Source organism: Streptomyces sp. NPDC029296, assembly GCF_055569255.1.
The window spans coordinates 1-113550 of the sequence record NZ_JBVHXT010000007.1; the positions used below are offsets into that span (position 1 = coordinate 1).

Consider the following 113550-nt stretch of genomic DNA (forward strand, 5'->3'; position numbering starts at 1 on the left):
ACAGCAGCTGGGTGGAGGCCGCGCCCGCGACGCCGTTCCAGGCGACGGTGTCCCGGTCGATCCAGACCGCCTTGGAGGTGGTGAGGTCGAGGGCGCTGGAGGCTGTCCCGACGGAAGCGTGGGCGACGGCCCGGGGGAGTGCGGCGAGCGGCTGGAGGAGGGCGGCGACGAGCAGGGCGCCCGTGACCGCCGCCACGCGCTCCCTCCGCTTGCCTCGTCTTCCCCGTACGACCTGGTGGGGCGGGCGCTTCGCGGGCGCCGGCCGGTTGTGTGTCACGAGCGCGGACTCCTTGTGTGCCGAGGGACAGGGTGGGCGCGACCGTAACCACGAGCGGCCTGTTACAGCAAGAGACTTGAAACAATCAGCAAAATTCTTCACGACTGCTGTCGATGGTTCATCAGATGTGGTCGAGCCGCCCCGTCGTGCCCAGGGGCGCGTTGCCGACGGGGCTCTTCCGGCCGGGTGGCGTGCCGCCGGTCACCCGGGTGGCGCAGGGGGTGTCCGGAAGGCGTCGCCATACCAACTGAGCTGCACGAACGTGCCCGTTGTGCGGAAGGTTCGCGCAACTGTGGCCGCGTGTAACAAAGTTGTCACGCCCCGGGAACCGTGAAGGAATCTGCCTGCAACGTCTTTCGCAAGAGATTGCAACCTTGTATGTTCAACTCGCGCCCGGCGGCCGTCGGTTGAGACACACGGCACCCCGGCCCTGCTCCAGGGATGTTCCGGGCACCCAGATCAAGGAGTTGCTATGCGACGTGGCATATCGATCGCCGCCGCGGTCACCGTGGTCGCCCTCACCGCTTCCGCCTGCGGTGGCTCGGGTGGCGACTCATCCGGCAAGCCGAAGAACCCCGAGGACATCTCCGGGACGATCACGTACTGGGACACCTCGGACGCCGCGACCGAGGCCCCGACGTACAAGGCTCTCATCAAGCAGTTCGAGAACAAGTACCCGAAGATCAAGGTGGACTACCAGAACGTCCCCTTCACCGACATCGAGCAGAAGTTCAAGTCGGCTGCCAAGAGCGGCAAGGGCGCCCCCGACGTCGTCCGCACCGACGTCGGGCTGATGGCCGAGTACGCCGAGCTGGGCTACATCGCCCCCCTCGACGGCACCCCGGCGCTGAAGGACACCGACGACTTCAGCTCGGTCCCGCTGAACACGGCCAAGTACAAGGGCAAGACCTACGGCGTCCCGTCGGTCACCGACACCCTGGGCCTGCTGTACAACAAGAAGCTCCTGAAGCAGGCCGGCATCGCCGAACCCCCGGGCACCTGGGACGAGTTCATCGCCGACGCCAAGACCATCAAGGAGAAGACGGGGGCCTACGGCACCTACCTGAACCCCGACTCCTACTTCCTGCTCCCGCTGCTCTACAGCAACGGCGCGGACCTGGCCGACCCCGCGGCGAAGAAGATCACCATCAACGACGGAGCCGCCGTCAAGGCCCTGACCACCGCGAAGAGGATCAACGACGAGGCGTCGATGAAGGTCGACTTCGCGAACGCCTATCAGAACATGCAGGCCGCCTTCAAGAACGGCAAGGTCGCCATGCTGATCCAGGGGCCCTGGTCGGTCGGCGACGACCTGAGCGGCACGGCGTTCAAGGACGACGAGAAGAACCTCGGCTTCGCGCCCGTCCCGGCAGGCGCCGGCGGCAAGGCCCAGGCCCCGACAGGCGGTCACAACCTCACCGTGTACCAGGGGTCGGGCAATCTGGACGCAAGCTACCTGTTCACGCAGTTCATGACGTCGACACCGAGTCAGATCGAGATCGCCAAGGGAACCGGCACCCTGCCGACCCGCAAGTCGGCCTACACCGGTGAGGTCACCGGGGACGCCAAGATCGCCGGCTTCCAGCCGCTCCTGGAGAAGACGGCGCGTGCCCGCGTGGCCCTGCCGCAGGCCGGTTCGCTCTTCACGCCCCTGGCCCAGAACTACGTGAAGATCCTCCAGGGCGACGAGTCGGTCCAGGGCGGCCTCGACACCACCGCCAAGGAGTTCCAGAAGCTCCTGAAGGGCTTCTCCGTCGGCTGAACCGCGGCGCACACCGCCCGACGGTAACCGAAGGACACGCAGCCCCGGGGGAATCCACTTCCCCGCTGCCGCCCCGACCGGGGCTCCCCCGGGGCTGCGGTACCACCCGACTTCGCCCGCGAAAGAGCCGATGAGTATGACGACCGCACCGAGCACCGGAACGACCGACGAGACAGCCCGCGACCACCGGAAACCACACCGCGCACGGAGTACGGCACTCAGACGCGCATGGGAGAGGTACTGGTACGCCTGGGCCATGGTGGCCCCGGTGGCCATCGTCATCGCCCTGCTGGTGCTGTATCCGCTCGGATACGGCTTCTACCAGTCGCTGACCGACGCGAACGAGTCCAACGTCGCCACCACCATCGGCGCCTTCCACCGCCCCGCCACGTACGACTTCGTGGGCCTCGACAACTACTGGCACGTGCTGTCGGGCGCGGACGGCGACTTCTACCCGCGGCTGGCGTGGACGGTCGTGTGGACGGTGTCCTGCGTCGTCCTGCAAGTCGGTCTCGGCATGGGACTCGCGGTGCTGCTCAACCGCAAGATGCGCCTGCGGGGTTTCTACCGCGCGATGCTGATCCTGCCGTGGGCCGTCCCGTCGTTCATCGGCGTCTTCGCCTGGCGGCTGATGCTCAACTCCCAGTACGGGGTGTTCAACGAGATCATCCAGGCTTTCGGCCTGCCCGCGCAGAACTGGCTCGGCTCCCCGCTGTCCCAGAAGATCGCCGTCATCATGGTCAACGTCTGGATCGGCATCCCCTTCAACATGGTCGCCGTGCTGGGCGGGCTCCAGTCGATCCCCAAGGAGCTGTACGAGGCGGCCGAGATGGACGGCGCCTCGCCCTGGCAGCGCTTCGTCAACGTCACCCTGCCAGGACTGCGCCCGGTGTCGAACACCGTGATCCTGCTGGGCTGCATCTGGACGTTCAACATGTTCAACGTCATCTATCTGCTGCTGGGCAACAACACCACCGGTGACACGGACATCCTCGTCACCTTCGCCTTTCACAAGGCGTTCAACGGGGTCTCGGACTACGCGGGAGCGGCGACCTACGGGATCATCATCCTCGCCCTCCTGCTCGCCTTCTCGACCTTCTACCGCCGCAGCACCCTGAAGTCCGAGCAGGCGTGAAGGAGCCATCGTCATGACCGCAGCAACGCACGAGACCGCCACCGCGCCCGAGGACACCGTCCCGCCCCCCGCCGCCGTCCGCCGGACCCGCAGGGTGCGCGGCCGGGAGGAGCGGGGGCTCGGCGCCTCCGTGGCCCTGCACGGCACGCTGATCCTCGCCACCGTGATCGCGGCCTTCCCCGTGGTGTGGGTGTTCTTCATCTCCCTGGGCCCGAAGAACGCCTGGCAGCAGCCGGGCGAGGTGCTGTCCCACCTCGGCTTCCACAACTACAGCGACGTACTGGCCCATTCGGACCTGCTGCAGTGGTTCCTGAACACCGTCATCGTGGCGGCCGGCACCACGGCGCTGGGCGTCTTCCTCGCCGCGACCGCCGGCTACGCCGTGTCCCGGATGCGGTTCCCGGGCAGCCGGCAGCTGATGTGGGTCTTCCTGGTCACCCAGATGTTCCCCAGCATCGTCCTCATCGTGCCGCTGTACCTGCTCATGGCCGAACTGCGCCTGCTCGACAACTACCTCGGACTGATCCTGGCCTACGCGACCACGGCGGTGCCGTTCTGCGCCTGGATGATGAAGGGCTACTTCGACACCATCCCGAAGGAGATCGACGAGGCCGGACGAGTGGACGGACTGACTCCCATCGGCACCTTCTGGCGGCTGATCGTGCCACTGGCCCGCCCCGGTCTCGCGGTGACGGCCTTCTACAGCTTCCTCACCGCCTGGGGCGAGGTCGCCTACGCCACGCAGTTCATGCAGTCCGACCACTACACGCTCGCCGTCGGCATCCGCACCTTCGCCCAGGACCAGCGGCCCGACTGGGCGTGGACGTCGGCCACCGCGATCATCATCACCATCCCGGCCGCCCTCGTGTTCATGCTCGTGCAGCGCAGCCTCGTCTCCGGACTGACGGCCGGCGGCACCAAGTCATGACCGGCACCACCCCGGCCGGATCCCGGCGCCCGCCCATCGAGGACGCGCCTTCGCCGTTACTCTTCCACTCCCTGAGGGAATCCATGACCCAGCACGCCACCGACACCGTCGCCCACGAAGCCCCCGCCTTCGCCTCCCCGGACCGGGAGTGGTGGCGCGACGCGGTCATCTACCAGGTGTACCCGCGCAGTTTCGCCGACAGCGACGGCGACGGGATCGGCGACCTGCCCGGCATCCGCGCACGCCTGCCCTACCTGAAGAAGCTCGGTGTCGACGCCGTCTGGCTCTCCCCGTTCTACGCCTCCCCGCAGGCCGACGGAGGGTACGACGTCGCGGACTACCGGGCCGTGGACCCCATGTTCGGCACCCTCACCGACGCCTACGACCTGGTGGGCGACGCCCACGCGCTGGGGCTGCGGATCATCGTCGACTTGGTGCCCAACCACTGCTCCGACCAGCACGAGTGGTTCAAGCAGGCCCTGCGCGAGGGCCCCGGGTCGCCCCTGCGGGACCGCTTCCACTTCCGGCCGGGCAAGGGCGCCGAGGGCGAACTGCCGCCCAACGACTGGGAGTCCGTCTTCGGCGGCCCCGCCTGGACCCGGGTCGCCGAACCCGACGGCACCCCCGGCGAGTGGTACCTGCACCTCTTCGCACCCGAACAGCCCGACTTCAACTGGGACCACCCCGCCGTCCACGACGAGTTCCGCTCCATCCTGCGGTTCTGGCTCGACCTGGGCGTCGACGGTTTCCGTGTCGACGTGGCACACGGCCTGGTCAAGGCGGCCGGCCTGCCGGACGTCGGCCATGCCGAGCAGGTCAAGCTGCTCGGCACGCGGCCGGTGCCGTACTTCGACCAGGACGGCGTGCACGACATCTACCGCGGCTGGCGGCGCATCCTCGACGAGTACCACGGCGAACGCGTCGCCGTCGCCGAGGCATGGACCCCGACCGTGGAACGCAGCGCCCTGTACCTGCGCCCGGACGAGCTCCACCAGGCCTTCAACTTCGACTACCTGGGCGCCGGCTGGGACCCGGCCGGACTGCGCGAGGTCATCGACCGCTCGCTGCGCGCCATGAACGCCGTACACGCGCCGGCGACCTGGGTGCTGTCCAACCACGACGTGGTACGGCACGCCACCCGACTCGCGGAGGGAGACCCGGCGCGCGGCCTGCGCCGGGCCCGTGCGGCGACCCTGCTGATGCTGGGGCTGCCCGGCTCGGCCTACATCTACCAGGGCGAGGAACTCGGCCTGCCCGAGGTCGTCGACCTGCCCGACGAGGTGCGACAGGACCCCGCCTTCTTCCGCACCACGGGCCAGGACGGCACCCGCGACGGCTGCAGGGTGCCGATCCCGTGGTCCGGCCAGGTGCCGCCGTTCGGCTTCGGCCCCGTCGAGGGCGGGCCGGCCTGGCTGCCGCAGCCGGCGGACTGGACCCACCTGACCGTCGAGGCGCAGGAGGGTGACCCGGCCTCCACGCTGGAGTTCTACCGCCGGGCACTCGCCGTCCGCCGCGAGCACCCGGCGCTGGGCGCGGGCCGCCAGATCACCTGGCTGGACGCCCCGGAGGGGGTACTGGCGTTCCGCCGCGACAGCGAGCACGGCTCCTTCGTCTGCACGGTCAACTTCACCGACGCTCCCGTCACGCTGCCCACGCCCGGCACGCTGCTGCTGGCCGGCGCCGACGTGGAGCCGGGCGCCGGCACGACGGCACTGCCCGGGGAGTGCGCCGTCTGGTGGGCGGCCTGACATGCGCCCGGTACAGACCGTCCCCGTGACGATCCGGCTCGCCGACATCGCCGCACAGGCCGGGGTGAGCGAGGCGACCGTCAGCCGGGTCCTCAACGGCAAGCCGAGCGTCGCCTCCGGCACCCGCCAGGCCGTTCTCGCCGCGCTCGACGTGCTGGGCTACGAACGCCCGGTACGGCTGCGGCAGCGCAGCGAGGGCCTGGTCGGCCTCATCACCCCCGAGCTGGACAACCCCATCTTCCCGGCGCTCGCGCAGGTCATCGGGCAGGCCCTCACACGGCAGGGTTACACCCCGGTGCTCGCCACCCAGACGCCCGGCGGGTCCACGGAGGACGAACTCACCGAGATGCTCGTGGACCGCGCGGTGGCCGGCATCATCTACGTCTCCGGGCTGCACGCGGACACCACCGCCGACACCGGGCGCTACGCCGAACTACGCGCCCAGGGCGTGCCGTTCGTGCTCGTGGACGGCTTCTCGGCAAAGGTACAGGCCCCGTTCATCTCGCCCGACGACCGCGCGGCGATGTCCCTGGCGGTGGCCCACCTGGCGTCCCTGGGCCACACCCGGATCGGCCTGGCCGTCGGCCCCCGGCGCTTCGTGCCCGTGCAGCGCAAGATCGAGGGCTTCGTCCGCGCGGTACAGGACCAGCTGGGCCTGCCGCCGGACGTGACCGAGTCGACGCTGATCCAGCACTCCCTCTACAGCCTCGAGGGCGGCCAGGCCGCCGCCGCGGCCCTCATCGACCGGGACTGCACGGCGGTGGTCTGCGCCAGCGACATGATGGCCCTCGGGGCGATCCGGGCGGCCCGGCAGCGCGGCATGGAGGTCCCGCGCGACTTCTCCGTCGTCGGCTTCGACGACTCGCCCCTGATCGCCTTCACCGACCCGCCCCTGACCACGATCCGCAAACCCGTGCCCGCGATGGGCCAGGCCGCGGTGCGCACACTGCTGGAAGAAGTCGGCGGCACCCCCGCACCGCACAGCGAGTTCGTGTTCATGCCGGAACTGGTGGTACGCGGCTCGACAGCGTCGAAACCGAAGCTCCGCCACCACGCCGCCTGACCCGACGGCAGGGGGCTGCTCCCCGTGCGGGGCGGCCCCGATCCGCTGTGTCGGCCGGCCGGGTGCGTCAGGAGAACGGCAGCGGGCCGGACAGCAGCCAGGTGGCCGCCGCCGCTCCGCTCACCCAGGCCGTCGTCCAGCCCGCCCAGGCCCGGCCGGAGAGACTCCGGGCCGCCTGCGCGGCCTCGGAGGCGAGGACCACTCCGCAGACGAGTGTGAGGAACAGGTCGTCCCAGACGAGTTCCGGCCGGCCGATGACCAGCCATCCCGCCGCGCACCCCGCCAGCCCGGCGGCCATGTGGCGCCACGGTGTGGACTCGGCGGGTGCCCGTGACGTACGTCCGCGGTGCACAAGGATCAGCGCGATGTCCGCGAGGACTGCCGCTATCGCGATCAACCAGCACTCCATGGTCGGAAGGTGCGGACCCTGTTCCGGTGCCGGGCCCCCGGCACTGCCGCGACAAGATCATCAGTCGGGCTATGGAAGCATACATTGCATGATTTCGACCATTTCATGGGTTTGGGGAGCGAGGTGGTCGAAGGCCCGCCGACGGCTTCGGCCGTGTATTCGGGAGAGGCCCGCGGGGAAGTCGGGGTGGGGGGAACCGGGAGGTGTCCGCGGTGCGCGACGAGGGCGTGGTTCTGGACGAGGTGCTGCGGGCGGCGGAGGACGCCGCGCCGGTGGAGTCGGTCGACGTGATCGCCCGGAAGCTGGAGGAGCGGTTCTCGGCGAGCGAGGTCTCGTTCTGGCTCGTGGACATGCTCGGCCAGGAAGCCGTACGGCTGCCCAGGGATCTGGTCATCACGGTGAACATGCCCTTCGGGGTGCCCGCCCCGGTCACCTACGAGGTACAGCGGCTTCGTCTGGAGCCCGGCGACCGTCTCGTTCTGATCACCGATGGCATGCACGAACGCGCGGCCGCCGCAGTCGACCTCCCCTCCCTCCTGTACACCACTCGCGACGAGCACCCCCGCGAAGTGGTCCGGGCCCTGACCTCGGCGGTGCACGAGGCGTGCGGAGGGGCTCTGCCCGACGATGCCACCCTCCTGGTGCTCGACTGGCACGGCGGCCGTTCGCCCCAGCGCCGCACGAGCGGCGGCTCCGACACCTGACCCGGCAGACCCACTCCGACGGCCGATGAGGGAGTCCGGCGGCCGGGACCCGGCGGCGCGCCGCTACGGCCGGCCCGGGCCGCTCAGCCCGGAAAGCGGCCCGTGGACCGCAGGTGCCAGCGCCGCTCCGCGTAGGCCAGGTCGTCCCGCCACAGCCGGCCGGCCGTGGCGCGTACCAGAGGGCGCAGCAGCGGTGCGGCCCGGCGGGCGGCGGCGAAGCCCGGGCGGGGGGAGACGGCGACCACCGCCTCGATGACGGCGGTGCGGGGCCGGCCGGCCTCGTCCGGGCCGAGCGGGGTGGCGTGGGTCTCCACGACGGAGCCCGCGCCCTCGCCCTCGGCGACGCGCATGACGACCGTGCGGGGTTCGGGCGCGGTGAAGACGGCGCGGACCGGCACGACCAGCCGGCCCGCCACCTTGAAGGACACGTCGACGGTCAGGGCGTCCGGGCCGTCCTCCACCGCGTCGGCCGGGTCGCCGGGGGTGTCCACCACGGTCAGGTCGACGAACGAGTAGGGGTGCAACCACGCGCCGTGCCACGGGTCGAGCCGGTTGGCGACCACGTCCTCGGGCTCACAGACACCCACGCCGGTGTAGACGGCCGTCAGGGCGCACGCGAGGTCGGGCCGGGACGGTACGACCGGCGCGTCCGAGGGCTCCTCGCCGCCCACCGCGTCCAGCCGCACCCACACCAGCACCCCGTCGTCGTGCACCGGCAGCGGCGACCAGCCCGCGTACGGCCCGCCGTCCAGCGCCAGTCCGTGCCAGTGACACACCAGCGTGCCGCAGCGCACCGGGCTGTCCCGCAGCGGTGCCCCCAGGTGCGGGCAGATCCCCGGCCCGCCGACGAGGCGGCCGTCGCGTCCCCGCCACACCACGATCTCCTGCCCCGCCACCGTCCGCGCCAGTTTGCCGTTCCCCCGCAGGGCGCGGGAGGCGCCGACGGCGTACCAGTTCCCGGACGGGCGGGCCTGTGCCCGCTTCAGCGCCCCGGCGATCAGCCCGGGCCGGGCCTCGCGCCAGGTGGGCCGCCGGCCTTCCCGGGGCACGGCGTGGCGGCGCAGCGACAGCGGCAGCCGACGGCGGCTCACGCGATTCCCCCGGCGGAACGGAGGGCCGTCGTCGGCGGGCGGGAGGCGGCGGGCAGGGCGCGGGCGCGGGCGGGCGGCCGGTGTGAGGGAAAGGCCCGCGCACGCAACCGGGCCGCCGCCACCCGCGCCAGCCCGTCGGCTGCGACCACCGCCCTGCGTCGCCGCGGCACCACCGACCGCCGGTGCAGCACGGTGTAGCCGTCGCGGGCGACGGCGTCCAGGATGCCGCCGTACAGGACGGCCGCGGTGCGGATGCAGGGCCGGGCCACGGGTTCGAGCAGCTCGATGCCGGGCACCGCCTCCCGGTACACACCGCGGGTCAGCGCCTCGAACTCCCTGAGCGCGGCGGTGACCCGCGGGTCTTGGCGGCCCGTGGCGCGGCTCCAGACCAGCAGGTCCCGGTCCACGCCGTGACCGGCGAGCAGGTCGGCGGGCAGGTAGACGCGCCCGCGGTCCAGGTCCTCGCCGACGTCCCGCAGGAAGTTGCTCAGCTGGAACGCGACGCCGAGCGCCGCGGCGTACGGCGCGGCCTCCTCGCGCGGCACCACCGTGCCCAGTACGGGCAGCATCTGGAGCCCGATCACCGCGGCCGAACCGTGCATGTACGCGCGCAGGTCGGCGTAGGTGGGATAGGCCGTCACCACCAGGTCGGAGCGCATGGCGGTCATGAAGTCACGGAAGTGGGCGTGGTCGATGGCGTAGCGGCGGGCGGTGTCGGCGAGAGCGCGCACCACCGGCTCACCGCTGCCGCCCCGCCACAGCCCCTCCGCCAGCTCCTCCCGGAGCCGGGCCAGCGCCCGCACCCGTGCGTCCGTACCGGCGCCGGGATCGAGGGAGTCGACGATGTCGTCGGCCCAGCGGGCGAAGCCGTACAGGGCGTGCACGGCGGGCCGGCGTGCGGCGGGCAGCAGCCGGGTGGCGAGGAAGTAGGTCCTGCCGTGCCGGGCGTTGAGGGCGCGGCAGTGGTGGTAGGCCGCGCGCAGTGCCGGCTCGTGGATCCCCGCCGCGTCCAGCTCTCGATCGGTCATCCTGTCCTGCCTTCGGTCGCGGGGGCCGTGGGGTCGGCCGGGGGGCTGCCCGGCGGCGGGGACCGCCGTACGGCAGCCGGGGAGTCCGGCGGTACCTGGGCGGTGGTGAGGGGGTGGGGAGGTTTCTCATGCGCTCGTGGGGCGGCGGCCGGGGAGGAGCGCGGGCGGCCGCCGCCGCGCCCGGGCACGCCCGTGACACGGGCCGCCGCCAGCTTCCCCGACAGCAGCACGGTCGGCACCCCGACGCCGGGCGTGGTGCCGCAGCCGGCCAGGACCGCGTTCTCCGTGCCGCGTACCAGGTTGCGCGGCCGGAACGGCCCGGTCTGCGCGAAGGTGTGGGCGGCCGAGAAGGGGGTCCCGGCGGCGTGCCCCCGCGCGTGCCAGTCGGCCGGGGTGACCAGGCACTCCTCCTCGATGGCGGCCCCGATGCCGTCCAGCCCGCGCCGTTCCAGCTCCCGCAGCAGCGTGTCCCGGTAGCGCGGCCCGAGGTCGGACCAGGCCGCCGCGCCCGGGCCGGTGTCGGTGTTGGGGCAGGGGGCGAGGATGTAGTGCAGGTGGCGGCCGGGCGGGGCGAGAGAGGGGTCGGTGGCGGTGGGGCGGGTGACCAGGAGCGACGGGTCGCTCATCAGGTTTCCGGCGCGGGTGAGTTCGTCGAAGGTGCTGTGCCACGCCGCGCCGAACGAGATCGTGTGGTGGGCGAGGTGGGACCAGGTGCGGTCCGTGCCGGCGTGCAGCACGACCGCGGAGGGGGAGTGGCGCAGTCCGAGCGGCCGGCGCGGCCGGCGGCCGAGCAGCCGGTAGGCGACGGGCAGGTCCGGGGTGAGGACGACCGCGTCGCACGGGATGCGGCCGGCGTCGGTGACGACGGCCGTGACGCGGTCGCCCGACCGCTCCAGACGGGTCACCGGCTGCCCGAACCGCAGCTCGGCACCGGCCGCGGCCGCCGCCTGCGCCATCGCCCGGGGCAGGGCGTGCATGCCGCCCCGGGGGAAGTACACGCCGGCGACGGTGTCCATGTAGGCGATGACCGCGTACGCGGCCAGCGCCCGCGCCGGGGGCACACCCGCGTACAGGGCCTGGAAGGAGAACACCCGGCGCAGCCGCTCGTCGGTCAGGAAGCGGCCGATCCGGGCGTCCAGGCGGCCGAAGCCGCCGAGGGCGGCCAGCCGGGCGAGATCGGTGTGGAGCAGACCGAGCGGCGAGTCGAAGTTGGCGTCGATGAACCGGCGCCGCTGCGCCCGGTACAGCCGCTGCAGCCAGTCGCGCAGCCGCCGGTAGCCCGCCGCCTCGGCCGCCCCGGCGAACCGCTCCACCTCCGCGGCCATCGCGTCCGCGCCGCTGTGCACGTCGAGGCTGCTGCCGTCCGCGAAGCAGGCCCGGTAGGCCGGGTGCAGGGGGATCAGCTCCACCCGCTCGTACAGGCTCTCGCCGACGGCGGCGAACGCCTCGTCGGCCAGGTCGGGCATGGTCAGCACGGTCGGCCCGGTGTCGATCCGGTAACCCGCCAGGTCCAGGCGCCCGGCCCGGCCGCCGGGCAGCTCCTCGCGCTCGACGACCGTGACCCGGCGTCCGGCGCCCAGCAGGTGCAGCGCCGCCGACAGCCCGGCGAGTCCGGCGCCGACGACCACCACGTGGTCCGTGCGGCCGGACACGGTGCGTGTCACCGTTCACCCCTCGCGCCACCGCGGGCACCGGCAGCGTGCGGGCCGCGCGCCGGCCGCGGACGTACGCCGCCCGCTTCCGGCCGTGCCCCCGCCGTGGCGAGCAGGAGAGCGCGCAGCGGCCCGGCGCCCTCCGCGTCGAGGACGGCGCAGTCGAAGTGCCGCAGCCCCTGCGCGGCCAGCCGGTCCACCTCGGCCTCCACGGTGGCCCGCGCGCCCGTCGCGACCAGCACCTCCCGCACCTCGTCCAGGCCGCGTTCGGTGAGGGCCGGGTCCCCGAGCCACCGGTCCAGGACGGCCGGTGCGGCACCGTCACCGGCGGCCTGCGCCCGCGCGCGGGCGACCGCGACCAGATAGGTGGGTTTGCCCTCCCGGATGTCGCCGCCGCACGCCTTGCCGGTCTCCCGCGGGTCGCCGAAGACGTCGTCCAGGTCGTCGCGCAGCTGGAACGCCATGCCGACACAGCGTCCGGCATCTCCCAGCCGGCGCAGCGTCACCTCGTCCGCGCCCGCCACGGCGGCCCCCAGGGCGAGGGGCCGCTCGACCGAGTACAGGGCGCTCTTCAGGCAGGCGGCGCGCAGCACGCGGGGCAGGGACGGGGCCGCGGTGATCTGGCCCTGTACGTCCAGGTACTGGCCCGCCACCATCTCCGTGCGCATGTCGCTCCACAGCCGTCGCACCAGCTCCCCCGTCCCGGGCGCCAGCGGTGTCTCCGCCACCAGATCGTCGGCCCAGGCCAGCGCCAGGTCCCCGGCGAGGACCGCCGCCGACTGCCCGAACCGCGCGGCCCGCCCGGGCCCGACCCGGTCGGCGTACCGGTCGGTCAGGTCCGTGTGCAGCGTGGGCCGGCCACGCCGCAGTACCGCCCGGTCCATCACGTCGTCGTGGACGAGCGCGCACGTCTGGAGCAGTTCCAGGGCGCCCCCGATCCGCAGCGCCACCGCCGCGGACGCCGGGTCCCGGCCGGCACAGGCCCGCGAGGCCCACCACACCAGCCGCGCGCGTGTGCGCTTGCCACCCTGGAGAGTGAAGCGTGCCACCCGTTCGGCCAGTTCCTCGGCGAACAGCGGATCCGTCAGCCGTGCGCGGCGCAGGCGCCGCGCCAGCACATGGCCGAGCACCCGGCCGACCGCGCCGGGTACGTCGGCGTCCGTCCGGCGCACCTCGGCGGGCCCGGCCGGCAGCGGAGCGCTCTCGCAGTCGCGGTGTCCTTCCTCGTCGTCGGCCACCGTCCCGTGCGGAAGCGACGCCACCGGCCCCGCCGCGCCCGGCGGCGCGGTCGCGGGGTGGTCCTTCGCGTGGGCAGGCCGCATCCCGGTTCCCTCCGTCGTGTCCGTATCCGTAGTGCCGTCACCCGTCCGCCTCTGCGCGGACGGACACGTGAACGCCCCGCGCGATCGCGGAGACCACCGGGGATCCGCCCCCTCCACCGTGCCGTGTCCGGCGCCCGACCGCGCGCCACCAGGGGGTGCCCTGCATCCGCCGGGGTACACAATCCGCGATACCGGGCCGGGGCGGCGTGTCCCCCGGCGGCCGGCCCGGAATCCGTCACGGCCGCGACGACCCGCGTCCGGACCGGAAGTACACCGGGGGACCGAGGAGAGGAGACGCCGTGCCGGACGCGGACGTGGCCGTCGTGGGCGCGGGCGCCGCCGGGCTGTCGCTGGCCCACCGGCTGGCGGGACACGTTCCCGGCCTGCGGACACCCTCCGTGGTGCTGGTGGACGCGCCGCCCGGCCCGCTGCGTCCACCCCCGCGGACCTGGTGCTACTGGGCGGCGGGAACGGGACGGTTCGACGCTGCGGTGCGGGCCGAGTGGCGGCGGCTCAGGGTGCGCCCGCGCACCGGCGCCCCGGTCGAGGGCGACATCGACCCGCTGCGGTACCGCATGATCCGCTCCGACGACTTCGAGCGCCTCGTCTGGCGGGACCTGGCCCGCAGCCCCAACGTGCGACGCCTCGAAGCGACCGTCGAAGCGGTGGAGGACGTGCCCGGTGGCGCCCACGTCCACCTGAGGGGCGCCGACGGCCGGACGCGGGTGCTCAGCGCCCGCTGGGTGCTCGACTCCCGCCCCCCGGGCAGCCTCCCGGCCGCCCGCACCACCCTGCTCCAGCACTTCCACGGCTGGTTCGTACGCACCGCCCGGCCCGCCTTCGACCCGGCCGCGGTGGAGCTGATGGACTTCCGTACCCCGCAGCCCGCCCACGGCCTGTCCTTCGGCTACGTCCTGCCGACCGGGCCGTGCGAGGCGCTCGTGGAGTACACCGAGTTCTCCCGGCGCACCCTCGCACCGGACCGCTACGAGGCCGCCGTGCGGCACTACGCCGACGAGGTGCTGCACCTCGGCGAACGGCGGGTCCTGGCCACCGAGACCGGCGTCATCCCGATGACCGACGCGCCGATCGCCCGGCAGACCGGGGCCTCGGTCTTCCGCGTCGGCGCCGCCGGCGGGGCGACCCGCCCCGCCACCGGTTACACCTTCGCCGGACTGCAACGGCAGACCAGGGCCGTCGCCGACGCCCTGCGCCGCGGCCGCCGCCCCGTGCCACCCGCCGCCCACCCGGCGCGCTCCCGCGCCATGGACGCCGTCCTGCTGCGCGCCCTGGACAGCGGCCGGGCCGACGGCCCGGACCTCTTCGGCCGCCTCTTCACCCGCGTGCCCATGGCACGGCTGCTGCGCTTCCTCGACGGGGACACCCGCCCGCACGAGGACCTGTCCATCGGCCTGCGTACGCCCGTCAAGCCGATGCTGCGCTCCGCGCTGGACCTGCCGCGCCTGCCCCGCCGCCCCTTCGACCTGCCCCCGCCGCCGCGTCCGCCGACGCCTTCCGCCGCCCCGCACCCGCCCCCGACGGAGACCGCATGACCCTCTTGCGCGACGAGCGCCTCGCCGCCGCCTTCGACCACGCCGCCCGCGGCTACGACACGCTCGTGGCCGCCAACCCCGGCTACCACGCCCACCTGCGCCGCTCGGTGCGCCGCCTCCGCCTGCCCGGGGACGGTGCGGGGCTGCGCCTGCTCGACCTCGGCTGCGGGACGGGCGCCTCCACGGCCGCGCTGCGGTCCGTCCTGCCCGCCGCCCGCATCACGGCCGTGGACGCCTCGGCAGGCATGCTCCGGCGGGCCGCGGCCAAGCCGTGGGCGGAGGGGGTGACCTTCGTGCACGCCCCCGCCGAGCGGCTGTCCGAGGCCGGGGTGTCCGGCCCGTTCGACGCGGTCTTCGCGGCCTATCTCCTCCGCAACGTCACCGACCCCGACGCCGTCCTCGCCGCCGTGCGCGGGCTGCTGCGGCCGGGCGGCCGGCTCGGCGTGCACGAGTACACCCTCCGCGGCCGGCGCGCGGACCGCGCGGTGTGGACGCTGGTGTGCCGGGGCGTCGTACAGCCCGTCGCGACCCTGCTGGGGGACGGGCCGCTGTACCGGCACCTGTGGCGCAGCGTGGTGGACTTCGACACCGCCGGGCGGTTCGCGCGGCGGCTCGACGCGGCCGGCTTCGACCGGGTCCGCGCCCTGCCGCTGCCGGGCTGGCAGACGGGCATCACCCACACCTTCGTCGCCCGCCGGGCGCACGCCCCCGGGCAGGACGCATGAGGACCCCGGGCCGGGGCGCCGCGCGCCGGGGCCGCGACCGGCGGGCCCGGGTCCTGCCCGCCCGGCCCGGCACCGCCCGCGTGCAGGGGGCCCCGCCGTCGGTGGCGGTGGTCGGCGCCGGCATCGCGGGCCTGGCCGCCGCCACCGCCCTCGCCGAGCGCGGGGTGGCCGTCACCCTGTACGAGAAGCGGCCCTATCTCGGCGGGCGGGTCGGCGGATGGCCGGCCGAACTGCGCGACGGCACCGCGGTGACCATGAGCCGCGGCTTCCACGCGTTCTTCCGCCAGTACTACAACCTGCGCGGACTGTTGCGCCGGACCGACCCCGGCCTCGAACGGCTCACCGCCCTGCCGGACTACCCGCTGCGCCACGCCGCCGGCCTGCGCGACAGCTTCCGGCACGTCCCGCGCACCCCGCCGCTCAGCGCGCTCGGTTTCGCGGCGCTCAGCCCCTCCTTCCGGCTCGCGGACCTGCGCGCCATGGACCCGCGGGCGGCCCTGCCCCTGTTCGATGTGCGCGTGCCGGAGGTCTACGACCTCCTGGACGGCACCAGCGGCCACGCCTTCCTGGACGCCGTGGGCTTCCCCGAAAGCGCCCGCCACCTGGCCTTCGAGGTGTTCTCCCGGAGCTTCTTCGCCGATCCGCGGGAGCTGTCGGCGGCCGAGATGGCGCTGATGTTCCACATCTACTTCCTGGGCTCCGCCGAGGGCCTGCTGTTCGACGTGCCCCGAGCCCCCTTCCCGGCCGCCCTGTGGGATCCGCTCGCCCGATACCTGGCCCGGCACCACGCCGAGGTGCGCACCGAAACGGCCGTCGAGCACATCGCGCCCACCCGGGACGGCGGATTCGTGGCCGCCACCGGCAGGGACGAGCGCCGCCACGACGGGGTCGTCCTCGCCCTCGACACCACCGGGCTGCGCTCGCTGGTCGGCCGCTGCGGACGGCTGGGCGACGCGCCCTGGCGGGAACGGATCGGGCGGCTGCGCACCGCCCCGCCCTTCCTGGTCAGCCGGCTGTGGCTGGACCGGCCCGTCGCCCCCGACCGCCCCGGCTTCCTCGGCACCAGCGGCTTCGGCACCCTCGACAACATCAGTGTGCTGGAACGCTACGAGGACGAGGCGGCCCGCTGGAGCGCGCGCACCGAGGGCTCCGTCGTCGAACTGCACGCCTATGCCGTACGGCCCGAAGCCGCCCGGGACGTCGAGGAGAAGCGCCTGCTCGATCAATTGCGCCGCGTCTACCCGGAGACCGGCCCGGCCACGGTCCTCGACGCCCGTCACGAGTGGCACGAGGACTGCCCCCTGTTCCCGGTGGGCGGCTACGGCGACCGACCCGCCGTCCGCACCCCGCACCCCCGGCTGGTCGTGGCCGGTGACCTGGTCCGCACCGGCCTGCCCGTCGCCCTCATGGAACGGGCCGCCACGAGCGGCTTCCTCGCGGCCAACGTCCTGCTGGAGGGGTGGGGCGTGCGGGGCCAGACGCTGTGGACGGTGCCGGACCGCGGGCGCAGTGCGCTCCTCAGGGCCCTGGCCACGTGGGGGCGGGCGCCCGCCGCTCGCGAACGAGCCGACTGACCGGGGGCGCCCCGTGCGGGCCCGGCCCGGGCACCGTGACGGCCGGCGGCGCCGCGTGCGTCAGGGGGGCGGGAGAACGTCGGGAGGTCGGCAAGCCGTTCCGGCGGTGAGGCGGGACCGCCACCGGGCGTCCCGGGCCGCCGTCGACGTCGTACGCGCTACCGCGGCGGGGTGGGCCGGTCCCGCGCCGAGGACGTGTACGCCTCCCAGTCGGCGCGTCCGCCCGCGCCCATGACCCCCGTGCCGGCCGCGAAGCCGGCGGCGGGCAGGCGGCGGGTCTCGCGGCGGGCCACGTGGGTGACGAGCGCGGGGAACAGCGGCCGCAGGGGCTGGCACCAGCGCAGCCAGGGCGGGGCGTAGATGTGGGCGGCGCGGCGTTCCACACCGGCCGCGAGCCAGTCGGCCACCTGCGCGGCCGTGTGCACCCGGCGGGCGAACCGCGGCTGGTGGGCGCGCAGGGCGCGCAGCACGGGGTGCTCGTCGAGGTCGGTGAGCATGTCGGTCGCGGTCCAGTGCAGGTAGGCGATGCCGACGGCGATCCCGTCGGGTTCGACCTCGCCGCGCAGGGCCTGGGCGAAGGACTCCGCGCCCGCCTTGGACGCGCAGTAGGCGCTCATCATGGGTGCCGAGCCGAACGCGGCGGTGGAGTCGATCTGGAGGAAGTAGCCGCGCGTGCGGGCGAGCTGCGGCAGGAAGGCGCGGGCGGTGTTGGCGGAGCCGACCAGGTTGACGTCGATGACACGCCGCCACAGGCCGGCGTCGGTCAGCCGGAAGGGGCCGCCGGCCGCGACGCCCGCGTTGGCGACGACCACGGACGCGTCCCCGAGCCGGTCCGCCACCTGCCGCGCGGCCTCGTCGAGTGCTTCGGGTTCGGTGACGTCGCACTCGACGCACAGGCTCGGGGTGCGGAGCGAGGCCGCGGCGGCGCGCAGGGTCTGTGCCTCGCGGCCGAGCAGGGCGACGCGCACGCCGGCGGCGGACAGGCGCCGCGTCAGGGCCTCGCCGACCCCGCGGGCCGCTCCGGTGACGACGGCGACGCGGCCTCGCAGGACCGAGCCGTGGGAGACCGCGACGCCGGGCCGCGGCCCTGGGGTGGGGGACATGGGCGTTCCTCGCTCCGGGCGGTGCGCGGGTGGCGCACGGAGCGTCGGCGGACGCCCGGCGCCGCCTCACGCACGGGTGACCACGAGTACCCGGGGCACGTCGTCGTACGCGCACGTCGGATCTCTAAGCCACGGCACCGCCTTACGGGCGGCGTGGGCGGCACGCACGGTGGACCGGACCGGACGCGTGGCAGCGATCAGCAGCGCCTCCCCCCTCCGGCAGGGACTCCAGCCGTGCCGGGGCCGCGTCGTCGTCGGTCCGAACGGCCGACGGCACTCGGCGCGCGGCCCGCTGGCCAGGCGGCGATCCGCCGCGGCGGCCGGTATACCTTCCGTTCGCGCTCCTCGGCACCCCTCGGCCACTGTTCCAGCAGGGCCGCCCCCCGGGCCGGTCACCGGACCCGGTCGGGGAGGCGGCGTCGCGGGGCGGGGTCAGCCGGGCAGGCTCACCGTCGCGCCGACCTTCTGCAGAATCGATTCACCGGCGATGACGGGGGACAGGCCCGCGCCCGCGCCCACAGGGACGGGCAACGGGACGATCTCGGCGTCGGGGTCGGTCTCGAAGAAGTAGACCAGGGACACCAGTTCCTCGTCCGGCGCGATGCTGCTGGGCGCGAGGACGCGGTGGCGCAGGGCCCGCCAGCGGCCGTCCGTCCACAACGACATGAGGTCGCCGAGGTTGACGACCAGTGTCCCCGGCTCGAAGGGCGGCTCGAACCAGCCGTCCTCTTCGTTCCACACCTCGAGGCCGCCGACGCCGGGCTGCCGGTCGAGCAGGGACAGCGTGCCGAAGTCCGTGTGCGGCCCGACCCGCATCTGACCCGGCTGCACCTCGCCCAGGCTGGTCAGGGAGGGGTACCAGTTGACGTTCTGCGTCCACGTGGCCCGCGCGCAGCGCGAGGTGAAGAAGTCCGCCGGCAGGCCGAGGACGTCGGCCAGCACTTCCATCACCTCGTGGGCGACGCGGGTCATGTGCCCGGTGTACGCCAGCACGGTCTCCCGCAGCGCGGGCCGCTCGTCCGGCCACTTGTTGTCGGGGTAGTACAGCGCGTCGAACGCCGCGTCACCGGTGCGGTGGCTCGGGCCGACGTGGAACGCCTCGTGCAGGTCGGACGTGTCGGGCTTGCCGTCCAGGGCGCCGACCTGGAGCGCGCCCAGTCCGCGCCAGCCGTTGTCGTAGGGGCGGCTGACCCGGTACCGCTCCTTGTCCGCACGCGGCAGGCCGAAGAAGGCGCGTCCCTCGGTGCGCATCCGGTCCGTCAGTTCCTCCGGCACCCCGTGACCGGCCAGCAGGAACAGGCCGGTCTGCCGCAGGACCGCGTCCAGGCGCGCGGCGATGGCGGCGCGCTGCGCGGAGTCCGCCTCCTTCCACTCGGTCAGGTCCAGTACGGGGATGTCCTGCGCCATGTCGGGCTGCCTTTCGTCGGGGTGGAGACCTGCTGCCATGCCGTCACCGCCGCCGTGCCGGCGCTGCCGGCCCGCGGGCGGTGTCGTGTCCGTCACCGCTCCGGACCCGCCGCGGCGTGCGTCCTCGCGAACCGCTCGATGTCGCCCAGGCCTTCCCCGGGCCCCCAGGTGAGTGCGGGGATGTGCGCGTTGATGAGTTCCCCGTCCTCGCGCAGCACGGCGGAGGAGGGGTGGTACATGTGCAGCAGGGGATCGCGGTACTGGTCGAATGCGGAATGCGTGTCCATGCGGTAGGCGAAGTCGTTGTCCTCGCCGCCCCAGCCCTCGAACCGTTCGTCCATGCCGCCGATGCGGTGGAAGGCGCTGGTGCGGACCCAGACACAGCAGCCGGGCGGCCGGCGCAGCACGAAGGCCCGCAGGCGGTCGGTGTCGACCTGGGGGGCGCCGCGCCCGAGGCGTTCCTCGATCGCCCAGGACGTCGCGGACTCGTCGAGGCACCACATGTCGCGGTAGCTGAGGTGCCCCATGGTGCCGCGCTCGCGGAAGCGTGCGGTGTTGCGGGCGATGAAGTCGCGGTCGACCAGCACGTCGGCGTCCAGGATGCACACGGCCTCCGGCCGGCCGGGCGCGTTGACCACGCCGACGTTCACCGCCCAGGACTTGTTGAAGAGCCCGTCCTTGCGGGCGAAGAGGTAGTGATCGGTGTACGGCGCGACGACGTCCCGCCAGCGCGGGGTGTCGTCGCTCTCCACGACCACGACCCGGTACGACGAGGCCGGCACCGACTGGTCGCGCAGCGACAGCAGGCAGGCCAGCAGGTTGCGCAGCCGGTGTCCGGGGCCGCGGTCGCGGAACGGTACGACGACGAGCGTCTCGGCGTCCCCGCCGGGCGCGGCGGGCGGCCGGCCGGCCGGGGCGCTGGCGGCGCCCAGGGAGCGCAGCCGTTCGGGCGTCACGCTCCCGTCCGCGCGGGGGCGGTAGTGGCGTCCCAGGTGGTAGCCGAGGCGGGAGTTGGTCTCCGCCTGCCACGCCTCGGCGAACAGCTTGCCGAGCGCCGGGACGGCGCGGTCGCGGGCCAGGTCGGTCAGCCGCCGGTGCAGGGTCGCGTGGGTGGCCGGGTCGGCCGGGTCGGCGCGCAGCGCCTCGGCCGCCGCGAGCAGTTCACCGTCCGGGACCCGGGCGACGGCTTCCGCCACCGCCTGGCGGTACGGCTGTCCGCGTTCCCAGTAGAAGATGCTGGCCTCACGTGCCTGGGGGTCGGCGTCGACCGCGAGGGTGGTGACGACGGCGTCGGCGAGCTGGTCCGGGTCGTCGGGCATCAGTGCGGGCACGGGTGTCCCTCCTCTTGGCATGGGTCGGTGGCAAGGGCCGGTGGTGAGCGCGCCGGCGGCGCGCCTCGCTTCCGGGCCGCACGAGGTCGTACGGAGCCGTGCGGGCGGCTCGGCGGCGAGCGGCCGGGGTCAGAGCGCGGCGGCGCGTTCCGCGCGGGCCAGCAGGAGGCGGGTGCCGTCGTGCACTCCGCGCACCCGGACGCCCGCCGTGGCCGGATGGACGGTGAGCAGGGTGCTGGCCAGGCAGGTGTTCTTGGGCCGGGACGCGTACCGGCCGAGGGCGCGCGGCTGCCCCGTCACCCGGTCCTCGGGCAGGCCGAGTCGGCGCGCGATGAGCCGGGCCCAGTCGGCACGGGAGATCCGCTCGGGCCCGCCCAGGTGCAGCAGTCCGGGCGCCGGTGCCGGGAGCACGGCGGCGGTGACGGCCGCCACGTCCTCGACGAGCACCGGGGTGGTCCACTGGTCGGTCGGGGCCGTGATGTGCTCTTCCGCGCGCAGCCGGTGCACGCAGGACGAGAAGTAGTTGAGCCACTTCGGGCTGGCGGCGGGCTCCCAGCCGTAGATCAGGCTCACCCGCAGCACCGTTGTCGCGCCCCGTTCGGCGAGGACCTGTTCGGCGGCGAGCTTGGCCCTGCCGTAGGCGTTGGCGGGGCGCGTCGGGGTGGTCTCGTCGGGGGCCTCGGCGGTGCCGTCGAAGACGTTGTCGGTGGAGATCAGCACGATCCGCCTGTCACCGGCCGCCTCCGCCACGACGCGTGCCGCCCCGGCGTGCCCGCGCAGGGCCTCTTCGGGGTGCTCCTCGCACCAGGTGACGTCCGACGGTCCGTGGACGAGGACGATCCGCTCGGCGTTCGTCGCGTCCAGGACCCGCCGGACCGCCGTCGGGTCGGTGACGTCGAGGGCCGACCACGGCGCCGGGTGCCCGGCATCCCCGGGCGGCGGTGTCCGCGACGCGATCACGGCCTTCTCACCGGAGCGCAGCAGGTGCGCGGCGACGGCCCGTCCGACGAATCCGCTGCCTATGACCAGGGTGCTCATACGCTGTCCTCCAGGACGGGGGTGGGGTGCGGGGACCGCCGGAGCATGCGGCCCATGCCGATCAGGCAGTGGTCGTCGTCGGCGGCGCCGAGCGCGAGCATGGCCCGGGTCTCGGCGCTGTCCAGGCCGAAGCAGCCCTGGCGGACCAGTTCGTCGCCCAGCAGGGAGACGAACCGCTCTCCCACGGCGACGGCGAAACCGCCGATGAACAGGTACCGCCGGATGCCGATGGCCGTGAACAGGCAGGTGACGGCCGAGGCGAGCGGGCGCAGCGCACCGCGCAGCGTCCGGGTCGCGAAGGGGTCGCCGGCGCGGACGGCCCGGGCCAGCGCCTCGTTGGTGATGCCCTCCGGACGGTGTCCGGCGGGAGCGGCGAGCACCGAGCGGGCGAAGGCCGGCGGGTCGGCCGCGGCGGCGCGGCGGGCCGCCCGCAGGATGCCGCGGCCGGAGGCGACGGCGCCGAGGTGGCCCCGGCCGCCGCAGTCGCAGGGCGCCGCGTCCTCGCTCAGGTCGACCGGCCAGTGCCCCAGTTCACCGCCGTGCCCCTGGTCGTCGACGAGGACCTCGCCGTGCCGGAAGACCTTGCTGCCGATGCCGGAACTGATGGTGATGAGGCAGAAGGGATCCGGTTCCGTCTCGGCGTAGCGCCAGGCCGCGGCGGTGATGTCGTTGGCGACCAGCACCGGCAGGCCGAGCCGCGCCGAGAGCAGGTCGCCGACGTGCACGGGGTCGGCCTCGCCGCCCCACAGGGTGGGGGCCGCGCGGACGACGCCGTCCCCGGCCATCGGTCCGGCGAAGGAGAGGCCCACCGCGCTCGCGCCCCGGCCGTCGGGCGAGTCGAGGTACTCCTCCAGCTCCCGGCCGAGCTGGTCCAGCACCCGGCGCTGCAGGGCACGGGCGGGCTGCGGGCCGTGCCGGCCGATGCCGTCGGTGGTGACCCGGCGCACCGCCTCGATGCCGTCGTCGGCCGCGATCCGGCCGATGCGCAGGGTGGTGCCGCCCAGATCGGCCACGACGTGACGGCGCGGGCCGGACGCGGCCCCGGGTGCGGCGCTCACGACGCCGTCCTGGCGGGGGCGGGCTCCGGGTCGCAGTGCTGCACGGTGCCGTCCTCCAGCACGATGACCGACTCCAGCCGCGCCCCGTCGGGTATGCGGGCCCCCGGCAGCAGCACGGAGTCCCGTACGGTCGCGCCCGTGCCGACGCGCACGCCGGGGTAGGCCACGCAGTGGTCCAGGAGACCGTGGTTGACGAGGTCGTCCCGGACGATGCTGGACCGGATGCCCGCGCCGTCCTCGACGAACCGGGGGAGGAGGTCCGGGCGCACGGTGAGCGGCAGGTCGGTCAGGGGCAGGGCGGGGGGCCGGCGCAGCAGTCCCCGGTGGGACCGGTGGTAGCGGTCGACGGTGCCGATGTCCTCCCAGTGGCTCTCGACGGCGTAGCCCCTCACGCGCTCACCGGCGGCCAGCATCGCCGGGATGACGTCCCGGCTGATGTCGTGCTGCCAGTCGGTGCGTCCCAGCCGGATCAGGTACCGGCGCAGGATCGCGGCGTCGAAGACGCAGAACGCGGCGAACACCAGGTCGCTGGTGGGGTCGGCGGGTTTCTCCACGAACCGGGTCAGGTCTCCGCCGGCGTCGAACTCGACCATGCCGAAGAGGTGGACGTAGCGCCGTTCGACGCGCTGGTACGACACGGTGAGCGCGGCCCCGGAGGCACGGTGCCGGCGGATCATGCCGCCGTAGTCGAACCGGTAGACGTGGTCGGCGTGCAGCACCAGGATCTCGGACGGGTCGCCCTCGAAGACGTGCTCCGCCTTGCTGATCAGGGCGTCGGCCGTGCCCCGTTCCCGCGGCCAGGTGCGCCGCGGCAGCACGGGGGGCGGCGCCCCGGGGGAGCGGCGGTACGCCTGGTCGTAGGGCCCGAAGTGCACGCGGAAGCCGGGCTCGCGGTTCCAGCCGGTGTGCAGGTGGTCCATGAGCCGGCGCTCCTCGTACTGGGAGAGCAGCAGCACGTCCCGGAAGCCGGAGCGGCGGGCGTTGGCGAGGCTGAAGTCGATCAGCCGGGCGGTGCCGCCGTACGGCACCAGGGGTTTGAGCCGGCCCCGCCCCAGGGGACCGAGGCGCCGTCCCTCGCCACCGGCCAGCAGGACCGCGCGGACCCCTTCCGTGTCCCGAGAGGCGTGCGGCGTCGGCGCGGTCATCGGTTCCGGCCGTACGTTCATGGTGACGGGGCCTTCCTGTGGGACGACGTCGGGAGGGGTGCCGTGCCCGTGCGGCCGGGACCGGCGGGGGAGGGGACCGTGGTGCGCCCGCCCAGGGAACGCCACCAACTCACGGTCACGCTGTCCGGGTCGAGGCAGGCGGGGATCCGCATCGATGTCCGCGCCCGCTCGAACGCGGCGATGGTGGCGTCGACGTCGTCGGTCTCCACCGTGAACAGGGCGAGGTGGCTGCCGGGCCCGGCCGGGGAACCCAGCGGGAAGTCGCCGCCCGCCTCGCCCGGGAGCAACTGGAGCCGCCGGGCGGAGACGAAGCCCGGGACCCGGAGCACCTCGTCGAGATGGAAGTCGTCGTACCAGCGGTGGTACTCGGCCTCCGCGCCGGGTCTCGGCCGGGTGTGCACCACCAGGACATGGGTTTCCATGCGTGCCCTTTCGGAGTGTCAACTGCCGTCGTGCGCGGCCGGGACGTCCGTCCGTCCGGCCGCCGGGTGCCGCTGGAGGAGGGCGAGGGCCGCCAGGGACGGGGCGTCCTTGAGCCGGCCCTCGGCCACCAGCCGCCACACCTCCTCCTCGGGGAACCAGCGGCTGATCAGACCGGCCTCCTCCGGTTCGAGCCGGGGCTCGCCCTGGGTGAGCCCGGTGGCGAGGATCACGTGGAAGCCCTGGTCGCTGTAGCCGTAGGCGGCGTACAGGTGCCCGATCCGGGTCATCTCGGCGGCGGTCAGCCCCGTCTCCTCGGCGAGTTCGCCCCGGGCGAGGTCGAGGGGGTCGGCATCCGGCCGGTCCTCCCAGGAGCCCTGCGGGAACTCCCAGTACCGGCCCGCGACCGGATACCGGTACTGCTCGACCAGGTGGAACCCGCCGTCGGCGTAGGGGAGGACGATCGCGTAGTCGGGCTTGTGGACCACGCCGTACAGACCCGGCGTGCCGTCCTCGCGCACGGTGGTGTCCTCGCGCACGCTCATCCAGCGGTTCCGGTAGACCACCTTCGAGCCGGTGGCCGTCACCTCGGGGGCGTGCCGCACCGGCAGCGCGTGCCACGCCGACCTGCCGTCGCGGCCGGTGACGAGCAGCGCCAGCTCCGGTGCCGGGCCGGGGACCTCGCCGGTGAACAGGCCTTCGGCTCCTCGCGCGGTGAGTTCCACCACGGGGGCACCGGGCGTGACCGGCACGGCCTCGACCCGGCCGAGGCCGGTGCCCTGCCACCGCACCCGCACCGTGTCCCCGGCGCGGTGGGCGCTTCCGTGCCCGGCCGGGAGCGGTGCGCGGTCGCCGCCGGCGAGGACCGAGCGGACCACCGGGGTGGCGTCCGCCGGGCGGCGCCCCTCGGCACAGGCCTCGAACACGGCGAGGAAGCGGTCGGCGGCCGCCTTCCAGGTGAAACCGCGGGCCGTGGCCACGGCGTTGGCACGCAGGGTCTCGATCCGCCCCGGGTCCTCGCGCCACAGGGTCAGCATGCGCAGCAGGCCGGACCGCACCGCCTCCGTGAGCGCTTCGTCGTCCACCCGGAACGAGCGGGGCAGCGCCAGCCCGGTGGCCCCGGGCGCGTCCAGGTCGTCGGTGTGCCCGAAGTGCCGCATCCCCTGCTGGGCGGTCGCGACGGGCACGCAGCCCGCGGCCATCGCCTCGCCCATCGCCATCAGGAAGGTGTCCATCTCGAACTTGGACGGGAAGACGCAGAAGTCGCCGGCGGCGGCCCAGTCCATCAGTTCCGGCGTGCTCATCGGACCGGTCCGGACGCGCACGAGTCCGGCGTGGTCGCGTTCCAGCGCGGCCAGGTCCTCGTCCCGCGGGGGCCGCGGCGCCAGGCAGTGCAGCAGCACGTTGACCCGGTGCCCCTCCGCCAGCAGGCGCCGCACCCCCCGGAACAGCTCCTTCTGGCCCTTGTGCTGCACCGAGTAGCGTGCGTTGTGGTAGATCGTGGGCAGCGCGGGGTCCAGCCCGAGGGCGTCCAGGGTGCGCCGGCGGCGCTCCTCGGACCGCTGTACGTCGAGCCACTCGTCGCCGATGGCGCAGCCGCCGACGGTCATCAGGTGGGTGCGCTCCCGCAGTTCCCGGCGCACGGCCAACCGCTGGAACAACTGCTCGAACGGGGTCCCCGCCTGGGTGAGCGCGTGCGCCAGCTGCCCGTCGGACAGGAAGTCCAGCGCGGCGACGGAACGCGACACCAGGCCCAGCACCGGCAGGTACTCGTGGCCGGGACGCTCCGGGGAGTCCGTGTAGAGCAGGGTGCGCGGCAGGTAGGCGCGCATCGCCCGCTCCAGCCCGCCGTCGAGCGGCGGGTCCGCCAGACCGTCGGCGACCGAGGCGTCCGCCCCCTCGTGGCGCAGGACCGTGCGCACCTCGGGGCCGTACACCTTGGTGTTCACCGGCAGGTTCGTCTGCACCGTGGACACCACGTGGTGGCCGTGCCCGGCGAGCAGCGCGGGCAGGAGGTAGTGGTGGACGGGCTCGTGCAGGTGCACGACCGCGCCGGCCGGGATCCGCTCCCTGACGTACCGCGCGGCGGCGACCTGGAAGACCAGGGTCTTCAGATAGGTCAGGTCGTGGCCCTTGAGGTCGGCGGGCGGGTAGAAGGTGTCCGGGTGGGTGTCCAGCACTCCGCCGCTCAGCAGCACGATGTCGATGCCGTCGACGGTCATCCGGTGGGCGCGCACGGACACCGGCAGGCGCACCGTCTCCGGCCGGCCCGGCCACTCGGCCGGGTCCAGCCGTACCGGGATGGCGTCGTCCGTCCGCCAGTCCAGGTCGACGACCTCGTACCGCTCGCGCAGCAGCGGCAGGAGGCCGTGCGCGGGGGTGACCGCGCCGACCCGGTGCCCCTGGTCCCGGAACTGCCGGGCCAGGTTCCACAGGTAGACGGAGGTGCCCGCCTTGACGAGGTGGTCGTCGAATCCGCTGAACTCGAAATGACACTCGATGATCTGCACCGGTCCCTCTGTTCGCTAGGCGGTACGGCAAGTCGGTGGGGGAGCTGTCCGGGTCAGCCGCGTCCGGAGCCGGGCACCAGCCCGGGATCCTGGGTGCGGCCGGGGGCCCCGGTCGTCCGGGCGGCCGGGCGCAGGGCCGGTGCGCCGAGCGCGACCAGGAAGACGAGGAGCGCCGGCAGGCCGAGGGCGAGGGGCAGCCCGACGAACGTGCTGACGCCGCCGATGACGATGGGGCCGATGAGGAAGCCCACGTAGCCGAGACTGACGACCAGGGACAGCGCGGCACCCGCGCGGGCCGGGTCGCGCTGGCCGGCCGCGGAGTAGACCTGGGGGGCGATGCAGGACATCCCCGCTCCCAGGCAGGCGAATCCGGCGACCCCCGCCCACGGTCGGCCGACGATCAGGGCCGCCGTCATGCCGACGGAGGCGAGCACACCGCAGGCCCGTACGAGCGCCACCGGCCCGAACCGCGCCGTGAGCCGGTCGCCGAGGAGCCGCCCGGCGGTCATCGCCGCCGAGAACGCGGCGAACGCCGCCGCCGCGAAGCCGGGCGAGCCGCCGAGGTCCTCGTGCAGGTAGACGGCGCTCCAGTCGGCCGCCGTGCCCTCCCCGACCAGGGCGCACATCGCCAGCGTACCGAGGAACCACAGCTGCGGCGAGCGGATGACGCCGCGCCCCGCGGACCCGGCGGGAGCGTCCTGCGGTGCGGTGGCGCCCGTACCGGCCGGCAGCGCCCAGACGGCCGCCCAGAGCGCCAGGAGGACGACACAGCCGCCCACCGAGAGGAAGGTCGCCCGTGCGCTCAGCTCCTGCCGGGCGAACAGGCCGCCGGCCGCCGAGCCCAGGAAGCCGCCGATGCTGTAGACCGCGTGGAACGACGACATGATCGGCCGTCCCCAGGCCCGCTGGACCTCGATCGCGTTGGCGTTCATGGCGATGTTCAGGGTCCCGTGCACCAGCCCGAACAGGAACAGGGCCAGCATCAGTGCGGCGAGGTCCGGCATATAGGCCGGCGGGACGAGGAGAAGCCCCTCCAGCAGTGCCGTCGGCACCATGACCCGGGTGCTGCCGTAGCGGTCGGTGAGCCGGCCGAGGACCATCATGCCGACGATCGCCCCGAGGGCGAAGGACAGCAGCGCGAGGCTCAGCAGGCCGTCGCCGAGGCCGAGATGGCTCTTCACACTGGGGATCCGGCTCGTCCAGGCACCCAGGGCGGCGCCGAACAGCAGGAAGAGGAGGGAGGTGGCGGTGCGTCCGCGCCGGAGCGTGGCGCGGTCGGTGCTGAGGTCCATGCGGGCGGTCTCTCCGATCGGTGCCCTCGGTGGGTCGCCGGGGGCGGCGGCTGGGGGTGCTGTCTCGTCGGTGCCGTCGGCGTCAGGCGGCGGGGGCCGCCTTCTCGGGGGTGCCGGACGGACGCAGCACGGAGGCCGTGAAGACGAGCGACAAGGTCAGCAGGGCGACCAGCGCGAAGGAGACGGGCAGGGAGGTCGCGTCGGAGACGAAGCCCATGACGGCCGGTGCGAGCAGGTTGGAGGTGTAGGTGAGGGTCGCGATGCCGGCGATGGTGCGGCTGGTGTCCGTGGCCGCCGCCCCCGCGGCCGCGAAGGACAGCGGCAGGACGACCGCCACCCCGATGCCCACCAGGGCGAAGCCGCAGACGGCGGGTGCCGGTGTGCGCGCCACCACGACGAGGAGCAGGCCGGCGGTGGCGACCGCTCCGCTGAGCCGGACCGCGTTCACCACGCCGATCCGCCGGACCACATGGTCGCCGAGCAGCCTGCTGACCGCCAGGGCGCAGGCGAACCCGGTGTAACTGCCCGCGGCGACGCCGTCGTCGGCATGGGCCACGGAACTCAGGTACAGGGCGCTCCAGTTGCCGCTGGCGCCCTCGGCGAAGACGGCGCAGAAACCGACCGCGCCGATGGCCAGCGCCGACCGCGGCGGCAGCGCGAAGCGCGGCGGTTCCTGCTGGCCCGGCCGCGGCCTGATGTCGAGCACCCCCTGGACGGCGTACAGCCCGGCGCAGGCGAGGACGGCGGCCGCGACGGCGAAGTGGACGCGGGCGTCCACCCGCGCCGCCGCGGCGAGCGACCCGGCGCCCGAGGCCACCAGCCCGCCGACGCCCCACATGCCGTGCATGCTCGCCATGACGGAGCGGCCCAGTTCCTTCTCCAGTTCGACCCCGGCCGCGTTCATGACGACGTCCGCCATGCCCGCCGCCGCCCCGAACACCAGCAGTCCGGCGAACAGCAGGACCACGTCGGGCGCCAGCGCCGGCAGCAGCAGCGCGACGCACCAGGCGGTGAGCAGCGTACGCAGGGCCGCGCGCCCCCCGAACCGGTGCACCAGCCTGCTGGCCAGGGGCATGGCCACCAGGGAGCCGAGGGCCGGAGCGAGCAGGGCCACGCCGAGCGAACCGTCGCTGATGCGCAGATGGTCGACGATCCAGGGGATACGGGTGGCGAAGCTGCCGGCGACGGCACCGTGCACGGCGAAGACGGCCGCGGTGCGCACGCGCGCCCCGCGTGCTCCGGGGCGTTGCTGCGCGGGCCGGTCGGTCGACGCTTTCATGGCGGGTTCTCCTCGGGGGTGCGATGACGACAAGCGCTTGCGGTGATCCGGGGGCGCTTATTTTTCAGGCAGGGTTCCTGAAAATAAAGAGCCGTCGGCGTTTTCCGGCCTCGGCCACCGGCTCACACGAGGTCGGGCCCGGGCGTGCGCACCTCGCCGCCGAGCCGCTTGGCCTCGGCCGTGATCTGAGCGCCCCAGCGGTCCCACAGGCCGCCCGCGAGCCGCGAGGTGACCACCACGAGGTCGAACCGCCGGTCCGGCCAGGGGGTGCGCATCCCGCACAGGTGCAGGGACGCCACGACCGTGGCGGGGGCGCCGTCCACGGCCTGCTTGAGGGCCCGCTCGTCGAAGTCGCAGAGGGAGAACCGCGCGTTGGCCAAGGCCCACTCGGCCGGCAGCCGCGCGCCGCAGCCGAACACCGCCACGCGCGCCGGATCACCGGCTCGCTCCGTCAAGTGCCGCGTCGCCTCGGCGAGTTCATCGGACGCGTCCCGGCTGCCGGCCGCCGAGGTCCAGCCCAGCAGGTCCTCCCACTCGACCTCCAGGGGGTCGATGAGACCGCGCGAGGACACCGCCCAGTACAGCTCGGTCTGCACCCCGGGGTGCTTGTCGAGGAAGCGCTGGCAGTTGCGCATGATGCTGACCGCGGCCTCGTCGTGCGCCCGCTCGTGCGGCAGCTCGATCCCCCACGCCGTACGGGAGACCACCATGGCGGTGCCGTTGCGGTGCAGCCGGTACCCCAGCTCGATGTCCTCCACCCCCCAGCCCGTGAAGTCCTCGTCGAAGCCGCCCACCGCCCAGAACTCGGCCGCGGGCAGCGAGAAGTTCAGCGTCCACAGGAACACCCAGGGCATGGCCATGCGGCCCGGATCGAATCCGACGCGTTCGTAGTCGGGCAGCCGCATGTCCTGGAAGGACGGCACGTCGATCAGCCGCCGCACCACCTCCTCGGGCGGGAGGGTGTCGACGATGCCCTCCATCTCCCGGCTCGGATTCGCGGGGTTGTAGCCGTAGGAGTAGCCGAGCACCGCCTGCCGGCGGCCGGACGCGTGGGCCTCGAGATGGGCGCGCACCCAGTCCGGGCCCACGATCATGCCGGTGTCGAGGAACGCCAGCACCGGGGCGGTGGCCAGCCTGGCCCCGCCGTTGCGGGCCGCCGCCACCCGGAACCCCAGATCCTCCTGGAAGTGGTAGCGCACCCGCAGCCGGTCCGCGTAGGAGCGGACCAGCTCGGCGGTGCCGTCCGAGGAACCGTCGTCGGCGACGACCACCTCGAAGTCCGACACCGGGACGCTCTGCCGGACCAGGGAGGCGAGCGTACGGTCCAGCAGACTCTCGCGGTTGTACGTGGGGATGACCACGGACAGCCGGGGGACGGTCTCTTCGTGCATGGGGATGTGTGCCCTTCTCTTGGCTGAAAACCGCTGCGGGGACGGGAACGGGCCGGCGGCACCCGTCATCGGGCGGCCCTGACGAGCGTCGCCCCGCCGTCGACGTTGATGGCCTGCCCCGTGACATGCCGGGCGTCGGGGGAGCACAGGAACGCCACCGCGGCGGCGACGTCCGCGGCCGTCTGCTCCCGGCTGGTGTACGGCGGTGCCTCGCGCAGGACGACCCGGTCGGCGACCACGCGCTCGAACTCCGCCCGGTCCACCGCCGCCCACTGACGGCTCCAGACGAACCCGGGCCGGACCAGGTTGACCCGGACCGCGCGCGGTGCGAGGAGGACGGCCAGGGAGGAACTCCAGTGCTCCAGCGCGGCCTTGGCGGCGCCGTAGGCGGGAGAGACCGCCCACGGCATCGCCGCGGCGATGGAGCTGACGTTGCACACCGCCGCGCCCGGGACGAGCCGGTCGGCCAGGGCGCGCGTGAGCCGGTAGGCGGCCGAGACGTTGAGGTCGATGATGTCGTCCCAGACCTCCGGCGGCGGCCAGGCCACGTCGGCCACCGGTACGACGGACGGCCGTCGCTCGCCGCCGAGCACGTTCACCAGCACCGACAGCTCGGCGGGCAGTTCGCCGGCCAGTTCGGCGAGCCGGCCCGCGTCCCGCAGATCGCACTGCCGGAAGTCGGCCCCCTCGGGCAGCGGCGCCGTGGGCTCGTTCACGTCGACGACGACGAGCCGGTCGACGACGCCCCGGGCGAGCAGTTCCTCGGCCACGGCGCGGCCGATGCCGCCGGACCCCGCGGTCACCAGACCGACGGCGGGCGAATCTCCGCTCATGACGCCTCCTTCGCACGTGTGGGTGAGGGGTGGGCCGGGTCGCCGGGAAGAAAGCCGGGGCGGGGCGCCCGTCGGGCGCCGCCCAGCAGGACGATGTGCCCCGCGCGCAGCCGGGGAGCGAGGTCGCCCACGGCGCCGACGACCCTCGCCGCCGACGCCTCGGGACCGAGGGCCGGACCCCGCACCCCGACGACGGTCATGCCGGCGGCGCGCGCGGCGGTGACCCCGGGGAGCGCGTCCTCCACGACGACGCAGTCCGCGGGCGCGATGCCGAGCGCCCGGGACGCGGCCAGATAGCCGTCCGGCGCGGGTTTGCCGCTCACGACGTCGTCGGCGGTGACCAGGACGTCCGGCACGGGGAGCCCGGTGGCGCGCAGCCGGGAGCGGGCCAGGGCCCGGGTCCCCGAGGTCACCACGGCCCAGGCCGCGCCGGACAGCGCGCCGAGCACGGCGTCCGCGCCCGGGCAGCGCGTGAGGCCGTCGGTGTCGGCGACCTGCCGGGCCTCCACGCGTGCCGCCTCCGCCGCCGCGTCCAGGTGCGGGGCGACCGCGCCGACCACCTCGACGGACCGCCGGCCGTGGCAGGCGGCGAGCACCCGGGCCGGCTCCAGGCCCCGGTCGAGCGCCCACGCCGTCCAGGACCGTTCCACCGCGGCTTCCGACCGCACGAGGACGCCGTCCAGATCGAACAGCACGGCGCGGCACACCAGTTCCTCGTTGTCCTTCACGGCGCCGAACCTCCTTCGGGGACCCGGGACGGTGCGCCGGTCACGGTGCGACCGACCAGGCGGCGCAGGGCCCGAAACGGCGGTGCGGGGTCGCGTCCTCGTAGGGCAGCTTCTCCGGGAGGCTGATCAGCTCCATCTGCATCCCCCACGGGCTGAGGAAGTAGATCCAGCGGTCCCCCGCGATGGGCCCGCTCGTCACGGTCCGGGGCGCGTCACCGAGGACGCGTACGCCGGGCTGCCGGCGCAGGTACGCGGTCGCCGCGTCGATGTCGCGTACGTAGAAGGCGAGATGGTGCCCGCCCACGTCGCTGTTCCTGGGCAGGTCCCGGTTCTGGTCCGGTGCCGTGTACTGGAACAGCTCGATGTTGGTGACCGGGCCGAGGCGGAGCATGGCGATGTCCGCGGTGGCCCGTGGGTGCACGTCGAGCGCCTCGCGCATCCAGTCGTCGCCGTCGGAGCGGATGGTGTCCTCGCGGTAGAGCAGGTCGGCGCCGAGGACGTCCACGAAGAACCGCACGGCCTCGTCGAGGTCGGGCACGGTGTAGGCGATGTGGTCGACGTTGGTCGCGGTGGGGATGCCCCGGGCCGGCTCCGCGAGCGACGGCGCCCGGGCCGGAAGGCGACGCGCCACCGCGTCCGGTACGCAGGTCACCACGACGACCTCCGTGGCGGAACCGGCCACCAGGCGCCCGGCGGCACCGGCCGGGAGGAGAACGGCGTGCCCTTCCCGGACGGGACGGCCCGGGCCGTGCCCGGCGCCGTGGAAGGAGGCGTCGCCCCGCAGCACGTACCAGAGGCACTCGGTGCCGGCCTCGGGGTCCGCGTGGAGCACCGAGTCCTTCTCCAGGGTCACGTGGTCGACGGACTCGCACTCGCTGAACAGCATGCCGCGCCGCGCGAGGCACCGCCAGCGCCGGCTGCGGCCGTCACCGTCCACCACGGTCGAGGCGGCGCCGCTGTCGGTGACGATCACAGCCCCGCGCCCCTCTCGTGCGGCGAGGGGACGACGAAGCTGGCGCACACGGCCCGAAGCCCCGCGGCGGACGCGGTGATCCGGAGGTCCTCGCCGCCCGACGTGGTCACGGACATGCCCTCCCGCACGGTGACGTCACCGGACCCACCGGTCGCCGTGGCGGCGCCCGACAGCACGAACACCGTGTGCTCGGCCCCCTGCCCGGGCAGGCGTTCCGAGGCGCCGGGGGCCAGTTCCAGCAGCCGGATCCGGCGCAGCGGCCCCTGGAGGGTGGGGCGGGGATCCACGTCCCGCACCTCTTCCAGGTCGACGATCACCGCTTCACCGGTCTGCGGGTCCGTCATGGGCGCGTCCTTCCAGGGCGTGTGGCTGAGGGCCAGCGTGGGCGGGGCGGGGACTTCGAGCGTCAGCCAGCTCAGTGGCCCGGCGCCCGTGTTGCGCAGACCGTGCGTCGCGCCGAGACCGGTGAGGATCACCTCTCCGGCCCGCACCGGGTGCGGCTCGCCGTTGAGCAGTGCCTCACCCCGGCCGGACAGCAGGACGTACGCCTCCTCGGTACGGCTGTGCAGGTGCTCGCCGCTGAGCCCGCCGGGCGGGACGCACGCCCACTCGACGGCCTCGTAGGGGCCGCGCAGCCCCCGCCCGGCCGCGAGCGACCGCCACTGGGTCACTCCGTCCGCGCCGTGCACCCCGTGGACCTGAGACGGGGAGCCGAGGTCGGAGATCTGCAGATCAGGCCGCATCGAGGCCCCCGGCGGCCAGCGTGGCGAGGGCCTGCCCGATCTCGTCCACCGTCACGTCGTTGACGAACCGGGCGGATCCTATGCCCACCGGGAGCGGCAGCCGCTGCAACCCGTCCCGGTGCCGGACGGTGTCCTCCAGCGCCTCGGCCAGGCTGTGCACCTCGCACACCGGGTGGTACTGCGGAAGGCGCAGCCGGCGCATGACGCCACCGATGCGCCGCTGCTCCCCGTCGCCGACCAGTCCGCGCCGGCGGGCGATGGCGGTGGTGAGGGCCATGTCGATGCCGACGGCCTCGCCGTGCAGCAGGTCCGGCAGCGCCCGCATCTCGATGGTGGGGCTGAACGTGTGCCCGTAGTCGACGAGGCGCTGCAGGTCGTTCTCCCACAGGTTGGGCTGAAGCTCTTCGAGCATGCCGTGGATGGCCCGCTCCAGCACTTCCTGCACCACGTCACCCTCCGCGCCCCGCGCCTGCATGCGGCTCGACACCAGCGTCGTGCCGTGCCGTTCCAGCAGGGAGAACAGGCGCATGTCCTTGACCAGCGCGATCTTGAGGATCTCGGCCAGTCCGTTGCTGACGTGCCGCTCGTCCAGCGTGGCCAGGAAGTCGCGGTCCAGCAGGGCCAGCGCGGGCGCGAAGTAGGTGCCGAGCCGGTTCTTGTGACTGCCGAAGTTGACGCCCGTCTTGACCCCTACGCCCGCGTCCACGATGCCGATCAGCGTCGTGGGGACGCGCACGTAGGGGGTGCTGCGCCGGTACAGGCTCGCGGCGAAGCCGACGATGTCGAGCAGGACGCCACCGCCGATGGCGATGATCGGGTCGTGCCGCCGGGAGATCCCGAACGCGTCGAGGGCGCGCACCACGTGGGAGACGCTGTCCATCGTCTTGGTGCGCTCCTCGGCGGCGAGGACGCAGATGGACGGCTCCAGGCCGTGCGCGTCCAGATAGGCGCGCAGCCGGTCACCGTAGTGGCGCTCCACGTGGTCGTCGAGCACGATGAACCGCCGGTTGCCGGTGCGTTCGGTGACGCCGGCCAGGGCCAGGTCGGAGTGGGCCGGGTCGAGGAGCCCGTCGACCATGCGGACTTCGTAGCGGACCGGTTTCGTCGCCTGGACCAGCCACTCGGGCCGGTCCCCGCCGTTCCTGATCAGGGCCGATACCGAGACGTCGTCGGTGTCCGGCCGGGTACGGGTGGTGGACTGCACAAGACTTTCCATGGCGTCGTTTCCTCATCGGTTACGGATGGAAAGGGATGGGTGCGATGACCCGGTCTGCACCGCTCACGGATGTGCGGTGGCCGGGGAGCGTTCGAGTAGACCGGTATAGAGCGAGCAGTAGTCCATGAATTCCCGGTAGATGAGGAATTCCTGGGTGCAGCGATGATGTGCGGCGGTTCCGTATCGCTCGCGCAGATCACTCTCCGACAGCAGCCGGAGAATCGCGTGACCGAATGCGGCGAGGTCGTGTGGATTTCGCACCAAGAGCCCTTCGTGCCCGTCGCGGATCTGGTCGGTGATGCCCCCGACCGCGCTCGCGACGATGGCCTTGCCCTTCCACATGGCCTCGGTGACGGTGAGCCCGAAACCTTCCCGCAGACTTTTCTGGACGACGACGTCGGCGCGCCGCTGCAGCGCGTTGACGGAGTCGGCGTTCGCGTCGGAGTCCAGCAGCGAGAGGGTGACCAGGTGCACACGCTCGCGGACCGGCCGGTCGAGCGCTTCCCGGACGCCGCACAGGTCGCGCAGGATCCGCGAGCCTTCCGGATCGTCGGGGATGTCGTCCGGGTCCGGCCCGGCCAGCACCAGATGGACGTCGTCCCGGACCGGCGCCACGTGGTCCGCGAAGCCGCGCAGCACCCCCGCCATGTCCTTGAGCGGATCCCAGCGGGAGACCTGGAGGACCACGGGGGCGTCCGCGGGAAGCGGCCGGTCCCGCACGATGCGGGCGGTGTGCCCGGCGGCCGGCCGGCCCGGCGCGGCCTCGAGTCCGATCGCGCGCAGCCGGTCGTGCACCGCCGCCTGTGCCATCGGGCGGTTCTTGCGGGCGGCGGGGTCGATCGACGGCCGCAGGACGACGACCTTCCCCTCCTGTTCCGTCAGACAGGACGGGGCGTACCGCTCGGCCGAGAACACGCACCGCGCGGGAGCCCGCAGATAGGGAGCGAGGAAGGCCCAGGTGTCCCGCACCACCGCGGTGTGCGAGGCGGTGCCGATGTGGCAGCGCCAGGCCACGTCCAGGCCGGCGGCCACGAGGTGCGGGGCCAGGCCGAGCGTCTGCGGGTCGTGCAGGACGCAGAGGTCGCCCGGCGCGATCCGCTCCAGTACCTCCCGCGCCTGACGGAGCGTGGTGGCCTCGTAGACCTCGCGCTCGGCGGGGCCGAGCGGTCCCGCCGGGTCCGGACTGCCGTGCAGGCGGTGGTGGAGCCGTTTGGTCACCGCGAAGAACGCGGGCTCACCGCCGAGCACCAGCCACCGGGCTTTCAGCCCGGACTCGTTGTGCAGCCTTATGGCCTTCTCCAGCAGATCGGCGACACCGCCTCCTCGGGCGGTGGTGTTGATGTGCCAGATAGTGCGCTGTGCCAGAGAGTGCGCCACTCGTGCGGATAAGGAGACTCCGCGGGACGCACCGTTGTCGGATTCCGGGAACACCTCGCTGACCAACGAACCCACGTCCGCCACCTTCCTCGTGACTCGGACACGTGCGACGGTTGGTTACAAGAGCTTGCAGCGACCATCTGGTTCTTTAATGGTCAGTCCACAGAGATCCTAGAGAGCGCTCACTTGATCGGTCAAGCGACGGGTTCAGGCCAGGGCGGAAGGTCTGCCCCGGAGAATGGATCAAGGTGTGACCTGCGAAGTTCGATATTCCGCACAAACCCTTCGAGTGTTTGAGGATCAGATCGGCCATGATCGTCCGGAGCGGTGAGGCCGGTTTTTCTTGTCGGAAATGTTGCGTCCATTCCGCGAAATGCATCGTTAACCCTTTGCTCACCTTGCCCGTGCGCCGCGCCCGCACCGCCGAACCGCTCCGCGGGCACGCCGCTCCGCGGGCGCACCGGTCCGCGGGCGCGCCGGTCCGCGTGGATGACCGGTCAGGTTCGGAGCGAGCCCAGCGTCGCGGCCAGCGCCTCGATGTCCTCTTCGGTGTTGTAGTAGTGCGCCGATGCCCGTACCACGGCGGGGAGACCGCGCGCCCCCAGGTCGTAGCGGGCGGAGGTGATCGCCGAGACGCTGGTGTTGATGCCCGACGCGGCGAGCCGGTGCCGCACGTCGGCCGCGGGGATCCCGTCGACGGTGAACGTGACGATGCCGCAAAGGCGCCGGCCCCGGTCCCGGACGGTCACGCCGGGCAGCCGCGCGAGCCGGTGCCGCAGCCGTGCGGCGAGGGCGGTGACCCGTTCTTCGATCGCCTCGATGCCCCAGCCCAGGGCGTACTCCACGGCGACGCCAAGACCGATCTTGGCCGCGTAGTTGGTCTCCCAGGCTTCGAACCGCCGTGCGTCGGAGCGGACTTCGTAGGTCTGCGCGTCGGTCCACGTCGCGGCGTGCAGGTCGAGGAAGGGCGGCTCCAGCTGCTCGACGAGCCGGTCGGAGACGTAGAGGAAGCCGGTGCCACGCGGGGCGCGCAGGAACTTGCGTCCGGTCGCCGACAGCATGTCGCAGCCGATCTCCCGTACATCTACGGGCAGTTGACCGACGGACTGGCAGGCGTCCAGCAGGAACGGGACGCCGGCGGCACGAGTCAGCCGGCCGACCTCGGCCGCGGGGTTGACCAGGCCGCTCTGGGTGGGCACGTGGGTGACGGCGACGAGCTTGACGTCCCCGTCCAGGCGCCGTTCGAGGTCCTTCACCGACAGCTGGCCGTGTTCGTCGTCATCGACCACCTCGACCCGGACACCGGTGCGGCGGGCCGCCTGGAGGAAGGCGATGACATTGCTGGCGTACTCGGCGCGGGAGGTCAGGATGCGATCGCCGGGACGGAAGCGCATCGCGTAGAAGGCCATGTCCCAGGCCCGCGTGGCGCTTTCGACCACGGCGACCTCGTGCGGCCGGCAGCCGATCAGGCGGGCGATCGACGCGTAGACGGCGTCGATCCGCTCGGCGGCGTCCGCCGCGGCCTCGTAACCACCGAGCCGCGCCTCGAGTCGCAGATGACCGACGACGGCGTCGAGTACCGGAGCCGGAGCAAGTGCCGCGCCGGCGTTGTTGAGATGTACGACGTGGGCGCATCCGGGGGTCTCTTGGCGGGCACGGGCTACATCCAGTGGTGCCGGCATGGGACTCCTGTCCTGTTCACGTGCGTCACGGGTAGGGGGTCGGCTGGGAGTCAGGGTAACCGCGCGGCCGGAACGCGCCGGCCGCCGAGCCGTGACCGCACCTCGCGGGCCTGACGCGTCCGGCCGCGCGCAGCACCAGGCCGACCCGCCTGCCCGAGCGAGGAAAAGCGGTTTCTGCCGCAGCCCGCCGGGGCGCCGGCCCTCATCGGAATGGCGTGTTCCGTAACTGTCCGGAACCTTGCCGTTGGCCGGCGGCCACCCTATCCTCGCCGCACGGAAAGCGCTTTCCCGCGTGGACGGCTGAGCACGACGGCACGCCGACACGGCACGAGGAGTACCACCCAGGATTCGAGCCGCGTTCGGCGGCGAATGACCGAGTGGGAGACGACGATGAGACGACCAGTCGCCATGCGACTGTACGCGGCCCTGGCCACGCTGGGGGTGGCCGCCGCGGCCGGGATGGTCGTGGCGATGCCCGAGGAGGCGTCGGCCGCTGCCTCAGGCGCCACGGGGTACGCGACACAGAACGGCGGGACCACCGGCGGTGCGGGCGGGCAGACCGTGCGGGCCACCACCGGAACCGCGATCCACGCGGCCCTGTGCTCCCGGGCCGCCGGCAGCACCCCGATCACCATCCAGGTCGAGGGCACCATCAACCACGCCAATACCAGCAAGGTGTCCGGCGGCAGTTGCAACACCGCCGCCGGCGTCATCGAGCTGAAGCAGGTCAGCAACGTGACCATCGTCGGGGTCGGCGCGGGTGCCGTCTTCGACCAAGTGGGCATCCACATCCGCGAGTCCAGCAACATCGTCATCCAGAACGTGACGGTGAAGAACGTCAAGAAGTCCGGTTCCCCCACGTCCAACGGCGGTGACGCCATCGGCATGGAGAGCGACGTCCGCAACGTCTGGGTCGATCACGCGACGCTGGAGGCCTCGGGCGGGGAGGCGGAGGGCTTCGACGCGCTCTTCGACATGAAGGACAACACCCAGTACGTCACCCTGTCGTACAGCATCCTGCGCAATTCGGGCCGGGGCGGCCTCATCGGATCGAGCGAGAGCGACCTGTCGAACAGCTACATCACGTTCCACCACAACCTGTACCAGAACATCGACTCCCGCGCCCCGCTGCTGCGCGGCGGCACGGCCCACATGTACAACAACCACTACGTGAGCCTGAACAAGTCCGGGATCAACTCCCGGGCCGGCGCCCGTGCCAAGGTGGACAACAACTACTTCGAGGACTCCAAGGACGTCCTGGGCACCTTCTACACCGACGAGCTGGGCTCCTGGCAGGTCGCCGGCAACATCTACGACAACGTGACCTGGACCAGCCCCGGCACCGACAACCATCCGGCCGGCCCGAACCCGCAGTCCAACACCACCGTCGCCATTCCGTACGCCTACACGCCCGACGCCGCCAGCTGCGTACCCGCCATCGTGGGCCAGACGGCGGGCGCCGGAAAGGGGCTGCGCGTCTCCGACGGCAGCTGCACGCCGCAGACGCCGACACCCACCCCCACGCCGACTTCCACCCCCACTCCCACCCCCACGCCGACGCAGCCCGGTGGGACCAACCTCAGCATCGGAGCGGGCTCCGACGGGTCCAGCAAGGCCGACGGCACGAGCTACGGCAACGTGCGCGACGGCGACCTGAACACCTACTGGTCGCCGTCCGGTACGACCGGCTCCATCTCCATCAAGTGGGGCTCGCCCACCACCGTCTCCTCGGTCGCCATCAGGGAGACGGCGGGGACCGCGGGCCGCATCGGCTCCTGGCGCGTCCTCGACGGCGACACCGGGGCGGTGCTCGCCTCCGGCAGCGGCGCGGGCGTCATCTCCCTGCCCCGGACGACGCTCTCCAAGGTCACCTTCCAGATCACCGGCGCGAGCGGCACCCCCCAGGTCGCCGAGTTCGAGACGTACGCCGGGTAGTGCGAGGCGCGGCCCCCGCCCGCCCAGCGGGGGCCGTACCACCGGCGGGACGGGCGCCGTGGTGAACGCGAGGTCGGATTGCCGCCAGCGCCGGCGCCTTCGGCCGCGCAGCCTGAGTACATGACGACATCGACTCATCAGCCCATGGCCATCGCTCCCCACGTTCTCGACGAACTCCGCGAACGCGACGACGCCGGCGTGGTTCCCCGCGCCTATGCGCACGACACGGAGGGAACGCCGCTGCGCTGCTGTCTGCGCCGTGGCCGGGCCGGCGAGCGGATCTCGCTCGTTTCGTACGCTCCATTGCGCCGGTGGGCGGCGGAGGCGGGAGCCGCCCCGGGGGCCTACGACGAGGTGGGCCCGGTGTTCATCCACACCGACCGGTGCCCGGGGCCTGACCCGGCGTCCGGTTATCCGTTCGCCGAGACCGGGGCACTGCGCGTCGTGCGCCGCTACGACGGCGAAGGCCGGATCGCGGGGGGCACGGTCGTGCAACTGCCCAAGGACCCCGGGCTGGCGCAGACCGTCGTGGAGCAAGCCCTGCACACGGCGTTCGCCGATTCCCGCGTCGCACTCGTGCACGTACGGGCGGTGGAGTACGGCTGCTTCCACTACGAGGTGCGCAGGCCCTGACCGCGGGGGCGGCCGGAGCGCGCGGCTACCGGCCGGTGGGCGCCGGTGCCAGGCCGTCCGCGACCAGACCGGCGAGGACCGCCTCACCGAGGGCGTGGACGGCGGACCGCGGGCGGACCATGACGGTGAACTCCTTGATCCGGCCGTCGTCGTCGAAGTGCAGGAGGTCGATGCCGTGGATGTCCCTGCCGCCCGCCCGGGCACGGAAGAGCAGCACCGCGGAGTCGGCGGACGTGTTGTCGGTGCTGGTCCGCGCGGTGCCGGTGTGGTGGCCGACGTAACGGAAGTCCTCGAACGTGCGCAGCAGGACCTTGAAGAGGCCCAGCACCGTCGGCTTGCCCTCGAAGGGGGTGAACTTCACCGGACTGTAGAAGCGGATGTCCTCGGTGAACAGGTCGTCCAGTGCCGTGAGGTCACGGCGGTCCACGGCGGCACGGAAACGGTCGGCGGTGCTCATGGCTCGCTCACCCTCCATAGTCATGAATGTGATTAGTCATTTTCATGACTATCATGGACGGGGGATCCGCGACAGAGGCACGCAAGGGAGACAGCCCGATGGCGCTACGGCACGCCGTACTGGCGGCACTGCTCGACGGAGAGCTGAGCGGCTACCAGCTGGCCAAGGCGTTCGACCTCGGTGTGGCCAACTTCTGGTACGCCCGGCCGCAGCAGCTCTACGCCGAGCTGGCCCGGCTGGAGAAGGACGGGCTGATCGCGGGCCGCGAGGTGCTCCAGCAGACCCGGCCCACCAAGCGCCTGTTCCGGGTGACGGACGCCGGACTCGCGGAACTGGGGGAGTTCACGGCCGCCTCCGCGAAGCCCTCCTTCATCCGCGACGACCTGCTCGTCAAGGTCCAGGCCGCCGACCACGTCGATCCGCAGGCCCTGATCGAGCAGCTCTCCGAACGCGCCGCCTTCGCCCAGGCCAAGATCGACCTCTTCGGCAAGCTGCTGCGCGGCATGCGCGGCGACCGTACGGAGGAGGAGTTCCTGCGCCACGGCGACCGGGTCGGCCCCTACCTGACGTGTCTGCGCGGTCTGGCCTTCGAGCAGGGCAACCGTGACTGGTGCGAGCACACCGTCACGGTCCTGCGGGAAAGGCGGCAGGCCCATGCCCGGCACTGACGCGACGTACCGCCGCTGCACCGCCCCGGGCGACAGCCGGACCGAGGGGCCCTCGGCGACGGCGACGACACCACCGTCCCGCGCGGCTTCGCCGACCGGCTCGCCGAACGCCCGGTCGTGCCACAGGGCGCCGTGCGCCGCGCGCCGTGCGTGAGCCTCGCAGCGGGCCGGCGGTGTGCCCTCACGCGCCGGCGGCGGCCTCGTCGAGGGCGGTGAGCGCGGCGTCGGCCTCCACCTGGCGCGGGCTGCGCAGCGCCGCCAGGGCGTCGCGGGCGGCGAACAGCGTCTCCCTGGCCTCCGGATGTCCCGCGGCGCCGAGCGCCTGGCCCAGGTCCAGCCGGGCCTGTCCGGCCCACGCCGGCATCTGCGCGGCTTCGAAGGCGGCGAGGGCCTGCCGCAGCGGCGCCTCGGCCTCCTGCCAGCGTTCCAGGGCCGCCAGGTCGTTGCCGATCTGCTGCCGGGCGACCGCGTGGTACAACGCGATGACCTCCTCGGTCCGACCCGGGATCCCCGCGCGGCAGATCCGCTCGCTGCGGCGGTGGATGTCCAGGGCCTCGGCCGCCCGGCCGGTCTGGCGCAGCAGGGTGCCCAGGCTGTTGAGGACCGTCAGCTCGGCGAGCCGGCCCTGCGGTGACTCCTGCGAGGCGAGACAGCGGGCCGCGTCGCGCAGGCGCTCCTGGGCCTCTTCCGCACGGCCCAGCCGGCTGAGCGCGCCCGCGCCGTAGCCGAGCGCCCAGCCCTCCTGCAGCCCGTCCCCGCAGTCGCGGGCCGCCGTGAGCGCGGCGTCGGCGCTCGTCAGGGCGGCACGGGGGTCGTGGACGCAGAGGTTGTAGGCCCAGGCGAGGTAGTTGAGGTGAACCGCCTCCTCACGCCGGCTGCCCAGGGAGCGGGCGGCGTCGGCGGACCGCTGGAACACCTCCACCCACTGCTCCCAGTGCTGGTTGAGGTCGGAGAACCAGTGCATCGCCTCCGCCGTGTCCAGCACCTGCCGGAACCGGCCGGCGTCATGGGCCCGGCGCAGTGCGGCGAGCCACTGGGCCCGCTCGGCCTCCAGCCAGGCCCGTGCCTCCTCCCGGCCGGTGGGCGCCGTGTCCGGGTCCGGGTCGCCCGGCGATGCGGCCTGTTCGTGGTCGACGTCGAAGTGCAGCGCGGCGGCGGTGGCCCGGCGCAGCATCCAGTGCGCGGTCCGGTCCAGGGCGGCGTCGCGGACCTCGGGGCCGTCCTCGGCCTGGGCCTGTTCGGCCGCGTAGAGCTTGAGCAGGTCGTGGAAGCGGTACCGCTCGGCGGCGGCGTCGCTCTGCAGCAGACCGGCGTCGGTCAGCTCCTCGGCGCGGGCGACCGCCTCGTCGTAGGACAGGCCGGCCAGGAGCGCGCCGGTCTCCGGGCTGAAGTCCGGGCCGGCGGCCAGCGCGGCGCGGCGCAGCAGGGTCTTCGCGTCCGGGGGGAGCTGACGGTAGGAGAGCGCGAAGGCGGCGCGCACCCGCAGGCTCCCGGCCTGGAGACCGTCCAGCCGCCGGCCCTCGGCGGCGAGGCGGGCGACGAGCTTGCCGAGGCGTTCGTGCGGGCGGCCGAGCAGCCGCTGGCCGGCGATCCGGACGGCCAGCGGGAGGTGTCCGCACAGGTCGGCGAGGTCGCGTGCGGCCTGTGCCTCCGCCCGTACCCGGTCGGGGCCGATGATGCGGGTCAGGAGCTCCACCGCTTCCTCGCGCCGCAGCAGGGCCAGATCGGTGCGGTGGACGGACTCCAGGCCCGCCAGGACGTGGCGGCTGGTGACGAGGGTCAGGGACGGACCGGTGCCGGGCAGCAGGGGGCCGACCTGGGACTCGTCGGCGGCGTTGTCCAGCAGCAGGAGTATGCGCCGGTCGCCGGCCAGGGACCGCCACAGGCCGGCGCGGTCGTCGGTGCCCGCCGGCAGCGCGGCGTCGGCCACCCCCATCGCGCCCAGCAGCCGGGCCAGCGCGTCCCGGGGGGTGGTCGGCTCGGGATCCATGCCGTGCAGGTCCAGGACGAACTGCCCGTCGGGGAAGTGCGGGGCGAGGAGGTGCGCGGCGTGCACCGCGAACGCGGTCTTGCCGAGACCGGGCTGCCCGGAGACCACGCTGACCACCGGCCGGCCCGCTCCGGCGTCCCGCGCCAGGTCCAGCAGACGGGCGAGGGCCGGGCCCCGCGCGGTGAAGTCCTCGATGTCGCGCGGCAGGGCCAGGGTGCCGCCCCCGGCCGGGCCGGTGGCCGGCCGGGGGCGCGGCCGGCCGAGGGCGGCGGACTCCTCCAGGCCCGCCGCCTCGTCGTCGTCCAGTCCCAGCGCCGCGGCCAGCGCCCGCACCGTACGGCGCTGCGGCCCCCGGGTACGCCCGCGCTCCATGTCCGCCAGCGCCCTGACACTCACCTGGGCGTCGTGTGCGAGGGCCTCCTGACTCAGTCCGGCACGGGTGCGCAGATGGCGCAGCCGCTGCCCGAAGTCCCCTGTGGATGGCGTGCCGTCGCGCACCGTCGATGTCCCCGATCGTCCGGCTCGTCCGGATGAGAGCCTCCGGCAGAAGTATGGCCGACGGTACTTCTGCCGGGAGAACCGCCTGGGCGCCGCGGACCGGAAGTGATCGACTGAAGGCCGACGCGGAACGGCCGCCTTCCGGGGCGAACGCAGACGTGGCACCGCATTCCCGGCGGACGACCCCGCCGGGACACGGGGCCCGCCCGGGCCCGGGAACGGCCCGGACCACCCGCAGTCGACGCGAAACCGCGCACCACCAGTACGACGACCGAGGCCCACGGCACCGCGCCGCGGCCCACACACTCCGGGGGGAACTCTCCATGAACACTCCGCGCAACCGCTCCGTGCTGCTCGCCGTCGCGGGCACGGCTCTCACCCTGTCCCTCACCGCCTGCCAGAGCGACGGGGACACCACGTCGAAGGCCGCGGCGGCCCCCAAGGCCACCGTGGCGTCGTCCACGGCGTCCGCCCAGCAGGCCGGCGACAAGGACACCAGCACGTCCGAGGGGACGGGATCGGCCGGCTCGGCCCGTGCGACGGGAGCGAAGGGCTCCGCGAACTCCACCGGTTCCACCGGTACCAGTGGCTCCACCGGTTCCACCAGCGAGCAGGCCTCCGCCTCCGCCCCGGTCTGCGCGGCGGGAGACGTCAGCATCACCGCCGCCACGCAGGACGGTCCGCCCTACACCCACATCGTCCTCACGGCGAAGAACACCTCCCGCCACGTCTGCCGGCTGACGGGCTTCCCCCACATCCAGTTCCTGGAGAGCCACAAGCAGGACGTCCCGGCCGTCGGCAAGAGCAAGCCGGCCACGCCGGTCGTGCTCACGACCGGTGCCCCGGCCTACGCCCTGGTGAAGCTGTCGGACGGCGGGGTCGACGAGGACAACGAGCCCGTGTCGGCGTTCTCCGTCACGCTGGAGGGCGACTCCACGGTCATCGCCGTCACCGCGCCCGGCAGCGACGGCATCGCCGTCGACCCGGCCAAGGCCCTCACCGGCTACTGGACCCCGGAACTGCGCAACGGCGCGGACGACTTCTGAGTCCCGCCGCGGGGCTGACGGCCGAGCACGGTGACACCTCGTCCGCCGGGTGACCGACGGCGTGCGGGCGTTCGGTGCGGCCGTGGGGGACCGGCGGCACGTCGAGCGCACGGTCGAGCACGCCGCGGAGACCGTCCGCCGCCGGGGCCCGCCCGGTCCGCCCGCGCCCCGGGGCTCACGGCGCGGGTACCAGGCGACCACCAGTACGCCGACCGCCGGCACCAGTACGGCCGGCACCCGCATCGCGGTGTCGGGGGGCGTGGTGAAGTCCGTGACGACGGAGTGCCGCAGGCCGGGCGAGGTCAGGCCCCGGGCGGCCGGCCGCTGTTCGGCGGCGGGAACGGTCGTCGGCGCCCCGGGCCCGCGCAGCGGCGCCGGAAGGCCCGCGGTGAACACCCCGGTCACCACGCTGCCGCCGACCGCCACGCCCGACGCGCTGCCCGGCTCCCGCGCCAGGCTCTGCGACCCGGAGCCCACCCCGGCCCGGTGCTCCGGCAGCGCGGACATCATGCTGTGCGACAGCAGCGGGGTGGCCGGAGCGCACCCGGCCGCGGTGAGCGTCGCCCCGAGCGCGTACAGGGGATACGGGCTGCCCGGGCCGACCAGCGAGACCGTGCCCAGACCGGCCGCCGGCATCGCCACCCCGGCCCCGAGCGTCACCCGCGGGCCGGCCCGCCGCTCCACGGCCACCGCGCAGCGCGGCGCGAACCGCAGCGCACCCGCCATCGGCAGCAGCCCCACTCCCGCCCCCGGCGGCGAGTAGCCCTTGGCGCACTGCAGATACTGCCCGTTGACGCAGAACAGGCCGAACATCCCGGCGAACGCCGGCGCCATCCCGACCGCTCCCGCCCGCACCACCGGCACGGTGAACAGCCGCGGGTCCAGCATCGGATGTTCCCGCCGCAGCTCCCAGCCGGTCCAGGCCGTCAGCAGCACGCCGCCGCACCGAACCCGCCGAGCACCCGCGCGCTGCCCCAGCCGGCCTGCGGACCGGAGACGATCCCCGACAGCAGCGCGAGGAAACCGGCCGTCAGCAGGCCCGCGGACACCACCTGCACCGGCCGGCCGTGCCGCGGCGGCGCCGGGGCGAACACCACCACCAGGACGAGGGCCGTCGGCGACAGCGGCACCACGCACCCGAACAGCGCCCGCCACGAACCGGTCTCCAGTGAACCGGTCTCCAGCGCCGCGCCGCCGCCGACGTTGCCCAGTACGGCGGCCAGGCCCGTCATCGACGCCCACACCGCCACCAGCCGCGGTCGGCGCGCCGCCCGCCAGCAGGGCCAGGGCCGTCGGCAGCACCGCGGCGGCGCCCACGCCACTGACCACCCGGCCCGCGATCACCGCGCCGATGACCGGCGCCACGGCGCGCACAGCAGGCACCCGGCGGTGAACAGGCCCAGGCCCGCGGCCGGCACCCGCTCGCGGCCGAGCCGGTCGGCGAGCGCGCCGCCCGGGATGAGCAGGCAGGCGAAGAACACCACATAGCCGTCGACCACCCACATCACCGACTCGGCCGACGGGCGCAGCGCGCTGCGCGACAGCGCGGGGAGGGCGAGGTTCACCGCGGACACCAGGCCCACGAACAAGCGGACACCAGGCCCACGACCAAGGTGACGCACAGACACATCACGGCGACGGTCAGGGGCCCGGGATCCCGGCTTCCGGGCTCCGGGGTACCGGGTGGAGACCCCCCGCGCCCCGGCCCGCGGACCCGGCCGGGCGCCGTCCCGCCTGCGCTCCCGGGACCGGGAATCACCGTACGCCTGCCGCGCGTCGTAGGTGGTCGTCGTCCCGCGGGTCCGGACCGGCGTGCGGGTCCGGGACGGCGCGGACGAGTGCGGTGCGGAACGCCGGCCGGTCGCCGCGTATGCGCAGGAACTCCAGGTCCACCGGGCGCCCGTCGGGCAGTCTGGTCAGCCGTTCGACGCTGAACAGCGCCGAGCCCGCCGGGAGGTCCAGCAGCGCGCACGCGTGCGGGTCGCCGCCCACCCCGTGCACGGTGACGCTCGCGGAGCCGAGCCGGCCGCCGGCTTCCTGCCAGATCACCGCGGTCTTCGTGGACGGCAAGCGGCTGTGGCACGGCCGGCCCACCGACTGGGACGGGCCCGCGCCGGTCCGCGAGGCCGCCGAGACGGGACCGGCGGTCGTGCGGCGCGCCCGCGTCCAGCGGGTGGACCCGGACGACACCACCCGCCCCCCGCGCCCACCCCGCTCCTGACCTGCGCGGACCGCGGGCCGGGGGGTGCCCCCCAGGCGTGGGCCGAGGTCCGCGTGTGCCAGGTCGCCGGGGGAGCGGCACCCTTCCTGTCGTCGGTGCGCCCGCTCGCCCCTCTCCGGGCGAAGGTCTTCTCTACCGTGCCGGAAGGAGTCCGGCGTGCCGGTGCGTCGGGTTCATCGCCTCGACCGCCGTGACCAGGGGGGCGAGTCCGGGGTTCCTGGCGGCTTCGGCGAGCGCTTCCCTGAGGGCGGTGTCGTTGGTCGGCCGGGCCGCTCCCAGCAGCTCCAGCCCCGCGTCGCTGACATCGGCATAGATGCCGCGGCGGTCGGTCGGACACAGGTAGCGGGAGAGCAGGCCACGGTCCTCCAGGCGGGTGACCAGGCGGGTGGTGGCGCTCTGGCTGAGCACCACCGCGTCGGCGACCTGCTTCATCTGCAGGTGCCCGCCCTCACCGTCGTGCTGTCGGCTGAGCACGTCGAGCAGGGAGTACTCGCGCACGCTCAGGTCGTGCGCGGACTGCAGGGCACGCTCGATGTGCGCCTCGATCCGGGCGTGCAGGAGGGAGAGGGCTGCCCATCCGCTGGCCAGAGCGGTCAGCGAGGGATCCGTGGCGGTCATGGGTCCGGGTCTCCTTCCGGATGAGACTCGGACCCAGGGTAAGCCCTGCGTGGAAATATCGGCTAGGGCTTACATAAGGCTTTTGCAAGTATCGCGGTGCCGGTGTGACGGTGAGTCGTAGATATTCCGCCGTTCAGTCGCGCGAGGGCTGCCCGCGTTTGCACTTAGAGAGCGTCTGCAAGTATTGTCGACGCTCGTAAGGCGCACTAGCAATCATACGAAGGATGGCGCCATGCCTCTCGCACTCCTCGCTCTGGCCATCGGGGCCTTCGGAATCGGGACCACCGAGTTCGTGATCATGGGCCTGTTGCCCGAGATCGCCGGAGACTACGGCGTCTCCATCCCGACCGCCGGTCTGCTGGTCACCGGCTACGCGATCGGCGTTGTCATCGGCGCCCCGCTGATGACCGTGCTCGGCACCAGGGTCGGCCGCAAGACGATGCTGACGCTGCTCATGGGCCTCTTTGTCGTCGGCAACCTGCTCTCCGCACTGGCGCCCGGCTTCGGCGTGATGCTCATCGGCCGCCTCGTGGCCTCACTGGCCCACGGCGCCTTCTTCGGCATCGGCTCGGTGGTCGCCGCCGACCTGGTCGCACCCGACAAGAAGGCCGGCGCCATCGCCACCATGTTCACCGGCCTGACCATCGCGAACATCGTCGGCGTGCCGCTCGGCACGTTCATCGGGCAGACAGTGGGATGGCGCACCACGTTCGCCGTCGTCGCCGCGCTCGGCGTGGTGGGCCTGCTCGGCATCGTCCGGCTCGTGCCCGACATGCCCCGGCCCGAGGGCGCACACCTGCGCGGGGAGCTGACCGCGTTCCGCAACCCGCAGGTGCTGCTCGCGATGGCGATGACGGTACTCGGCTTCGGCGGCGTGTTCGCCGCGATCACCTACATAGCGCCGATGATGACCCACGTCGCCGGCTACTCCGACGGCGCGGTCACCTGGCTCCTGGTGCTGTTCGGCGTCGGCATGTTCCTCGGCAACCTGCTCGGTGGCCGCTACGCCGACCGCAACCTGATGCCGATGCTGTACACCGCTCTCGGCGGCCTCGCCGTGGTGCTCGCGCTGTTCACCGTGTTCGCGCACGACAAGATCCTCGCCGCGCTCGCCATCCTGCTCGTCGGGGCGCTCGGCTTCGCCACCGTCCCGCCGCTGCAGAAGCGCGTCCTCGACCAGGCGCACGGCGCCCCCACCCTGGCCTCGGCCGTGAACATCGGGGCGTTCAACCTCGGCAACGCGCTCGCCGCCTGGCTCGGCGGCGTGGTCATCGCCGCGGGCCTCGGCTACACCGCCCCGAACTGGGTCGGCGCTCTCCTCGCCGCCGCCGCCCTCCTCCTCGCCTTCTGGTCCGCCGCCCTGGAACGGCGCACCCCCGCACCGGAGAGCGCCGCCGGCGCCCCCGCGGCGGCCCCCGTCCCGCACTGACCTCCTCCACCTCCCCAGGAGAAGCACCATGAACACCACTGCCGTCACTCCGCTGACCACCGCCGACGCCGAGACCCTGGTCGCGGCCGTCCGGGTCGCCGCCGAGGCCGCCGGGGTCCCGGTCAGCGCGACCGTCCTGGACGCGGGCGGGCACCTGCTCGCCTTCCGCCGCGACGACCGGGCGGTGCTGATCTCCGGCGAGACCAGCACCCGCAAGGCGTACACCGCCCTGCAACTGAACGCGCCGACCGCCGACCTGGTCGACCTCGTCAAGCCCGACGGGCCGTTCCACTCCCTGCCCACCGCGCTGGACCGGCCGCTGCTGTTCATCGCCGGCGGCATCCCCGTCCATCGCGACGGCCGCCTGATCGGCGCGGTGGGCGTCGGCGGCGGAGCCCCCGAGCAGGACCACGCCTTCGCCGCCGCCGCACTGGAGGAACTCGCCCGCTGACGCTCCGCCGCGAGGGCCCGACCCGCGTGCCCGGGCCATCCCCGGCCACATCAACCACATCGACCACACATCACACCGATCACCGATCACCGATCACCGACTGAAAGAGAGCCACCCCATGACCAGCGTCCCCGCCGTGAAGCTGAACAACGGCGTCGAGATCCCCCAGCTCGGCTTCGGTGTCTTCCAGGTCCCCGACGACCAGACCACCGCCGCCGTCGCCAACGCCCTGGAGGCCGGATACCGCAGCATCGACACCGCGGCGATCTACGGCAACGAGAGCGGTGTAGGCCGGGCGCTGGCCGCCTCCGGGCTGCCCCGCGAGGAGCTGTTCATCACCTCCAAGCTGTGGAACGCCGACCAGGGCTACGACGCCACCCTGCGCGCCTTCGACGCCAGCCTCGCCAAGCTGGGCCTGGACCACCTCGACCTCTACCTGATCCACTGGCCCACGCCCGAGCGCGACCTGTACCTGGACTCCTGGCGCGCCATCGAGCGCCTGGCCGGCGAGGGACGGATCCGGGCCGCCGGCGTCTCCAATTTCCAGCCCGCCCACCTGCGGCGGCTGCTGGACAACAGCTCCCTCGTCCCGGCGGTCAACCAGATCGAGTTGCACCCCGGCCTCCAGCAGGCCGAGCTGCGCGCCTTCCACACCCGGCACGGCATCGCCACGGAGGCGTGGAGCCCGCTCGCCCAGGGCGCGGTCCTGGACGACCCCGCCGTCACCGCCGTCGCCGACCGCACCGGCAAGACCCCCGCCCAGGTGGTGCTGCGCTGGCACCTTCAGCTCGGCAACATCGTCATCCCCAAGTCGGTCACCCCGGCCCGCATCCGCCAGAACCTCGACGTGTTCGACTTCCGGCTCACGGACGAGGACATGACCGTGCTCGCGGCCACCGACCGCGACCTGCGCACCGGCCCCCACCCGGACCAGTTCAACTGACCCGCGAGCCCGAGCCGGTACACCGGCACCGGTACGGCTCTGCCCCGTACGCCCCGCCGCCCCGTCCCGGGCAGTCGCCCGGGGCGGGGCGCCGTACCCGCCCCGGAAGGACCCACCGTGGCACCCCCGCACCCCGCACTCGCCCGTCTGGCCCCCACCCCCGGGCGGCTCACCCTCGGACTCGAGCTTCCCCTCGACAACGACTGGGACCCGTCACGGCAGCACGCCGACCGCGAGGCCGGCCGCCCCTTCGGCGTCCCCGACCTGACCGGGCACACCCGGCTCGCCCGGCTCGCCGACCGGCTCGGTTTCGCCGCCCTGTGGCTGCGCGACGTCCCGCTCTACGACCCCGTGCAGTTCGGCGACGCCGGATCGGTCTTCGAGACCTTCACCCACCTCGGCCACCTGGCCGCCGTCACGGACGACGTCGTCCTCGCCACCGGCGCGGTCGTGCTGCCCCTGCGCGAGCCCCTGCTGGTCGCCAAGGCCGCCGCCACCGTGGACGTCCTCGCGGGCGGCCGCATGCTGCTCGGGCTCGCGAGCGGCGACCGCCCCGTGGAGTACCCGCTCTTCGGACGGGACTTCCACCAGCGCGGCACGGCGTTCCGCGAAGGCGTGGGGACCCTGCGCGCCGCCTGGCGCGGCGGCCCGCTGGAACTGCCCCGGGCCGGCCTCGGCGCCGACCGGCGGCTCACCGTCCTGCCCAAGCCCGTCCACCCGGCCGGCATCCCGATCGCTGTCGCCGGCGGTGCGCAGCAGACCCCCGAGTGGATCGCCGAGCACGCCGACGCCTCCCTCAACTACCCGCGTGACCTGGGCGCCCTCGGCCTGAAAACGCGCGAGTGGCAGCGGCTCACCGGGGGCGGCAAGCCGTACCTCACGCCCATGGTGCTGCACCTGCGGGAGGACCCGGACGCCCCGCCGCGCCCCATCCGGCTGGGACTCAGCGTCGGAAGCAAGGCCCTGATCGACCACCTGGGGGAGATGGCCGGCCTCGGCGTCGCCCATGTCTCCTTCAATCTGCGGCCCAGCGAGCGGCCGGTGGACGAGGTGCTGCACGAACTCGCGCAGGACGTCCTGCCGCACTTCCCCCGCCGGGACCCCGAGCGCGGCCACGACTTGCATTAGCCCGCGTCTGCAATTATTGTTGACGCTTGTAAGGTGCTCCTGCATTGACAGGCGCAGGGCATCGGCTCCGGTACTCCGGCGCCAAGGCACCATCGAAAGGCACCCCCCATGTCCCTCAAGGAAATCCTTCCCGGCCGTCTCGGCTTCGGCACCGCCCCGCTGGGCAACATGTTCCGCGCGATCCCCGACGAGGAGGCCCGCGCCACCGTCGAGGCCGCCTGGGACCAGGGCATCCGCTACTACGACACCGCCCCCTTCTACGGCGCCGGCCTCGCCGAGGAACGCCTGGGCCGCGTCCTGTCCGCCAAACCCCGCGACGCCTACGTGCTGTCCACCAAGGTCGGCCGGGTCATCCTCGACGAGATCGAGACCGACGTCCCCGACTTCGGCGAGAAGGGCGGCCTCTTCGAGCACGGCAACCCCAACAAGATCCTCCACGAGTGGACCGCCGACGCCACCGAGCGCTCCATCGAGGGCAGCCTCAAGCGCCTGGGCGTCGACCGGCTCGACATCGTCTGGGTCCACGACATCGCCCAGGACTTCCACGGCGACGCCTGGATCCAGAAGTTCGAAGAGGCCCGCACCGGAGCCTTCCGCGTCCTGTCCCGCCTGCGCGACGAGGGCGTCATCAAGGCGTGGGGCCTGGGCGTCAACAAGACCGAGCCCATCGAGATGACCCTCGCCCTGGACGAGCCGCGGCCCGACGGCTTCCTCCTCGCCGGCCGCTACACCCTCCTCGACCACGCCCACGCCCTCCAGCGCCTGCTGCCCATGGCCCAGGCACAGGGCGTCGACATGGTCGTCGGCGGCCCCTACAGCTCGGGCATCCTCGCCGGCGGCAGCCACTTCGAGTACCAGCAGGCCCCGCCGGAGATCATCGAGAAGGTCTCCCGCCTGAAGGCCCTCGCCGAGAAGCACGGCATCAGCATCAAGGCCGCCGCCCTGCAGTTCTCCCTGGCCCACCCGGTGACCGCCGCGGTCATCCCCGGCGCCACCCGCCCCAGCCGCATCGCCGAGGACCTCTCCGCCCTCGGCGAGACCATCCCGGCCGCCTTCTGGCACGACCTGCGCGCCGCCGACCTGATCAGCCCCGCGGCCCCGCTGCCCGACGGCGCCTGATCCCCGCCCACACCTTTCCCCCACACCAGGATCCAGGAGAAAGACCATGGCCTCGACTTCCGTCAGCCGCACCGTACCCGCTTCGCCCGACAAGGTCTGGAGCCTCATAGGCGGCTTCGACGCCCTGCCCGACTGGCTCCCCTACATCCCCGAGAGCACCCCACTCGAAGGCGGCCGGGTACGCCGGCTGACGAACCCCGAGGGCGAGGTCATCATCGAGCGCCTCGTGGACTTCAGCGAGGCCGAGCGCCACTACAGCTACGCCATCCTCCAGGCCCCGTTCCCCGTCGACGGCTACGTCTCTACCCTCCGCGTCCACACGGTCCCCGGCCGGGACGACATCGCCGAGGTCCAGTGGTCCGGCCGCTTCAATCCCGACGGCGCCACCGAGGACGAGGTCGTCGGCCTCTTCACCGGCATCTACCGCGACGGCCTCGACGCCCTCCACAAGACCCTCTCCGCCTGACACCGCGGTCGTCGCGGAGCCCCGCCACGCGGCCCGGACACGCTTCACGCGCGCCCGGGCCGCGGCATGCGGGCAGCCCGGTCGGTCAGGCCGCCGGCGACCAGCGATCCGCGGCACCCCTTCGCGTGGTTTCCCCGCTCGATGCGTTTCCGGTCGATGCCGAAGGGCAGCGTGGCGGCTGCGCAGCCGTTCAGCCACCAGGAGGAAGCGCAGTGTCCGACTCACCGCAGCACCGCATCTTCGCCATGCTCGACGCGGACGGCGACGGCGTGATCACCCGCGGGGAATACCTCGCGCGGGTCGATCGCGTGGCATCCGCCGTGGGCCGCGACGCCCACCACCCGGCCGTCGCCGCGGCGCGGGCCGCCCACGAGGCCGTCTTCCAGGACATGGACGCCGACCACGACGGGCGCGTGACCTTCGAGGAATACCGCGCGTGGGTGGGACCTGACGCGTTCGAACGCTCCTGCCGGTCGGCTCTCGGCTCCCTGTTCGACATCGCCGACACCGACGCGGACGGGCGCCTGGACCGCCCCGGGTTCTCCCGTCTGCGCACGGCGGCGGGAAACGCCGAAGCGGACGCCGACGAGGCGTTCGCCGCCCTCGACACCGACCGCGACGGCCTCGTCGACCGCGACGCCTATGTGGCGGGCATCCGGGACTTCGTCACCACGGGCGACTCTCCGATGGCCGCGGCCTACGGTGCCGGGCGGCCGGTGCAGGGCCCCCGTTCCTGACAGGACCGCGGCCCGGACCGCACCTCGGACACCACGGCGCACGTGCGCGGGCCTGCCGGCACGGCCCGAAGCGGTGCGCGCCGACAGGGGGTGCCGACCGGCCGGAACGCGGCCGCCGGCCGCGGGGACGGGTGTCCCGCGGCCGGCGGTTTCCGGCGGTGCCGGAGGTGGTGCCGAACGCGCCGTTACTTGTCTCCGTACTCCTTGCCGGAGTCGCCGTCGCCGTCCGGGGCTCCGCAGCCGTTGCCGGAGTCGCCGTAGCCACCGGAGTGCCCGTAGCCGTGGTCGCCGGGCCGGCAGCGCTTGTTGCCCAGCCGGACGGTGATGCCGTCCCCGGCGTTGTCCTCGGTCAGCTCGTGCGGACCGCTGACCGGGTTGCCGGGCAGCTCGTAGCCCTCGGGTACAGCGACCTCGCGCACGTAGTACTCACCGAGCGGGAGGCCGTCGAAGGCACAGTCGCCCCGGGCGTCGGTCGTGCACCTCTGACCGATGCGGGTGTCGGGGTCGGCGCCGGAGGTCTGCAGCCCGGCCACCGCGTTGGTCTCCTTCCACAGCTCGAAGACCGCGCCCGCGAGGGGCTTGCCGCTTCCGGCGTCGGTCTTCTCGACCTTGAGGGAGCCCTCGGTGCCCGGCTCCTCGGTGCGGATGTTCTCGGCGGTGACCTGTACGCCGTCGTCGGCGTTGGCCTCGGTCAGGACCAGGGGGCCGAAGACGTTCTGGTCGGGGAGGTCGTAGCCGCTCGGGGCCGTGGTCTCGCGCCAGTAGTAGGTGCCGGGTGCGACCGTGCGTGTGCACAGGCCGGCCGTGCCGGTGGTGCACACCCCGCCGACCTGGGTGTCGGGGCCGGCGCCGCCGGTCTGGAGGCCGGGTGTGCCGTTGGTCTCCTTCCACAGCTGGAAAACGACGCCCGCGAGCGGGTCGCCGGTCCGGGCGTCCGTCTTCTCGACGCGGACCTGGCCGGTGACCGGCTGGGGTTGCTCGGTCCGGGTGTTCTCGGCGGTGACCTGTACGCCGTCGTCGGCGTTGGCCTCGGTCAGGACCAGGGGGCCGAAGACGTTCGGGTTCGGCAGGTCATAGCCCTCGGGGGCCGTCGTCTCGCGCCAGTAGTAGGTGCCCGGTGCGACCGTCCGCGCGCACACGCCGTCCGTGCCGGTGGTGCACACCCCGCCGACCTGGGTGTCGGGGCCGGCGCCGCCGGTCTGGAGGCCGGGTGTGCCGTTGGTCTCCTCCCACAGCTCGAACACCGCGCCGTCCAGCGGCTCTCCGGTCTCGGCGTCGGTCTTCTCGACGCGGACCTCGCCGGTGACCGGCTGCGGTTCCTCGCTCGGGGTGTTCTCGGCGGTGGTCTGGACGCCGTCGTCGGCGTTGGCCTCGGTGAGGGTCAGGGGGCCGAAGACGTTCTGGTCGGGGAGGTCGTAGCCGTCGGGGGCGGCGGTCTCGCGCCAGTAGTACGTGCCGGTCTCCACCGTCCGTACGCACAGGCCGTTCGCGTCGGTGGTGCACACCCCGCCGACCTGGCTGTCGGGGTCGGTGCCCGCGGTCTGGAGGCCGGGTGTGCCGTTGGTCTCCTCCCACAGCTCGAACTTGGCGCCCGCCAGGGGAACACCGGTCTCGGCGTCGGTCTTCTCGACGCGGATCTGGCCGGTGACCGGCTGGGGTTCCTCGGTCCGGGTGTTCTCGGCGGTGACCTGTACGCCGTCGTCGGCGTTGGCCTCGGTCAGGACCAGGGGGCCGAAGACGTCCGGGTTCGGCAGGTCGTAGCCGTCGGGGGCGGCGGTCTCGCGCCAGTAGTACGTGCCCGTCTCCACCGTGCGCGCGCAGACGCCGTCCGTGCCCGTGGTACAGGTGTCACCGATCCGGGTGTCGGGGCCGGCGCCCGCGGTCTGGAGGCCGGGTGTGCCGTTGGTCTCCTCCCACAGCTCGAATTCCGCGCCCGCGAGGGGGTCACCGGTCTCGGCGTCGGTCTTCTCGACGCGGACCTCGCCGGTGACCGGCTGCGGCTCGCCGCCGCAGTCCGGCAGGTCGCCGTCGAACGGGTAGGAGTGGAACTCGACGCCCGTCTGGGCGCTGGTGTGAGTCAGCGAACCGGTGGTGAGGAAGCGGCCGTCCATGCCGGGCAGCGACACCGTGGTCATGGACGCCTGCTGGCCGACCAGGACACTGCCCTGGAACTGGCCCGAGCCGGTCAGGTTCACCGAGGTCGCGTCCGGGAAGTTCCACAGCAGGCGTTCGCGGTAGGCGTTGAACGGGTCGGTCGCGTCGTCGATGCCGCCGCTGTAGGTGTTGATCACCCGGTTGGCGCCGACGATGTTGACCAGGACCGTCGCGTCGTCCGGGATGTTCGCGAAGGCGATCCCCTGCTGGCCCCCGCCGGGGCCGGTCAGGTCGAAGTCGACGTTGAACACCTGGATCGCGGACGTGCCGTCGCCCGTGAACAGTGTCTGGTAGCCCTGATTCACCGCCGTACCCGTGGCCGGCCGGGCAGCCCCGTCCACGCGGGCGTAGCACTGGCTCGCGGCGGTCAACTGGTCGCGCAGCGGCAGGTACGGCTGTGCGGCGTCCGGGTCGTGGACGAGGGTGGCGTCCACCGTGCCGGTCACCGTGCCGCCGTACCGGACGACCCCGCCCTCGGCGAGCAGCCGCTGGCCGGGGGCGACGGTGATGTCGCCGCCGGTGGTCAGGAAGTCCGCGCCGTCGGGCGGCGGCACCCGCGAGCCGACCCCGGCGATACCGACGTTGTAGACGGCGCTGCCCGCGGTGTCCTTGGCCATGTCGAAGTCGTCCAGTACGACGACCCGGCCCTCCGCCTCCGCGGCCCTGCCACGGACGAGGAAGTCGTTGCCGACGAAGATGTTGATGCCGTTGTCCCGGCCGGCGAAGGGGCCGTTGTTGATGCCCGGGAACGGGTCCGGGCAGTCACCCGGGACGCAGGGGCCGAGGCCGCCCGGCAGCGGGGCGGCCTGGGCCTGGCCGGCCCCCACACCAATGATCAGGGCAGGGGCCAGTCCCGCCACGAGTGCGCAGGCCAGCCCGGCCCGGCCCAGTCTGGGCCGGAGAGCAGCCACACGGTGTCCAATGGAATGCATGCCGACAGGCTTCGCCGCCGGGACCCGCGCGGCGGTGACGACATTCCCGGACCGGACGGCTGTCACGCGGACGGCCCGCACACGTTCGGCCCGTTGGACGCGACATCCGCGCCCGCCGGGTGTACGCGCACCGCGGGGACCCGCCGCCCCCTGGGAGACGAAGGCGCCCGGTGGGGCGGGTGCGCCTCCTCGCGGACGGAACCCGACCGCGAGGAGGCTCGCGTGGTGCTACTTTCGCCAGAACAGGTGGTGGGCGACCCCGCTCGGGCTGGGGACCACCTCCAGGTGGTAGCGGTCGCGTAGGTCGCCGGGGGACTCCCAGAGCCGTAGTCCGGATACGAGTGCGATCGGCGAGACCGCGACGTGCAGGGTGTCGACGAGGCCGGCGTCGAGGAACCGGCGGATGGTGGTGACTCCGCCGCCGAGCCGGACGTCCTTGCCCTGTGCCGCTTCCCGTGCCTGCCGCAGGACCGTGGCCGGGTCGCCGCCGACGAAGTGGAACGTGGTGTCACCGAGCGTGAACGACGGGCGTTCGTGGTGGGTCATGACGAACACCGGTGTGCGGAAGGGGGGTTCCTGCCCCCACCAGCCGCGCCACTCGTGGTCCTGCCAAGGCCCCCGCTGGGGCCCGAACTTGTTGCGGCCCATGATCTCGGCTCCGATGTTCCGGGCGAAGTCCCGGGTGAAGTAGTCGTCCAGCCCCCGGCTCCCGCCGGGATCGGTGCGCATGGGCCAGCTCGCCGTCGCCCCGGCCCAGGCGAACAGCCTCTCGGGACGGTCGTGACCGAACGGATTTTCGAGACTCTGGTGCTCGCCGGCGCCGATCCCGTCGCTCGAGACGTTGAAGTTCATGACTCTGAGAAGTTGGTCCACGTGTGTCCTCGTCCGGTTCCGTCGCGTCCTCGTGCGGCGGGCGCCGCACATCCTGATGTCGAACGGGACGGAGCCGGATCGACAGCCGTCCGCGGCTTTTTCCCGGTCCGTCGGTGAGCGGGGCGCCGGCGGGGCGGTAGCGGCGGGCGCGGACGGCCTCCGGCGCGGCCGAGGAGCGGCATCATCGCCTGCACGGATGAGTGTCACCACGCTCGATCGAGCGCGATATCCCTCCTGGTCGGGTCGCCGTTCGGTGCCACCCGTGGCGGCACCGGCCCGCACCCCCTGGATTATCCTGTGAGGCCGTGGCCACCCGCCCAGGAGCCCCGGACCTGTCGTGGTGCATCATGTGTCCGGCGCTTCGGGAGGCGGGCGCCCGGCCCGGGAGGATCCGCCACTCGTGCGGGCGCGGGCGTGGTGAACGTCGGCATCGGACGGTGATTCCGGGGCATACAGGCATGGGTGTACGCGGTCGTGGGGACGATCGCGAGGGTGTTCGGCTGGAGTCATGGCCACAGCGGTGGGCCTGCGTGAGGGGAAGGGTGTCGCGTGGCACGTTCCGACGGGATTGAACACGTGCCGTCGACAGCGGCTGGCGACGTGTTCGCGGCCGATCGCGAGATCGGCGGGGACCTGGCCGAGGTGGACTGGGCCTCGACGCCCCTCGGGCCGCCCCAGGGCTGGCCGCAGAGCCTGCGCACCACGGTCAGCATCCTCCTGTCCTCCCGGTTCCCCATGTGGATGGCATGGGGCGAGCGGCTGACCTTCTTCTGCAACGCGGCCTACCGGCGCGACACGCTCGGCCGCAAGTACCCCTGGGCGCTCGGGCGCCCCGCGAACGAGGTATGGGCGGAGATCTGGGACGACATCGGACCGCGCGTCGACGCCGTCCTCCGCACCGGTGAGGCCACCTGGGACGAGGGGCTGTTGCTGTTCCTGGAGCGCTCCGGCTACAGCGAGGAGACGTACCACACGTTCTCCTACAGCCCTTTGCGGGACGACACGGGCGACGTGGTGGGCATGCTGTGCGTGGTCAGCGAGGACACCGACCGGGTGATCGGGGAACGGCGGATGTCCACGCTGCGGGACCTCGGCTCGGATCCGAGCGTGATCCGGACCGAACAGGAGGTGCTGGCCTTCGCCGACCGGCAACTGGCCCGCAACAGGCGAGACCTCCCCTTCACCCTGACCTACCTGTTCGACGGCGACACCGCCCGGCTGGCCGGTGCGACCGGCGTCCCCGAAGGGCACCCGGCCGCTCCCCCCGTCCTCCCGGCCGGCGGCCCGGACCGTCCGTGGCCGGTCGCGGACCTGCTCAGGGGTGAAACGGCCCTGGTGCCGCTCGCCGGTGGAACCTTCACCGGCCTGCCCGCCGGCGACTGGCCGGAACCGCCCACGCAGGCGCTCGTGGTCCCGTTGCTCCAGCAGGGCAGCGTGCCGTACGGCTTCCTCGTGGCCGGCCTCAACCGGTACCGCGCCCTGGACCAGGGGTACCAGGGCTTCATCGAGCTGACCGCGGGACACATCGCGTCCGGCATCGGCAGTGCCCGCAGCTACGAGGCGCAGCAACGCCGGGCCGAGGAACTGGCGGAGCTGGACCGCGCCAAGACGGCGTTCTTCTCCAACATCAGCCACGAGTTCCGCACCCCGCTCACCCTGATCATGGGACCGGTCGAGGAACTGAGGACCAGGCTCGGTGAGGCCGACGAGCAGGCGCGACAGGAACTCGACCTCATCCGTCGCAACAGCCTGCGCCTGGGCAAGCTGGTCAACACGCTGCTGGACTTCTCCCGCATCGAGGCCGGGCGGATGCAGGCCCGTTACGAACCGGTCGACCTGGCCTTGGTGACCGCGGAACTGGCCAGCGTCTTCCGCTCGGCCGTCGAGAAGGCCCGACTCGCCTTCGACGTCGACTGCCCGGCCCTGGACGAGCCGGTGTACATCGATCGCGGCATGTGGGAGAAGGTCGTCCTCAACCTGCTCAGCAACGCCCTGAAGTTCACCTTCGACGGTGCCATCCGGGTGAGCGTGCGCCGGGACGGCGCGCATGCGGTGGTCACCGTTTCCGACAGCGGCATCGGTGTGCCGGAGGCGGAGATGCCGCGCCTGTTCGAGCGGTTCCACCGCATCGAGAACGCCCGCTCCCGGTCGAACGAGGGCAGCGGCATCGGCCTCGCTCTCGTCCGGGAGCTGGTCGGTCTGCACGGCGGTGTGATCACGGCCGAGAGCACCGAGGGCGTGGGCACCACGTTCACCGTCGAAGTGCCGTTCGGCACCGCTCATCTCCCCGCCGAGTCCGTGGTCGACGCGGCGGGCAGTCCGGTGGCCTCCGCCACCGCCGACCCCTACGTCCAGGAAGCCCTGCGCTGGCTGCCGGGCGGCGACATGGGCGCCGCGGCCGGGAGCCCCGTGGCCGAGACCGAGGTGGACGCCGCGCCGGCCGCTGACGGAGGCACCGTCAGCGCCCGGGTGCTGGTGGCCGACGACAACGCCGACATGCGGGAGTACCTCACCCGCATCCTGGTCACGGCGGGATACGAGGTCACCACCGTCACCGACGGTGTCGAAGCGCTCCACTCCGTCCGCCGCGACTCACCGGACCTCGTCGTCAGCGACGTGATGATGCCCCGGCTCGACGGACTCGGACTGGTGGCGCGGCTGCGCGGTGACGCGCGTACGGCCTCGGTGCCCGTCCTGCTGCTGTCCGCCCGGGCCGGACAGGAGGCGTCCATCGAGGGGTTGCGGGCGGGCGCGGACGACTACCTGGTCAAGCCGTTCGCCGCTGCCGAGTTGCTGGCCCGGGTCCGCGCGAACATAGAGCTGGCCCGGCTGCGCGGTCATCACCTGCGCTGGCGGACGGCGCTCGTCGACTCGCTTCAGGAGGCGTTCTTCGTCTGCGACGAGTCGGGAGCCGTGGTGGAGATCAACACCGCGTTCACCGACATCCTCGGCTACGGCCCCGAAGACCTCCCGTACACCCCGGTCCACCCGTGGTGGCCGGACCCGGCCACCGACCCCGAGGCGCACCGGCAGGTGGAGGAGGCGTTCACCGGGCTGCTGCGCAACGGGCAGGGCACGTACACGATTCCCGTCACCCACCGGGACGGGCACCGGCTGTGGGTGGCCGTCACCTACAACGCGGCCCAGGATCCCGACACCGGACGCCAGGTGACCGTCGGCACCTTCCGGGACGTCACCGCGGAGCACTACGCCATCCAGCGCGAGAGCGCCCTGGCCGCGCTGAGCACGTCCCTGTCCAAGGCCGCGAGCCTGCCCGAGGCCCTGTCCGGCGCCCTGACCGTGCTGAAGTCCCTGTGGCGTGCGCGGAGCGTGGACGCCGCCGTCTTCGGACGCGGTGACCTCCCGGACCTCACGGCCACGGAAGCGGACCTGAGCTGGGCGGACCTCCCCCGGGAGCGTCAAGACGCACTCGTCGCGCTGCCCCACGGGTCACCGCTCACCCCGGTGGCGCGGGACACCGGCGCCGGCGTCCTGCTGGAACACCCCGACGGCCCGCTGGCCCTGTGGATCGACCTGGGCGAGTACCGGCCGTTCACCCCGGAGGACCAGCTGCTGCTGTCCCTGCTGGCCGGGCACCTCGCGCAGGGCCTGGTCCGGGCCCACCAGATCGACCAGCAGCGGGAAACCGCGATCGCGCTGCAACGCGCCATTCTGGGTCCGGCCCGGCTTCCCGACGGCTTCGCCGTCCGCTACGAGCCCGCCACCCGCCCGCTGGAGGTGGGCGGCGACTGGTACGACACCGTCGCCCTGCCGGACGGGCGGATCGGCATCGTCGTCGGCGACTGCGTCGGCCGGGGTCTGGAGGCGGCCAGCGTCATGGGGCAGTTGCGCAGTGCCTGCCGGGCGCTGATGCTGCAGGACTCCAGCCCGTCCCGGACGCTGATGGCCCTCGACCAGTTCGCCGCGAGCGTGCCGGGCGCCCTGTGCACCACCGTGTTCTGCGGTGTCCTGGACCCTGGCAGCGGGGAGCTCACCTACTCCAGTGCCGGACATCCGCCCGGCATCATCGCGCACCCCGACGGCGGCACCGCACTGCTGGAGGAGGGACGTTCGCTGCCTCTCGCCGTACGGCCGGGCAGGCAGCGGCCGGAAGCCGCGTGCACCCTCCCTCCGCGCGCCACGCTGCTGCTGTACACGGACGGTCTCGTCGAACGCCGCCGTCGCCCGCTCAGCAGCGGGATAGTCGAGGCGAGCGAGGCCGTGCAGGCGGGCCGCGACGTACCCGTCGACGACCTCGCCAGCGAAGTGATGTCGCGACTCGCGCCGGTCGGCGGCTACGACGACGACGTGGCGTTGCTCCTCTACCGTCATCCGGCGCCGCTGGAGATGTCGTTTCCCGCCGAGTCGGCCCAGCTCGCACCCGTGCGCAAGGCGCTGCGCAGCTGGCTCGACCAGTGCGACCTCCCTTCCCACGCGATCCAGAACGTTCTCGTGGCCGCCGGGGAGGCGTGCGCCAACGCGATCGAGCACGGGCACCGGCACTCCCCGGGGGAGGTCGTGCGGCTGCGCGCCGAGGCACTCGTCGACAACCTGCGTCTGACGGTCGCCGACAGTGGCCGGTGGAAGACCCCCCAGCCCGAGCTCAACGCCCACCGGGGACGCGGGGTGGCCCTCATGCGGGCCATGATGCAGCGGGTGACCATCACCCCCGGGCCCTCGGGCACCACCGTCGACATGCAGATGAGGATCGCCTCATGACCACGCCTCTCACCCTCACTCCCGGCCGGGGCCCGGACGGCACCGCGCGCCTCGCGGTCAGCGGCGAGATCGACATGAGCAATGCCGGCTCCCTGGCCGAGGCGCTGGACGGCGGTTCCGGCCCGCTCGTGCTGGACCTGACGAAGGTGGAGTACCTCGACAGCGCCGGGCTGAGCGTGCTCTTCGCCCACGCCGACCGGCTACAGCTCATCGTCACGCCGCTGCTCGAACCCGTCCTCACCGTCTCGGGCCTCGACGGCCTGGCCACGGTGCGGGGCCCCGGCCCGGACGACGGGCCCGCGGCGTGAGCGGTGACACGTCGAACCCGCGGCTCCGCCCGCGTCCAGTGACCGAGCCCTCCGCCCAGGAGTGATGACCAACGTGACCGACACCCTTCACGTGACCGTCCAGTACACCGGCGACCGCGTCGCCGTCCTCACCGTCGTGGGCGACGTGGACCTGCACACGGCGTCCACGCTGCGCGAACGAGCCGTGGCCGTCGTGGGAGAAGGAGTCCCGCACCTCGTCCTGGACCTGGCCCAGGTCGACTTCGTCGACTCCACCGGCCTCAGCGCCCTCATCAGCCTCCTGCACACAGCGCAGAAGGCGGACGGATCCGTCCGGCTGGCGGCGGTACCGGACCGCCTCGTCCGCATGGTCACCATGACCGGCATATCCCAACTGCTGCCTGTTCATGCCACGGTGGCCGACGCACTGGCCGCCCAGGCCGCGGACGACACGGCCCGGCGCGCCGGCGACATCGGCACGGTCCGCTGACGCCGCCGCGCACACCGGGACGGGCCCGCTGAGCCGGCAGGGCACTGACAGTCGTCTCCTCGGGTGACCGCCCGGATTCCGGCCGACCGGGCCCGCCGCTGACGCGAGCCGGCGTGTCATCGCCTTCGCGCCCGTCGTGGCCGCCGTGCCCGCCGCGTCTGCGGCACGGCGCGTCACCCTGGGCCTGTACCGAACGCCGACCGTCGGCAAGGCGATCGGCAACTCGGTGCCAGGCGGGGGAGCGGCAGCCTGCTCCTGTGGCGCATGAGGCACAGGGGGCCGGAACGGGCATCCGTTCGTTTCGGGAGGCTTGCGCCGGGCCATCCCGGAGAATACGACCCTGATGAGACATCGACTGATGTCATACGAGACGATGATCTGCCTGGCATCGGCGGCAGGCGGCTTGGCGAGGGTGGCGAGATGGCAGTGGGGTGTGAACGGCCGAAGAGGAAGGTGACCCGTTCCCAGCCGGCGCGCGACACGGACGAGGACCTGTCCTTGTTGTTCGGCACGTCGACCGCGCTGTTCGCGTCCATGGCCGGACCGGCTCATGTGCTGGAGGCGGCGAACCCGGCCTTCTTCGAGGCGATCGGAGGCGGGCGGCGCGAACGCACCGGCGTCCCGCTGGCCGAGCTCATGCCCGAGCTGACCGCCCAGGGATACATCGCCCTGCTGGACCAGGTGTACCGGACGGGCGGGCGGCACGTCGGCCGTGACGCCCGTGTCCTCATCGGCATGGCCGACGGAGCGCGCGAGGCCTACTTCGACTTCACCTACGAGGCCCGCCACGACGCCAACGGCAAGGTCATCGGCGTACGGATGATCGGAGTGGAGACCACCCAGGTCAGACACGCCCGGCGGCTGGCCGCCGAGCAACGCGCGCTGCTCGAGCAGATCGCCCGCCGGGCGCCGCTGACGGACGTCCTGGACGGCATGTGCAGGACGATCGAGGAACTCTCCCCCGACGTGCTCGTCTCCGTACTGCTGGCCGACGAGGAGGGCCGGCACCTGCACCACGGCGCGGCTCCCAGCCTGCCCGGCTTCTACAACCAGGCCATCGACGGCATCGCCATAGGCGAAGGCGTCGGCTCGTGCGGCACCGCCGCGCACCGGCGCCGGAACGTGAGCGTCAGCGACATCGCCACCGACCCCCTGTGGACCGACTTCCGTGACCTCGCCCGGCGGGCCGGGCTCGCCGCCTGCTGGTCGACACCGATCCTCAACCGGGACGGCCGGTTGCTGGGCACCTTCGCCATGTACCACCGGGTTCCGCGCACCCCTCAGGACGCCGACCTGGCGCTGACCCGTGTCTTCGCGGACACGGCAGCCCTCGCCATCGAGCGTCACCGCGTGGAACAGGCCCGGCTGGCGGCCGACGCACGGGAGAAGGCGGCCCGCGACGACCTGGCGTTCCTGCTGGCCGCCAGCACCGCCCTGGCCGGCCGGCTGGACGAGAAGCAAACGCTCCACCGGCTGGCCGCTCTGGCCGGCTCCGCCCTGGCGCCGCTGGCCGCGGTCGACATCCTGGAGACCGGACGCGTGCACCGGGTGGCGACCGCCGCGCCGGCCGAGGAGGCACGGAGCCTGCTGGCCTCCCACCGCCCCGCGCGCGACGCCGAGGACGACCCCGTCGCGCGCGTCCTGGCCTCCGGCCTGACCGAAGTGGCCCACCGCCCCCCGACCGGTCCGGGCCCCTGGGACGCCCTCGGCGTCACCGGCTACGTCTGCGTCCCCCTCCTGGACCGCGGGCGGCCGTTCGGCGCGCTGACCCTGCTCTCCACCGGCGGGCACCGCTTCGACGGCCACCGGGTCGCCCTCGCGGAGGAACTCGCCCGGCGCGCCGCCTCGGCCGCCCGCAACGCACGCCAGTACGCCCAGCGCGCCGCGCTCGCCCGTGACCTGCAGACGGGCCTCCTGCTGCCCGACCTGCCCGAGGTCCCCGGAGCGCAGCTCGCGGCGTTCTACCACCCGGCCGGCGAAGGGCTCGAGATCGGCGGCGACTTCTACGACGTCTTCGCCCGCGGCGACGGAAGCTGGTCCTTCGTCCTCGGCGACGTCTGCGGACGCGGGGCCATGGCCGCCACCACGACCGCGCTGGTCCGCCACACCGCCCGAGCCGTCGCCCCGCTCCTCCACGACCCCGTCGACGTCGTCAAGGCCGTCGACAAGGCCCTGAACGACCGGTACGCCCAGGCGAACAACGGCTTCGTGACCCTCGTCTACGGCCACCTCACGCTGGCCGCCGACGGCCTCGCCGTCCAGCTCGTCCGGGCCGGCCACACACTGCCCCTGCTGCTGGACGGCGACCACGTGGTGGACACGGTCGACGCCTCCGGGGGGCTGCTCGGCATCAACATCCCGCCCAGGCTCGCCGCCCGCCACCTCACCCTCCGCCCCGGGGAGAGCCTGTTCCTCTACACCGACGGTCTCACCGAGTGCCGGACCGACGGAAGCGAACAATACGGCGACGCACGCCTGGCCAAGGCCCTGGCCTCCGTGCCGAGACGGCCGACCGCGGCGAAGATCGTCGAAACGGTGGCCGAGGACGTCCGCGCCTTCGTGAATGACAGACACGTGGAGGACGACCAGGCCGCATTGGTCATCACCGCCGACGAACCGGCGCCGTGCCGGAACCCCCCGAACGACGGCATACGGCCCTGACACCTCCGGCCCGCCCCGGCCACGCCGACAGCCCGGGTGTGCGCGGGTCCGGGAGGCCGCCCGACGGCCCGGCCTCGCGGCGGCGCGGCAGCCCTGCCGCCCGGTCCACCACGCGCAGCGCGTTCTCGGAGCGGCCCTTGCCCGGAACGATCCCGGCCACCGGGCGTATCGTCGCCGATCGGCTGGATGCACCCGTCGCGCCACCACCGCCGCGACCAGCCGCAGCGGCTCCCGCAGGGACGTGCCGGCGGACAGCGGCGGCAGCGCGTACACCCCGAGCGACGTCCGAGATGCGTCTTTCTCCCGGAGGTCGTTCACTGGGCGGACCGCCTCCTGACGACGGCGGGACAGACCTCGCCAGGCGGACACCGGTGAGCGGAAAGGCTTCTGCCATGGACGAAGGGTGTACGCCCTCCCGCCGCGCGTTCCTGCGCACCACCGCCGCGGCCGGGCTGGGCACCGCGGCTTGCGGTCTCGCGGTCTCCGCGTGCGCCGGACCGGCCCGGCGGGCGGAAGCGGCCCCGGCCGGCCGCGGCCCGTCCACGCCGGCGACCCCTCCAAGCGGGGGCCGGACGTCCAACGATTACGGTCACACCGACGCCGACTACACCCGGACGGGCCTGCGGCGCGACGTGATCCGGCAGTGGGAGGACGGCTTCCGCACCGACGCCCACAACGACGACCCGAACGTCTTCGAGTGGTGGTATTCCGACTTCACGGGAGACGACGGCACGGTCGTCTCCTTCACCCTGAGCACCCGGCTCGACGACGGCTTCGTCCCCGAGCCCGGTGAGGCCGGGCGCGCACCCAAGGCCGCCGTCACCGTCACCGACCCCGACGGCACCAGCCACGGCGGTGTCCACCGCTACGGGTGGCAGGAATTCACCAGCGCCGAGAACCGCTGCGCCGTACGCCTGGGCCCCTTCACCTTCACCGGCGACCTGAAGACCTACCGCATGCGGGGCCGGTCGGGTGACGTGGGCGTCGACCTGACGCTGACCAGCACGGTGCGCCCCTTCCGGCCGGGCACCGGCGTCATCTACTTCGGCGACACCGGCCACTCCTTCGGCTGGCTGTGCGCGGTGCCCTCCGGAACCGCCACCGGGACGGTCACCGTGAACGGCCGCACCCGGCGCTTCACCGGCCACGGCTACCACGACCACAACTGGGGCGACCGCCCCTTCCCGTACGGCGTCGAGCACTGGCGCTGGGGCCGCGGCAGCGTCGGCCCGTACGCCGTGATCGGCGCGGACCTGCACCTGCGCGAGGAGTACGGCGCGGGCACCGTCCCCGTCTTCCTCGTCGACGACACCCGGTCCGGCAAACGCCTTGTCGGCGCCTACGACCCGAGGACGGTGACCGCCCACGAATCCGCCCCGGAACCGCACCCCGACGCGGACTACCCCCGGAACTACTACAGCAAGGTCCGCTGGTCCTACCACCGCGGCGGCGACAGGGCCGGTTTCACGTTCACCGACACCGACCAGCTGATCGTGTCCCGGCATCACCTCCCCCACCCCACCCAGGCCCAGAAAACCGCTCTGACCAGGCTCGGAATCGACGAGATCTGGTACACCCGCTACGCCACCACCAACGACCTCACCCTGGACCCGGCCGGCGCGCACGCCTCGGGGAACGGGACGGGAACCCTTGAAGCGGCCCAGTTCGGCCTGGGCGGCGCGCCCGCCAAGGACGGCCACACCCGCCCACCGCCCGCATAGACACCGGAGCGGACGGGGCGTCACACGGTCTGCGGGTCGACGGCCATGTTCTGGCCGGCCGCGATGTACCAGCCGTCCGCCTGCTTCGCGATCACGTACAGCGTCGCTCCCCGCGGGCCGTCGACGGGGCTGCCGGTGCGGTCGGTGGGCGTCTGCACCACATTCACCGCGATCACGTCGTGGGCTATCTCCAGCAGCTTGACCACGTCGTACCGGGCGAAGGAGTCGCCGAGGAAGCTCTTCATCGCCACGGCGCTGAACTCGGTGATCTCTTCCCTGCCGTCAAGGCGCCTGCCCCTCGCGTTGGTCCAAGAGGCGTGTTCGGCGAACCGCTCGCCCAGCGCGATCGGGTCCTTCTCGTTGAAGGCTCTCTCCAGGCCCTTCACCACACCTGTCACCGCGGCCCGGACCTCCGGTGAAACCGTTCCCACTACAAGAATGTCGCTCGTCATGACGGCGTCCTCTCCGAATCGCTCAAGTGGCGGCTGCGATCACTGCCGCCACTCACCCAACAACCTCAACCAAGATCGAGGTCAAGAGCGGCGGACGTGCGGACCGGGTTGACCGGATGCTGCCTCCGTTTTACGCTCGGCCCATACGGATGCAGCATCCGTTTCATCGCGTCGTGGAACGGGAGTACGAATGAGTGGCGGGCAGCAGGGGCGCAAGCCGCGTGCGGACGTCATGCGCAACCGGGCCGCGCTCCTCGAGGCGGCGCAGCGCCACTTCCTGAAATACGGGGTGGGAACGTCGCTGGAAGCGGTCGCCAAGGAGGCCGGAGTCGGGCCCGCGACGCTGTACCGGCACTTCCCGACCCGGGAGGCGCTGCTGGCCGCGGTGCTGCAGACGCGCTCGGACGAACTGATGGCCCGCCGGGCGGAGATCGCCGGGATCGACGACGCGGCCGAAGGGCTGCGGCAGTGGCTGCGGGCCTTGGAGGAGTACTTCAGCGCGTTCAGCGGGCTGCCGGAACCGCTCATGGTCGCGGCCAGGGCGCAGGAGCCGGACAACCCCCTGACCCTGCCCTGCGACATGCTCATCGCCACGACGGACGAGTACGTGGCGGCCGCCCGGCGCGCGGGACGCGCACGGCCTTCGGTGACGGGGTTCGACCTGTTCCTCGCCGCCTGTTCCGTCGCCTGGCTGATGGGCACCGGCTCTGCCGACGAGGAGTCGCTCGGCCGTCTGCGCGACCTCATCGAAAGCGGCTACCGCCGGCCCGGCGACGCGGAGTAGGCCACCGAGTCGCCGACCGCGCCACCTCTCCTCGGAGGAGTGACGCACCCCGCGGGAGCGGCTACGACCCCTACGACGCCGGCGTGCCGGCCGACTCCTGGCGCGGCAGCCGCTGACCACCGAAGGAGCTTCCTTGCCCAGCACCGCCTCACTCTTCACCGACCTCGCGCGGACCAGGCACTCCCCGCGGCGGTTCCTCCCCGCCCCGCTGTCTGCCGCGGACATCCGCGGTGTGCTGGAAGACGCCCAGACCGCCCCCTCGAACAGCAACACCCAGCCCTGGAACGTCCACATCGTCTCCGGCGCGGCCCGGGACACCCTGAGCGAGGAACTGCTCCAGGCGTACGAGGAGGACCGGGCCGCCCCCGACTTCCCCTTCGACTACGGACAGGGCGTCCACCGCGACCGGTCGCACGAGCACGCCGCCCTCGTCTACGGCAGGTGGGGAGTGGCGCGCTCGGACCACGAGGGCCGGAAGGAGGTCATCCGCGAGAACCTACGCTTCTACGGGGCACCCCACGTCGCCCTCCTCTTCATACCGGTCCTCGGCGACGGGGTACGGGCAGCCGGCGACGTCGGCATGTACGCCCAGAACTTCCTGCTCTCGCTCACCGCCCGCGGCCACCGCGGCATACCGCAGGCCATACTCGGCCTCTACGCCGACACCGTCCGCCGGACCCTCGGCGTCCACGACGACCTCAAGCTGCTGTTCGGCATCGCGTTCGGCACCGGCGACCGGACATCACCGATGTACGACATCAACATCGGACGCGTCCCGCTGCGACAGAGCGTGGTCCTGCACGACACCCCCGGCGTCCTCGATGAACACTTCGTGCCGTAGGCCGCCGGGCGCTGCACTACCCGGCGGTCAGGACGGTCTCGTGCACGGTCCGCAATATCTCGTCGGTGCCGGTGCGCTCCAAGCGCAGATGGGCCGAACGGCCGCGCAGGGTGAGGGTCATGAGCTGGTTGCCGAACCACGGCCCGCCCTGCTTGCGCCACCTCACCGGCGGGCGGGGGCAGCGGCCGTGCCGGGCCAGCAGCCGCCCCAGGAGGCGGGCCGGGGCGCTCCAGCCGAAGCGGAAACCGATCCGCATCGTCAGGGGCACGGAGTTGTGCACGGGCGAGCAGGTGAGCTGGACGACCGGGATGCCGGGGCCGCCGGACGGCCAGGAGGCGCGCGCGACGTAGCCGTGGTGCACGTCCCCGGACAGCACGCACACGCTCGCCGGGGCGCCCGGCGCGGATCCGGCTTCGCCGATGAGGCCGGCGAGATCGGCGAAGGAGCGCGGGAAGGCCGCCCAGTGCTCCAGATCGGCGCCACGGCGCAGCCACTCGCCGAAGCGGGCCCAGCGGTCCCCGCGTTCCCCGGCGCACAGGGCCGCGTCCCAGCCCTCGGCGTCGTGCACCAGGTGCGGGAGCAGCCAGGGCAGGGAAGTGCCGATCAGAAGGTGGTCGTACGCCCCCTCGTCGGCCAGGACCTGCTCGCGCAGCCAGTCGGCCTCGCCCGGGTCGAGCATGGCGCGCCGGTCCTCGTCCAGCACGCGTGCGGCCCGGGAGTCGACCATCACCACCCGGACCCGGCCGAAGTCGCGCCGGTAACTGAAGCGGACCGAGGGGGGATCGGCGTCGGCCCGTTCGGCGAGGGCGCGCAACGCGTGCGTGCCGTCGGGTGCGTTGCGCACGGCGGCCCAGGCCGGGTCGTCGGCCAGTTCGGCGGGGGAGAGGTTGCCCAGGTGCTGGTGGACCCAGTAGGACATCAGGCCGCTCAGCAGCCGCTGCTGCCACCAGTCGGTGGAGCGCATGTCGGCGAGCCAGGCGGCGGAGGTGTTCCAGTCGTCCACGATGTCGTGGTCGTCGAAGATCATGAAGCTGGGCACGGTGGACAGCAGCCAGCGGATCTCCGGGTCGAGCCAGGATTCGTAGTAGAGGTGGCAGTACTCCTCGTAGTCGGCGACCTGGCTGCCGGGCGCCTTGTCGAGGTCGCGGCGACCGGCCAGCAGGCGCCGGGTCTCCTCGGAGACCTCGTCGGCGTAGACCTGGTCTCCCAGGAGCAGCAGGACGTCCGGGCGCCGCGCGTCGGGGTCGGCCGCCAGCCGCTTGGCGAGGGTGTCGAGCGCGTCGGGGCCGACCGGGTCCTTGCCGTCGGCCGGGGGCGCGGCCCAGCGGCACGACCCGAAGGTGACCCGGAGGGCGTCGCCGGCGCCGGGGGACCGGATGACCGAGGGCGGGAAGCGGGAGTCGGGCAGGGGCCACACCGGCGCGTCGTCCAGGAACACCTCGTACGACGGCGAGGTGCCCGGCCGGAGCCCGGTCACCGTGACGAGGGCGTAGTGGTGCCCGGCCACCCGGAAGGTGGGGGCCGTGCCGCCCGCGCCGTCCGAGCAGCGCACGCGCGCCGTGCAGGGCACGTCCGTCTCGACCCACACGGTCGCGCACGAGCCGTCGGTGTACCTCAGCAGTGGTCCCAGGCGCAGTTCGGCCATGTGATCGCCTTTCTGACTCGCACCGTACGGAAAGGAACGACCGTAGCGACGGTACAGGTGTCTGGGACCCGTTCGGGTGGGCACGTGGGAGAAGACCGGGGCCGGCCGTCCCCGGTGAGTGGCGAGGCGGAGAGGCGGTGTCGTGACCGAGCACGAGCAGGCGACCCAGACCCAGGAGACCCACGGCACGGCGCGTGAGGACGACCTGCTGCGGGGGCTCGAGGTGGACGACCGGCAGCCGGAGCGGCCGGTGCTCCTTGACTCCGGCGGCCGGCCGATCGAGACCTGGCGGGAGAACCACCCCTACGACCACAGGATCGGCCGGCGCGACTACGAGCAGGCCAAGCGCATCCTGCAGATCGAGCTGCTGAAGTTCCAGCGCTGGGTGAAGGACACCGGCCAGCGGGTCGTCGTGGTCTGCGAGGGACGGGACGCGGCGGGCAAGGGCGGCACGATCAAGCGCTTCACCGAGCGGCTCAACCCTCGCGGGGCGCGGGTGGTGGCGCTGGAGAAGCCGACCGAGCGGGAGGCGGGTCAGTGGTACTTCCAGCGCTACGTGGCCCACCTGCCGGCTCGCGGCGAGATCGTCTTCTTCGACCGTTCCTGGTACAACCGCGCGGGCGTCGAGCGGGTCATGGGGTTCTGCACGCAGGACGAGTACCGGCAGTTCCTCCGGCAGGCCCCGATGTTCGAGCGCCTGCTCACCGACGACGGCATCCTGCTGGTCAAGTTCTGGTTCTCGGTGTCCCAGGCCGAGCAGCGCACCCGGTTCGCGATCCGCCAGGTCGATCCGGTGCGCCGGTGGAAGCTCTCCCCGACGGACCTCGCCTCCCTCGACCGCTGGGACGACTACACCACGGCCAAGGTCGACATGTTCCGGGCCACCGACACGCCGCACGCGCCCTGGACGGTCGTGAAGAACAACGACAAACGGCGGGGCCGGCTGGAGGCGATGCGCAGTCTCCTCGACCGTTTCGACTACCCGGCCAAGGACCACGAGGCGGTCGGCACCCCCGACCCGCTCATCGTCGGCGCGGCGGAGACCCTGCTGGAACCGGGCGAGGAACCCACGGCCCTGTCGCCGACACCACTGGCCGGACCGGGCGGCGAGCCCGGCAACCACCCGAACCCCCGGTGACGGGCCGGCGGCGTCCGCGCGGCGTCGAGGACCGGACGCGTCCGGCGGTGTCCGGCCGGCCGCGACGGCCCGGAACGCCGACCGGTCCGGCACCGGCTCTCCCGCGGCGCCCCCCGCCACGCGTGCGTGCCGTTCCGGCAGGATGAACACATGCTCATCGTGATCGGCGGACTGCCCGGCACGGGCAAGACCACCCTGGCCCGGCTGCCGGCCGCGCGCGTCGGCGCGGTCCACCTGCGCGTCGACACCATCGAACAGGCCGTCGTCCGCTCCGGCCTGGCCCGGCACCCCGTCGGTCCGGCCGGCTACGTCATCGGATATGCCTTGGCCGGTGAACATCTCCGGCAAGGACTGGCCGTGATCGCGGAATCCGTGAACCCCCTCGCTGTCACCCGTGACAGCCGGCGGAGCGTCGGGGTCCGGGCGGCCGTTCCCGTCGCCGAAGGGGAAGTCGTCTGCTCGGACCCGGACGAGCACCGCAACCGCGTGACCACACGAGCGACCGACATCCCGGACCTGCCACTGCCCGATGGGCAGCAGGTCCTCGGCCGCGATCACGAACGGTGGAACCGGGAGCACATCGTCGTCGACACGGCCGGACAGGACCCGCGGCAGTCGCTTGCCGTGCTCCTCCGCCGTCTCGCCGCCACGGGCTCGTGATCAGGTGGCGGTGGCCTCCCGGTCGGAGGACGGCCATACGTAGGGCAGGTCGTCGGGAACGCCGGGGAACACGTCCGCGTAGGTCTCGCGGTCCTTGCGGACGAGCGCGGACTGATGGCTGCGGTGGAACGCGGCGTCCCCGAGCCACGGCGGCAGTTCCCCGGCACCGGCGAGCGCGGCCTGGTCGCGCACGGGGGCGCCCGGATGGCTTCCGGCGTAGCCGGCGACGAGTGACGCGGCGCAACTGTCCTGGTGTCCCTGCTCCCGCCACACCCGGCAGATCTCCAGCCCGTAACGGACCAGGGCCTCCTCGTACCCGCTCCACATCCGTACGGCCGGGTGCCTGCGCCAGCCGTAGCCGGGCACGGTCAGCCCGCGCAGGACCTGGAGCGCCTCGACCCGCTGCTTGCCCAGGCGCCGGCGGTCCAGGAGCAGGGCGGAACGCCGGAAGTCGGAGTCGGGCAGGAACGTCTGCATGGGTGCCGTCCTGGTGGGGGTGCGGAGTGGGACTTCGCTTCAGTGGTGCCGGTGCCGGCGAGCATGGCGGAGGGCCTCCCGAGCCGGTGGCGCGCCTTGAGCGCCGGAACACGGGTCAGCCCTCGGCGACTGGTGGACGCGCGCCGTGGCCGGGGTGCCCCGGGGTACGGCGGGCCTCCTTCATCTCCGCCTCGTACAGGTGCCTGCGGCCCTGGGCGAGTTCCCTCACCGCGCCGTGCTCCACCTCCTGGAAGGGCCGGTAGTACGTGTCGTCGTAGGCTTCGACGATCTGGAACGTCCAATGGCCCGGGATGACGTCGCGGCCCAGGATCTCGGTCTCCACCCTGTCCGCCCACTCCGTGTGCCCGGCCTCGCGCAGCAGCCGTACCGCCCGGTCCAGCTCCAGGTCGGCCCCGCCGGTGAGCTGGTGGAAGCTGTACAGATGGCCGCGGGCGCGCTCGGTGGTCTCCAGCGCCTTCGACAGCGATCCGAGGGCCTCGACGGTCCGGTCGCCGACGCCTGCGGGGCGGCGGTGCCCGTCGTCCGGTGTGTCCCGGTGGTCGTTCATGGTCCTCCTCGGACGCTGGGGATGGTCGCCGTACCCGTCCTCCTTCCCGTTCCGTCGCGGCGGCGGGTGCCCCCGTCGGCCGAACGGGTCAGGCGCGCTCCGCGGCGGGCGGTCGCCGGCTGCCGGTGGCCTCCTCGTGCGAGCGGAGGCCACCGGCGGCGCTACCTTCTCAGCGGTTGGTCCACAGGTTCCACTTCCAGGGCCACATGGAGCCCTCGGCGCACTGGTAGCGGTCCCAGTGCCCGCGCTCGATGCCCTGCTGGCCGGCCGTCTGGCACCCGCCCAGGGTCATGTACTTGCCGCGGTGGATGTCGAGGCTGTCGGCCGCCCGGGCAGCCGTCACGTGGTGGGCCGCCGTGCCGGGGACCGCGACGGCGGGCGCCGCCGAAGCCAGCCCGAGCCCGACCACCACGATCGCTCCGAGGGTGGACAGTGTGGTGCGTACACGCATGATGAAGATCCTTCCGGTAGGGGTTCGAAGTCGGCCGCCGCGGCATCCGCCGGCACGGCCACGACCACCGGCACGCTCACCCTCGGGGGTGATCTGCTCGGCCGGTATGCCGAGTTTGCGCAGGAAGGCGCACCTTCACAACCAGATCCCGGTTGCTTCGGCGATGTCGGGATAAATACAGTCCTGACCTGCTGGGACACGCCTGTCCCGGGACACGGGTCAGTCGGCGGGACGCTGTTGCTCCCGCCCTGCAGAAAGGCCCCGATCGATGACCGGCCAACGACCGGACCAGGGCGCGGCAGCACGGAGGCTGGGGGACGCGCTGCGGAGCCTGCAGCAGCGATCGGGCCGCACGCTCCGCAGCCTGGAGACCCAGGTCCGTATCAGCGACTCGTCCCTCTCCCGCTACTTCCGCGGGGAAACCGTGCCCGCCTGGGGCGTGGTCAGGGACCTGTGCCAGGCGTTGGGCGCGGACCCCGCCGAGTACCGCGCGCTGTGGGAAGCAGCCGATCCCCACCGCCCCGACGCGCCGGCCGGCACCCCCACCGCCGATGCCGCCGGTCCGTCTTCCCTCTCCCGCCCCACCCGGTGGCGTCGGCTGCGCGGACCTCTCTCCAGCCGTGGTGCCATCGCCGCGGTCGCCGCCACGGGAGGCGCACTCGTGGCGGGGCTGGTGCTCCTGCTCCTCTTGCGCGGCGCCTCCGATGCCGCGCAGGGCACCAAGGGCGGCGCGGGTGAAAGCGGCGGTGCCGGGGTTCTCGTCCACAACGTCGAGAAGAAATGCCAGAAACCCCACACGCACGAATGCGCCCTGTCCCTGGCCTACGACCCCTACCGCCCCTACGTGACCTCGAACTCCGCCGACCGTGTCTGGCACCACGACCTGCTCCAGGCCCGCTGCACCATCGCCAACGGCGTCACCGTCACCGACGAGAACCACGCACACACCAGCATCTGGATCCAGGTCGCACGGCACGGAAAACACCTCTGGCTGCCCGGGATCCGCGTTCAGCCCGACCATCTGAACCAGCTCACCGCCGTCCTGCCCACCTGCCCCCCGTAGGCACCGGTCAGCCCGCCGAAGGACTTCACCGTCGTGCCGTGTCCCGCGGGCCCCGGTCGGGCGCGCCCCCTTGCCGATCTGATCTTCACGCCTGTTTCATGGCGTTCACAGGCGTCTCACCGATACCGGTGAGGTGCTCGATACAGCCTGTGGGGGGCACAGTTGAATACAGCACACCGCTCCAGACGTGCCGCGACCGCACTGCTCACCGCCGTGCTCGCCGGCACCGGACTGACCGTCGCCACCGCGCCCGCGGCCCACGCGGCGGCCTCCGACGCCGTGGCCAAGCTGCCGATCTCGTCGTACTCGGGCCTGGCCGTCGACTCCGTGCACGAGCGCGTCTATGTCGCCGACCAGCGCGACACCAACTCCGACGGCACCGTGGTGGTCTACGACTTCAAGGGCCAGAAGATCACCACGCTCCAGCACCAGTACGCGGTTTCCGGTGTGGCGCTCAGCGAGGACGCCTCGACGCTGTACGTGGGCGAGCGCTCCCGCGTCGTCGGCTACGACACCGGCACGCTCCAGCAGAACGGCGTGTACGGAGCCGCCTACGACACCTGCGGCCGCCAGGTCGCCTTCGCCGGGGGCAGGGTGTGGAGCACGCACGCCTACGTCTACCAGAACTACCAGTGCGCCACGGCCTCCACGGCCCTGGACATGTTCGCCGACGGCACGGTCAACCCGACCGGCTGGAACGACGTCGGCCGGCTCCAACTGGCCCCGGGTGCCCGCGCGGGGAACCGTCTCCTGATGGGCCAGCCCAAGGAGAGCGGTGCCGCGAACCCCTTCCTCGCCTCGTTCGACGTCAGCGGCGCCACCCCGGTGCGGGACGCCTCCCGGCGGTTCGCGGACGGCGACGGCAAGGGCGCCCTCGACCTGAGGGACATGGCGGCGAGCGCGGACGGCACCGAGGTCGCCGTGGCCGACGCCACCGCCGGCACCCGGCTGCTGAACGCCGGCGACCTGTCCGACGCGCCCGGCCAGTACCAGGCCCTGCCCACCGGGGCGTCGTCCACCGCGGTCGCCTTCAGCGGCGACGGCACGTACATCGCCCGGGGCGCCCAGGCCGCCGGCAGCACACCCGACCTGCTCGTGCAGAGCGCCGACCCGGACGACGGCACACCGCCGCTGGAGTTCGCCTTCCAGGGCAGTCTCGACGGCGACGGCGTCGCCCCGCGCGGCCTGGCCTGGTCCCAGGACGGCTCCCGGCTGTTCGCGGTCACCCGGGGCGGCACCGGCCAGGAGTACTGGCTGCACGTCATCCAGCCCCCGGCGGTGCAGTACGACACCCGCTTCACCGGCGGCCTCACCCACAGTCCCGCCGGCGCCGTCGCGGGCGAGCCGCTGTCGGTGCGCGGCCGGCTGGAGTGGGACGGGCCCGCCCCCGCCGAGCCGCTGAAGGCGACCGCCGTGCGCGAGGACGCGAAGGGCACGCACCAACTGGGCACCGCCACCGTCAAGGAGGACGGTACCTTCACCGTCCTGGACGAGCCCGACCTGGTCGGCGAGGCCACGTACAGGGTGTCGTTCCTCGGTGACCTGACCCACCGCCCCGCCACCGACGTCACCCACACCGTGACGGTCGGCAAGGCGCCCGCCTCGATCACGCTGACCGGGCCGCAAGAGGCCACGATGAGCGGGGGCGTCCACCTCACCGGCACCTTCACCGCACAGGGCAAGGCGCTGCCCGAACGGGCCACGCTCACCGTGAGGCGCACGGACCGGCTCGGCACCGGCACCCTGTCATCGGTGACCGTCGCCGCCGACGGCACCTTCACCGTCGACGACCTGCCGCGCACCCGGCGCGAGGCGACCTACACCGTCAGCTGGCCGGGTGACGACCTGCACACGAGCGCGACGGCGTCGGCCACGGTGTACGTCCGGCGCTGAGACCGCCGCCCGGGTATGGGGTGAAGACCTCGGGAAATGGGCGTCGCCGGCTGCGCCCGGGGGTACCGGCACCCGCATGACCTTGTCGGTGGAAGTGCTGCCCGAGTCGGCCCTGCGCGAGGTGATCGGTCTGCTGGTCAGGCTGATCGAGTCCGCCGGCGCCCTGATCATCTTCATCGGCGGCGTGTGGGCGTTCGTCCAGTTCGTACGAGCGGGCACGCGAGGACGCGGCAAGGTGGCGGGGTTTAACCGGATCAGGCTGAGCCTGGGCCGCTTCCTCGTGCTGGGCCTGGAGTTCCAGCTCGCCGGTGACGTGCTGCGCACGGCGGTCGCGCCGAGCTTCACGGAGATCGGCCAGCTGGCGGCCATCGCGGCCATCCGGACCGCGCTGAACTACTTCCTCGGCCGGGAGATCGCTCAGGAGAGGGCCGAACTCGAACGAGGAGAGGCGGCGCCCTCGCACGGCGCCAAGGACCTGCCGGGATGAACGCGTGGCCACAGACGGCGGCTGTGCTGATCACCGCCCTCGGCCTCGCCGCCGCGGCAGCGGCCTGGCGCCTGACGCGCACCGTGCGAGGGGCCCTGGCCGTGCTGCTGGATTTCCTGACCGCCGCCGGCCTGCTGCGACTGGCCGGCGAGCCGTCATGGGACAGCGTCCTCCTGGCGGCAGCGGTGATCGCACTGCGCAAGCTCCTCGGCGCCTCCCTCGCTCTGTCCCGGCCGCATCACCCCGCGCCCGGGGCTCATCCGCCCTGGCGAGCACGGCGACGGCCTGACGGGGGTGACGCAGGCCGGCGTTGACCGAGCCCGGGCCGGCATCGTGCTCCAGCACCGGCTCCAGGTCGACGGCGCCCGCGTCCACCTCCGGCCGACGACCAGGACGGCACCCCGGCCAGGCGGACGATGCCGTACGCCGCGGTGCCTTCGTGGCGCCGCGCCTCCCCCCGCCGTAGGCCGATAAGCCGGAGAACCCGGGGTAGGAGGGGCGAATCGGTTCGGTCGAGCGAAGGGACGAGCGAGTGCGTCGACAGCTGATGTGGATGCTGGTACTGCGGGGCGCGGCGGCCTTGTCGTTCGGGCTCGTGGCGCTGGTGTGGCCGGGCGTGACGGTACTGGCACTGGCTCTGCTGTTCGGCGTGTACGCGCTCGTCGACGGGCTGGCGCTGCTGGCGAGTTCCGTCCGCGAGGAAGGCGGCACAGCGCACCGGCTGGCGCACGCGGCCGGCGGTGTCCTGGGCATCGTGGCCGGGGTGATCACCATCGCCTGGCCCGGCGTGACCGCGCTGGCGCTGATCACCCTGGTGGGCGCGTGGGCGGTGATCACCGGCATCACGGAGATCTGGGCGGCGGTGCACTTCCGCCGGGAACTGCATCACGAGTGGCTCTTGTTCCTGGCCGGCGCCGCCTCCGTGGTCGCCGGGGCGCTGATCTGGGCTCGGCCGGACATGGGGGCGGTCACGCTCGCACAGGTCATCGGCCTCTACGCGCTGGTCTCGGGCGCGTTGGCACTCGGCACCGCCTGGCGGCTGTACGGCATCGCCACCGCGCGCCCGGCCCGCCACGCCCGGCACGCGTGACGCTTTTGGAGGCGCCGGCCCGCCCAGGCCGACGCGCGGCCGCCTGATCGCCTTCGTGGCCCCTTGCCAGGATTCCGGCCGTCCCGGTTCCGGCACCGGTATGTCGCCGGGATTGCGACTCATGCCACACCGCAGACCGGGCATACGTGACGCATGAGTCCGGGCAGCCGGCCGGCGCGGGGCGGCGTCCAAGGCCGTGTGCGACCGGACCGGCTGGAGGAGCCAGAGGAAGGTGGACCATGGAACTGGCCGAATTGCTCGCGCACGCGCTGCGCCGGCAGCGCCTGAGTGCCGAGGCGATCGCCTACGCCACCGGAATCCGCGTCCCGCGCGTCAAGGCGTTCGTCGAGGACGGAGCCGAAGGCCCGATCCGCCCGACGCGGGCAGAACTCACGGAACTGGCCCAAGCGCTGTCGCTGCCGCTGCCGGAGGTGCTGGCGGCGAGCCGGGGACGCCGGGCCGTGGTTCACGCGGGCCACCCGGTGTGAGGCATCCGCCAGGCACAAGGCCGGCGGCATCACCATGCGGATCGTCGTCCGGGCCATCCCGGATGCCGTCTGCGTACGCCCACGCGCCGCGCCGACGGCCGTCCTGATCGCCGTCGCCTGCCGGGAGGGCGAACCCGGTCGTGCTCCCGCAGGCCCGACCGGCCCGGACCTGTTGTCCCGCTGGTGGCCTTCGGCGGGCCGGGAGGCGGCGCGGTCCTCGTCGTGAACGCGCGGCCTGCCGGTTTCCGCTTGGTACGACCACCAGCGGCGTGCGGAGTCCGCAGCCGCTGGTGGTGCCGATGGGCGGTTCGGCCGGGTGGGTGATCAGCCGGCGTGCGCGGTGGACGCGGTCGCGCCGGGGACGCCGTGCGCGGTGACGAGGCGGGCGCTGCCTTCGGCGAGACGGTAGGCGAGGCCGACGACGCCGGTGTGGCCGGCGGCGACCTGGTCGGCCAGGACACGGGAGCGGTCCAGGAGCAGATCGACGGTGTGCTCGATGTGGGTGTCGATGAGGTGGCTGTCCTCGGTGAGGCCGGCCGCGCGGGCGGCGAGCACGCTGGGGGTGACGCGCTCGACGACGTCGCGGACGTATCCGGTCGCCGACGCACCGTCCTCGATGGCGGCGCGGGCCGCCGCGACGGCGCCGCACGAGTCGTGCCCGAGGACCACGACGAGGCGGCAGTCCAGCACGCTGGTGCCGTACTCGATGCTGCCGAGCACCTCCGGACCCAGGACGTGACCGGCGGTGCGCACCACGAACAGGTCCCCCAGGCCCTGGTCGAAGATGATCTCGGCGGCCAGCCTGGAGTCGGAGCATCCCAACAGGACCGCGAAGGGCTTCTGGGCCGGGGCGAGTTCGGCCCGCCGCGCGGCGTCCTGGTTGGGGTGCCGCGGGGTTCCGGAAACGAAGCGCTGGTTTCCGTCGAGCAGGGCGTCGAGTGCCTGAGCAGGAGAGACAGGGATGGATGCCATGAGGGCAGCGTACGAGGCGGGCCGCCGGGCCGCGCCCCCGGGGTGCGCAACAGCGCCGTCCCGCTCTCCACTGGCCGATACGCCGCAATGTTTCGGTGCCCTCATCGAATGATGCAGAGGGGTTGACGGACCCCAGGGGCTCTCTACGATCCTTAACGTCCGATCAGCCGAAGCACGTTCGAAAAACCGAACCGAACGCCTGGGGTGCCGCGGCTTGTCCCTCCGGCCCGGCGCGCCGACGACACGAGGAGTCCATATATGTCATGGTCACGTCATTCGGTGAATCGTCGTGCCGCGCTCGCGGCGGGCACCGGCCTGGTCGCGGGAGGCGTGCTGCCCGCCGTGACGGCCGGGCCGGCGTCCGCCGCGCAGCCCGCCGCACCCGCCCCGGTCCGCGCCACGACCTACGCCAACCCCGTGCTCTGGCAGGACTTCGCGGACATCGACATCATCCGCGTGGGCGACACGTACTACTGCTCGGCCTCGACCATGCACTACTCACCCGGTGCGCCGATCCTGCGCTCGTACGACCTGGTGAACTGGGAGTTCGCCGGCCATTCGGTGCCGGTGCTGGACTTCGGCTCCAAGTACGACCTCAACGGCGCCCGCGGTTACGTCCGGGGCATCTGGGCCTCGTCACTGGCCTACCGTCCGTCCAACAAGACGTTCTACTGGGTGGGCCAGATCGACTTCGCCAGAACGTACCTGTACACGGCGTCCGCCGTCGAAGGTCCCTGGAGCCGGCTGGCCACCATCGGCACCGCCTACTACGACGCGGGCATGCTCGTGGACACCGACGACACCCTGTACGTCGCGTACGGCAACACCACGATCAACGTGGCGCAGCTCTCCGCGGACGGCCGTACCCAGGTGCGTACCCAGCAGGTGTTCAGCACCCCGTCGAACATCGGGACCCTGGAGGGCTCCCGCTTCTACAAGATCAACGGCAGCTACTACATCTTCCTGACGCGCCCCGCCAACGGCCAGTACGTCCTGAAGTCGACGAGCGGCCCCTTCGGGCCCTACACCCTCCGGCAGGTGCTGCTCGACCTGCCCGGCCCGGTCAGCGGGGGAGGGGTCCCCCACCAGGGCGGACTGGTCCAGACGCAGTACGGGGCGTGGTACTACATGGCGTTCGTCGACGCCTATCCCGGCGGCCGCATCCCCGTCCTGGCCCCGGTCACCTGGACGTCCGACGGCTGGCCCACCGTGCAGCTCGTCAACAACGCCTGGGGCGGCTCGTATCCGCTCCCCGTCGTTCCCACACCGCCCCGCGCGGTCGAGCCGATGACGGGCGTGGACTACTTCACCGGGACGTCCCTGGCTCCGAAATGGGAGTGGAACCACAACCCCGACAACACCAAGTGGTCGGTGGGCAACGGCCTCACGCTGAGGACCGCGACCGTCACGGGCGACCTGTACTGGGCCCGCAACACCCTCACTCATCGCATTCCGGGGCCCACCTCCACCGCGACGGCACTGGTGGAGTTCTCCGGAATGCGGGACGGGGACCGGGCGGGACTGGCCCTGCTGCGCGACTCCTCCGCCTGCGTCGGCCTCATGCGCGACAGCGGCGGCACCCGCGTGGTCATGGTCGACGGTCTCACCATGGACGCCGGCTGGAACACCACCGGCACCGGCGCCGTGAGAGCGAGCGCCAACGTCTCGGGCAGCCGGATCTGGCTGCGCGCGAAGGCCGACATCACCCCCGGCGCGAACCGCACCGCCAGGTTCTCCTACAGCACCGACGGCACCAACTTCATCCCGTTCGGGCCCGCGTTCACCCTGAACAACGCCTGGCAGTTCTTCATGGGCTACCGCTACGCCCTTTTCAACTACACCACCGGGGCACTCGGCGGCTCCGTCCGCATCACCCGGTTCGAGGTGACCGCTCCCTGACCGCATCGTCGTCCCCGCGTCCGGGGCCGCCGCGCTCCGGCGGCCACTACTCGGACTGCCCGCCCTACCGCTGGTCCGCTCACCCAGGCCGACTCCACCTGCCGACCCGGACGGTCCCCGCTCACCGCCCGAAGGACGGACCGTCAGGACCAGACGATCAGTTCGCCGCCCGCCGTGATGCCGAGGAAACAGGCGAGGGCGATCCGTCGCTGGCCCGGGGCGCTGGGACGCACGATGTGGTAGTTGTTCGCGTTGAACAGCAGGGCGTCGCCGGCCGTGGGGGACAGCGTGACGTACGGGTCGTCCTCGACCGCGGCGGGCTGGAAGCCGTAGCCGTGCCGGCGGTTCTCGTCGGCGGGTTCCCAGCGGTGGCGCCACACGGTGGTGGCGCCACCTTCGCGGGGAGCCGTCAGCCAGGCGTTGAAGGCGAGTTGGGCCACGACCTTCTGGTCGAAGAGCCCGCCGCGGTATTCGCGGTTGATGTCGTCGTAGTGGATGAAGGTGCCGTCATTGACCTCGCGCAGCATGCCGACGAAGGCGGGCCGGCCGTCGATCGTGGCGGGTGCGGGACGCACCCCCCACGCCCGGCCGAGGGCGTCCAGGGCCAGCTCCAACGGGTCGGGGGTCATCCGGATCTCGGCCCACTGGCGCCGCGCGGTGTCGGCGTCGTGCCAGTAGCGGCCGGCGTCCAGGGCCAGTTCGGGGGTGCGGTAGTCGTTGAGCGCGGTACCGAATCGGGCCATCGGATGCTGCATGCGGTCCAGGTCGAAGCTGACCACCGGCACCCGGTGCAGCGAGGTCAGCATGGTGTCGAGCGCCGGCCGGCCGAAGAAGTGGGACACCCGGACGGTACCGAGCAGGCCGGCCGCCAGGTCGTCGATGTGGCGTCGGGTGAAGGCCGCCGCCTCCACCGCGGGGAACACCGGATCATGTGTCGCGCCGGACATCTCGCCTCCGATGCCTGAAGTCGAAGTCGCCGCAAGAGGGGCCAGAGTACAGCGGTACCTTCCGGTGAAGTAAGGACCGGACAGGCCGGTTCACGGCGTCCGCCGACGGGTGGTGGAGACCGGGGCCCCAGTTCAGCCGCCGGGTGGCAGCGGAAAACCCGAACGGATGGGGCGCAGGCGGCCCGCGGAGTCGGCCGAAAACGTTCGGGTTCCCACCCGGACAGGCTGGCGGGAACTCCTCCCCGGCAACGCCGGTTGCCTCCTGCTGACGGAGTCGACACCTGGCTCGCAGGGGCATGCCACTGGCTCGCCCCGTGATCTGCGGGCGTCCCGGGAACGGGACCACGACCGGCTTCCGGTGGGCGAGGAGCCCGGTCCCGGAACGGAGTTCACCATGGCGGCCCGCCCGTGCGGCGGTCCGCCGACGTCATCCGGCGGGGTCCGGCCCGGTCAGCACCGCCCGCGCCGCCCGTGCGCAGGCGTCCGCGGCATCCCGCGCGTGGGCGAGCGCGGTCAGTTCCACGAAGCCGCACGCGTTGAGCGCGCCGAGGACGTGCAGGGCGACGCCCTCACCGGTGTCCTGGCGGTACAACAGCCCCTCGGAGCGCAGCCGTTCCACCGCGACGCGCGGGTCGAGCTTGCCGAGCGTCTCGGGCTCCAGCAGCCGTCGGTGCGTGTAGTACACCGGCCGGCCGTCGGCACCGCGCAGCATGCCGTCCGCCCCGACCCGCGCGCCCACCAGTGCCTCGGCGCAGCGGATCACATGGCTGGGGCCGACCTTGCGCAGGTTGATCTCGACCGCGAGCGGTCCCCGGTCCCCGGCGACCACGAAGTCGACGCCGAAGGTGCCGCGGTGGCCGAGTCCGGCGAGCACCTCGCCGCTTCGGCGCACCGCGTCCTCGATGGCCGGCCGCCACCGCTCGTCGCACGGGAAGCGGCAGCCCCAGTACTGGCCGCGGGTCAGCACCTGGTCGTGGCAGGCGACCACGCGTACGGTGCCGTCCCGGTCGACCTCCCCGAGGCCGCTGGGGGAGTCGGTGATCCCCTCCAGGAACTCCTCGACGACGGCGCCGTGTTCGGCCAGCTCCCGGCGGAACTCGTCGGCGTGCAGCCGGATCACCTCGGCCGACGCGAACAGGTCGCCGGTATGGCGGAGTCTCTCGCAGTCGATCAGCATGTTGCCGATGGAGGCGGCCCAGGTGATGGCGTCGAGCTTGACCATGGCACGCCGCGCGGGGGCCGCGCCCTGGGACAGCCGGTGGATCGCCTCGACCACCTCCTCCTCGCTGTGCAGCACCTCGGAGGTGCCCCCGGGCACCGCGACCCCGGCGCGCAGGCAGATCTCCTTGCCGCCGCCCTTGCTCCCCCAGCGGGCCACGAAGAGGTGGTCGCCCTCCTCGGGCGTCGCGCCGGTCAGCCGGCCCAGCTCGTCCGTCGAGGGAGAGGCGGAGAAGTCCACGATCACGCCGGCGGGTCGCTCGGAGACCGCCCGGCGCAACGTCTCGACCAGCGCCTCGTCCGCCAGGACCAGCGAGTCCAGCGGGCGGGGCGCGCGGGAGGCCGGGGTCAGCAGGGTGAGCCTGCGCCGCACGTCGTCCAGGGCTTGGCCCTCGAAGCGGAAGACCTCCCGCAGGTGGTAGTCGAGCGTGTAGGGGTCGACGGCCTCCGAGGTGATCACCACCATCCGGGTGCCCGGGTCGCGCAGATCCCCGAGGAAACACAGACTGCGCTCGGCCGAGTACCGCAGATAGGGAACCTCCTCCAGCATGCGGTCCGCGTAGTTGAAGGCGTAGATCAGGATCTTCGTCGAACCGGGATCAGTCATGGGAGAGCGCTCTGCCTCGTTCGTCCGGGTGCCGGGTGGCGATGTCGGCTCCGTACGCCGTGGATGCCGCACTCAAGCCTATGAGACCCGGTTCACGAAAAATGTCAGTTGATGTCGTCTGTTCGGCTGGTTTCGGGCGAGTGCGGCCGCAGGAGCCGCAGAAAGCCCACCGGCCGGGCTTGACCTTGACACGGTGACAAGGTGTCCCCTGAGCGCAGGAGGTGGTTTCGATCAACCCCGTAAACGGAACCCCGCAGAACGCCGACATGGCTGCCGCCCTGCGCGCCGGAAACTCGTCGGTCAGGCTCCGGGCGGCACTCGCGGCCGGTTCGGCCCCCGGCCCGGGCCTTCTGGAGACGCTCGTCGAGCGGTGCGCGGTCGAGCCGGACTTCTTCGTGCGGGACATGCTGTCCTGGGCGCTGACCCGCCTTCCGCCGGAGATCACCCTGCCCCGGATACGCCGGGAACTCGCCTCCGAGCGCCCTCAGGCACGCAGCCAGGCGTTGCACACGCTCTCCAAGATCGGTGACAGGAGCGCGTGGGCCTGGATCACGCGCTCGATGCTGCGGGACGCCGACGACGAGGTCGCGCGGACCGCGTGGCGGGTCGCGGTCGCCCTTGTGCCCGAGGACGGGAAGAAGGCCTTGGCCGACGAACTGGTCGGGCAGCTCGGCCGCGGCGATCGCGAGGTGCGACTGAGCCTGAGCCGGGCCCTCGTGGACCTCGGAGACCTGGTCGCGGCCGCCCTCGAGAAGGCCGCGGCGAGCCCCGACCCGGCAGTGGCCACGCACGCCAGAGCCACCGAGTTGCTCCGGCAGGACCCGGCGGCCGGTTTCGACGCGGCTGTCGAGGAGGCGAAGCGCGTCGTCGCACTCGGCCCGGAGCGCGCCGCTGCCGCCGCCGTGGCCGCGACGGGACCGGCTGGGACCATGGGGACGACCGAGCCCGGTGGAGTCGCCGAGGCCACGAACGCCGTGGAGGGTACGGAGTGCTGATCGGTGAAGTGGCCCGCCGTTCGGGGGTGAGCACCCGGATGCTCCGGCACTACGACGCTCTCGGGCTGGTGCGGCCGACCGGCCGCACCGTCGGCGGCTACCGCGAGTACTCCTCCGAAGACGTCCGCAGGATCTTCCACGTGGAGAGCCTGCGGTCCCTGGGGCTCTCGCTCAAGCAGATCGGACGTGCGCTGGAGGACTCGGCCTTCGCGCCGTCGGCCCTGGTCAGCGATCTCATCCGGTGGACGGAGGACCGCTTGGAGCGGGAACGGGAACTGCTCGAACGGCTCCGCGCGATCGATGCCTCCGCGCCTGCCGACTGGCAGGACGTCCTGCGCATCGTCGCGCTCATGCAGGGGCTCGACTCGCCCAGCGCCGCGCGCAGGCAGCAGGCCGTACTGGCCCCGCCGGAGGGCGCCTCGGTTCCCGCCGGGCTCCTGGCGGAGGCGGTCCTCGCCGAAGCCGACCCCAACGTCGCGGGCGCCCTGCGCTGGGCGCTCGCCCGATCGGAAGGCGGCGGCGTGGCGGCACTGACCGCCGGCATGCGCTCCGGGGATGCCGGCATCAGACGGCGCGCGGTGCTGGCGCTCGCCGGGATGGCCGGGGCCCCGGGTGCGGCCGCGGTGCTCGCGGACGCGCTCGAGGACCCGGACCCGAGGGTGCGCGGGCTTGCCGCCCTGGTGCTCGGCAGGCGTGGCGTGTCCGCGGCCGTGCCGATACTCGTCGGCATGGTGGTCGAGGGCTCCAACGACGTCGAGGCGGCGGAAGTCCTGGGAACGCTTTCCGAGGACCCCGAGTGCGCGGAGCGGATCACGACGGCACTGGCCGGCGAACTCGCCGCGCCCACCGCGGACTCGGCGACGCGGATACGTCTGGCCCAGGCGCTGATCGAGCTGCCGGGAACCATCGGGCAGGACATGCTGCGCCGACTGGTCCGCGACGACGACCCCGCTGTCGCTCGCATCGCCTCCGCCTTCACGAGCGCCCCGTCGTCCACCCCTCCGGCCCGACCGGGCGTCCCCGAGCCGGCACAGCCCGCCGCGCGGCCGTCGGCGGAGTCGCTGCGCCGAGGCCGGTCATGACCGCGGCGACGGGTTCCCTGTCACCCGCGGGCGGCCCGCCGAGGCCGCCAGGGCCCCACCCCAGGCGCCGGGGAGGCGGGTTCGCGAGCGGGTGGGCGGGGAGTCAGCCCGTGACCGGCATCATCCAGGCGTGGGTGTCCGGGATGTAGCCGTGCTGGATGTCGAGGAGGCGCCGGCGCAGGCCGAGCGTGATCGGGTGCCCCGTGCCGGCCGGGGCCCGCCATTGGCGTGCGCCGCGTTTGAGGGCGCCGACCGGAGTGACGACGGCGGCCGTGCCGCAGGCGAAGACCTCGTGGAGGGAGCCGTCCTCCCAGCCCGACTGCCAGCGGTCGATGGACACCTGTTCCTCGCGCACCGGGTAGCCCGCGTCGGTCGCCAGCGCGATCAGGGAGTCCCGTACCGCGCCGGGCAGGAGAGTGCCGGTGAGCCGGGGAGTGACGACGGCGGGCTTGCCGCGGCCGTCGTCGACGACGAAGAAGAGGTTCATGGCCCCCATCTCCTCGACCCAGCGCCGTTCGACCGCGTCCAGCCACACCACCTGGTCGCAACCGTGTTCGGCGGCCTGCTGCTGCGCGAGGAAGGCGGCGGCGTAGTTGCCGGGGAACTTGATGTCGCCGGTGCCGCCGGGAGCGGCGCGCACATAGTCGTCCGCCACCCATACCGTCACCGGCTTGACCTCCGTCGAGAAGAACGGGTCGACGGGGGAGGCGATCAGCACGAACAGGTACTCCCGGGCGGGCCTGACCCCGATGGTGGGTTCCACGGCCATGATGTACGGGCGCAGGTAGAGGCTGCGGCCCACGCCCTGGGGCACCCAGGTCCGGTCCGCGGCGACGAGGGTCCGCAACGCCTCGATGAAGCGCTCTTCGGGCAGTGGCGGGATGGCGAGACGGGCGGCGGAGTGGTTGAGGCGCCGGGCGTTGAACCCGGGGCGGAACAGTGCCACCGTCCCGTCGGCCTGCGCGTACGCCTTCAGCCCCTCGAAGATGATCTGGCCGTAGTGCAGGCCCAGGGCCGACGGGTCGAGTTCCAGCGGTCGGTACGGTTCGAGCCGCATCGGGTGCCAGCCCCGCGCGGACGTCCAGCGCATGGTCACCATGTGGTCGGTGAAGTGGACGCCGAAGCCGAGTTTCGGACTGTCCTCCTGCCGTGCGGCCGGGTCCTGCTGGGCTGTGGTGGATATCGGTGCGGCCATCGCGAGGGTCCTCTCCTGATGCCTGTCCGTTCCCCGAAGGGACGGCTGCTGTCCGGTCGTCACAGCAGAGGGGCCGGCCGGCGCCGTTGATACGCCCGGCGGACGGCCACGGCACACGTATTTTTCCGGGGACCCGCGGACTCTGCTTCTGCGGCCGGTGCTCGCGAGGCAGCTCCGGCCGCGGCCGTCCGGACCACAGCCGGGACGGCCGCCGTAACGGCCGGACTGCGGTACGTGGAGGAGAGTGCGATGGTCAACGATTCGGTGTGGGAAGGCGATGCCGTCCGGGCTTCCGTCAAGGCGGGCAAACTGGTGGTGTTCGAGGAGTCGGCGCGCGACGGTGCCCAGGGCAAGACCCTGATGGACGCGGAGACGCGGATCGCCCTCGCCCGCGCCCACGGGCGGATGTTCGGCGCCGACGGGCACCGCCACGTGATGTTCGCGGCCGGATTCCCCTCCGCCTGCCGTGAGGAGTTCGAGATCACCCGCCGCGTCGCGCAGGAGGTCGAGGAGATCAGCGCGACCTGCGTCTGCCGCGGCACCCCGCGCGACATCGACACGGCGATCGCCGCGATGCGTGGCGCACCGCACGGACGGCTGATGTACTTCCTGCCGGGCTCCGAGGCGGTGTCCCAGGCGCTGCTGAAGAAGTCGGCGAAGGAATCCGTCGACCAGGCGGTGGAGATGGCCCGGTACGCGGTCGAGCGGGCTGACGGACTGGCGATCGACATGGCGTTCTCCCACGCGCCCCAGGCCGACCGGGAACTGCTGATCGACGCCGTCTCGCGGCTGACCGAGGCGGGCGTGGCCAGCGTGCAGCTCGCCGACACGGTCGGCGGCATCCTGCCGCACGAGGCGTACGAGCTGTACACGGACGTCACCAGGCGGGCCGATCCCCAGGCCGTCGTCATGGCACACCTGCACAACGACCTCGGAATGGCGCTCGCCAACACGGCGCAGGCCGTCAGGGCCGGCATCCGTATCGTCGCCAGCTCGTGGCTGGGCCTCGGGGAGCGGTCCGGCATGGCCTGCACCGAGCAGCTGATGTTCCTGCTGAGCTACGCGCCCGAGCGGCTGCCGGGCCTGATCGGCACGAGCGAGCCGCTCTGGTGGACCGACCCCGACCTGCGTCGCGTCCCCGAGCTGACGCGGCTGGTCTCCGAGGCCACCGGTACACCGCTGAAGGTCACCGACCCGCTGGTGGGATCGGGCGTCGGTACCATCTCCACCGGCACGCCCTTCGTGGACCGCTCCCTGTTCCAGCCCTACGACCCGGAGGACCTGCTCGGCATCGAACCGACGGTCGTCCTCACCCAGTTGGCCAGCGACCGGGTCGTGCGGGCCGCGGCCGAGAACCTGAACCTCGACCTGGACGCCGACCAGGTGCGGGCCGCCACGCAGTGGGTGAAGTCGGAGGCGTTCCGGCAGGGGGACGCGGTCGTCGCCGACGAGAAGTTCCGCCTCTTCGCGGAGGGTCTGCTGGCCCGCAGCTCCTGACGCGGCACCGCACCCGCTCCGAAACTCCCGGGGCCGGCCGGTCGCCGCACACACGCGGCGACCGGTCGGCCCGTCGGGGACCACACGGCAGGGCGGGCGGGCTCCGGGACGGAGCGGGCCGTCAGGCGGGCTCCGGCCCGGCCGCCTCGGTCTCGGCGCGCCGCTTACGCAGCAGCGCCGGGTACGCCGACGTGTCCAGATCGAGGTCCGGGAGGTGCGGGATCAGGGCCTCGGGGGCGACGAAGCCGTGGCGGACCAGACGGGGCGGGGCGAACGTGAGGTCGATGATGGTGTTGCCGGGGTGCTTCTGCGGCGGGCGGCCGGCGCGCCGGGTCTCTCCCTCGTCCAGGATGAGGTCGACCCGGTCACCGAGATCGCGGACGGTGACGTCGAAGGTGACGTCGATGTCACCCTGCCCGGACAGGTTGGCGGAGGACGCCCCGAGCGGTTGTCCGACGAGCCGCAGCACGTCCTGGAGCGGCGAGCCCGGGCCCTGGCAGCAGACGGCGAGCGTGGGCAGGCCCAGGGTCATGCGCGGCGGAAAGGGATGCTTCTTCCAGCAGATCACCGCGGTGGGGCTCGGCCAGATCCGCTCCAGCAGGGCCGGGCCGAAACCGTCGGGGATACGGACGTACTCCTCCGCCTGCCGGGGCTCGGGAACGAAAAGGCTCAGCGGCCCGAATTTCGTGCGCTGCTTCGCCTCGAACACACGATCCACCGCCGCGGCGTTGAACGGATCACAGAAGAGCCCGTAATTGGTTAACGTCGGAAGCGCCACGAGGCCGCCACCGCGTAATACGTCGGCGGCCTCCTGGAATGCCGCCGGACTCGTCGCCACAATGCGCGCCGTGGTCAAGGAAATCACCTCTGCTGTGAGTGCGGCCCAGGGCCGTCGATTCTATCCACGCACCGGTCCGCCGCGCCGTGCGGCGGACCGTACGGCGCGGCGGCATTCCGCTTTCAGGCCGGCATCCGCGGCATCCACTCGGGACGCCGGCGCTCGTACCGGTCGATCAGTTCTTCGTCACGCAAGGTGACCGCGACGGCGTCCCGGCCCGCGCGCAGCGTGCGGCAGGCGCCGGCGTCCAGCCGTAGCGGCACGTCGATCGCGGTACCGGTGACCCGGACCCGGCGTGCCACCAGGTCGACCTCGACGGACCGTTCGCCGTCGTCGGCGACGGCGGCGCGCACCGCCCGCACCTCGGCGGCGGGCAACTCGACGGGGACGAGGCCGGCGTTGACGGCGTTCTCCCGGAAGATGTCGGCCAGCTGCTCGCAGAGCACCGCGCGGAAGCCGAAGTCGAGCAGGGCCCACACGGCATGCTCGCGGGAGGAGCCGCAGCCGAAGTTCCGTCCGGTGACGAGGACCCGGGCACCGGCGGCGCGCGGCTGGTTGAGGACGAAGTCCGGATCCCCGCGCCAGTCGGCGAACAGGTCGTCGGCGTACCCGGCACGGTCGACCCGCTTCAGCCGTGAGGCGGGGATGATCTGGTCGGTGTCCACGTCCGACCGGTCCAGGACGAGCGCCGGGCCGCGCACCACGTCGAACTGCTCCACTTCGGGTTCCCTTCGAGAGAGTCACACAGGTCGCTCGCACACGTCGTGCGCGTCGCGCGGGTCACAGGTGTCACACGAGGTCGGCCGGGGCGGTGAGACGGCCCGCGATCGCCGAGGCCGCGGCCACCTCCGGGGAGACCAGGTGAGTGCGCCCTCCGGAGCCCTGGCGGCCCTCGAAGTTGCGGTTGGAGGTGGAGGCCGCGCGCTGCCCCGGCCCGAGGACGTCGCCGTTCATCGCGCAGCACATGGAGCAGCCGGGCGAACGCCACTCGAAGCCGGCCGCGGCGAACACCCGGTCCAGTCCCTCGCGTTCGGCCTGTTCCTTCACGGCGGTGGAGCCGGGCACCACCAGTGCCCGCACCGACGGCCGTACGCGGCGCCCCCGCACGACAGCCGCCGCGGCGCGCAGGTCCTCCAGCCGGCCGTTGGTGCAGGAGCCGATGAACACCACGTCGACGGGGATCCGGCGCATCGGGGTGCCGGGCCGCAGCGCCATGTACCGCAGGGCCCGGTCGGCCCGCCGCCGCTCCTCGGGGTCCGCCATCGCGGCGGGGTCCGGCACGTGCCCGCTGAGCGGGGCGCTCTGCGCGGGATCCGTTCCCCAGGTGGCGTGGGGGGTGAGCGTGGAGGCGTCGATGCGCACGGCCCGGTCGAAGCACGCCCCCTCGTCGGTGCGCAGGGTGTGCCAGTAGGCCTCCGCCTCCTGCCACCGCCGGCCACGCGGCGCGTGGGGGCGGCCCTTCAGGTACGCGAGGGTGGTCTCGTCGGGTGCGATCATGCCGGCTCGGGCGCCGGCCTCGATGGACATGTTGCAGACCGTCATCCGCTGTTCCATCGACAGCGTGCGGACCGTGGAGCCGTGGTACTCCACGAGGGTTCCCGAGCCGCCGGCCGTCCCGATCCGCCGAATGACGCCGAGGATCAGGTCCTTCGCCGAGACGCCGGGGGCCAGATCGCCGTCGATCTGCACGCTCATGGTTCCCGGCCGGACCATCCGCAGGGTCTGGGTGGCGAGGACGTGCTCCACCTGACTCGTGCCGATGCCGAAGGCCAGCGCGCCGAACGCACCGTGTGTGGAAGTGTGGCTGTCGCCGCACACCACGGTGGTGCCGGGCAGGGTGAGCCCGAGCTGCGGGCCGATGACGTGCACGATGCCCTGGCGCCGGTCGCCCTGCGCGAACAGCGGCAGGGCGAACCGCCGGGCGTTGTCGCCCAGGGCCGCGATCTGGCGTGCCGCGTCCGGGTCGGCGGCGGCCGGGCCGGAGTCCCGGGTGGGCACCACGTGGTCGGTGGTCGCCACCGTCTGCCGCGGCCGGCGCACGGTCCGCCCCGCGGACCGCAGCGCGGCGAACGCCTGCGGCGAGGTGACCTCGTGCACCAGGTGCAGGTCCACGTAGAGCAGATCGGGTGCACCGGGACCGCCGCCGGGGCGCACCACGTGCGCGTCCCACACCTTCTCGCTGAGCGTGCGGGGGCGGCGACTTCTGGTCGGGCTCACATGGTCCTCCTACGGGGACGTCGGCAGCGGCCCGGACGGGCCGGGCGGAGACAGGCGGGACGGACGAGGCGGTGGACACGTGTGCCGGGCGGTGGTCAGGACGCGACCATCGCCTTGCACTCGTGGATGCCCGGGGCGGAGCGAAGCTGGGCCAGGCACCGGTTCCGGGTCGGTCCGATGCTGCCGATGGGGATCTTCAGGCTCCGGGACACCTGCTCGTAGCTGGCCGGCGGGTCGGCCATGAGCATGCGGATGATGGCGTAACCGCGTTGGTTGAGAACGGTCTTGGCCGTCTGCCACAGCAGCACGCTGCACTCGTCCTGGATCAGCGGCACGCCGATGTCCCGGGCGTCGACGAGGACGCCGGCGAGCTCCTGATGGGTGGCGCTGATCTCCTGGCGCCCGCAACTGAGCAGCCGGCGGCACTCGTTGCGCGTCACCACGGCCACCCAGGCACCCAGGCTGTCGGGCTTGCGGACGATGGCGAGGTGCTCGAACAGTTTCATCCACACGGTCTGGCTGACGTCCGCGGCATCGGCGTGGCTGAGGCCGTGCTCGCGCGTGATCCAGCCGACCAGCCCGGAGAACCTGCCGAGCAGTTCGCTCCAGGCGGCCGGATCTCCGTCCAACGCACGCCGCACGACACCATTCACGTCGGATTTATCCATGGTGACAATCTCCCCCGAGATTTGGCAGTTCCCTTCGGTGCGGCGCGGCATCGGCGGACAGGACACCCCGACCCGCCCGCGAAGGGAACGGAATACGCCCGGCGCAGCCCTGCCCTCTGACGCAGGGCACCCAGGGTGTTTACCGCCCGTGGGCTGCGGCGATGCGGTGAATTGCTGAGTCGGCGGATACGGCCCGACGCTCACCCGTGGCCGTTACGCCCTACCGCCCACAACGCGTCGAGACCCTTCCCACGGAAAATCGGTGGCCGAGTGCGACAGCAGATATACCGCGGCTGATCCATGGAAATTCAATCCCCCGTCTTTCGCACTAATGGAACACGACCGTGTACGCGGCAGGCAAGCCGACCCGGCGGGAGTAATCCAAGCCGACGCAAAGTAATGGTCGCCGGAGTGACGGGAGTCCAATTAGTCGGTATTGCACCTGTATGGTGGATTGGGTAAGTAATGCGGCACAACCATGTGTTCGTACCGCCTGGGTTCTACATCAAATACCCTTTTGATGTGATTCTGGCCCTATCTGTAAGGTCACCTTCCGCATGGCGTCTCACGTTGCACTGCGGAAATACGCCGAATCACGCAGCAGCCCGTCCCTGCCCTCCTGAGGAGAACCCGCCGTGAATCCGAGTACCGATCCGCCGACGCGCCCGCCCGCCTCCCTCGCACAGGTGCGCCGCGCCCTGCGGGAGGGCATGGCCGTGGTCCTGCCCAATCCCGAGCCGCTGACCCATGTGGTGACCGCCGCCCGGGCCCGGATCGTCAACGAGGCCAAAGGGCGCCCCGGCGGCCAGCCGGTCGCCCTGTGGGCACACCATCCCGAAACCCTCCGACTCCTCAGCGGCCTCTGGGACCTGCCCGCCGCCGATGTCCTGCTGGCGGAGCGTCTCCTGGCGGAGGAGCACCTCACGGTGCTCCTGCCTCTGCGTGCCGGCGCCGTACGGCCGGCATGGCTGGGGCCGGCGCACAAGGACGGCTGGGTGCTGCTCTTCGGCGCCCGGTGGCAACCCCTGCGCCCACTCCTGCGGGAGCATCCGGTGCTGTACGTCAGCAGCGCCAACCGCACCGGGCACCCGCCCGCGTCCACCAGCCGGGAGGCGCTGGCGATGTTCCCCGCCACGGTCCCCGTCCTCGAGGAGCCCGCGGTCACCGCCTCCGCCGCTCCCGACGGCCCGGCGCGGCACGGCCACGCGCCGCGCCGGGCGACGACGACCGTGCGCCTGCACGGCGACGGCCGACTCGAACTGCACCGCCAGGGAGCCCAGGACCGACGCCACGCCACAGCCGACGCGTACCTGCGCCACCTGCGGACCCGCTACGCCTGATCCGGCCGGCGGATGTCGCACTGCCCGGGCCGCCGTCCCCCGGACCGGACTCCTTCCGACTCGTGGGCGGATGATCGTATGACGGCGGCCCGGCCGGGGTAGAAAGACGCCGGGCGTCTTCCCCAGCGGCAGATCCCACTACTCACCCCGGCCGGCACCCCCGGCAAGATCGAAGGACGCAGTATGGCCAGCGGCACCGTGAAGTGGTTCAACTCCGAGAAGGGCTTCGGTTTCATCGCCCAGGACGGCGGCGGACCGGACGTCTTCGCCCACTACTCGAACATCTCCGGCAACGGGTACCGCGAGCTGGTCGAGGGCGAGAAGGTCACGTTCGACGTGACCCAGGGCCAGAAGGGTCCCCAGGCGGAGAACATCGTCCGCGGCTGATGTCTGGTGAAGAGCCCGGCAGCTCACCGGGCTCTTCACCCACGGGCCGCAGGTTCACATCCTGTCCCGGCCGGGCAAAAGGCGGCCCGGCGTCAACCGGCCGGGCCGCGTCACCGTGCCAGGGCCGCACGCAGGAACGCGAGGATCTCCGCCCGGGCGGCCCCGGCCCGGGGCTCCACGCCCGGCATGGTGAGAAACGCGTGTTTCGCTCCCGGGTATTCGGAGAGCCGCACGGGCGTCCCCGCCTCGCGCAGCCGCTCGGCGTAGCGGCGGCCGTGATCGGCGACCGCGTCGTGGGTGGGCACCACCACGAGCGCCGGGGCGAGCCCGCTCAGGTCCTCGGCGTGCAGTGGCGACAAGGCGCCGGCGTCGGCTCCCGCCGGGATGGCGAGCCGCTGGACGAAGCGCAGCAGCGGCAGGGCCGGGGTCGGACTGTACGCGTAATCGGTGATCGAGGGGTGGTCGAACATCGTCCCGGTCACGTCGGCCACGGGGTTGACCAGTACCTGCGCCGTGAGTGCCAGGCCGGCCTCCCTGGCCCGGATGGCCGTCAGTGCGCTGATCAACGCGCCGCAGCTTTCACCGAAGACGGCCGCGCGCACCGGGTCGGCGCCCCACCGGGCGGCGTTCCGCACCACGTGCCGGAGCACCTCCCAGCCGTCGTCGGCGGCGTCCCCGAGGGAGCTGCCGGGGGCGAGGAGGCGGTGCTCGACGGACACGACGAGGGCGGGCAGTTCCGCGGCCAGGTGACTGTTGGTCCAGTCGCACTGCACCGCCGTGCCCACGAAGCCGCCTCCGTGGACGTGGACCACGAGTGGCAGGTCGGTCGGAGCCGCGGTTTCGTCCTCTTCCGCCGGGGCCGGCCGGTAGACCCGGACCGGTAGGTCGCGGCCGGGCAGCGCGATCCGCTGCCAGACGATCGCGGCGCCGGGGTGCGGCTCGCCGAGGATCTTCCGCGCCGCGCCGGAGGCCCGGAAGCGGTTCTCCGCGTCGCGGTAGGCGATGAGTTCCTCGGCCGTGATCGTCGCGAAGTCGGGCTCGGGCGGTCGTATCGCCGTAGTGGTCTCGCTCATGTGTCCTTCTCCCCTCCCGGCCGGATGCCGGGTGCCGTTGTGGCCGGACAGTGCGTTGTCCTCATTATGCACGCAGTGCGTGCATAGCCAAGTGCGCAGATAGGATGCGTGGGAATGAGAGGGGCGAGATGACTGGCCGAAGGCGATGGTCGACCGAGGAGATCCTGGACACGGCGGCGGAACTGCTGCGCACGAGCGACGCCGAGTCGTTCAGCGTGCGCAAGCTCGCCGTAGCGCTCGGGACCGACTCCTCCAGCCTCTACCGGCACTTCCGCAACAAGACCGAACTGCTGCGCGCGGTTGCCGACCGGGTCCTGCTGGCCGCGATGGAGGGCTACCACCCCGAGGGCGACTGGAAGCAGCGGGTCACCGCCCTCGCCCTGCGCCTGCGCGAGGCCTTCGGCGAGCAACTCCAACTCGCCGCGGTGTGGGGACGCTACGGGTCCGGAGGCGCCGGCTCCCGCCTGGTCATGGAAGAACTGCTGCAGGCCCTGCGCGCGTCCGGCCTGCCCGACGAGGAGGTCCCGGTGCGCTATCACCGCATCGTGATCCTCCTCGCCGCGCTGATCGTCTCCGAGGCCGGCATCGGCGCCATCACTCCCGAGGAGTACGAACAGGGCATGGAGCAGTTCCGCGTCGCGGTGCTCGGCGCCGACCCCGGACGCTTCCCCGCCCTGGCCCACTTCGCCCGCGACATCCGCCCTCTCGGAGCAGACCGGCGCGCCGCGTTCGAAGAGATCCTCGCCGCCCAGCTCGCCCACCTCGAAGCCCGGATCCCCTGACGTGCCGGATCACGCGGGTGCCATGCGGCCGAGCCGTGCCGCTGCCGAGGGCCCGCCGAACACCGGGCGCGGCGCGGCCGGTCGGCGCCGGCGAGCCGCCAGGCGATGCGCACCACGCACCGGCGGCACTCCCCGACGGCTTCCTTCGCCAACCGGAAGTGCGCGGCGTCCCGGGGCAACTTCTCGGGTCATCTGTTCGTCGTGTCTGTAGTCGGACCGTTGGGGCAGACGGTCCGAGTCGAGATGCTCAGGCGAGGCGGCCATATGGTGCAGGCGGAAGAGGGCGAGGGCCGGGACTCCCTGGCCTCGGCGGGGGTGTCCGCGGCGTTCGTGGGCAGCGAGGAGATCGCCGGGGCGCGCGAGCTGGCCCGGTCCTTCCTCGAGGATGTGCAGGCCGTGCACGGGTTGCCGGTGTCGGACCGTGTGATGGGCATGGTCCAGCTGGTGGTCAGCGAGTTGGTGACCAACGCCCTCAGACACGCCCCGGGCCCCTGTCTGCTGACGCTGGACGTCGGCGACGGTGCCGTGGACGTGACGGTATGGGACAGCGATCCGGTGCTGCCGGTCGCCCGAGCCGCCGATCCGGGACGGGTGGGGCAGCACGGGCTGGAGATCGTCATGGCCGTCTGCCGGAGCTTCGAGGTGCATCGCGAGCCGGTGGGCAAACGGATCAAGGCGGTCGTCATGCTGGCCGACGACCCGGGCGGGGAGCCGGCCGGCCGTCGGGTCGGCTGAGGCACCACCCGAAGGGCGCGGCTCCGGGGGCGTCCTCCGCCTCGGTGCCGCTCCTTCGGCTCCGTCGCGCGGCCGTCCCCGTCGCGTGCCCGGCTCCGTCACCCCGTCGGCCGTAACCTCCCGTCCTTCGGCCTCGTTTCGGCAGATGGGCGTCTCTGCCACCGGGGAGCTACGAGGAGGAGCGGGCCATGGGCCGTCGGCCGCGCACAGTCCGTACGTTCGTCGCCGTCGCCATGGCGGGCGTCGTCGCCCTGGGCGGCGGCCCCGCCTCCGCCGCCGCGCCGGCCGCGGTCCCGGCCGGGCACCTGGTGTGCCGGGGCACGGTCATCCGTTGCGTGCAGGACGCGCGCCGCACCCTGGAAGGGATCCGGGACCGGCTGGGCTGCGACCACCGCGCGCCCTTCCCCGCCATCTACGTCCACCTCGAGCGCTCGCTGGAGGCGGCGGTCGCCGGCGGCGGCGCTTTCGACGAGCCGTCATGGCTCGCGGGGAGCCTCAACACCGGCTTCGTCAACCTGTACCTGGACGCCTACGAGGCCGACCGCGCGGGGCGCCCCGTCCCGGCCGCCTGGCACGCGGCGTTCGCGGCCGCGCGCACGGCCGATGTCAACGCCGGGCAGGACGTGCTCCTGGGAGCCAACGCGCACATCCAGCGCGACATGCCGTACGTCCTGGCCGCCCTCGGCCTCACCCGTCCGGGAGGAGGCACGCGCAAGCCCGACTACGACCGCTTCCAGACGGTCCTGGACCGCGCCTACGGCCCCGCCGTCCGGGACGTCGCCGACCGCTACGACCCGCTCGTCGCCCTCGCCGACGACCGCTGGAACCCCATCGCCGGCCTCACCGCCGGTCAGTTGTTCCGCACCTGGCGAGCGGGGGCGTGGGAGCACGCGCGGCAGCTCGCCGACGCCCCCGACCAGGCCGCCCGCGACCGCGTCGCCCGCGGGATCGAGACCAACGCCGCGCACTGGGCCCGGCTCCTGGGCACGGTCAGGGCTCCCGGCTACCGGAAGGTCCGCGACGACTACTGCCGGACGCGTACCACCGGCGAGCTCGTGCCGAGGGCGGTGCCCATGCGGCGACGGGGTTCAGGCGTTGGCCGCGACCGTATCGAGGAAGTCGAGGACCGGCGGGGACGCCGTGGTGCGGAATTCCTCGAAGTAGGCGTGCCGGGCACCGGGAATCACGTGCGGCCGCGCACCGGGGATGCGAGCGGCGAGCAAGGCGGCGTTCGCGGCGGGGTTGAGGCGATCGTCGCTGCCGTGCAGGACCAGGGTGGGGGCCTGGACACGGGGCAACGCGTCCCAGGCATCGTGCCGGTCGCTGGCGAGGAGATGGCCGCGTCGGGCGTGCGGAGCCATGGTGGGGTCGCCGAGGGTGTGGAAGGGACCCGGGTGGGCCGCGAGCCAGGCCGGCGTGTACATCAGCTGGAGCAACGCCTGCCGGGCTCCGGCAGGGTCGGGGGCGGCCAGTGAACGGCGTACGTCGTCGCCGCGCTCGATGCCGTGACGGCCGCCGGGGGAGGTGCAGCCCAGGACGAGGGCACGGACCCGCCGGGGGTGGTGGACGGCCAGTTGCTGGGCGACCCGGCCGCCCATCGACGTACCGTAGACGTCGGCCCGGTCGATGCCGAGGTCGTCGAGGACGCGGATGACATCGTGGGCGAAACCCGTCGTGCTGTACGGAAGCCGTGGTGCGTCGCTGTCGCCCGTGCCGCGGTAGTCCAGTGTGATCGTGGTGTGGGCGCTGTGGAAGTCGCCGCGGACCCCGTCCCACCAGTGGTGGCTGTTGGCCTGCCCCGCGAGCAGCACCAGGGGGGTTCCCGATCCCTGGACCTGGTAGGCGACGCGGGTTCCGTCCGGGGTCGTGGCGTACGGCACGGAACGTCTCCTCGCGGGCCGGGTGTTGGGGCGCGGCCATGTTAGGGCAGGGCCCGCCTTCGCGCAGAACCTACCCGATCCCTCCCCACCGCGCCCGACCACCTCGTTTCGGCACGACCCGCGGGGTGAACCGGCCATGTGCCCGCCGCGTCCATGCGGTGTTCCCGGATCGGTGGACGGGCACCGCCCACGAGTCGCTAGGATCACGGCATGGTTACGGCTCGGTCGCCCCGGCGCGTGGTCCGGACCCCCTCGGGTGCGGGTCCGCTGCCGCGCGTGCTGGCCTTGGCCGTGCTCCTGTTCGGCATCCTCGTGTCGCACGGAGCGCACGGGGACGGTGTCGGAGGCCACCTCTCCGTGGGCGCGACGACCGACGTGGTGCTGCCTGCGGACGGCCTTCGCGGCGCGACCATGGAGCCCGTGCCGCCGTTCGCCGCGCAGCCCGGCGACCGTCAGGGCGGCCACGAGCCCTCGCACCCTGGGGAACAGTGCGTACCGGGTCAGCCCCAGCAGGCTTCCGTTCCGGGACCACCCTGCTCCGCGGCGCCGACTCGTGCATCCGCTGGTGCGGACGCCGCCTCGACGCCCCGGGCCCCGGCGGCGGACGGTGCCATAGACGGGGCGTACTCCCTGGCCCTGAGGTCGGCCTCCGTGGTGCGACAGGTCTAGGAGTACGGAGCCCTCCGGCCGGGACCGCCGGTCGCCACCGGTTCGTCCAGTCCGCGCGGCGAGCGTCGTATCCCGTGCCCGGCCGGGGCGTTCGCCGTCCATGCCGTCCTGCCCCTCACCCAAGTCTGCGCCTCGCTCCGTCCTTCTCGCCCGGAGACGTGGCAGCGGCACGCGGAGGACCTGTGCCGACCCGTTCCCGTACCCCCACACACGCCCCACGGGCTCCCGGCAGCCCAGTCCGGTGGCGCGGGCTCGTCTCGGCGATCCGCGGCGTCCTCGCGGTGGCGATCATGCTGTGCGCCGTCGTTCACCACGTGCCGCGGGAAGCGCCCGGGACGGTCCCCGTATCCGCCACCGTCCCTTCGTCGGCCGTGGGTGAGGACCCTCACGGGCCGGGCGTCCCGCACCAGGCGGAGGACTGCGCGGCGGCCGTGATCGCCCGTACGGTGGAGCAGCCGGCGGAGGGTTCTTCCCCCGTCGCCACGGCCCTGGTCCTACGCGGCACCGTGTCCGTGCCGGTGGCAGGACCCCTCCTGCCGCCCGGGTCCCGAAGACGGCGCGGCGCGCGCACCGGCCGCGCGGCGCTCGTCCGTACGGCCCGGTGGCGGATCTAGACCACTCGCTCGCGGCCGGCCCATCCCACCGGCTGCCGCGCCCTACGGCTTCGACCGCGGGCCCACGGCCCGCCTGTCGCCCCGGGGCGCGAACGGAACCGCAGCGTGCGTCCATCGAGCGAGAGTGACACCACACACATGCATGCACTGACCAAGGCCACGGTCACCCCGGGCCGCTCCGCACTGCCCGGCCTGGTGGGCAACACCCCGCTGCTGCGGGTGTCGGAGCCACTGGCCCCGGCGGGGCGGGGCTTCTGGGCGAAACTCGAAGGGTTCAACCCCGGCGGCATCAAGGACCGTCCGGGCCTGCACATGGTCGAGCGGGCCCGGTCCCGCGGCGACCTGCGGCCCGGCGGACGGATCATCGAGTCCACCAGCGGGACCCTCGGCCTGGGACTGGCGCTGGCCGGGATGGCGTACGGCCACCCGGTCACCCTGGTCACCGACCCGGGACTGGAACCGTCCATGACCCGGCTGCTGACCGCCTACGGTGCCCGGGTCGACCTCGTCTCCGAGCCCCATCCCACGGGCGGCTGGCAGCAGGCCCGCCGTGACCGCGTGGAGCGGCTGCTGGAGCGGGACCCCGGATCCTGGTGCTCGGACCAGTACAACAACCCGGACAACGTCGCCGCCTATACCCCGCTGGCCCACGAACTCGCCACCGCGCTGGGCCACATCGACGTGCTGGTGTGCAGTGTCGGCACCGGCGGCCACTCGGCGGGCACCTCCCGCGTCCTGCGGCAGCTCTACCCGGAGTTGACCGTGGTCGGCGTGGACACGACCGGCTCGACGATCTTCGGACAGCCCGCCCGCCCCCGTCTGATGCGCGGACTCGGATCCAGCATCCACCCCCGCAACGTCGCCTACGAACAGTTCTCCGAAGTGCACTGGGTCGCCCCGCACGAGGCCGTGTGGACCTGCCGCCAACTGGCCGCCTCGCACTACGCCACCGGCGGGTGGAGCGTCGGCGCGGTCGCGCTGGTGGCCGGCTGGCTGGCGCGGACGATGCCGGCGGACACCCGGATCGCCGCGATCTTCCCCGACGGCCCGCAGCGGTACCTCGGGACGGTCTACGACGACGACTACTGCGCCGCCCACGGCCTGCTGGACTCCCCGCCGGCCCCCGAGCCGGAGCTGATCGGCCGGCCGGACGAGAAGGAGGTCACCCACTGGACCCGGTGCACCACCGTGGTCGATCCCCTCGCCCCGCACGGCGCGGGGAGCGGGGCCGACGGGGACACTCCGGGCGCCGTGTCCGGCCCTTCGGAGGAAGTCCGGTGAAGGGGCTGCTCGTCCAGGTCCGGTCGTACGAACGCAGCGCCCGGCTGTTGATGGTCAACCAGTTCACCATCAACCTCGGCTTCTACATGCTGATGCCCTACCTGGCCGCCCACCTGTCCGGAACGCTCGGACTGGCCGGCTGGATCGTCGGACTCGTCCTCGGCGTGCGCAATTTCAGTCAACAGGGCATGTTCCTGGTCGGCGGCACGCTCGCCGACCGGCTCGGCTACAAACCGATGATCATCGCCGGGTGTGTGCTGCGCACCCTCGGCTTCGCGACGCTCGGGCTGGTGGACTCGCTGCCCGCGCTGCTCGCCGCCTCCGCGGCCACCGGACTGGCCGGCGCGCTGTTCAATCCCGCCGTACGGGCCTATCTCGCGGCTGACGCGGGGGAGCGCAGGGTGGAGGCGTTCGCCCTGTTCAACGTCTTCTACCAGGCCGGGGTCCTGCTCGGCCCGCTGGTGGGCATGGTCCTCACCGGGGTGGACTTCCGTGTCACCTGCCTGGTCGCGGCGGGGATCTTCGCCCTGCTCAGCGTCGTACAGATCCGGGCCCTGCCCGCCCGGCGGGCCGACGACGCCGGGCACCGGCGCGGCCACGGCGGCCCGGGCGTCCTCGCCCAGTGGCGGGGCATCCTCGCCAACCGGCCGTTCCTGCTCTTCTCCGTCGCCATGATCGGCTCCTACATCCTGTCCTTCCAGGTCTACCTCGCGCTGCCACTGGAGGTGCGACGGCTGGGCGGCGACGGGGACTTCGGCACCGCGGCGGTGGCGGTCCTCTTCGCCGTCTCGGGGCTGAGTACGATCCTCGGCCAGACGCGGGTGACGGCATGGTGCAAGGCGCGGTACGAGCCCGGGCAGGCACTCGTGCGCGGGCTGACGGCCATGGGCCTGGCGTTCGTCCCCCTGCTGCCGGCCACCGCCGTGACCGTCCCGGAGTCCGGGATCGGGTTGTGGCTGCTCTCGGCGGTACCGCCGACACTCGCCGCGCTGCTGCTGGCCGTCGGCACGATGATCGCCTACCCCTTCGAGATGGACACCATCGTCCGCCTCTCCGGTGACCGCCTGGTCGCCACGCACTACGGGCTGTACAACACGATCTGCGGTATCGGCATCACCGTCGGGAACCTGGGCACGGGCGCCGCCCTCGACGCCGCCCGCGCCGCCGGGATGCCCGCGCTGCCGTGGATCACCCTGTGCGCGCTCGGCCTGACGTGCGCCGCCGCCCTCTACGGCCTGCATCGCACCGGCCGACTGGCGGCACGGCCCGCGTCCGAACCGCTGCCCGCCACCGTCTGACCCACCGGCCCGCCCGCCCGGGGGCGGGGCACGACGAGGTGCCCCGCCCCTGCCGGCCCCCCCCGCCCATGTCCGGGCGTTCCGATGCCTCGCCGCTCCTTTCACGTGATCCCACCGCTGTACGCGCGGGCGCCGCAGGGCGCGGTCCGGCCCCTGACCGGGGCCGGGGGCACCCCCGGTCAGGAGCCGGTCGGGAACAAGGTGCTTCCGATCAGGCGGTGTGGCGGCCGTGGCGCGCGATCGGCGGCGTGCTGTTGGCCCTCATGGTCTTGTCGATCCAGCCGGCGTAGGCGGGCGCGCTGGTGTAGAGGCCGGGGCCCTTCGAGCACGGCACGTTCGGGGCGCCGGGCCCCGAGGTGACGCCGATCAGCTCCCAGCGGCCGTTCCGGCCCTTTCGCACCTGCGGTCCGCCGGAGTCCCCGAAGCACGCCATGGCCTCGGGCACGGTGCTGATCGTGCACAGCCGGGTCCGGTCCGCGTAACCGGGTGCGCACTCCGACACGGCACCCCTGCGGCTGTCCAGCTCCTGCAACCGGTCCGGGAACTCGAACCCGGTGTCGATGGTGGTGCCGAAGCCAAGGAGCCGGGTCCGCGCACCGGGCGGCCCCGCCTGCTCGGCGATCTCGACGGGCTGCTGGGCGACCGGCCGGTCCAGGCGTATCAGCGCGATGTCGTTCCTGTTCGCGGCCTTGTCGTCTCCGTTCACATAGCCGGGGTGGACGAAGGTCCGGTCGATCTTCCGTACGGTGCCGCCGGACTTGCGGTGGTCGCTGCCGACCCGCACGATGCCGTCCAGCTCGAGGCCCTCGCCCCGCACGCAGTGAGCCGCCGTCAGCACCCACTGCCGGTCGATCAGTGACGCACCGCAGTTCCCGTCGCGCAGGCCCTGGTCCGGGGCCGACGCCGGGATCACCGCCATGAACGGGTAACTCTCGGTGGAGTCCGACCCGTTGACGATGGCTCCGGCGCTGCCGGCCAGGACGGTGGCACAGGCCGCTAGGGCGAGGGCGCCGACTGCGGCGGTGCGGGCGGTACGGCGGCGCGGCGGCTTGAAGCTGAACACAGAGGGTTCCCTTTTGCTTGGTGGATCCGTATGCGTTCAGCCTCCTCGTCCGTGGCCTGCCCGGCCATCCGGGCAGCAGGCCGGTCGGGGGTGTGGCCAGCCCCCGTACGCGGTGTTCCGCGACCGCCTGTCCGAGACGAAGCGGCCGTTCCGCTCTCCGGTGCCGTGGGGACGACCGGGCGCCGGACAAGGGCATCACTCACCGGTCGGCCGGCGCGTGTGTTGCCGGTCGTCGCCGAGGCAGGTAGGCGGTGGCCGGCACGGAGACGGTGACCTGATCGGGCAGCGAGCCGTCATCGGTCGGTCCCGCAGCGCTCATGTGACGTGCGCTCGGCGTCATCGCGACCAGGTCCACGGCCTCCGGCCCGGTCAACGTCGCCGGGTACTCCACCAGTTCGGTGACGGCGGCGTCGCAGAAGGGACCGAGCGCCCGGCGCAGGCGCTGCTCCTTGGCCGGGTCGATCGCGACCATCGCGGGCAGCCGGCCGCGCGGCTCGGTCAGGTGCCGCCCGGTGGGACGGACCACGATCAGCCGGCCGGTCGGGCACAGCACGCGGTGGAACTCGGCCGGGTTGCGCGGCGCGAATACGTCCAGCACGACGTCGGCCACCCCGTCGGCCACCGGGAAGGGACGGAAGACGTCCCATGCCACCGCGGCGGCTCGAACGTGGGCGCGGGCCGCGGCGCGCAGTGCGCGCACCGATGTGTCCAGCCCCAGGCCACGGGCGCCGGGCAGCCCGTCGAGCACAGGTAGTAACCCGTGCCGCAGCCCACGTCCACCACCGTGGCCCGCCCGGACACGGCGTCGGCCGCCCGGCGGGTCACGGCTTCGCGGAGGGGCGCGTAGGCTCGAGGGCAGGGGGAAGCGACACGGGCACGAGGCACTCCTGGCAGGGGTGAAGGGAAGGGACCGTGCCTGCACGCGCACTCGGAACCTCGCCGCCTCGGGCAGAAGCGGGCAGCTGTGGTTCACGCGGCAGGCACACCAAGGAGGGCGACGCCGTCCGGCATCGCCCTCAACGCCTTCCGGTCACAGGAAGCAGCGGTGCGGGGTGCTCGTGCATGCCACGTCGGCAGTCTACGGGTACCGGCCGAGTGCGCTGTGCCCCACCGGAGTCCCCGGTCCCGCCGCGGCCTTCTACCGGGCCGTGAGAATGTCGTCCACCACCGTGGACAGGGTGCCGTTCATGGGGAGGCGGGTCATGTGACGGCGTTCGATGTACCGGTCCACGAGTCTGGCGTAGGAGAGGGAGACGCGGGAGTAGCGGTCGTAGACCGTGGTGGCGAAGTCGGTGATGTCCTGGAAGCGGGCGGTCAGGCGCAGGAAGGTGCGCTGGATCTCGGTGCGGCGCCGTACGGCGTCCTGCTCGCGCCGGCCGGGGCGGACGCCGAAGTTGGTGGGTTCCTTGACGCCGACGCCGTACTGGTCCTTGGAGATGTCCATGCCCAGGGTCTGGGCCACGGCGGCCGAGAGGAAGGCCGCCCGGTCGTGGTCGTCATAGGGGAGGCGAAAGTAGTAGGCGATGAGGTGCATGACGGGCAGGGTCTCCGCCGCGTAGGTTCGCACCACACTCGCGCGCAGGATGTCCGGCTCCCCGACGTACGCCTGGATGGCGCTGAGGTGGTCCGGCGGCGCCATGCCCGGCCCGGCGGTGGACCACTTCTCGTGGAACTGGACGCGCGCGCTGAACAGCGTCTCCTGATAGGCGTGGGCGAGCCACCGGGCATCCCGGTCACCGCCCAGCGCCTTCACCCGGTCCAGCGCCTCTGCCAGGCTCTCGTCCCCGATCCGGTGCACCCCGTCGGCCACGTCCTGCGGCGGAACGACGATGTCGTCCAGGACGGCCATCAACGCCACCGCCTTGGCGATCGCGTGCCACAGCGGATCCGCGCGGTACCCGGCCAGCCACAGGGCGAGCCACTGCACGGCGTCCCGGACGATGTACCGGCGCACGTCCTCCAGTGATGTGTCGCCCTTGCGCGTGCAGATCAGCTCCGGCGGCCGGGCCGTGGCCAGCCACGCGGCGAAAGCACGTCCCTCCGCGCTGTCCCGGTAGGCCTCGTCGGTGGCTTCGAGCAGCGCGAGCCGGTCCTGGCGGCACTCGTCCTCGATCCGCAGCAGTTCCGCCCCGGCGAGCGGTTCCGGCTCGGTGTCCGGGAGGAACCGGGTCAGCCCCCGCACCTCGGGGTCCCAGGCCCGCGCGGTGCCGAACAGGCCGATTTCGCGCAGGTGGAATTCCAGCATCGGCGCTCCCGGTCAGCCCGCTGCCCGCGCGGTGACGGACATCGGCAGGGCGTCGGGGTGGATCTGCGCGTCCGCCACCGCCCGGACCCTGTGCCCCGGGGCGGGGCGCAGGTGCCAGCGCATGGTGACGGCGGAGAGCACGGCGAGCATCTCGGCCCACGCGAAGCCGTCTCCGATGCAGCGCCTGTTGCCGGCGCCGAAGGGCAGGTAGGCGGCGCGGGGCAGGCTCTTCTCCGGCCTGGCCAGCCACCGGTCGGGGTCGAAACGCAGCGGGTCGGGGAAGCAGGCCGGGTCACGGTGCAGCGTCGCGGCGCTGTAGACCACCTCGGCCCCGCGCGGGATCTCGTAGCGCCCGACGCGCACGGTCTCCAGGGCGCGCCGCCCCATGAACCACAGGGGCTGGTACAGGCGCAGCACTTCGTGGACGAACCGCGTGGTGTACGGCAGGGCGGCGGGGGTGACGACGCCCGGTCCGGCCGCCCGTGCCTCGTCGCTCATCCGGTCGGCCATCCGTGGATCGCGGGCGAGTACGTGCAGGGCCCACGACAGGGTGGTGGCCGTGGTCTCGACACCGGCGACGAGGAGGGTGAGCACCTCGTCGCACGCTTCCCCGTCCGACATGCCGTTCTCGTGCGTGAGCATGAGCGCGAGGACACCATCGCCCTCGGGGCTGTCGCGGGCGTGCCGTACGGCCTTCTCCGCGAGCCGGCGCAGGGCCGCCGCCGAGGCCAGGAACTCACGCCGCCCCCGGGTCGGTACGACGGCCAGTGGCGGCGGCAGGATGGTGGCCCGGAGAACACCGCGCACGAGAAGCTCGAGGTCACGGCTGACGCTCGCGCCGAGATCCTCGATCGCTCGCCTGGTCGTCGACCCCTCGGCGAAGGGGAAGAGCGCCGGTACGAGCATCGCGACGGCCAGTTCGCGCATCTCCCGCTCCATCGCGACGACCCTGCCCTGCGGCCATTCACCCACCCGCGCTCCGGCGACCTCGACGAACGTCTGCGAGTACCGTGCGATCCGCTCCCGGTGGAACGCCGGCTGCACGGCGCGCCGCTGCCGGAGGTGGAACGGCCCGTCGGACGACGCCAACCCGTTGCCGATGTAGGGGCGGACCTGGTCGAACAGCATGCCCTTGCTGAATTTCCCGCTCTGGGTCACCAGCACGTCGTGAATGGCCTCGGGGGCGTTCAGCACGTAGAACGGACGCCGCCCCAACCGCATCTCCACGACATCACCGCACCCCCGCAACGTCTGCAGAAAAGCCGCCCGTCCCCGGGCCAGCCTGGGCAGGTGTCCCACCAGCGGCATTCCACCGGGGGCCAGCGGAACCGCGTCCACCCCTGTTCCGTCCAACCCGAACCCTCCCCGTCCCAGGAACGTACGAGCACTCTAGCGGCGCCGCGTGCTCGGAGGAACGGATGATCCGGCCGGTCACCGGCGCGATGTCCCCGGCGACCGCCGGGTGCCGCCGGCGGGGAGAGACAGATCGTCGTCGGGGTGGTCACGAAGTCCGCGATGATGAACTTCTCCTCGTACGGATTGGGGGAATCGTCCGCGCAAGGTGATGGCTGAGGGCACTTCACTTCGCGAACGGGTTTCCGCCCCGCCTGTCGATGTGGCAGCGCGTACGCGAGTACGCCGTGCCACCGTCCATGACCGAGACCGAGACCGAGACCGAGACCGAGACCGAGACCGAGACCGCGCGACGTGCGGCCGGTGACTGGGCGGGGGCCTGCGCCGCCGCCCGGGTCGACGTCGATCTCGATCCGCGCGCCGTGCGCGACCGCCACGGCACCGACCTCGTCCACCGCCTCCGCGCGGATCCGCGGTGGCTGTCGCCGGATCTGCTCCGCTGGCACATGCCCCGGATCGCCTCCGACGGGCGACTCAGACCCGGCCTCACCCTCTCGCTCGCCCGTTACCACACTTCCGGCGCCCCGCCGCTCGAACTGGTGGTGCGGACACCGCCGGCCTGGGCGGACGCCGGGCAGCGGATGTCCCTGGCCCTGTGGGAGGGAGCTGCCAACGGCGCCTCGCGGCACCACCCGCATCCGCGCTCCGACCGGCGGTTCCGGCTCGACCTGCACCGGCACCTCTGGGACGCCGGGCGCAGCGGCGAACTGGCGTGGCGGTGCGGGGCGTCCGGAACACCGCCCGCGGCACCTCCCGGCCTGCCCGGCTTGTCCGGCGGCCCCATCCGGTCCGTCCCGCCGGAGCCGTCCGCCGTGCCCGACGCCCCGTGGGCGGTGGGACGTTGGGCCGCCGAGGCGGAACTGCTGCTGCGGGCCGAGGGGCGTCCGCGCGGGGGCGTTCACCGTGCGGCTCAACGCCCGTTGTCGCGCCGTCCTCGACCTCGTCGCCCCCGGCGACAGCCACGCCCCGGCGTGCCGGCCGCTGCGGGAGACGTCGCCACCGCACGAGGCCGTGGCGCTTCCGGTCCTGCCGGAAGCAGCGGCCCGGGTCCCGCCGGACCTCGCACTGCTGCGGGCCGGGCTGATCGCGGCCGGGCGGCTGCACCCGCTCGTCGCCGCGGCGCTGCCGGTGCCCGGTCCCGCTGCGGTCGCCGCCCCGGCCACCGGACCCGGTGACCCGCACCGGGTGGACTGCCGGGGCGAGGTCCACCGGATCGCGCTGCGGGACGGGGTGCTCACGGCGGTTGATCACGATCCGGCCGAACTGCCCCGGGAGGAACTGCTGGTGGCGCCTCGGCGCGGCACAGCGGTACGGCGATCCCGGCCGCCGCGTCGCAGGAGACCACGGAGACCAGGTCGCGCCGCCCGCCGCCCGGGAGATCGCCGCCACCTCGAGCAGCGCGGACATCGAACTGGTCGGCGGCGGGGGCACCGGCCTGCGCTCCGGCTTCGCCCGGGCGCTCCGCTCCCGGCCGCGCCCCGACGTGAGCGTCGCCCTGACGGACGGCCAGACACCGTGGCCCTCCCGCGCAGCCGCCCTGCCGTACCGTCGTCGGCCTCTTCCCCCGCCCCGCCCGGGCCGTGGACGAGGAGGACCCGGACTACGTCCCGGACACCCCGCCGCCCTGGGCCCGTGTCGTGATCATCGGCTGAGGCGGGACCGGTCACATGAGCTTCCGGCGGCCGGTCTCCCCTCGCAGTGCGCCCACGTTGATCGGCTGGAGGATAACGGTGATCGCGCCGACCGAGAAGTGCTGCACCGGACCGCCGGTGTTCCGCCCGTGGAAGCTGTGCGGCAGCGCCTGTCCGTTGGTCGGGTCCGTGCCCGACGTATACATGTCGACGATGCCCTCGTACCCCTGGCGGGCCCGTGCGTCGTTGCCGTCCGCGGCCTGCTCCACGGTGATGCGGTCGTCACCGTCCTCGGCGACCACGGCCGCCACGTGGTACGGCCACCCGCTGGCGTTGGCGGGCCGCTCGTAGTCCCCGTGCCACGCGGTCTCCACGATGGCGAACGCCTGGCCGGGGGCCGGCCGCTCCTCCCCGTTGGCGTGGGGGCCGCCGGGCCGGGCATTCGCGTAGGCCGTGGCGCCCTCCGCGTTCTCCCTGTCGCCAAGGCCGAACTGGTTGCCCCCCAAGGCGAATTCGCTGGCGTCCTGTCCCAGGGCCAGCCGCTGCTGGTGCATGATCTCCTCGGCGGTGTGGGCACAGTCCGCGAGGAAGGACGTCTGCGGTTCGTACTCCGTGTACACGCGCCCCTCGATCTCCCCGCTTTCCCCGGTCGGCCTGCAGTACCGGGGCGCCGGGGCACCCTCCGCGACCCAGAGGACGGTGGTGTCCGCCCCGGGAGTGACGGTCATGAGATACAGCCGGTTCTCCGAGAACCGTGCGCGCCCCAGCTCCACGGTGGTGACCTCGGTGAAGCGTTGGAGGGTCGCCGCGTCGGTGCCGTGCGCCGGGTGCCGGGCGACGGCGCCGGATTCCCGCTGCACGGGGGCACTTTCGGGACCGGGGTGGTGCCGGGCGGTCTGCTCGGGGGTCCGCCTCATCACCCGGACCGCGTTGGCCTCGGCCGCGCGCTCGAAGCGGTCGCCGGGATCGGAGACGCTCAGCCCCGCCCCGTTGTCCGTACCGGCCACCGGGCCCCGGCGCTGCTGGATGACGTGCGTCAGCTCATGGGCGAGGGTGTGTTTGTCGCCGCCGCCGTCGCCGATGACGATATGGCTGCCGGAGGTGTACGCCCGTGCCCCCACCTCGGCGGCGGAGGCGCGGGCCGCGGAGCCGGTGTGCAGGCGGACGTCGGAGAAGTCGGCGCCGAGACGGGACTCCATTTCCCGGCGCAGCGGCTCGTCCAGCGGATTGCCCGGCGCACGCAACACGTCGTGCACGGCGGAGCGTTGCACCGGCTCCGCCGGGGGCCGTCGGTGGCCGCAGTCCGCGTCGTGCCGGTGCCCGTCCCGCTGGAGCATGCGGACGACGGCGGCGTTGCCGGCGGAGCGCTGCAGATTGAGAAGCGCACCGGGCGCCCGCCCCTCCGGCCGCACGGCCGTGCTCTTGGCGGGGCCCTGCGGATGCTTCTCGCTCTTCATCGGCTCTTGCGCGCGCATGGAGTTCCGATCGTAGGGCCGGCCGTTTCGCTGTGGTCTCCTGCATACCCGGTGCGGAGGGTTGTGGGGGAGGGGCGTACGGGCACGATGCGGTGCCCGTAAGGGCAGACTTCCGGCGCGGTCCCCTTGACGTCCGGTCGCCCTCCTCGCGCCCCGCGCGGGGTCGACCGTTACGGGGGCGGGGCGGTTTCCTCGCCCCGCCCCCGGCGGTCAGCCGCAGCGGCCGGCCGGTCGGTCACGGGTGACCACGTCCGTGGTGCCCGTCGTGGAGTCCAGCCAGACCGCCTGGCCGCCGGCGACCGCCGCGGGGTGCGTCTGCGCGCCGCGGTTGCACGAGACACGGCCCTTGTAGGTCCCGGGCGCGCCGGGGACACCGGCGCTCGCGAACTGGTGCAGCTTGGGAGTCGCCTCGTTGGTGAGGCCGCCGTCCGGATCGTAGGCGAGGACCGTGGCGCTGTCGTCGGAGACGGTCAGGTCGTAGGCGTACAAGGCGTCCGGGCCGGTCTCCGGGCTGAGGTCGACCGCGTCGGAGCCGTCGAGGGCGGCGCGCCGCAGGGCCGTCCTGGCCCCCGTTTCCTCGGCCGTGCCGGACAGCAGCCAGAAGAGGTGCGTGCCGTTGACCGCCGTCGGGCCGAGGCTCACCGTGTTCGGGTACTCCTGGACCACCGTGGACCGGCCCGTGGCCACGTCGACGACGGTCATCCGCCATTCGTACACGGCGCGCGTGAGCGCCACGCGCTGCCACACGCGGAAGAAGACCTTGCCGTCGCTGACCGAGGGCGCGTACGCCCGCCGGTA

98 protein-coding genes and 4 pseudogenes (1 of these 102 only partly in view) are annotated in these 113550 nt (G+C 73.0%); 49 read left to right on the forward strand and 53 right to left on the reverse strand.

Annotated features, from left to right (window positions below; all coding sequences use genetic code 11):
- On the reverse strand, window positions 1-196 hold a 196-nt coding region (locus tag ACZ4W9_RS07875), incomplete at its 3' end, for a hypothetical protein (protein WP_467934205.1).
- 553 nt (window positions 197-749) lie between these two features.
- Here ACZ4W9_RS07875 and ACZ4W9_RS07880 point away from each other — a divergent pair.
- The 5 genes from ACZ4W9_RS07880 to ACZ4W9_RS07900 all read left to right on the forward strand — a co-directional run bounded on the left by ACZ4W9_RS07880 (window position 750) and on the right by ACZ4W9_RS07900 (window position 6913).
- Window positions 750-2039, forward strand: a complete 1290-nt coding sequence (locus ACZ4W9_RS07880; protein ID WP_467933955.1) for an extracellular solute-binding protein — start codon at window positions 750-752, stop codon at window positions 2037-2039.
- A gap of 130 nt (window positions 2040-2169) precedes the next feature.
- Window positions 2170-3174 (forward strand): carbohydrate ABC transporter permease, encoded by a 1005-nt coding sequence (locus tag ACZ4W9_RS07885; protein ID WP_467933957.1) that lies wholly within the window; start codon window positions 2170-2172, stop codon window positions 3172-3174.
- Window positions 3175-3187: 13 nt separating this feature from the next.
- Window positions 3188-4102: a sugar ABC transporter permease gene (locus tag ACZ4W9_RS07890; RefSeq protein WP_467933958.1), complete on the forward strand. Its 915-nt coding sequence runs from the start codon at window positions 3188-3190 to the stop codon at window positions 4100-4102.
- 83 nt (window positions 4103-4185) lie between these two features.
- Entirely contained in the window at window positions 4186-5850 is a 1665-nt protein-coding gene (locus ACZ4W9_RS07895) for a glycoside hydrolase family 13 protein (protein WP_467933960.1), read from the forward strand.
- Between the two features lie 25 nt (window positions 5851-5875).
- A complete protein-coding gene (locus ACZ4W9_RS07900; RefSeq protein ID WP_467933961.1) occupies window positions 5876-6913 on the forward strand; it encodes a LacI family DNA-binding transcriptional regulator in 1038 nt (345 codons plus the stop codon).
- Window positions 6914-6980: 67 nt separating this feature from the next.
- Here ACZ4W9_RS07900 and ACZ4W9_RS07905 read toward each other — a convergent pair whose 3' ends face one another.
- Entirely contained in the window at window positions 6981-7322 is a 342-nt protein-coding gene (locus tag ACZ4W9_RS07905) for a hypothetical protein (RefSeq protein ID WP_467933963.1), read from the reverse strand.
- A gap of 383 nt (window positions 7323-7705) precedes the next feature.
- Here ACZ4W9_RS07905 and ACZ4W9_RS07910 point away from each other — a divergent pair.
- Window positions 7706-8026, forward strand: a pseudogene (locus tag ACZ4W9_RS07910) (SpoIIE family protein phosphatase); the annotation flags it as partial.
- Window positions 8027-8109: 83 nt separating this feature from the next.
- On the opposite strand, the gene ACZ4W9_RS07915 reads toward ACZ4W9_RS07910, so the two are convergent.
- From ACZ4W9_RS07915 to ACZ4W9_RS07930, 4 genes are read right to left on the reverse strand one after another with little or no spacing between them, the layout of a single operon-like run.
- Window positions 8110-9117 carry a DUF5914 domain-containing protein gene (locus tag ACZ4W9_RS07915; RefSeq protein ID WP_467933965.1) on the reverse strand — a complete coding sequence of 336 codons (1008 nt, stop codon included), beginning with the start codon at window positions 9115-9117 and terminating at the stop codon, window positions 8110-8112.
- Window positions 9114-10145 (reverse strand): phytoene/squalene synthase family protein, encoded by a 1032-nt coding sequence (locus tag ACZ4W9_RS07920; protein WP_467933966.1) that lies wholly within the window; start codon window positions 10143-10145, stop codon window positions 9114-9116. The genes ACZ4W9_RS07915 and ACZ4W9_RS07920 overlap by 4 nt, the downstream gene beginning before the upstream one ends.
- Window positions 10142-11809, reverse strand: coding sequence for a phytoene desaturase family protein (gene crtI, locus ACZ4W9_RS07925; protein WP_467933967.1), 1668 nt, complete (start codon window positions 11807-11809; stop codon window positions 10142-10144). Before crtI ends, ACZ4W9_RS07920 begins: the two co-directional genes overlap by 4 nt.
- Window positions 11806-13119 (reverse strand): polyprenyl synthetase family protein, encoded by a 1314-nt coding sequence (locus tag ACZ4W9_RS07930; protein ID WP_467933969.1) that lies wholly within the window; start codon window positions 13117-13119, stop codon window positions 11806-11808. The genes crtI and ACZ4W9_RS07930 overlap by 4 nt, the downstream gene beginning before the upstream one ends.
- A gap of 299 nt (window positions 13120-13418) precedes the next feature.
- Between ACZ4W9_RS07930 and ACZ4W9_RS07935 the strand changes: the two genes are divergently transcribed.
- From ACZ4W9_RS07935 to ACZ4W9_RS07945, 3 genes are read left to right on the forward strand one after another with little or no spacing between them, the layout of a single operon-like run.
- Complete coding sequence (locus ACZ4W9_RS07935; RefSeq protein WP_467933970.1) at window positions 13419-14672, forward strand: lycopene cyclase family protein; 1254 nt, start codon at window positions 13419-13421, stop codon at window positions 14670-14672.
- Window positions 14669-15397: a class I SAM-dependent methyltransferase gene (locus ACZ4W9_RS07940; RefSeq protein ID WP_467933971.1), complete on the forward strand. Its 729-nt coding sequence runs from the start codon at window positions 14669-14671 to the stop codon at window positions 15395-15397. Before ACZ4W9_RS07935 ends, ACZ4W9_RS07940 begins: the two co-directional genes overlap by 4 nt.
- The gene (locus tag ACZ4W9_RS07945; RefSeq protein WP_467933973.1) at window positions 15394-16971 is read left to right on the forward strand and encodes an FAD-dependent oxidoreductase; all 1578 of its coding nucleotides are present in this window, start codon (window positions 15394-15396) and stop codon (window positions 16969-16971) included. The genes ACZ4W9_RS07940 and ACZ4W9_RS07945 overlap by 4 nt, the downstream gene beginning before the upstream one ends.
- Window positions 16972-17129: 158 nt before the next feature.
- Here ACZ4W9_RS07945 and ACZ4W9_RS07950 read toward each other — a convergent pair whose 3' ends face one another.
- The 18 genes from ACZ4W9_RS07950 to ACZ4W9_RS08035 form a co-directional block, all read right to left on the reverse strand.
- Complete coding sequence (locus ACZ4W9_RS07950; RefSeq protein ID WP_467933974.1) at window positions 17130-18074, reverse strand: SDR family oxidoreductase; 945 nt, start codon at window positions 18072-18074, stop codon at window positions 17130-17132.
- A 432-nt stretch (window positions 18075-18506) separates the two neighbouring features.
- Complete coding sequence (locus ACZ4W9_RS07955; protein ID WP_467933975.1) at window positions 18507-19520, reverse strand: isopenicillin N synthase family dioxygenase; 1014 nt, start codon at window positions 19518-19520, stop codon at window positions 18507-18509.
- 53 nt (window positions 19521-19573) lie between these two features.
- Window positions 19574-20812: a glycosyltransferase family 2 protein gene (locus ACZ4W9_RS07960; RefSeq protein ID WP_467933977.1), complete on the reverse strand. Its 1239-nt coding sequence runs from the start codon at window positions 20810-20812 to the stop codon at window positions 19574-19576.
- Window positions 20813-20941: 129 nt separating this feature from the next.
- Entirely contained in the window at window positions 20942-21850 is a 909-nt protein-coding gene (locus ACZ4W9_RS07965) for an SDR family oxidoreductase (RefSeq protein WP_467933978.1), read from the reverse strand.
- Window positions 21847-22908 carry an ROK family protein gene (locus tag ACZ4W9_RS07970; protein WP_467933980.1) on the reverse strand — a complete coding sequence of 354 codons (1062 nt, stop codon included), beginning with the start codon at window positions 22906-22908 and terminating at the stop codon, window positions 21847-21849. The genes ACZ4W9_RS07965 and ACZ4W9_RS07970 overlap by 4 nt, the downstream gene beginning before the upstream one ends.
- Window positions 22905-24074, reverse strand: coding sequence for a glucose-1-phosphate adenylyltransferase family protein (locus tag ACZ4W9_RS07975; RefSeq protein ID WP_467933981.1), 1170 nt, complete (start codon window positions 24072-24074; stop codon window positions 22905-22907). The genes ACZ4W9_RS07970 and ACZ4W9_RS07975 overlap by 4 nt, the downstream gene beginning before the upstream one ends.
- On the reverse strand, window positions 24071-24496 hold the full coding sequence (locus ACZ4W9_RS07980) for a hypothetical protein (RefSeq protein WP_467933982.1): 426 nt from the start codon (window positions 24494-24496) through the stop codon (window positions 24071-24073). The genes ACZ4W9_RS07975 and ACZ4W9_RS07980 overlap by 4 nt, the downstream gene beginning before the upstream one ends.
- An 18-nt stretch (window positions 24497-24514) precedes the next feature.
- Window positions 24515-27004, reverse strand: a complete 2490-nt coding sequence (locus ACZ4W9_RS07985) for a glycosyltransferase (protein ID WP_467933984.1) — start codon at window positions 27002-27004, stop codon at window positions 24515-24517.
- A 53-nt stretch (window positions 27005-27057) separates the two neighbouring features.
- On the reverse strand, window positions 27058-28296 hold the full coding sequence (locus ACZ4W9_RS07990; protein WP_467933985.1) for an MFS transporter: 1239 nt from the start codon (window positions 28294-28296) through the stop codon (window positions 27058-27060).
- 82 nt (window positions 28297-28378) lie between these two features.
- Complete coding sequence (locus ACZ4W9_RS07995) at window positions 28379-29575, reverse strand: MFS transporter (RefSeq protein WP_467933986.1); 1197 nt, start codon at window positions 29573-29575, stop codon at window positions 28379-28381.
- A gap of 122 nt (window positions 29576-29697) precedes the next feature.
- Complete coding sequence (locus ACZ4W9_RS08000; RefSeq protein ID WP_467933988.1) at window positions 29698-30966, reverse strand: glycosyltransferase; 1269 nt, start codon at window positions 30964-30966, stop codon at window positions 29698-29700.
- A gap of 65 nt (window positions 30967-31031) precedes the next feature.
- Complete coding sequence (locus ACZ4W9_RS08005) at window positions 31032-31799, reverse strand: SDR family oxidoreductase (RefSeq protein ID WP_467933989.1); 768 nt, start codon at window positions 31797-31799, stop codon at window positions 31032-31034.
- Window positions 31796-32527, reverse strand: coding sequence for an HAD-IA family hydrolase (locus tag ACZ4W9_RS08010; RefSeq protein ID WP_467933990.1), 732 nt, complete (start codon window positions 32525-32527; stop codon window positions 31796-31798). The genes ACZ4W9_RS08005 and ACZ4W9_RS08010 overlap by 4 nt, the downstream gene beginning before the upstream one ends.
- 40 nt (window positions 32528-32567) lie before the next feature.
- The gene (locus ACZ4W9_RS08015; RefSeq protein WP_467933992.1) at window positions 32568-33500 is read right to left on the reverse strand and encodes a VOC family protein; all 933 of its coding nucleotides are present in this window, start codon (window positions 33498-33500) and stop codon (window positions 32568-32570) included.
- Window positions 33497-34243 carry a cupin domain-containing protein gene (locus tag ACZ4W9_RS08020; protein ID WP_467933993.1) on the reverse strand — a complete coding sequence of 249 codons (747 nt, stop codon included), beginning with the start codon at window positions 34241-34243 and terminating at the stop codon, window positions 33497-33499. Before ACZ4W9_RS08020 ends, ACZ4W9_RS08015 begins: the two co-directional genes overlap by 4 nt.
- Window positions 34233-35459, reverse strand: coding sequence for a sedoheptulose 7-phosphate cyclase (locus ACZ4W9_RS08025; protein ID WP_467933994.1), 1227 nt, complete (start codon window positions 35457-35459; stop codon window positions 34233-34235). The genes ACZ4W9_RS08020 and ACZ4W9_RS08025 overlap by 11 nt, the downstream gene beginning before the upstream one ends.
- Before the next feature lie 63 nt (window positions 35460-35522).
- On the reverse strand, window positions 35523-36836 hold the full coding sequence (locus tag ACZ4W9_RS08030) for a glycosyltransferase (protein WP_467933996.1): 1314 nt from the start codon (window positions 36834-36836) through the stop codon (window positions 35523-35525).
- A gap of 497 nt (window positions 36837-37333) precedes the next feature.
- Complete coding sequence (locus ACZ4W9_RS08035) at window positions 37334-38518, reverse strand: aminotransferase class V-fold PLP-dependent enzyme (RefSeq protein WP_467933997.1); 1185 nt, start codon at window positions 38516-38518, stop codon at window positions 37334-37336.
- Window positions 38519-38908: 390 nt separating this feature from the next.
- On the opposite strand from ACZ4W9_RS08035, the gene ACZ4W9_RS08040 reads away from it, so the two are divergent.
- Window positions 38909-40453 (forward strand): pectate lyase family protein, encoded by a 1545-nt coding sequence (locus ACZ4W9_RS08040; RefSeq protein ID WP_467933999.1) that lies wholly within the window; start codon window positions 38909-38911, stop codon window positions 40451-40453.
- A gap of 120 nt (window positions 40454-40573) precedes the next feature.
- On the forward strand, window positions 40574-41086 hold the full coding sequence (locus ACZ4W9_RS08045) for a DUF1203 domain-containing protein (RefSeq protein ID WP_467934000.1): 513 nt from the start codon (window positions 40574-40576) through the stop codon (window positions 41084-41086).
- A 25-nt stretch (window positions 41087-41111) separates the two neighbouring features.
- Here ACZ4W9_RS08045 and ACZ4W9_RS08050 read toward each other — a convergent pair whose 3' ends face one another.
- A complete protein-coding gene (locus tag ACZ4W9_RS08050) occupies window positions 41112-41543 on the reverse strand; it encodes a nuclear transport factor 2 family protein (protein WP_467934001.1) in 432 nt (143 codons plus the stop codon).
- 98 nt (window positions 41544-41641) lie between these two features.
- Between ACZ4W9_RS08050 and ACZ4W9_RS08055 the strand changes: the two genes are divergently transcribed.
- A complete protein-coding gene (locus ACZ4W9_RS08055; protein ID WP_467934003.1) occupies window positions 41642-42211 on the forward strand; it encodes a PadR family transcriptional regulator in 570 nt (189 codons plus the stop codon).
- 181 nt (window positions 42212-42392) lie between these two features.
- On the opposite strand, the gene ACZ4W9_RS08060 is transcribed toward ACZ4W9_RS08055, so the two are convergent.
- Entirely contained in the window at window positions 42393-44699 is a 2307-nt protein-coding gene (locus ACZ4W9_RS08060; protein ID WP_467934004.1) for an ATP-binding protein, read from the reverse strand.
- A gap of 323 nt (window positions 44700-45022) precedes the next feature.
- Between ACZ4W9_RS08060 and ACZ4W9_RS08065 the strand changes: the two genes are divergently transcribed.
- Complete coding sequence (locus ACZ4W9_RS08065; RefSeq protein WP_467934005.1) at window positions 45023-45745, forward strand: DUF4232 domain-containing protein; 723 nt, start codon at window positions 45023-45025, stop codon at window positions 45743-45745.
- A 49-nt stretch (window positions 45746-45794) separates the two neighbouring features.
- Window positions 45795-46508, forward strand: a complete 714-nt coding sequence (locus tag ACZ4W9_RS08070) for a hypothetical protein (protein ID WP_467934006.1) — start codon at window positions 45795-45797, stop codon at window positions 46506-46508.
- Window positions 46509-46671: 163 nt separating this feature from the next.
- On the opposite strand, the gene ACZ4W9_RS08075 is transcribed toward ACZ4W9_RS08070, so the two are convergent.
- The 3 genes from ACZ4W9_RS08075 to ACZ4W9_RS08085 form a co-directional block, all read right to left on the reverse strand.
- Window positions 46672-46977 (reverse strand): hypothetical protein, encoded by a 306-nt coding sequence (locus ACZ4W9_RS08075; protein ID WP_467934008.1) that lies wholly within the window; start codon window positions 46975-46977, stop codon window positions 46672-46674.
- Between the two features lie 108 nt (window positions 46978-47085).
- Window positions 47086-47334, reverse strand: coding sequence for an MFS transporter (locus ACZ4W9_RS08080; RefSeq protein WP_467934009.1), 249 nt, complete (start codon window positions 47332-47334; stop codon window positions 47086-47088).
- 166 nt (window positions 47335-47500) lie between these two features.
- Window positions 47501-47794 carry a UTRA domain-containing protein gene (locus ACZ4W9_RS08085; RefSeq protein ID WP_467934010.1) on the reverse strand — a complete coding sequence of 98 codons (294 nt, stop codon included), beginning with the start codon at window positions 47792-47794 and terminating at the stop codon, window positions 47501-47503.
- 10 nt (window positions 47795-47804) lie between these two features.
- On the opposite strand from ACZ4W9_RS08085, the gene ACZ4W9_RS08090 reads away from it, so the two are divergent.
- Window positions 47805-47966, forward strand: a complete 162-nt coding sequence (locus ACZ4W9_RS08090) for a hypothetical protein (protein WP_467934012.1) — start codon at window positions 47805-47807, stop codon at window positions 47964-47966.
- Between the two features lie 132 nt (window positions 47967-48098).
- Here the strand turns inward: ACZ4W9_RS08090 and ACZ4W9_RS08095 are convergent, their stop codons facing one another.
- The gene (locus tag ACZ4W9_RS08095; RefSeq protein WP_467934013.1) at window positions 48099-48584 is read right to left on the reverse strand and encodes a MarR family winged helix-turn-helix transcriptional regulator; all 486 of its coding nucleotides are present in this window, start codon (window positions 48582-48584) and stop codon (window positions 48099-48101) included.
- 232 nt (window positions 48585-48816) lie between these two features.
- Between ACZ4W9_RS08095 and ACZ4W9_RS08100 the strand changes: the two genes are divergently transcribed.
- From ACZ4W9_RS08100 to ACZ4W9_RS08130, 7 genes are all read left to right on the forward strand, one after another.
- The gene (locus tag ACZ4W9_RS08100) at window positions 48817-50013 is read left to right on the forward strand and encodes an MFS transporter (protein ID WP_467934014.1); all 1197 of its coding nucleotides are present in this window, start codon (window positions 48817-48819) and stop codon (window positions 50011-50013) included.
- A gap of 28 nt (window positions 50014-50041) precedes the next feature.
- A complete protein-coding gene (locus tag ACZ4W9_RS08105; RefSeq protein ID WP_467934015.1) occupies window positions 50042-50464 on the forward strand; it encodes a GlcG/HbpS family heme-binding protein in 423 nt (140 codons plus the stop codon).
- Between the two features lie 118 nt (window positions 50465-50582).
- Complete coding sequence (locus ACZ4W9_RS08110; RefSeq protein WP_467934017.1) at window positions 50583-51407, forward strand: aldo/keto reductase; 825 nt, start codon at window positions 50583-50585, stop codon at window positions 51405-51407.
- Between the two features lie 117 nt (window positions 51408-51524).
- A complete protein-coding gene (locus ACZ4W9_RS08115) occupies window positions 51525-52535 on the forward strand; it encodes a TIGR03571 family LLM class oxidoreductase (RefSeq protein ID WP_467934018.1) in 1011 nt (336 codons plus the stop codon).
- Between the two features lie 108 nt (window positions 52536-52643).
- Window positions 52644-53654, forward strand: a complete 1011-nt coding sequence (locus tag ACZ4W9_RS08120; RefSeq protein WP_467934020.1) for an aldo/keto reductase — start codon at window positions 52644-52646, stop codon at window positions 53652-53654.
- A gap of 46 nt (window positions 53655-53700) precedes the next feature.
- A complete protein-coding gene (locus ACZ4W9_RS08125; RefSeq protein ID WP_467934021.1) occupies window positions 53701-54120 on the forward strand; it encodes an SRPBCC family protein in 420 nt (139 codons plus the stop codon).
- A gap of 212 nt (window positions 54121-54332) precedes the next feature.
- Window positions 54333-54857 carry an EF-hand domain-containing protein gene (locus ACZ4W9_RS08130; RefSeq protein WP_467934022.1) on the forward strand — a complete coding sequence of 175 codons (525 nt, stop codon included), beginning with the start codon at window positions 54333-54335 and terminating at the stop codon, window positions 54855-54857.
- Window positions 54858-55042: 185 nt separating this feature from the next.
- Here ACZ4W9_RS08130 and ACZ4W9_RS08135 read toward each other — a convergent pair whose 3' ends face one another.
- Both ACZ4W9_RS08135 and ACZ4W9_RS08140 read right to left on the reverse strand, forming a co-directional pair.
- The gene (locus tag ACZ4W9_RS08135) at window positions 55043-57922 is read right to left on the reverse strand and encodes a SpaA isopeptide-forming pilin-related protein (protein WP_467934024.1); all 2880 of its coding nucleotides are present in this window, start codon (window positions 57920-57922) and stop codon (window positions 55043-55045) included.
- Between the two features lie 249 nt (window positions 57923-58171).
- A complete protein-coding gene (locus ACZ4W9_RS08140) occupies window positions 58172-58816 on the reverse strand; it encodes a dihydrofolate reductase family protein (RefSeq protein ID WP_467934025.1) in 645 nt (214 codons plus the stop codon).
- 735 nt (window positions 58817-59551) lie between these two features.
- Between ACZ4W9_RS08140 and ACZ4W9_RS08145 the strand changes: the two genes are divergently transcribed.
- The 5 genes from ACZ4W9_RS08145 (at window position 59552) to ACZ4W9_RS08165 (ending at window position 68694) form a co-directional block, all read left to right on the forward strand.
- The gene (locus tag ACZ4W9_RS08145) at window positions 59552-63535 is read left to right on the forward strand and encodes a SpoIIE family protein phosphatase (protein WP_467934196.1); all 3984 of its coding nucleotides are present in this window, start codon (window positions 59552-59554) and stop codon (window positions 63533-63535) included.
- Window positions 63532-63843 carry an STAS domain-containing protein gene (locus ACZ4W9_RS08150; RefSeq protein ID WP_467934026.1) on the forward strand — a complete coding sequence of 104 codons (312 nt, stop codon included), beginning with the start codon at window positions 63532-63534 and terminating at the stop codon, window positions 63841-63843. Before ACZ4W9_RS08145 ends, ACZ4W9_RS08150 begins: the two co-directional genes overlap by 4 nt.
- A 64-nt stretch (window positions 63844-63907) precedes the next feature.
- The gene (locus tag ACZ4W9_RS08155) at window positions 63908-64312 is read left to right on the forward strand and encodes an STAS domain-containing protein (RefSeq protein ID WP_467934027.1); all 405 of its coding nucleotides are present in this window, start codon (window positions 63908-63910) and stop codon (window positions 64310-64312) included.
- A 453-nt stretch (window positions 64313-64765) separates the two neighbouring features.
- Entirely contained in the window at window positions 64766-66973 is a 2208-nt protein-coding gene (locus ACZ4W9_RS08160; protein WP_467934029.1) for a SpoIIE family protein phosphatase, read from the forward strand.
- A gap of 392 nt (window positions 66974-67365) precedes the next feature.
- Complete coding sequence (locus ACZ4W9_RS08165) at window positions 67366-68694, forward strand: lipocalin-like domain-containing protein (protein ID WP_467934030.1); 1329 nt, start codon at window positions 67366-67368, stop codon at window positions 68692-68694.
- Between the two features lie 20 nt (window positions 68695-68714).
- On the opposite strand, the gene ACZ4W9_RS08170 is transcribed toward ACZ4W9_RS08165, so the two are convergent.
- A complete protein-coding gene (locus ACZ4W9_RS08170) occupies window positions 68715-69092 on the reverse strand; it encodes an SgcJ/EcaC family oxidoreductase (RefSeq protein ID WP_467934031.1) in 378 nt (125 codons plus the stop codon).
- A 244-nt stretch (window positions 69093-69336) separates the two neighbouring features.
- Between ACZ4W9_RS08170 and ACZ4W9_RS08175 the strand changes: the two genes are divergently transcribed.
- Both ACZ4W9_RS08175 and ACZ4W9_RS08180 read left to right on the forward strand, forming a co-directional pair.
- A complete protein-coding gene (locus ACZ4W9_RS08175; RefSeq protein WP_467934033.1) occupies window positions 69337-69930 on the forward strand; it encodes a TetR/AcrR family transcriptional regulator in 594 nt (197 codons plus the stop codon).
- Between the two features lie 133 nt (window positions 69931-70063).
- The gene (locus tag ACZ4W9_RS08180) at window positions 70064-70771 is read left to right on the forward strand and encodes a nitroreductase (RefSeq protein WP_467934034.1); all 708 of its coding nucleotides are present in this window, start codon (window positions 70064-70066) and stop codon (window positions 70769-70771) included.
- Window positions 70772-70787: 16 nt separating this feature from the next.
- Here the strand turns inward: ACZ4W9_RS08180 and ACZ4W9_RS08185 are convergent, their stop codons facing one another.
- Window positions 70788-72416: an alkaline phosphatase D family protein gene (locus tag ACZ4W9_RS08185; RefSeq protein WP_467934036.1), complete on the reverse strand. Its 1629-nt coding sequence runs from the start codon at window positions 72414-72416 to the stop codon at window positions 70788-70790.
- Between the two features lie 142 nt (window positions 72417-72558).
- Here ACZ4W9_RS08185 and ppk2 point away from each other — a divergent pair, with 142 nt between their 5' ends.
- Together ppk2 and ACZ4W9_RS08195 are read left to right on the forward strand one after the other, a co-directional pair.
- Window positions 72559-73554: a polyphosphate kinase 2 gene (gene ppk2, locus ACZ4W9_RS08190; RefSeq protein WP_467934037.1), complete on the forward strand. Its 996-nt coding sequence runs from the start codon at window positions 72559-72561 to the stop codon at window positions 73552-73554.
- A gap of 150 nt (window positions 73555-73704) precedes the next feature.
- A complete protein-coding gene (locus ACZ4W9_RS08195) occupies window positions 73705-74214 on the forward strand; it encodes a P-loop nucleotide/nucleoside kinase family protein (RefSeq protein ID WP_467934039.1) in 510 nt (169 codons plus the stop codon).
- Here ACZ4W9_RS08195 and ACZ4W9_RS08200 read toward each other — a convergent pair whose 3' ends face one another.
- From ACZ4W9_RS08200 to ACZ4W9_RS08210, 3 genes are all read right to left on the reverse strand, one after another.
- Window positions 74215-74691: an MSMEG_6728 family protein gene (locus tag ACZ4W9_RS08200; RefSeq protein ID WP_467934040.1), complete on the reverse strand. Its 477-nt coding sequence runs from the start codon at window positions 74689-74691 to the stop codon at window positions 74215-74217. It lies immediately after the preceding gene.
- Window positions 74692-74806: 115 nt separating this feature from the next.
- Window positions 74807-75259, reverse strand: a complete 453-nt coding sequence (locus tag ACZ4W9_RS08205; protein WP_467934042.1) for a hypothetical protein — start codon at window positions 75257-75259, stop codon at window positions 74807-74809.
- 169 nt (window positions 75260-75428) lie between these two features.
- Complete coding sequence (locus ACZ4W9_RS08210) at window positions 75429-75710, reverse strand: hypothetical protein (protein WP_467934044.1); 282 nt, start codon at window positions 75708-75710, stop codon at window positions 75429-75431.
- A 268-nt stretch (window positions 75711-75978) separates the two neighbouring features.
- On the opposite strand from ACZ4W9_RS08210, the gene ACZ4W9_RS08215 reads away from it, so the two are divergent.
- The 6 genes from ACZ4W9_RS08215 to ACZ4W9_RS08240 all read left to right on the forward strand — a co-directional run bounded on the left by ACZ4W9_RS08215 (window position 75979) and on the right by ACZ4W9_RS08240 (window position 80731).
- The gene (locus ACZ4W9_RS08215; protein WP_467934045.1) at window positions 75979-76773 is read left to right on the forward strand and encodes a helix-turn-helix domain-containing protein; all 795 of its coding nucleotides are present in this window, start codon (window positions 75979-75981) and stop codon (window positions 76771-76773) included.
- A gap of 162 nt (window positions 76774-76935) precedes the next feature.
- Window positions 76936-78666: an Ig-like domain repeat protein gene (locus tag ACZ4W9_RS08220; RefSeq protein ID WP_467934046.1), complete on the forward strand. Its 1731-nt coding sequence runs from the start codon at window positions 76936-76938 to the stop codon at window positions 78664-78666.
- Window positions 78667-78742: 76 nt separating this feature from the next.
- Window positions 78743-79153 (forward strand): DUF1622 domain-containing protein, encoded by a 411-nt coding sequence (locus tag ACZ4W9_RS08225; RefSeq protein WP_467934048.1) that lies wholly within the window; start codon window positions 78743-78745, stop codon window positions 79151-79153.
- The gene (locus tag ACZ4W9_RS08230; protein WP_467934049.1) at window positions 79150-79467 is read left to right on the forward strand and encodes a hypothetical protein; all 318 of its coding nucleotides are present in this window, start codon (window positions 79150-79152) and stop codon (window positions 79465-79467) included. The genes ACZ4W9_RS08225 and ACZ4W9_RS08230 overlap by 4 nt, the downstream gene beginning before the upstream one ends.
- Before the next feature lie 218 nt (window positions 79468-79685).
- Window positions 79686-80243, forward strand: coding sequence for an HdeD family acid-resistance protein (locus ACZ4W9_RS08235; protein WP_467934050.1), 558 nt, complete (start codon window positions 79686-79688; stop codon window positions 80241-80243).
- 239 nt (window positions 80244-80482) lie between these two features.
- A complete protein-coding gene (locus ACZ4W9_RS08240; RefSeq protein ID WP_467934052.1) occupies window positions 80483-80731 on the forward strand; it encodes an XRE family transcriptional regulator in 249 nt (82 codons plus the stop codon).
- 324 nt (window positions 80732-81055) lie between these two features.
- On the opposite strand, the gene ACZ4W9_RS08245 is transcribed toward ACZ4W9_RS08240, so the two are convergent.
- Window positions 81056-81703: a carbonic anhydrase gene (locus tag ACZ4W9_RS08245; RefSeq protein WP_467934053.1), complete on the reverse strand. Its 648-nt coding sequence runs from the start codon at window positions 81701-81703 to the stop codon at window positions 81056-81058.
- Between the two features lie 258 nt (window positions 81704-81961).
- On the opposite strand from ACZ4W9_RS08245, the gene ACZ4W9_RS08250 reads away from it, so the two are divergent.
- Window positions 81962-83602, forward strand: a complete 1641-nt coding sequence (locus ACZ4W9_RS08250) for a glycoside hydrolase family 43 protein (RefSeq protein ID WP_467934054.1) — start codon at window positions 81962-81964, stop codon at window positions 83600-83602.
- Between the two features lie 143 nt (window positions 83603-83745).
- Here ACZ4W9_RS08250 and ACZ4W9_RS08255 read toward each other — a convergent pair whose 3' ends face one another.
- Complete coding sequence (locus ACZ4W9_RS08255; protein ID WP_467934056.1) at window positions 83746-84549, reverse strand: 2OG-Fe(II)-dependent halogenase WelO5 family protein; 804 nt, start codon at window positions 84547-84549, stop codon at window positions 83746-83748.
- A gap of 427 nt (window positions 84550-84976) precedes the next feature.
- Window positions 84977-86374 (reverse strand): L-propargylglycine--L-glutamate ligase BesA, encoded by a 1398-nt coding sequence (besA, locus tag ACZ4W9_RS08260; RefSeq protein ID WP_467934057.1) that lies wholly within the window; start codon window positions 86372-86374, stop codon window positions 84977-84979.
- A 266-nt stretch (window positions 86375-86640) separates the two neighbouring features.
- On the opposite strand from besA, the gene ACZ4W9_RS08265 reads away from it, so the two are divergent.
- Together ACZ4W9_RS08265 and ACZ4W9_RS08270 are read left to right on the forward strand one after the other, a co-directional pair.
- On the forward strand, window positions 86641-87369 hold the full coding sequence (locus ACZ4W9_RS08265) for a HEAT repeat domain-containing protein (RefSeq protein ID WP_467934058.1): 729 nt from the start codon (window positions 86641-86643) through the stop codon (window positions 87367-87369).
- Complete coding sequence (locus ACZ4W9_RS08270) at window positions 87363-88451, forward strand: MerR family transcriptional regulator (protein WP_467934060.1); 1089 nt, start codon at window positions 87363-87365, stop codon at window positions 88449-88451. Before ACZ4W9_RS08265 ends, ACZ4W9_RS08270 begins: the two co-directional genes overlap by 7 nt.
- 103 nt (window positions 88452-88554) lie before the next feature.
- Here the strand turns inward: ACZ4W9_RS08270 and ACZ4W9_RS08275 are convergent, their stop codons facing one another.
- Window positions 88555-89646, reverse strand: coding sequence for a branched-chain amino acid aminotransferase (locus ACZ4W9_RS08275; protein WP_467934061.1), 1092 nt, complete (start codon window positions 89644-89646; stop codon window positions 88555-88557).
- 249 nt (window positions 89647-89895) lie between these two features.
- Between ACZ4W9_RS08275 and ACZ4W9_RS08280 the strand changes: the two genes are divergently transcribed.
- A complete protein-coding gene (locus tag ACZ4W9_RS08280; protein ID WP_467934062.1) occupies window positions 89896-91143 on the forward strand; it encodes a 2-isopropylmalate synthase in 1248 nt (415 codons plus the stop codon).
- 121 nt (window positions 91144-91264) lie between these two features.
- Here the strand turns inward: ACZ4W9_RS08280 and ACZ4W9_RS08285 are convergent, their stop codons facing one another.
- The 4 genes from ACZ4W9_RS08285 to ACZ4W9_RS08300 form a co-directional block, all read right to left on the reverse strand.
- A complete protein-coding gene (locus ACZ4W9_RS08285) occupies window positions 91265-91999 on the reverse strand; it encodes an L-threonylcarbamoyladenylate synthase (protein ID WP_467934064.1) in 735 nt (244 codons plus the stop codon).
- A 104-nt stretch (window positions 92000-92103) separates the two neighbouring features.
- On the reverse strand, window positions 92104-92700 hold the full coding sequence (leuD, locus tag ACZ4W9_RS08290) for a 3-isopropylmalate dehydratase small subunit (protein WP_467934065.1): 597 nt from the start codon (window positions 92698-92700) through the stop codon (window positions 92104-92106).
- Window positions 92701-92770: 70 nt separating this feature from the next.
- A complete protein-coding gene (gene leuC / locus ACZ4W9_RS08295) occupies window positions 92771-94198 on the reverse strand; it encodes a 3-isopropylmalate dehydratase large subunit (RefSeq protein WP_467934066.1) in 1428 nt (475 codons plus the stop codon).
- A gap of 95 nt (window positions 94199-94293) precedes the next feature.
- A complete protein-coding gene (locus ACZ4W9_RS08300; protein ID WP_467934068.1) occupies window positions 94294-94866 on the reverse strand; it encodes an RNA polymerase sigma factor in 573 nt (190 codons plus the stop codon).
- 635 nt (window positions 94867-95501) lie between these two features.
- Between ACZ4W9_RS08300 and ACZ4W9_RS08305 the strand changes: the two genes are divergently transcribed.
- Together ACZ4W9_RS08305 and ACZ4W9_RS08310 are read left to right on the forward strand one after the other, a co-directional pair.
- Window positions 95502-96206, forward strand: a complete 705-nt coding sequence (locus ACZ4W9_RS08305; RefSeq protein WP_467934069.1) for a hypothetical protein — start codon at window positions 95502-95504, stop codon at window positions 96204-96206.
- 183 nt (window positions 96207-96389) lie between these two features.
- Window positions 96390-96593, forward strand: a complete 204-nt coding sequence (locus ACZ4W9_RS08310) for a cold-shock protein (RefSeq protein ID WP_037864303.1) — start codon at window positions 96390-96392, stop codon at window positions 96591-96593.
- Window positions 96594-96703: 110 nt separating this feature from the next.
- Here the strand turns inward: ACZ4W9_RS08310 and ACZ4W9_RS08315 are convergent, their stop codons facing one another.
- The gene (locus ACZ4W9_RS08315) at window positions 96704-97666 is read right to left on the reverse strand and encodes an alpha/beta hydrolase (RefSeq protein ID WP_467934070.1); all 963 of its coding nucleotides are present in this window, start codon (window positions 97664-97666) and stop codon (window positions 96704-96706) included.
- A gap of 128 nt (window positions 97667-97794) precedes the next feature.
- Here ACZ4W9_RS08315 and ACZ4W9_RS08320 point away from each other — a divergent pair, with 128 nt between their 5' ends.
- The 3 genes and pseudogenes from ACZ4W9_RS08320 to ACZ4W9_RS08330 all read left to right on the forward strand — a co-directional run.
- Entirely contained in the window at window positions 97795-98448 is a 654-nt protein-coding gene (locus tag ACZ4W9_RS08320) for a TetR/AcrR family transcriptional regulator (RefSeq protein WP_467934072.1), read from the forward strand.
- 264 nt (window positions 98449-98712) lie between these two features.
- Window positions 98713-99183, forward strand: coding sequence for an ATP-binding protein (locus tag ACZ4W9_RS08325; RefSeq protein WP_467934073.1), 471 nt, complete (start codon window positions 98713-98715; stop codon window positions 99181-99183).
- Window positions 99184-99416: 233 nt separating this feature from the next.
- Window positions 99417-100157: pseudogene (locus ACZ4W9_RS08330) on the forward strand (DUF5995 family protein); the annotation flags it as partial.
- Window positions 100158-100271: 114 nt separating this feature from the next.
- On the opposite strand, the gene ACZ4W9_RS08335 reads toward ACZ4W9_RS08330, so the two are convergent.
- Window positions 100272-101063, reverse strand: coding sequence for an alpha/beta fold hydrolase (locus ACZ4W9_RS08335; protein WP_467934074.1), 792 nt, complete (start codon window positions 101061-101063; stop codon window positions 100272-100274).
- A gap of 1421 nt (window positions 101064-102484) precedes the next feature.
- Here ACZ4W9_RS08335 and ACZ4W9_RS08340 point away from each other — a divergent pair.
- On the forward strand, window positions 102485-103627 hold the full coding sequence (locus tag ACZ4W9_RS08340) for a PLP-dependent cysteine synthase family protein (protein ID WP_467934076.1): 1143 nt from the start codon (window positions 102485-102487) through the stop codon (window positions 103625-103627).
- Complete coding sequence (locus tag ACZ4W9_RS08345; RefSeq protein ID WP_467934077.1) at window positions 103624-104925, forward strand: MFS transporter; 1302 nt, start codon at window positions 103624-103626, stop codon at window positions 104923-104925. The genes ACZ4W9_RS08340 and ACZ4W9_RS08345 overlap by 4 nt, the downstream gene beginning before the upstream one ends.
- Window positions 104926-105136: 211 nt before the next feature.
- Here the strand turns inward: ACZ4W9_RS08345 and ACZ4W9_RS08350 are convergent, their stop codons facing one another.
- From ACZ4W9_RS08350 to ACZ4W9_RS08365, 4 genes and pseudogenes are all read right to left on the reverse strand, one after another.
- Window positions 105137-105988: a S1 family peptidase gene (locus tag ACZ4W9_RS08350; RefSeq protein WP_467934078.1), complete on the reverse strand. Its 852-nt coding sequence runs from the start codon at window positions 105986-105988 to the stop codon at window positions 105137-105139.
- A 199-nt stretch (window positions 105989-106187) separates the two neighbouring features.
- Window positions 106188-106837 (reverse strand): annotated as a pseudogene (locus ACZ4W9_RS08355) (methyltransferase domain-containing protein); the annotation flags it as partial.
- Between the two features lie 289 nt (window positions 106838-107126).
- Window positions 107127-108233 (reverse strand): hypothetical protein, encoded by a 1107-nt coding sequence (locus ACZ4W9_RS08360; protein WP_467934080.1) that lies wholly within the window; start codon window positions 108231-108233, stop codon window positions 107127-107129.
- 12 nt (window positions 108234-108245) lie between these two features.
- Complete coding sequence (locus ACZ4W9_RS08365) at window positions 108246-109541, reverse strand: cytochrome P450 (RefSeq protein WP_467934198.1); 1296 nt, start codon at window positions 109539-109541, stop codon at window positions 108246-108248.
- Window positions 109542-109846: 305 nt separating this feature from the next.
- On the opposite strand from ACZ4W9_RS08365, the pseudogene ACZ4W9_RS08370 reads away from it, so the two are divergent.
- Window positions 109847-111298 (forward strand): annotated as a pseudogene (locus tag ACZ4W9_RS08370) (hypothetical protein).
- 11 nt (window positions 111299-111309) lie between these two features.
- Here ACZ4W9_RS08370 and ACZ4W9_RS08375 read toward each other — a convergent pair.
- Both ACZ4W9_RS08375 and ACZ4W9_RS08380 read right to left on the reverse strand, forming a co-directional pair.
- On the reverse strand, window positions 111310-112752 hold the full coding sequence (locus ACZ4W9_RS08375; protein ID WP_467934081.1) for an eCIS core domain-containing protein: 1443 nt from the start codon (window positions 112750-112752) through the stop codon (window positions 111310-111312).
- 210 nt (window positions 112753-112962) lie between these two features.
- Window positions 112963-113550, reverse strand: the 3' end of a protein-coding gene (locus ACZ4W9_RS08380; protein WP_467934082.1) for a M4 family metallopeptidase. Its footprint extends 2232 nt past the window's final position; only the last 588 of its 2820 coding nucleotides appear in the window; its start codon lies beyond the right edge, outside the window — the gene reads right to left on this strand; it ends in the stop codon at window positions 112963-112965.

Bases quoted from the DNA above. Each gene is read 5' to 3' on its own strand.
- ACZ4W9_RS07880 (WP_467933955.1), top strand. From the start codon at position 750: ATGCGACGTGGCATATCGATCGCCGCCGCGGTCACCGTGGTCGCCCTC.
- ACZ4W9_RS07885 (WP_467933957.1), top strand. From the start codon at position 2,170: ATGAGTATGACGACCGCACCGAGCACCGGAACGACCGACGAGACAGCC.
- ACZ4W9_RS07890 (WP_467933958.1), top strand. From the start codon at position 3,188: ATGACCGCAGCAACGCACGAGACCGCCACCGCGCCCGAGGACACCGTC.
- ACZ4W9_RS07895 (WP_467933960.1), top strand. From the start codon at position 4,186: ATGACCCAGCACGCCACCGACACCGTCGCCCACGAAGCCCCCGCCTTC.
- ACZ4W9_RS07905 (WP_467933963.1), bottom strand. From the start codon at position 7,322: ATGGAGTGCTGGTTGATCGCGATAGCGGCAGTCCTCGCGGACATCGCG.
- ACZ4W9_RS07920 (WP_467933966.1), bottom strand. From the start codon at position 10,145: ATGACCGATCGAGAGCTGGACGCGGCGGGGATCCACGAGCCGGCACTG.
- ACZ4W9_RS07930 (WP_467933969.1), bottom strand. From the start codon at position 13,119: ATGCGGCCTGCCCACGCGAAGGACCACCCCGCGACCGCGCCGCCGGGC.
- ACZ4W9_RS07940 (WP_467933971.1), top strand. From the start codon at position 14,669: ATGACCCTCTTGCGCGACGAGCGCCTCGCCGCCGCCTTCGACCACGCC.
- ACZ4W9_RS07945 (WP_467933973.1), top strand. From the start codon at position 15,394: ATGAGGACCCCGGGCCGGGGCGCCGCGCGCCGGGGCCGCGACCGGCGG.
- ACZ4W9_RS07950 (WP_467933974.1), bottom strand. From the start codon at position 18,074: ATGTCCCCCACCCCAGGGCCGCGGCCCGGCGTCGCGGTCTCCCACGGC.
- ACZ4W9_RS07955 (WP_467933975.1), bottom strand. From the start codon at position 19,520: ATGGCAGCAGGTCTCCACCCCGACGAAAGGCAGCCCGACATGGCGCAG.
- ACZ4W9_RS07965 (WP_467933978.1), bottom strand. From the start codon at position 21,850: ATGAGCACCCTGGTCATAGGCAGCGGATTCGTCGGACGGGCCGTCGCC.
- ACZ4W9_RS07975 (WP_467933981.1), bottom strand. From the start codon at position 24,074: ATGAACGTACGGCCGGAACCGATGACCGCGCCGACGCCGCACGCCTCT.
- ACZ4W9_RS07980 (WP_467933982.1), bottom strand. From the start codon at position 24,496: ATGGAAACCCATGTCCTGGTGGTGCACACCCGGCCGAGACCCGGCGCG.
- ACZ4W9_RS07990 (WP_467933985.1), bottom strand. From the start codon at position 28,296: ATGGACCTCAGCACCGACCGCGCCACGCTCCGGCGCGGACGCACCGCC.
- ACZ4W9_RS07995 (WP_467933986.1), bottom strand. From the start codon at position 29,575: ATGAAAGCGTCGACCGACCGGCCCGCGCAGCAACGCCCCGGAGCACGC.
- ACZ4W9_RS08000 (WP_467933988.1), bottom strand. From the start codon at position 30,966: ATGCACGAAGAGACCGTCCCCCGGCTGTCCGTGGTCATCCCCACGTAC.
- ACZ4W9_RS08005 (WP_467933989.1), bottom strand. From the start codon at position 31,799: ATGAGCGGAGATTCGCCCGCCGTCGGTCTGGTGACCGCGGGGTCCGGC.
- ACZ4W9_RS08020 (WP_467933993.1), bottom strand. From the start codon at position 34,243: ATGCGGCCTGATCTGCAGATCTCCGACCTCGGCTCCCCGTCTCAGGTC.
- ACZ4W9_RS08025 (WP_467933994.1), bottom strand. From the start codon at position 35,459: ATGGAAAGTCTTGTGCAGTCCACCACCCGTACCCGGCCGGACACCGAC.
- ACZ4W9_RS08035 (WP_467933997.1), bottom strand. From the start codon at position 38,518: ATGCCGGCACCACTGGATGTAGCCCGTGCCCGCCAAGAGACCCCCGGA.
- ACZ4W9_RS08040 (WP_467933999.1), top strand. From the start codon at position 38,909: ATGAGACGACCAGTCGCCATGCGACTGTACGCGGCCCTGGCCACGCTG.
- ACZ4W9_RS08045 (WP_467934000.1), top strand. From the start codon at position 40,574: ATGACGACATCGACTCATCAGCCCATGGCCATCGCTCCCCACGTTCTC.
- ACZ4W9_RS08050 (WP_467934001.1), bottom strand. From the start codon at position 41,543: ATGAGCACCGCCGACCGTTTCCGTGCCGCCGTGGACCGCCGTGACCTC.
- ACZ4W9_RS08055 (WP_467934003.1), top strand. From the start codon at position 41,642: ATGGCGCTACGGCACGCCGTACTGGCGGCACTGCTCGACGGAGAGCTG.
- ACZ4W9_RS08065 (WP_467934005.1), top strand. From the start codon at position 45,023: ATGAACACTCCGCGCAACCGCTCCGTGCTGCTCGCCGTCGCGGGCACG.
- ACZ4W9_RS08075 (WP_467934008.1), bottom strand. From the start codon at position 46,977: ATGACGGGCCTGGCCGCCGTACTGGGCAACGTCGGCGGCGGCGCGGCG.
- ACZ4W9_RS08095 (WP_467934013.1), bottom strand. From the start codon at position 48,584: ATGACCGCCACGGATCCCTCGCTGACCGCTCTGGCCAGCGGATGGGCA.
- ACZ4W9_RS08100 (WP_467934014.1), top strand. From the start codon at position 48,817: ATGCCTCTCGCACTCCTCGCTCTGGCCATCGGGGCCTTCGGAATCGGG.
- ACZ4W9_RS08105 (WP_467934015.1), top strand. From the start codon at position 50,042: ATGAACACCACTGCCGTCACTCCGCTGACCACCGCCGACGCCGAGACC.
- ACZ4W9_RS08110 (WP_467934017.1), top strand. From the start codon at position 50,583: ATGACCAGCGTCCCCGCCGTGAAGCTGAACAACGGCGTCGAGATCCCC.
- ACZ4W9_RS08120 (WP_467934020.1), top strand. From the start codon at position 52,644: ATGTCCCTCAAGGAAATCCTTCCCGGCCGTCTCGGCTTCGGCACCGCC.
- ACZ4W9_RS08125 (WP_467934021.1), top strand. From the start codon at position 53,701: ATGGCCTCGACTTCCGTCAGCCGCACCGTACCCGCTTCGCCCGACAAG.
- ACZ4W9_RS08145 (WP_467934196.1), top strand. From the start codon at position 59,552: ATGTGGATGGCATGGGGCGAGCGGCTGACCTTCTTCTGCAACGCGGCC.
- ACZ4W9_RS08150 (WP_467934026.1), top strand. From the start codon at position 63,532: ATGACCACGCCTCTCACCCTCACTCCCGGCCGGGGCCCGGACGGCACC.
- ACZ4W9_RS08155 (WP_467934027.1), top strand. From the start codon at position 63,908: ATGACCAACGTGACCGACACCCTTCACGTGACCGTCCAGTACACCGGC.
- ACZ4W9_RS08165 (WP_467934030.1), top strand. From the start codon at position 67,366: ATGGACGAAGGGTGTACGCCCTCCCGCCGCGCGTTCCTGCGCACCACC.
- ACZ4W9_RS08175 (WP_467934033.1), top strand. From the start codon at position 69,337: ATGAGTGGCGGGCAGCAGGGGCGCAAGCCGCGTGCGGACGTCATGCGC.
- ACZ4W9_RS08185 (WP_467934036.1), bottom strand. From the start codon at position 72,416: ATGGCCGAACTGCGCCTGGGACCACTGCTGAGGTACACCGACGGCTCG.
- ACZ4W9_RS08195 (WP_467934039.1), top strand. From the start codon at position 73,705: ATGCTCATCGTGATCGGCGGACTGCCCGGCACGGGCAAGACCACCCTG.
- ACZ4W9_RS08200 (WP_467934040.1), bottom strand. From the start codon at position 74,691: ATGCAGACGTTCCTGCCCGACTCCGACTTCCGGCGTTCCGCCCTGCTC.
- ACZ4W9_RS08205 (WP_467934042.1), bottom strand. From the start codon at position 75,259: ATGAACGACCACCGGGACACACCGGACGACGGGCACCGCCGCCCCGCA.
- ACZ4W9_RS08210 (WP_467934044.1), bottom strand. From the start codon at position 75,710: ATGCGTGTACGCACCACACTGTCCACCCTCGGAGCGATCGTGGTGGTC.
- ACZ4W9_RS08215 (WP_467934045.1), top strand. From the start codon at position 75,979: ATGACCGGCCAACGACCGGACCAGGGCGCGGCAGCACGGAGGCTGGGG.
- ACZ4W9_RS08225 (WP_467934048.1), top strand. From the start codon at position 78,743: ATGACCTTGTCGGTGGAAGTGCTGCCCGAGTCGGCCCTGCGCGAGGTG.
- ACZ4W9_RS08230 (WP_467934049.1), top strand. From the start codon at position 79,150: ATGAACGCGTGGCCACAGACGGCGGCTGTGCTGATCACCGCCCTCGGC.
- ACZ4W9_RS08240 (WP_467934052.1), top strand. From the start codon at position 80,483: ATGGAACTGGCCGAATTGCTCGCGCACGCGCTGCGCCGGCAGCGCCTG.
- ACZ4W9_RS08245 (WP_467934053.1), bottom strand. From the start codon at position 81,703: ATGGCATCCATCCCTGTCTCTCCTGCTCAGGCACTCGACGCCCTGCTC.
- ACZ4W9_RS08250 (WP_467934054.1), top strand. From the start codon at position 81,962: ATGTCATGGTCACGTCATTCGGTGAATCGTCGTGCCGCGCTCGCGGCG.
- ACZ4W9_RS08255 (WP_467934056.1), bottom strand. From the start codon at position 84,549: ATGTCCGGCGCGACACATGATCCGGTGTTCCCCGCGGTGGAGGCGGCG.
- besA (WP_467934057.1), bottom strand. From the start codon at position 86,374: ATGACTGATCCCGGTTCGACGAAGATCCTGATCTACGCCTTCAACTAC.
- ACZ4W9_RS08265 (WP_467934058.1), top strand. From the start codon at position 86,641: ATGGCTGCCGCCCTGCGCGCCGGAAACTCGTCGGTCAGGCTCCGGGCG.
- ACZ4W9_RS08275 (WP_467934061.1), bottom strand. From the start codon at position 89,646: ATGGCCGCACCGATATCCACCACAGCCCAGCAGGACCCGGCCGCACGG.
- ACZ4W9_RS08280 (WP_467934062.1), top strand. From the start codon at position 89,896: ATGGTCAACGATTCGGTGTGGGAAGGCGATGCCGTCCGGGCTTCCGTC.
- ACZ4W9_RS08300 (WP_467934068.1), bottom strand. From the start codon at position 94,866: ATGGATAAATCCGACGTGAATGGTGTCGTGCGGCGTGCGTTGGACGGA.
- ACZ4W9_RS08310 (WP_037864303.1), top strand. From the start codon at position 96,390: ATGGCCAGCGGCACCGTGAAGTGGTTCAACTCCGAGAAGGGCTTCGGT.
- ACZ4W9_RS08315 (WP_467934070.1), bottom strand. From the start codon at position 97,666: ATGAGCGAGACCACTACGGCGATACGACCGCCCGAGCCCGACTTCGCG.
- ACZ4W9_RS08320 (WP_467934072.1), top strand. From the start codon at position 97,795: ATGACTGGCCGAAGGCGATGGTCGACCGAGGAGATCCTGGACACGGCG.
- ACZ4W9_RS08325 (WP_467934073.1), top strand. From the start codon at position 98,713: ATGGTGCAGGCGGAAGAGGGCGAGGGCCGGGACTCCCTGGCCTCGGCG.
- ACZ4W9_RS08340 (WP_467934076.1), top strand. From the start codon at position 102,485: ATGCATGCACTGACCAAGGCCACGGTCACCCCGGGCCGCTCCGCACTG.
- ACZ4W9_RS08360 (WP_467934080.1), bottom strand. From the start codon at position 108,233: ATGCTGGAATTCCACCTGCGCGAAATCGGCCTGTTCGGCACCGCGCGG.
- ACZ4W9_RS08365 (WP_467934198.1), bottom strand. From the start codon at position 109,541: ATGCCGCTGGTGGGACACCTGCCCAGGCTGGCCCGGGGACGGGCGGCT.
- ACZ4W9_RS08375 (WP_467934081.1), bottom strand. From the start codon at position 112,752: ATGCGCGCGCAAGAGCCGATGAAGAGCGAGAAGCATCCGCAGGGCCCC.